91 protein-coding genes, 1 tRNA gene and 3 pseudogenes are annotated in these 115,343 nt (G+C 62.4%); 62 read left to right on the forward strand and 33 right to left on the reverse strand.

Features of this window, described 5'->3' with window-relative positions; genetic code table 11:
* Positions 1–1,274: 1,274 nt before the first annotated feature.
* Positions 1,275–2,255 carry a tripartite tricarboxylate transporter substrate binding protein gene (locus KIP88_RS30570; RefSeq protein WP_214491855.1) on the reverse strand — a complete coding sequence of 327 codons (981 nt, stop codon included), beginning with the start codon at positions 2,253–2,255 and terminating at the stop codon, positions 1,275–1,277.
* A gap of 160 nt (positions 2,256–2,415) precedes the next feature.
* On the opposite strand from KIP88_RS30570, the gene KIP88_RS30575 reads away from it, so the two are divergent.
* Positions 2,416–3,984 carry a winged helix-turn-helix domain-containing tetratricopeptide repeat protein gene (locus KIP88_RS30575; RefSeq protein ID WP_214491856.1) on the forward strand — a complete coding sequence of 523 codons (1,569 nt, stop codon included), beginning with the start codon at positions 2,416–2,418 and terminating at the stop codon, positions 3,982–3,984.
* A 629-nt stretch (positions 3,985–4,613) separates the two neighbouring features.
* The gene (locus KIP88_RS30580; RefSeq protein ID WP_214491857.1) at positions 4,614–6,167 is read left to right on the forward strand and encodes a long-chain fatty acid--CoA ligase; all 1,554 of its coding nucleotides are present in this window, start codon (positions 4,614–4,616) and stop codon (positions 6,165–6,167) included.
* A gap of 116 nt (positions 6,168–6,283) precedes the next feature.
* Here KIP88_RS30580 and KIP88_RS30585 read toward each other — a convergent pair whose 3' ends face one another.
* A complete protein-coding gene (locus KIP88_RS30585) occupies positions 6,284–6,493 on the reverse strand; it encodes a cold-shock protein (RefSeq protein ID WP_057841312.1) in 210 nt (69 codons plus the stop codon).
* A 168-nt stretch (positions 6,494–6,661) separates the two neighbouring features.
* Positions 6,662–7,429 (reverse strand): helix-turn-helix transcriptional regulator, encoded by a 768-nt coding sequence (locus tag KIP88_RS30590; RefSeq protein ID WP_214491858.1) that lies wholly within the window; start codon positions 7,427–7,429, stop codon positions 6,662–6,664.
* 188 nt (positions 7,430–7,617) lie between these two features.
* Here KIP88_RS30590 and KIP88_RS30595 point away from each other — a divergent pair, with 188 nt between their 5' ends.
* The 3 genes from KIP88_RS30595 to KIP88_RS30605 all read left to right on the forward strand — a co-directional run bounded on the left by KIP88_RS30595 (position 7,618) and on the right by KIP88_RS30605 (position 12,983).
* Complete coding sequence (locus KIP88_RS30595) at positions 7,618–9,897, forward strand: marine proteobacterial sortase target protein (RefSeq protein WP_214491859.1); 2,280 nt, start codon at positions 7,618–7,620, stop codon at positions 9,895–9,897.
* A 113-nt stretch (positions 9,898–10,010) separates the two neighbouring features.
* Positions 10,011–10,589 carry a class GN sortase gene (locus tag KIP88_RS30600; RefSeq protein WP_214491860.1) on the forward strand — a complete coding sequence of 193 codons (579 nt, stop codon included), beginning with the start codon at positions 10,011–10,013 and terminating at the stop codon, positions 10,587–10,589.
* 171 nt (positions 10,590–10,760) lie between these two features.
* Positions 10,761–12,983 carry an acetate--CoA ligase family protein gene (locus KIP88_RS30605; protein WP_214491861.1) on the forward strand — a complete coding sequence of 741 codons (2,223 nt, stop codon included), beginning with the start codon at positions 10,761–10,763 and terminating at the stop codon, positions 12,981–12,983.
* A 287-nt stretch (positions 12,984–13,270) separates the two neighbouring features.
* On the opposite strand, the gene KIP88_RS30610 is transcribed toward KIP88_RS30605, so the two are convergent.
* The gene (locus tag KIP88_RS30610) at positions 13,271–14,041 is read right to left on the reverse strand and encodes a trypsin-like serine protease (protein ID WP_214491862.1); all 771 of its coding nucleotides are present in this window, start codon (positions 14,039–14,041) and stop codon (positions 13,271–13,273) included.
* Between the two features lie 108 nt (positions 14,042–14,149).
* On the opposite strand from KIP88_RS30610, the gene KIP88_RS30615 reads away from it, so the two are divergent.
* The 4 genes from KIP88_RS30615 (at position 14,150) to recQ (ending at position 19,081) form a co-directional block, all read left to right on the forward strand.
* The gene (locus KIP88_RS30615) at positions 14,150–14,785 is read left to right on the forward strand and encodes an HAD-IA family hydrolase (protein ID WP_214491863.1); all 636 of its coding nucleotides are present in this window, start codon (positions 14,150–14,152) and stop codon (positions 14,783–14,785) included.
* A gap of 108 nt (positions 14,786–14,893) precedes the next feature.
* Positions 14,894–15,841, forward strand: a complete 948-nt coding sequence (locus KIP88_RS30620; protein WP_214491864.1) for a MoxR family ATPase — start codon at positions 14,894–14,896, stop codon at positions 15,839–15,841.
* A 7-nt stretch (positions 15,842–15,848) separates the two neighbouring features.
* Complete coding sequence (locus KIP88_RS30625; protein ID WP_214491865.1) at positions 15,849–17,225, forward strand: VWA domain-containing protein; 1,377 nt, start codon at positions 15,849–15,851, stop codon at positions 17,223–17,225.
* Complete coding sequence (gene recQ, locus KIP88_RS30630) at positions 17,225–19,081, forward strand: DNA helicase RecQ (protein WP_214491866.1); 1,857 nt, start codon at positions 17,225–17,227, stop codon at positions 19,079–19,081. Before KIP88_RS30625 ends, recQ begins: the two co-directional genes overlap by 1 nt.
* Before the next feature lie 4 nt (positions 19,082–19,085).
* On the opposite strand, the gene KIP88_RS30635 is transcribed toward recQ, so the two are convergent.
* Positions 19,086–20,099: a 1-aminocyclopropane-1-carboxylate deaminase gene (locus KIP88_RS30635; protein ID WP_214491867.1), complete on the reverse strand. Its 1,014-nt coding sequence runs from the start codon at positions 20,097–20,099 to the stop codon at positions 19,086–19,088.
* Positions 20,100–20,260: 161 nt separating this feature from the next.
* Here KIP88_RS30635 and KIP88_RS30640 point away from each other — a divergent pair, with 161 nt between their 5' ends.
* Both KIP88_RS30640 and KIP88_RS30645 read left to right on the forward strand, forming a co-directional pair.
* Complete coding sequence (locus KIP88_RS30640) at positions 20,261–20,725, forward strand: Lrp/AsnC family transcriptional regulator (RefSeq protein ID WP_214491868.1); 465 nt, start codon at positions 20,261–20,263, stop codon at positions 20,723–20,725.
* An 84-nt stretch (positions 20,726–20,809) separates the two neighbouring features.
* Positions 20,810–21,403 (forward strand): hypothetical protein, encoded by a 594-nt coding sequence (locus KIP88_RS30645; protein WP_249791133.1) that lies wholly within the window; start codon positions 20,810–20,812, stop codon positions 21,401–21,403.
* 144 nt (positions 21,404–21,547) lie between these two features.
* Here the strand turns inward: KIP88_RS30645 and KIP88_RS30650 are convergent, their stop codons facing one another.
* Positions 21,548–21,817, reverse strand: a complete 270-nt coding sequence (locus KIP88_RS30650) for a hypothetical protein (protein WP_214491869.1) — start codon at positions 21,815–21,817, stop codon at positions 21,548–21,550.
* A 472-nt stretch (positions 21,818–22,289) separates the two neighbouring features.
* Here KIP88_RS30650 and KIP88_RS30655 point away from each other — a divergent pair, with 472 nt between their 5' ends.
* Positions 22,290–22,595 (forward strand): hypothetical protein, encoded by a 306-nt coding sequence (locus KIP88_RS30655; RefSeq protein WP_214491870.1) that lies wholly within the window; start codon positions 22,290–22,292, stop codon positions 22,593–22,595.
* A 129-nt stretch (positions 22,596–22,724) separates the two neighbouring features.
* Here KIP88_RS30655 and KIP88_RS30660 read toward each other — a convergent pair whose 3' ends face one another.
* A complete protein-coding gene (locus tag KIP88_RS30660; RefSeq protein WP_214491871.1) occupies positions 22,725–23,981 on the reverse strand; it encodes a S1C family serine protease in 1,257 nt (418 codons plus the stop codon).
* A 266-nt stretch (positions 23,982–24,247) separates the two neighbouring features.
* Here KIP88_RS30660 and KIP88_RS30665 point away from each other — a divergent pair, with 266 nt between their 5' ends.
* From KIP88_RS30665 to ccoS, 10 genes and pseudogenes are all read left to right on the forward strand, one after another.
* A complete protein-coding gene (locus KIP88_RS30665; protein ID WP_214491872.1) occupies positions 24,248–25,486 on the forward strand; it encodes a glycosyltransferase family 87 protein in 1,239 nt (412 codons plus the stop codon).
* 237 nt (positions 25,487–25,723) lie between these two features.
* Positions 25,724–26,704 carry a tripartite tricarboxylate transporter substrate binding protein gene (locus KIP88_RS30670; RefSeq protein WP_214491873.1) on the forward strand — a complete coding sequence of 327 codons (981 nt, stop codon included), beginning with the start codon at positions 25,724–25,726 and terminating at the stop codon, positions 26,702–26,704.
* A gap of 475 nt (positions 26,705–27,179) precedes the next feature.
* Entirely contained in the window at positions 27,180–28,838 is a 1,659-nt protein-coding gene (gene ccoN / locus KIP88_RS30675) for a cytochrome-c oxidase, cbb3-type subunit I (protein WP_214491874.1), read from the forward strand.
* A 6-nt stretch (positions 28,839–28,844) separates the two neighbouring features.
* A complete protein-coding gene (gene ccoO / locus KIP88_RS30680) occupies positions 28,845–29,570 on the forward strand; it encodes a cytochrome-c oxidase, cbb3-type subunit II (protein ID WP_214491875.1) in 726 nt (241 codons plus the stop codon).
* Positions 29,571–29,572: 2 nt separating this feature from the next.
* A pseudogene (locus KIP88_RS30685) lies at positions 29,573–29,734 on the forward strand (cbb3-type cytochrome oxidase subunit 3); the annotation flags it as partial.
* A gap of 68 nt (positions 29,735–29,802) precedes the next feature.
* Complete coding sequence (gene ccoP, locus KIP88_RS30690; RefSeq protein WP_214491876.1) at positions 29,803–30,684, forward strand: cytochrome-c oxidase, cbb3-type subunit III; 882 nt, start codon at positions 29,803–29,805, stop codon at positions 30,682–30,684.
* Positions 30,681–30,899 (forward strand): hypothetical protein, encoded by a 219-nt coding sequence (locus tag KIP88_RS30695; protein WP_214491877.1) that lies wholly within the window; start codon positions 30,681–30,683, stop codon positions 30,897–30,899. The genes ccoP and KIP88_RS30695 overlap by 4 nt, the downstream gene beginning before the upstream one ends.
* Positions 30,900–30,918: 19 nt before the next feature.
* Positions 30,919–31,710: a DUF2189 domain-containing protein gene (locus tag KIP88_RS30700; protein WP_214491878.1), complete on the forward strand. Its 792-nt coding sequence runs from the start codon at positions 30,919–30,921 to the stop codon at positions 31,708–31,710.
* 24 nt (positions 31,711–31,734) lie between these two features.
* A complete protein-coding gene (locus KIP88_RS30705) occupies positions 31,735–34,011 on the forward strand; it encodes a heavy metal translocating P-type ATPase (protein ID WP_214491879.1) in 2,277 nt (758 codons plus the stop codon).
* Positions 34,008–34,175, forward strand: a complete 168-nt coding sequence (gene ccoS / locus KIP88_RS30710) for a cbb3-type cytochrome oxidase assembly protein CcoS (protein WP_214491880.1) — start codon at positions 34,008–34,010, stop codon at positions 34,173–34,175. The genes KIP88_RS30705 and ccoS overlap by 4 nt, the downstream gene beginning before the upstream one ends.
* A 39-nt stretch (positions 34,176–34,214) precedes the next feature.
* Here ccoS and KIP88_RS30715 read toward each other — a convergent pair whose 3' ends face one another.
* Together KIP88_RS30715 and KIP88_RS30720 are read right to left on the reverse strand one after the other, a co-directional pair.
* Entirely contained in the window at positions 34,215–35,084 is an 870-nt protein-coding gene (locus KIP88_RS30715) for a tetratricopeptide repeat protein (protein WP_214491881.1), read from the reverse strand.
* Positions 35,085–35,205: 121 nt separating this feature from the next.
* Positions 35,206–35,853 carry a FecR domain-containing protein gene (locus tag KIP88_RS30720; protein ID WP_214491882.1) on the reverse strand — a complete coding sequence of 216 codons (648 nt, stop codon included), beginning with the start codon at positions 35,851–35,853 and terminating at the stop codon, positions 35,206–35,208.
* A gap of 279 nt (positions 35,854–36,132) precedes the next feature.
* Between KIP88_RS30720 and KIP88_RS30725 the strand changes: the two genes are divergently transcribed.
* Positions 36,133–38,730, forward strand: a complete 2,598-nt coding sequence (locus KIP88_RS30725; RefSeq protein WP_249791134.1) for a VCBS domain-containing protein — start codon at positions 36,133–36,135, stop codon at positions 38,728–38,730.
* A gap of 49 nt (positions 38,731–38,779) precedes the next feature.
* On the opposite strand, the gene KIP88_RS30730 is transcribed toward KIP88_RS30725, so the two are convergent.
* Positions 38,780–39,772 (reverse strand): tripartite tricarboxylate transporter substrate binding protein, encoded by a 993-nt coding sequence (locus KIP88_RS30730; protein WP_214491884.1) that lies wholly within the window; start codon positions 39,770–39,772, stop codon positions 38,780–38,782.
* A 215-nt stretch (positions 39,773–39,987) separates the two neighbouring features.
* Between KIP88_RS30730 and KIP88_RS30735 the strand changes: the two genes are divergently transcribed.
* The 9 genes from KIP88_RS30735 to KIP88_RS30775 all read left to right on the forward strand — a co-directional run bounded on the left by KIP88_RS30735 (position 39,988) and on the right by KIP88_RS30775 (position 52,265).
* On the forward strand, positions 39,988–40,902 hold the full coding sequence (locus KIP88_RS30735) for a 2-dehydro-3-deoxygalactonokinase (protein ID WP_214491885.1): 915 nt from the start codon (positions 39,988–39,990) through the stop codon (positions 40,900–40,902).
* Positions 40,903–41,541, forward strand: coding sequence for a 2-dehydro-3-deoxy-6-phosphogalactonate aldolase (locus tag KIP88_RS30740; protein ID WP_214491886.1), 639 nt, complete (start codon positions 40,903–40,905; stop codon positions 41,539–41,541).
* A gap of 1,206 nt (positions 41,542–42,747) precedes the next feature.
* The gene (locus tag KIP88_RS30745) at positions 42,748–43,731 is read left to right on the forward strand and encodes a DUF3616 domain-containing protein (RefSeq protein WP_214491887.1); all 984 of its coding nucleotides are present in this window, start codon (positions 42,748–42,750) and stop codon (positions 43,729–43,731) included.
* Positions 43,732–43,964: 233 nt separating this feature from the next.
* Positions 43,965–45,950, forward strand: a complete 1,986-nt coding sequence (locus tag KIP88_RS30750; RefSeq protein ID WP_214491888.1) for a hypothetical protein — start codon at positions 43,965–43,967, stop codon at positions 45,948–45,950.
* A gap of 182 nt (positions 45,951–46,132) precedes the next feature.
* A complete protein-coding gene (locus tag KIP88_RS30755; RefSeq protein WP_249791135.1) occupies positions 46,133–47,311 on the forward strand; it encodes a S8 family serine peptidase in 1,179 nt (392 codons plus the stop codon).
* A gap of 55 nt (positions 47,312–47,366) precedes the next feature.
* Complete coding sequence (locus KIP88_RS30760) at positions 47,367–48,539, forward strand: caspase family protein (protein WP_214491889.1); 1,173 nt, start codon at positions 47,367–47,369, stop codon at positions 48,537–48,539.
* A gap of 5 nt (positions 48,540–48,544) precedes the next feature.
* Positions 48,545–50,002 (forward strand): hypothetical protein, encoded by a 1,458-nt coding sequence (locus KIP88_RS30765; RefSeq protein ID WP_214491890.1) that lies wholly within the window; start codon positions 48,545–48,547, stop codon positions 50,000–50,002.
* Between the two features lie 337 nt (positions 50,003–50,339).
* The gene (locus KIP88_RS30770) at positions 50,340–51,017 is read left to right on the forward strand and encodes a nitroreductase (RefSeq protein ID WP_214491891.1); all 678 of its coding nucleotides are present in this window, start codon (positions 50,340–50,342) and stop codon (positions 51,015–51,017) included.
* Between the two features lie 33 nt (positions 51,018–51,050).
* Complete coding sequence (locus KIP88_RS30775) at positions 51,051–52,265, forward strand: murein L,D-transpeptidase family protein (protein WP_308163673.1); 1,215 nt, start codon at positions 51,051–51,053, stop codon at positions 52,263–52,265.
* Between the two features lie 448 nt (positions 52,266–52,713).
* Here the strand turns inward: KIP88_RS30775 and KIP88_RS30780 are convergent, their stop codons facing one another.
* Both KIP88_RS30780 and KIP88_RS30785 read right to left on the reverse strand, forming a co-directional pair.
* On the reverse strand, positions 52,714–52,920 hold the full coding sequence (locus KIP88_RS30780) for a hypothetical protein (protein ID WP_057834369.1): 207 nt from the start codon (positions 52,918–52,920) through the stop codon (positions 52,714–52,716).
* Between the two features lie 278 nt (positions 52,921–53,198).
* Positions 53,199–53,681: a hypothetical protein gene (locus tag KIP88_RS30785; RefSeq protein WP_214491957.1), complete on the reverse strand. Its 483-nt coding sequence runs from the start codon at positions 53,679–53,681 to the stop codon at positions 53,199–53,201.
* Between the two features lie 266 nt (positions 53,682–53,947).
* Between KIP88_RS30785 and KIP88_RS30790 the strand changes: the two are divergent.
* Positions 53,948–54,262, forward strand: a pseudogene (locus tag KIP88_RS30790) (IS481 family transposase); the annotation flags it as partial.
* Between the two features lie 44 nt (positions 54,263–54,306).
* Here KIP88_RS30790 and KIP88_RS30795 read toward each other — a convergent pair.
* Positions 54,307–54,396: transfer RNA gene (locus KIP88_RS30795), tRNA-Ser, on the reverse strand.
* A 200-nt stretch (positions 54,397–54,596) separates the two neighbouring features.
* On the opposite strand from KIP88_RS30795, the gene KIP88_RS30800 reads away from it, so the two are divergent.
* Positions 54,597–54,941, forward strand: a complete 345-nt coding sequence (locus KIP88_RS30800) for a hypothetical protein (RefSeq protein WP_214491892.1) — start codon at positions 54,597–54,599, stop codon at positions 54,939–54,941.
* Between the two features lie 176 nt (positions 54,942–55,117).
* Here the strand turns inward: KIP88_RS30800 and KIP88_RS30805 are convergent, their stop codons facing one another.
* From KIP88_RS30805 to KIP88_RS30815, 3 genes are all read right to left on the reverse strand, one after another.
* Positions 55,118–56,578 carry a trehalose-6-phosphate synthase gene (locus tag KIP88_RS30805; RefSeq protein ID WP_214491893.1) on the reverse strand — a complete coding sequence of 487 codons (1,461 nt, stop codon included), beginning with the start codon at positions 56,576–56,578 and terminating at the stop codon, positions 55,118–55,120.
* Positions 56,579–56,776: 198 nt separating this feature from the next.
* Positions 56,777–57,592, reverse strand: coding sequence for a trehalose-phosphatase (gene otsB, locus KIP88_RS30810; protein ID WP_374226530.1), 816 nt, complete (start codon positions 57,590–57,592; stop codon positions 56,777–56,779).
* A 27-nt stretch (positions 57,593–57,619) separates the two neighbouring features.
* Complete coding sequence (locus tag KIP88_RS30815; RefSeq protein WP_214491895.1) at positions 57,620–59,122, reverse strand: MFS transporter; 1,503 nt, start codon at positions 59,120–59,122, stop codon at positions 57,620–57,622.
* Between the two features lie 655 nt (positions 59,123–59,777).
* Between KIP88_RS30815 and KIP88_RS30820 the strand changes: the two genes are divergently transcribed.
* The 3 genes and pseudogenes from KIP88_RS30820 (at position 59,778) to KIP88_RS30830 (ending at position 64,012) form a co-directional block, all read left to right on the forward strand.
* Positions 59,778–62,042, forward strand: a complete 2,265-nt coding sequence (locus KIP88_RS30820; RefSeq protein ID WP_308163676.1) for a TonB-dependent receptor — start codon at positions 59,778–59,780, stop codon at positions 62,040–62,042.
* Between the two features lie 163 nt (positions 62,043–62,205).
* A pseudogene (locus KIP88_RS30825) lies at positions 62,206–63,494 on the forward strand (PepSY-associated TM helix domain-containing protein).
* Between the two features lie 164 nt (positions 63,495–63,658).
* A complete protein-coding gene (locus KIP88_RS30830) occupies positions 63,659–64,012 on the forward strand; it encodes a DUF3175 domain-containing protein (protein ID WP_214491897.1) in 354 nt (117 codons plus the stop codon).
* A 207-nt stretch (positions 64,013–64,219) separates the two neighbouring features.
* Here the strand turns inward: KIP88_RS30830 and KIP88_RS30835 are convergent, their stop codons facing one another.
* Entirely contained in the window at positions 64,220–66,190 is a 1,971-nt protein-coding gene (locus KIP88_RS30835) for a methyl-accepting chemotaxis protein (RefSeq protein WP_214491959.1), read from the reverse strand.
* A gap of 526 nt (positions 66,191–66,716) precedes the next feature.
* Here KIP88_RS30835 and KIP88_RS30840 point away from each other — a divergent pair.
* The 4 genes from KIP88_RS30840 (at position 66,717) to KIP88_RS30855 (ending at position 71,710) form a co-directional block, all read left to right on the forward strand.
* The gene (locus KIP88_RS30840) at positions 66,717–67,202 is read left to right on the forward strand and encodes a (2Fe-2S)-binding protein (RefSeq protein WP_214491898.1); all 486 of its coding nucleotides are present in this window, start codon (positions 66,717–66,719) and stop codon (positions 67,200–67,202) included.
* An 84-nt stretch (positions 67,203–67,286) separates the two neighbouring features.
* Positions 67,287–69,626 (forward strand): xanthine dehydrogenase family protein molybdopterin-binding subunit, encoded by a 2,340-nt coding sequence (locus tag KIP88_RS30845; protein ID WP_214491899.1) that lies wholly within the window; start codon positions 67,287–67,289, stop codon positions 69,624–69,626.
* Positions 69,627–69,641: 15 nt separating this feature from the next.
* Positions 69,642–70,442, forward strand: coding sequence for a xanthine dehydrogenase family protein subunit M (locus KIP88_RS30850; RefSeq protein WP_214491900.1), 801 nt, complete (start codon positions 69,642–69,644; stop codon positions 70,440–70,442).
* Positions 70,443–70,603: 161 nt separating this feature from the next.
* Entirely contained in the window at positions 70,604–71,710 is a 1,107-nt protein-coding gene (locus KIP88_RS30855) for a CaiB/BaiF CoA-transferase family protein (RefSeq protein ID WP_214491901.1), read from the forward strand.
* 111 nt (positions 71,711–71,821) lie between these two features.
* Here KIP88_RS30855 and hppD read toward each other — a convergent pair whose 3' ends face one another.
* Positions 71,822–72,940 (reverse strand): 4-hydroxyphenylpyruvate dioxygenase, encoded by a 1,119-nt coding sequence (gene hppD / locus KIP88_RS30860; RefSeq protein ID WP_214491902.1) that lies wholly within the window; start codon positions 72,938–72,940, stop codon positions 71,822–71,824.
* 122 nt (positions 72,941–73,062) lie between these two features.
* Between hppD and KIP88_RS30865 the strand changes: the two genes are divergently transcribed.
* On the forward strand, positions 73,063–73,530 hold the full coding sequence (locus tag KIP88_RS30865) for an Lrp/AsnC family transcriptional regulator (RefSeq protein WP_214491903.1): 468 nt from the start codon (positions 73,063–73,065) through the stop codon (positions 73,528–73,530).
* Between the two features lie 84 nt (positions 73,531–73,614).
* Entirely contained in the window at positions 73,615–73,926 is a 312-nt protein-coding gene (locus KIP88_RS30870; protein ID WP_214491904.1) for a DUF1272 domain-containing protein, read from the forward strand.
* 136 nt (positions 73,927–74,062) lie between these two features.
* Here the strand turns inward: KIP88_RS30870 and fahA are convergent, their stop codons facing one another.
* From fahA to KIP88_RS30895, 5 genes are all read right to left on the reverse strand, one after another.
* A complete protein-coding gene (gene fahA / locus KIP88_RS30875) occupies positions 74,063–75,334 on the reverse strand; it encodes a fumarylacetoacetase (RefSeq protein ID WP_214491905.1) in 1,272 nt (423 codons plus the stop codon).
* A 197-nt stretch (positions 75,335–75,531) separates the two neighbouring features.
* Positions 75,532–76,878: a homogentisate 1,2-dioxygenase gene (hmgA, locus tag KIP88_RS30880; protein WP_214491906.1), complete on the reverse strand. Its 1,347-nt coding sequence runs from the start codon at positions 76,876–76,878 to the stop codon at positions 75,532–75,534.
* Between the two features lie 2 nt (positions 76,879–76,880).
* The gene (locus KIP88_RS30885) at positions 76,881–77,837 is read right to left on the reverse strand and encodes an MBL fold metallo-hydrolase (protein ID WP_214491907.1); all 957 of its coding nucleotides are present in this window, start codon (positions 77,835–77,837) and stop codon (positions 76,881–76,883) included.
* Positions 77,838–77,870: 33 nt separating this feature from the next.
* Positions 77,871–78,095, reverse strand: coding sequence for a DUF2783 domain-containing protein (locus KIP88_RS30890; protein WP_214491908.1), 225 nt, complete (start codon positions 78,093–78,095; stop codon positions 77,871–77,873).
* Between the two features lie 10 nt (positions 78,096–78,105).
* Complete coding sequence (locus KIP88_RS30895) at positions 78,106–79,719, reverse strand: FAD-dependent oxidoreductase (protein WP_214491909.1); 1,614 nt, start codon at positions 79,717–79,719, stop codon at positions 78,106–78,108.
* 136 nt (positions 79,720–79,855) lie between these two features.
* Between KIP88_RS30895 and KIP88_RS30900 the strand changes: the two genes are divergently transcribed.
* A complete protein-coding gene (locus KIP88_RS30900) occupies positions 79,856–80,371 on the forward strand; it encodes a MarR family transcriptional regulator (protein WP_308163679.1) in 516 nt (171 codons plus the stop codon).
* Positions 80,372–80,549: 178 nt separating this feature from the next.
* On the opposite strand, the gene KIP88_RS30905 is transcribed toward KIP88_RS30900, so the two are convergent.
* The 3 genes from KIP88_RS30905 to KIP88_RS30915 are packed head-to-tail and all read right to left on the reverse strand — an operon-like array spanning position 80,550 to position 82,622.
* Positions 80,550–80,894, reverse strand: a complete 345-nt coding sequence (locus KIP88_RS30905) for a RidA family protein (RefSeq protein ID WP_214491911.1) — start codon at positions 80,892–80,894, stop codon at positions 80,550–80,552.
* 18 nt (positions 80,895–80,912) lie between these two features.
* Positions 80,913–81,803, reverse strand: coding sequence for an NAD(P)-dependent oxidoreductase (locus tag KIP88_RS30910; RefSeq protein WP_214491912.1), 891 nt, complete (start codon positions 81,801–81,803; stop codon positions 80,913–80,915).
* Between the two features lie 12 nt (positions 81,804–81,815).
* Positions 81,816–82,622 (reverse strand): N-acyl homoserine lactonase family protein, encoded by an 807-nt coding sequence (locus KIP88_RS30915; RefSeq protein WP_214491913.1) that lies wholly within the window; start codon positions 82,620–82,622, stop codon positions 81,816–81,818.
* A gap of 529 nt (positions 82,623–83,151) precedes the next feature.
* Here KIP88_RS30915 and KIP88_RS30920 point away from each other — a divergent pair.
* From KIP88_RS30920 to KIP88_RS30935, 4 genes are all read left to right on the forward strand, one after another.
* Positions 83,152–84,624 (forward strand): caspase family protein, encoded by a 1,473-nt coding sequence (locus KIP88_RS30920; protein ID WP_214491914.1) that lies wholly within the window; start codon positions 83,152–83,154, stop codon positions 84,622–84,624.
* Positions 84,625–84,770: 146 nt separating this feature from the next.
* A complete protein-coding gene (locus KIP88_RS30925) occupies positions 84,771–85,448 on the forward strand; it encodes an OmpA family protein (protein WP_214491915.1) in 678 nt (225 codons plus the stop codon).
* A 159-nt stretch (positions 85,449–85,607) separates the two neighbouring features.
* The gene (locus KIP88_RS30930) at positions 85,608–86,531 is read left to right on the forward strand and encodes an efflux RND transporter periplasmic adaptor subunit (RefSeq protein WP_214491916.1); all 924 of its coding nucleotides are present in this window, start codon (positions 85,608–85,610) and stop codon (positions 86,529–86,531) included.
* Positions 86,531–89,689, forward strand: a complete 3,159-nt coding sequence (locus KIP88_RS30935; RefSeq protein WP_214491917.1) for an efflux RND transporter permease subunit — start codon at positions 86,531–86,533, stop codon at positions 89,687–89,689. Before KIP88_RS30930 ends, KIP88_RS30935 begins: the two co-directional genes overlap by 1 nt.
* A gap of 232 nt (positions 89,690–89,921) precedes the next feature.
* Here the strand turns inward: KIP88_RS30935 and KIP88_RS30940 are convergent, their stop codons facing one another.
* Positions 89,922–90,596 (reverse strand): Crp/Fnr family transcriptional regulator, encoded by a 675-nt coding sequence (locus tag KIP88_RS30940; RefSeq protein WP_214491918.1) that lies wholly within the window; start codon positions 90,594–90,596, stop codon positions 89,922–89,924.
* A 219-nt stretch (positions 90,597–90,815) separates the two neighbouring features.
* On the opposite strand from KIP88_RS30940, the gene KIP88_RS30945 reads away from it, so the two are divergent.
* A complete protein-coding gene (locus tag KIP88_RS30945; RefSeq protein ID WP_214491919.1) occupies positions 90,816–92,891 on the forward strand; it encodes an AsmA family protein in 2,076 nt (691 codons plus the stop codon).
* A gap of 198 nt (positions 92,892–93,089) precedes the next feature.
* Positions 93,090–95,543 carry an adenylate/guanylate cyclase domain-containing protein gene (locus tag KIP88_RS30950; RefSeq protein WP_214491920.1) on the forward strand — a complete coding sequence of 818 codons (2,454 nt, stop codon included), beginning with the start codon at positions 93,090–93,092 and terminating at the stop codon, positions 95,541–95,543.
* Positions 95,544–95,567: 24 nt separating this feature from the next.
* Here KIP88_RS30950 and KIP88_RS30955 read toward each other — a convergent pair whose 3' ends face one another.
* From KIP88_RS30955 to KIP88_RS30975, 5 genes are all read right to left on the reverse strand, one after another.
* A complete protein-coding gene (locus tag KIP88_RS30955; RefSeq protein WP_214491921.1) occupies positions 95,568–95,972 on the reverse strand; it encodes a PIN domain-containing protein in 405 nt (134 codons plus the stop codon).
* Positions 95,969–96,199, reverse strand: coding sequence for an AbrB/MazE/SpoVT family DNA-binding domain-containing protein (locus KIP88_RS30960; RefSeq protein ID WP_214491922.1), 231 nt, complete (start codon positions 96,197–96,199; stop codon positions 95,969–95,971). The genes KIP88_RS30955 and KIP88_RS30960 overlap by 4 nt, the downstream gene beginning before the upstream one ends.
* Before the next feature lie 322 nt (positions 96,200–96,521).
* On the reverse strand, positions 96,522–96,788 hold the full coding sequence (locus KIP88_RS30965; RefSeq protein ID WP_214491923.1) for a DUF1127 domain-containing protein: 267 nt from the start codon (positions 96,786–96,788) through the stop codon (positions 96,522–96,524).
* 202 nt (positions 96,789–96,990) lie between these two features.
* Positions 96,991–97,218: a tautomerase family protein gene (locus KIP88_RS30970; protein WP_214491924.1), complete on the reverse strand. Its 228-nt coding sequence runs from the start codon at positions 97,216–97,218 to the stop codon at positions 96,991–96,993.
* A 124-nt stretch (positions 97,219–97,342) separates the two neighbouring features.
* The gene (locus tag KIP88_RS30975; protein ID WP_214491925.1) at positions 97,343–98,917 is read right to left on the reverse strand and encodes a winged helix-turn-helix domain-containing protein; all 1,575 of its coding nucleotides are present in this window, start codon (positions 98,915–98,917) and stop codon (positions 97,343–97,345) included.
* 225 nt (positions 98,918–99,142) lie between these two features.
* On the opposite strand from KIP88_RS30975, the gene KIP88_RS30980 reads away from it, so the two are divergent.
* From KIP88_RS30980 to KIP88_RS30995, 4 genes are all read left to right on the forward strand, one after another.
* Positions 99,143–100,015 carry a class I SAM-dependent methyltransferase gene (locus tag KIP88_RS30980; protein WP_214491926.1) on the forward strand — a complete coding sequence of 291 codons (873 nt, stop codon included), beginning with the start codon at positions 99,143–99,145 and terminating at the stop codon, positions 100,013–100,015.
* A gap of 81 nt (positions 100,016–100,096) precedes the next feature.
* The gene (locus KIP88_RS30985) at positions 100,097–100,966 is read left to right on the forward strand and encodes an alpha/beta fold hydrolase (protein ID WP_214491927.1); all 870 of its coding nucleotides are present in this window, start codon (positions 100,097–100,099) and stop codon (positions 100,964–100,966) included.
* 70 nt (positions 100,967–101,036) lie between these two features.
* Complete coding sequence (locus KIP88_RS30990) at positions 101,037–101,927, forward strand: efflux RND transporter periplasmic adaptor subunit (RefSeq protein ID WP_214491928.1); 891 nt, start codon at positions 101,037–101,039, stop codon at positions 101,925–101,927.
* Positions 101,928–102,086: 159 nt separating this feature from the next.
* The gene (locus tag KIP88_RS30995; RefSeq protein ID WP_057848341.1) at positions 102,087–102,368 is read left to right on the forward strand and encodes a GIY-YIG nuclease family protein; all 282 of its coding nucleotides are present in this window, start codon (positions 102,087–102,089) and stop codon (positions 102,366–102,368) included.
* 210 nt (positions 102,369–102,578) lie between these two features.
* Here the strand turns inward: KIP88_RS30995 and KIP88_RS31000 are convergent, their stop codons facing one another.
* On the reverse strand, positions 102,579–103,418 hold the full coding sequence (locus tag KIP88_RS31000) for a caspase family protein (protein WP_214491929.1): 840 nt from the start codon (positions 103,416–103,418) through the stop codon (positions 102,579–102,581).
* A 375-nt stretch (positions 103,419–103,793) separates the two neighbouring features.
* Here KIP88_RS31000 and KIP88_RS31005 point away from each other — a divergent pair, with 375 nt between their 5' ends.
* From KIP88_RS31005 to KIP88_RS31040, 8 genes are all read left to right on the forward strand, one after another.
* Positions 103,794–105,527 (forward strand): hypothetical protein, encoded by a 1,734-nt coding sequence (locus KIP88_RS31005; RefSeq protein ID WP_214491930.1) that lies wholly within the window; start codon positions 103,794–103,796, stop codon positions 105,525–105,527.
* 204 nt (positions 105,528–105,731) lie between these two features.
* A complete protein-coding gene (locus tag KIP88_RS31010; protein WP_214491960.1) occupies positions 105,732–106,463 on the forward strand; it encodes a thermonuclease family protein in 732 nt (243 codons plus the stop codon).
* Positions 106,464–106,517: 54 nt separating this feature from the next.
* Positions 106,518–107,354, forward strand: coding sequence for an LssY C-terminal domain-containing protein (locus tag KIP88_RS31015; RefSeq protein ID WP_214491931.1), 837 nt, complete (start codon positions 106,518–106,520; stop codon positions 107,352–107,354).
* 166 nt (positions 107,355–107,520) lie between these two features.
* Positions 107,521–108,705 (forward strand): alanine--glyoxylate aminotransferase family protein, encoded by a 1,185-nt coding sequence (locus KIP88_RS31020; protein ID WP_214491932.1) that lies wholly within the window; start codon positions 107,521–107,523, stop codon positions 108,703–108,705.
* Positions 108,706–109,010: 305 nt separating this feature from the next.
* Positions 109,011–110,081: an ABC transporter ATP-binding protein gene (locus KIP88_RS31025; RefSeq protein ID WP_308163678.1), complete on the forward strand. Its 1,071-nt coding sequence runs from the start codon at positions 109,011–109,013 to the stop codon at positions 110,079–110,081.
* A 24-nt stretch (positions 110,082–110,105) separates the two neighbouring features.
* Positions 110,106–111,173 carry an ABC transporter substrate-binding protein gene (locus tag KIP88_RS31030; protein WP_214491934.1) on the forward strand — a complete coding sequence of 356 codons (1,068 nt, stop codon included), beginning with the start codon at positions 110,106–110,108 and terminating at the stop codon, positions 111,171–111,173.
* A 129-nt stretch (positions 111,174–111,302) separates the two neighbouring features.
* Positions 111,303–113,018, forward strand: coding sequence for an iron ABC transporter permease (locus KIP88_RS31035; RefSeq protein ID WP_214491935.1), 1,716 nt, complete (start codon positions 111,303–111,305; stop codon positions 113,016–113,018).
* Between the two features lie 173 nt (positions 113,019–113,191).
* Positions 113,192–115,315, forward strand: coding sequence for a S9 family peptidase (locus KIP88_RS31040; RefSeq protein WP_214491936.1), 2,124 nt, complete (start codon positions 113,192–113,194; stop codon positions 115,313–115,315).
* Positions 115,316–115,343: the final 28 nt, after the last annotated feature.

Below are 115,343 nucleotides of genomic sequence, written 5' to 3' on the forward strand. Positions count from 1 at the left end.
GAGCGCTAAGACGCTGAGTCCGACCCGAAGCGGACACTCGGTCGGGGCGGGGCTACTTAGCTACATCGGATCAAGGCCGTCATCTATCGTCGCTGAAGTCGGCTTCCCGCTTGGCCAAAGGCTTGACCGCCGCCGGGGTCGGCATAACCTCCACCGCCATCATTGGTCTTTACTGGAACTAGCTCGGTCGGATTTCATCACGCCGGTTTAGTTCAGTATGCCCAAGCACGTGGGAGAATCGTGCCATGCCGAAGCGCTCTTCCATAGACAAGCGTCGGAGCAAAGCCTTACCCGCCTTAGGGTTTGCCGGCATGTCTCTCTCGATGGCAAGCGGTGCGTGCGCCTCAACCAGCGAAGCGTCGGCGAATCCATCACCGCCCTCGCAGAAGCACGAAATCTTTCTTGGCGAGGAGGAAATCTCCGACGTCAATTTGGCGACGTTCCATGTCTTCGACAAGGAAAATACTGGACCACCACCGCTCTTCCAAAAACCAAGGCTGGCCGCCGGATGCGGTGCCGGCTGTGCCTGTAGCTTCGGCTGTGCCTACTGGCCGCAACCTCCGCAGCCTCCAAAGGCAACGCAGCCGACAACACAGCATCGAAAACAGAAGCCTCCGCACCGCACGCACGGCGTTCGGCACACCCGACCTCGTTAAGGCTTTCCAACGACCTAGAGTCCTCACCGTCAAAATCGAACTGATGCCTGCTTGTGGTACCTTAAGGACATTGCCGGCTCGACTGACGATGTCCGGTCCAGAGGGCAAAGCGGACCTCGTGGCTGCGCTGCTCGATGTCTGTCCGATTTAACCGGCGGGATAAGAACATGCGATATGCTTTGGTCATCGCGATGTTGCTTGGGTCGACGCTTCTTGCGCAGGCGGAGCCAATCGATCGTGACAGGTGGATCGCGCAGACTGGAAAAGCGAGCAAATCCTGCCTCGCTAAATTTCGGCAGAAATTCGGGGAAGACAAGGGCCACAATTACTCACGCTGTGTGACAGATCAAACTAACAAAGCGATCGATGACTGCGTTGGCAGCAGTGGGTTTTCCAACTGTGTTTTAGAAAAATCATTGAGGGTATTGGAAGTCTGCGACCTATCGAGCTGCTGAAAGTACACGTCTCAAGCGAACCGCCACGACCTCTATCGAGCGCCGGAATGACGAGTGGCATTTCAGAGAACCACCATAGGAACTGCGTGAGATCAACGACAGCCGACTTCCGCAGAGAGCCAAGACTGGTACACCATGAAATCGTCTTGACGGCTCGTGAATTTCAATCCGTCGGTGTGAACCCCGTTGTTCGCACAATCCCTTTCCACCGTTCGGATTCGGAAGCGATCAGCCGGGAAAGTTCTCCCATGGCGATTGCATCAATCTCAACGCCCAATTTTGTCATGCCGGATTTTACCTCGTCGGTGCGCAGTGCCGTTTGTACAGCGCTATTGAGCCTTTCGACGATATTTGCCGGTGTCTTCGCAGGAACGAAAAACCCGTACCATGTGAGGTCCTCAAGCGACGGATAGCCCGCTTCCGCCACTGTCGGTACGCCGGGCAGGAATGAACTGCGGCGCGGCCCGGTGGTCGCCAGCGCCCGAAGATCACCGGATTGAACGAGGCCCAGAGAACTGGCGATCGGCATAATGGCCGATGCGATCTCGCCTTTGAGCAGATCCTGAATCGAGCCGTTGCCCTGATAGGGCACGTGAAGGAATTCGAAGCCCGCAGCGCGCCCCAGCATCGCACCGAGGAAATACAGCGTCGTTCCAACACCAGCTGTGCCGTAGCTCGCAAGCTTTGGGTTGGCGCGGCACCACGCGATGAAATCGGCAAGGGTTCTTACGTCATCCGGCACCTTCCGACCTACCGTCAGCAATGTCGGGGTTGAAGCGACGGTCGATACCGGCGCAAAATCCTGCGGCTCATATCTGAGCGTCTTGTAGACGTGCGGGAACAGCATCATGAATCCAAGCGGCGCCATCAATATCACCGATCCGTCGGCGTCAGCGGTCTTCACGGCCTCCACCGCGACCCGGCCAGCCGCACCCGGCCGGGTCTCGACGACAATCGTCTGGGCATAGTCTCTCATTTGGCCGGCGATCAGCCTTGCCATGGCGTCTTGCAGCCCGGGCGTGAAGCCCGTCAGGATGTGCGCGGTTTTTGCGAGCGGTTGTGCGATGGCCGGCGGCACGAGGCCAGTAGAGGAGAACGCGACACTGACCGCCGACACGGTCAACAAATCACGACGTGTGATCATCAACTGTCTCCCCAACTAATTTGTTCGCGCGTGGCTCTACCTTTGGCTGTACCACGACAGCGCATGATATGCTTGGCATCCGGCTTACTTTTTCCTTACCGTCAGCTTATTCTTTCAGGCATAGGAATTTCGAGGATTGACCGCCGCTCGGGGAAGTGGCTTGCGCTATATTTTTGAAAATTACGCATTCGATACCGACCGGCGCGAGCTGCGTCGCGGGACGGAGGTCATTGCTGTTGCGCCGAAGGTATTTGACCTGCTTGATTATCTGATCGACAACCGGGAACGCGTTGTCAGCAGGGACGACCTCATAAGCGCCATTTGGGAAGGCCGCGTCGTTTCGGATGTGGCCGTAACTACCCGCCTGAATGCTGCGCGGAAGGCGATTGGTGATTCCGGAGACGAACAGCGGCTCATCAAGACCTTTCCGCGCAAAGGCGTCCGTTTCATCGGCACGGTGCACGAAACGGCCGGGCCGGCGGGCGCAACGGCGAGCGGCTCGCCGGAACCGGGCTTTGCCGCCCCTGACAGACCTTCGCTAGTCATCTTGCCGTTCGCCAATCTCAGCCCTGATCCCGAGCAGGAATATTTCACCGATGGCGTGACCGAGAGCCTGACCACGGATCTGTCGCGCATGGTTGGCATCTTCGTGATCGGCCGCAACACAGCGTTCACCTACAAAGGAAGGCATGTCGATCTGAAGCAAATCGGTCGGGAACTTGGCGTTCGCTATGTCCTTGAGGGCTCCGTGCAGCGTGTTGCAAGCCGCATGCGCATCAACGTTCAGCTCATCGATGCCGAAACAGGCAACCATCTTTGGGCCGAACGATTCGACAAGCCGATCGCCGATCTTTTTGACATGCAGGACGAACTTGGCGCGCGCCTCGCCAACCAGTTGGGAACGGAGCTGGTTACGATGGAGGCTCGACGCGCGGCGCGGGCGCCCCATCCGGATTCGATGGACCTGTATTTCCAGGGCATGGCGTATGTGAACCGGGGATCGGATCCTGTAAACCTGTCGCAAGCGCGCGAATTCTTCGAACAGGCGCTCTGCCTGGACGCCGGCAATGTTGACGCAATGGTTGGCACAGCATTCGTCGATGCCACGCGGGGAACGTCCATGCTGACCGGCGACCGGACCGCGCGCCTGATGGCGGCCGAAACGACTTTGGCCAAGGTGCTTGCCCACAAGCCAAACCACGCCATGGCGCATTGCCTCATGGGCGTCGTCCAGATCTTCACCAAACGCGCCGCTCAGGGAATCGCCGAATGTGAGCGCGCGTTGGCGCTGGATCGAAATCTGGCCACCGCTTACGCGTGGATCGGGCTCGGCAAATGTTATCTCGGTCGAGCCGAGGAAACTGAGGCCTACGTCATGAATGCATTTCGGCTTTCTCCCCGTGACAACAGAGCGTTCAGCTGGATGAATATAGCGGGCGCCGCGCAATCATATCTTGCGGCCGACGAAGCTGCTGCCTGCTGGTACAGGCGATCCATCGAGACCAACCGGAATGTCGCCCCGTTCGTTCACTTCTTCCTTGCCGCGGCGTTGGCTCATCTCGGGCGGATCGAGGAAGCGCGGGCTTCGGTACAGGCGGGACTCGCCCTCGATCCTAATTTCACTCTCGCCCACTTCCACGCCAGTTCGCCCACGGACAATCCGACCTGTCTCGCGCAGCGTGCGCGGATTGGCGAGGGCATGCGTAGAGCAGGATTACCTGAAGGATGAATCGCGAGGATTGGAGCCCGGGTAAATTTCTGATTTTCCGAAATTTCCGTTGACGCGAAGGCCAAATCAGAAATATATCGATTTGGTCCCGTCCCGATACGAGGGGCGTTTCGCGATCGTCACAAGCGCGGGATGGGATGCGATGGACGCGGATGTGCCTTGGACGTACGGCACGGATGCGTACGGCAAAATCGTGTGGTCCTGACGCCCCGATGCTGGCGTCAAGTCTCGCGGTTGCGCATCGATCCAATTGGATCGAGCGCGATATCCGCGAGGCGACGGTGACAACGAGCCCGGCCCGCCGGGGAGAGCACGATATAAGCCGTAAAACCATTGCGCAGGGAATGTCGGATGCCTCCGCTGAACCTGTATGCTCGTGTGCGCCTTTTTGCACACTTTTGCACACGAGACCGCGGGTGCAGCGTGCACCCGGCATTCCCTGCGCCCTCTCTTTGGAGGGTAAGGAAATTCGATAGCAAGCCTCGGGCAAATCGGGCCGCGAGATCGTGAAGCCGTGTCATCCGCCAGCCACTCCACGCAAGACAGCGTCCCCATATGACCCCTCATCTGCTAGACAGAATGCCATCAAGCAAACCAGGCGGCGCGAGACCGCTGGACGTGGAGGAAGCATGTCGTCGGTTCGCTATTACGACTGGATCGCGCATTTCGGCCGCCGCACGCCGGACAAGATCGCGGCCATCGACCTCGCCAGCGATCGCCGGCTTTCCTACGCGCAGTTCGACGCGCGCATCTCGCGGCTTGCCACGCACCTGCGCGACAAACTCGGTGTCACGCGCGGCGACCGCGTCGCGGTGCTGGCGCTGAACACGACGGATACGCTGGAAGTGCAGTTCGCCTGTTTCCGGATCGGCGCAGTGTTCCTACCGCTGAACACCCGTCTCACCGTTCCCGAACTGCAATTCATTGTCGGCGACGCCTCGCCGAAAGTGATGATCCACGACACTGATCTCGCCGAGGTCGCACTCACGGTCGCAAAGCTCTGCAACGTCTCGTCCGCGCTGCTGCTCGGCGCCGGCGGTTCCTACGAGGCGGCAATCGCGGCTTCGACGCCGCTCGATCACGCGGAGATGGTCACGCTCGCTGACATCTCGACCATCATGTACACGTCGGGCACGACAGGTCAGCCCAAGGGCGCGATCATCACCCACGGCATGACGTTCTGGAATTGCGTCAACCTCGGCGGCCCCGCCTACGTCTCGCCGTCGACGGTGCTGCTCACCGTGCTGCCGCTGTTCCATACCGGCGGGCTCAATTGCTACACCAACCCGGTGCTGCATGCCGGCGGCACCGTATTGATCATGCGCACATTCGATCCCGGCGTGGCGCTGCAGCTAATCAGCGACCCATCCTGGGGCATTACCCAATTCTTCGGCGTTCCCGCGATCTACCAGTTCATGGCGCAGCATCCTTCATTCGCGACGTCCGATTTCAGCCGCCTCGTGATCGGCGGGGTCGGCGGCGCGCCGATGCCGGTACCGCTCCTGAAAGTGTGGGAAGAACGCGGCGTCGCCCTGCAGCAGGGCTATGGCATGACCGAGACGTCTCCCGCGGTGCTGGTGCTCGACCGCGAGGACGCCGAACGCAAGGCCGGCTCGTCCGGCAAGCCGGTGCTGCACACGGAAGTGCGGATCGTTCGTCCGGACGGGACGGACGCCGATATCGGCGAACTCGGCGAACTCTGGGTCAGGGGACCGAACGTCACGCCCGGCTACTGGAACAGGCCGGATGCCAACGCGTCATCATTCACCGATGGCTGGCTGCACACCGGCGATGCCACGCACGTCGACGAGGAAGGATTCTACTACATCGTCGACCGCTGGAAGGACATGTACATTTCCGGCGGCGAGAACGTCTATCCGGCCGAAGTCGAGAGCGTGCTGCATCAGCTCACGGCAATCGCCGAAGCGGCCGTGATCGGTATCCCGAACGAGCAATGGGGTGAGGTCGGCATGGCGATCGTGGCGGTCAAGCCCGGCCATACGCTCCGGCCAGAGGAGATCCATGCGCACTGCCAGGCCAATCTGGCGCGGTTCAAATGTCCGCGCCTGATCGAATTCGTCGACGCCCTGCCGCGCAACGCTACGGGGAAAATCCACAAGCCGACATTGCGAAAGAATTTCAGCGCGCCGAAGCCGACCGACAAAGCGGCCATTGCTTCATGATCGTGCGCCGGCATGCGACAAACGAAAAGCCCGCCGGTTCATCACCGGCGGGCTCTTGTATCAGAAGCCAATCAGAGGATCCCAGTACATCCGTGGAAATCCCGAATCGGCAACCTTTAATCGACGCGAAGGTTCTCGGCGCTTGTCTTGCCGCGCATCGGGTCCTTCTTCGCTTCGAACGAGATCTTCTGACCTTCGTTGAGCGAGCTCAGACCCGCACGTTCGACGGCACTGATGTGGACGAAAACGTCGGTGCTGCCATCATCGGGCTGAATGAAGCCAAAACCCTTGGTCGCGTTGAACCACTTAACTGTTCCGGTAGCCATGTAACTATCTCCAAGATGCGCGAAAGCGCTTTGCCCGCACGACCTCCGCGCAGGCTTGATCCGATTTCAACGATGTCTTGGGGATTGGAGCCGGTTCGGCGTGGTCAACAAGGCAGAGCGATAATTCGAATGAGAGCCATATAGTCTGTTTCACCGGGAATGCAAGGCCTACCCAGGCAGGAACAGCGCGAACGATTCATCAGTCGTCCGCCGCAAATGCTGGCGATATTGCGCGTAATTGAGATCATCGGCCAAAACCCTGCCAAAGGTGGGGTTAGCGACCATCTTGATCGGCAAATAGGCGATCGGCGCCGCGATCGGCGTCAGCAACGAGCCGCGGCCCGCGAGCAGCGTCGTGATGATCCCGTACATCTCGCCCGAAATTGCCAGGTGCGCCACCGTGATCAGGCGATGCTGGCCGTGGCGATTGGTGACGAGATAGATGTGTCTCGACTGGTTCGGCACCGCCACTTCGCCGAACTGGGTGAAGGCCGCGTCCTGCCGCTCGCTCTCGTGAAAAACCAGCGAGGACGCCGCATTGTCCCAGGTGATCTCGGTGCGGTAGGCGAAGATCGCGTCCTTGTCGCCGAACGAAGGGCGCACCGTGACATAGGTCCCCTCGATCCAGGCCACCGCGCGGCGCGAATAGGCCCCCAAGCCATCGGGCGCGATGTCGCCGTTCCCATTGGGCGCGGCGGGCGCCGGTGCGTCGGGCGTCTTGCGCAGGGAAACACCGAGCGCCTGCTCGAGCCGCACGGTAGTGGCGAGCGTGAACGGGCGGCGGCCGCCAAGCACCTTCTCCAATGTCGAAAGGCTGAGTTTTGCAAGCTCCGCCAGCGATTGCCGGGAAATGCGGCGACGGGCGATTTCCTCACGAATGGTGTCGGCGATCTGCCGGCTCTGCTCGGCGGAAAGCTGCTTGTCCGGCGCTGGCATCGTTACCCCTGGTTTCGCGCGGCCAGTCTAGCAGACGCACAATCCATCACAAACCCGCACAAAACCGTTCCGGCCATGGCGGACCGCGCAGGCCTGTGGCCGAACAAGGCCGATCATTCCGCTCGCGCCAAATCGCTGAATTCCACACCCTCACACCACGGCGAAATCGCCGTTCGGGAGTGAGCGACATGACGACATGCGACGAAATTGAGGCTGATAAACCCAGCGAACAGCCCGGCCTGATCAGGCTGGTGCTGTTCTTTGTGATGCAAGGCGTTGCCGTAATCCTGGTCGGGTTTGCGGCATTATTTCTGAGCTTTGAGCCGGTCTGGTCGGCGGAACACCTTCCCGCCAACTATCTCAAGCCGGGCGACGCGCGCTCTGGTTCGTTGCTCATCAAGAACGAGGAAGGTTACGCCGATGCGTCGCGGCTCGGCATCGATGTCGATCTCACCGTATCCGGTCCCACGGTGCGCGCCCGCGTCACCCAGATTTTCCGTAATCCGACGACAGACTGGGTCGAAGCAATCTACGTCTATCCGCTGCCGTCGGGCGGCGCGGTCGATACGCTGAAGATGGTGATCGGCGATCGCGTCGTGGTCGGCGACATCAAGGAGCGGCAGCAGGCCAAGATCATCTACGAACAGGCGAAGCAGAACGGACAGAAGGCGGCGCTGACCGAGCAGGAGCGGCCGAACATCTTCACCAACTCGGTCGCCAATATCGGCCCCGGCGAAACCGTGCTGGTGCAGATCGAATATCAGGAGCCTGTCGCACAATCCGGCAACGAGTTCTCGCTGCGGGTGCCGATGGTGGTCGCGCCGCGCTACAATCCCGCACCCGTCGTGCAAAGCGTCGACTTCCGCGCCGACGGCGGCGGCTGGGGTTCGGCCAAATCCGATCCCGTGCCGGATCGCAACCGCATCTCGCCCGACGTGCTCGACCCCGCGACCAACGCGCCTGTTAATCCGACCCGCATCACCGTGCGGCTGCAGGCCGGCTTCCCGCTCGGCGAGATCAAGAGCCATCATCATGCGATCAAGACGGAAAAGGCTGACGCCAACACGAGCAACATTCGCCTTGCCGAAGGCCCCGTGCCGGCGGACCGCGATTTCGAGCTGACCTGGAAGCCTGTGGCCGAGAAGGCGCCGTCGGTAGGACTGTTCCGCGAGCGCGTCGGCGACAGCGATTACCTGCTCGCCTTCGTCACGCCGCCGTCGGTCGAACAGGCCCAGCAAAAGCCATTACCGCGCGAAGTCATCTTCGTGATCGACAATTCCGGCTCGATGGGCGGCGTCTCAATCATTCAGGCCAAGGCGAGCCTCATTTACGCGCTCGGCCGCCTGCAGCCGAACGACCGTTTCAACGTGATCCGGTTCGATCACACCATGGACGTGCTGTTCCCGTCAGCCGTGCCGGCCGACGGCGAGCATATCGGCCGGGCCACCTCCTTTGTCGGCGGGCTGCAGGCCAATGGCGGCACCGAAATGGTGCCGGCGATGCGCGCGGCGCTGTCCGACAATGCCGGCGATGCCAACTACGTCCGGCAGGTCATCTTCCTGACCGACGGCGCGATCGGCAACGAGCAGCAACTGTTCGAAACCATCAACGCGCTGCGTGGCCGCTCGCGCATCTTCATGGTCGGCATCGGCTCGGCGCCGAACACCTACCTTATGACGCGCGCCGCCGAACTCGGCCGCGGCACCTTCACGTATATCGGTTCGGTCGAGCAGGTCGAGGAGCGTATGCGCGGGCTCTTCGCCAAACTTGAGAATCCCGCAGTGACAAATCTCACCGCAAAATTCTCCCATGCCGCGACCGATATCACGCCCGTCGCAATCCCCGACGTCTATCGCGACGAGCCGCTGGTTCTCGCGGCCAAGCTCGACAAGCTCGCAGGCTCGGTCGAGATCAAGGGCCGCATCGGCGACCGTCCCTGGGTCGTCACCCTTCCGCTGGCGAACGCCGCCGAAGGCAAGGGCCTATCCAAACTCTGGGCGCGGCGCAAGATCGCGGATGCAGAGGTTGCGCGCACCACGCGGCAGGCGAGCCCGGACGATGCCGACAGGACCATTCTGGCGCTGGCGCTCGAGCATCAGCTCGTCACGCGACTGACCAGCCTGGTTGCGGTCGACAAGACTCCGAGCCGTCCGGAAGGCGAGCCGCTCAAGGTCGCGGAACTGCCGATCAACCTGCCGGCCGGTTGGGACTTTGAAAAGGTGTTCGGCGAGCGCCCACGCGCCCCGGTGACGCCAACGGAACGGCGCGCGAATGCGGACGAGGCGCGGGTCCAGATCGCGGCGCTGAAACGCGTACAGCCCGTCGCCACCCAGGCGCCCAGCACCGTCACACTGCCGCGGACGGCGACTGACGCTGAACTGAAGATGATTGCGGGCGTGATCCTGCTCACTTTCAGCCTGATCCTGTTGGTGTTCAATCGACATCGACGTCAGATGTCACTGCGTTGACGTCGACTGAAGGAGGAGGCCTCCCCAACCTCCTCTTTCCAGAGCGCGCGCGGCTCCACCCGTCCCCCCAAGGCCGCGCGCGCCGCTTTCTCAATGACGGGAAAGCCAACATAATGCCCCGCTTCATCCTCCCTCTCCTGCTTGCCCTCGCCGGCCTGATCCTGTTCGGCCAGGGCGCCTACATCCACGCCAAGGCGCTGGTTGCGCAGGTCTTGCTTGAGCGCGCCTTTGAACAAACCATCGCCACCGGGCGCGAGACAAAGCCCTGGTCATGGGCAGATACATGGCCGGTAGCTCGCATCGAAGTGAAGCGGATCGATGCCCGCGCCATCGTGCTCGCTGGCAGCAGCGGACAGGCGCTCGCGTTCGGTCCGGGGCATGTCGAGGGCACGCCCGATGCCGGCGAACGCGGCGTGGCCGTTTATTCGGCGCATCGCGATACGCACTTCGCTTTCCTGAAGAACGTCGTCGTCGGTGATGAGATCAACGTGATGCGAAGCGACGGCAAACAATTCCATTACCGGGTGGACGCCACCTCGGTCGTGCGGTTCGATGCCTCCGGTATCGATCCGCTCACGGACGAATATCAACTGGTGTTGTCGACCTGCTGGCCGTTCGACGCGCTGGCGCAGGGGCCCGAGCGCTATCTTGTGCACGCTACGATGCTCGGGGACGCGCCGAGTTCACGCTGAATTCTCCGCGAGCCGGGATATCGTGCGCGGTGCGAATGGCGCTGCGCGCGCAACGCGTGTTGCCACTCCCGCCAAGTCTCAATAAAAAGGTCCCAATCATAAGAACATCATGGCGCGGCATTCGTCCTCGACCACCGCGGCCAAAGAAAACAACAGAGTTAAGGGATAACCATGGACGCTCAGGCAAGCACCGCATCGCACGCGATCGAAAAATGGTCGCCTTCGCCTGATGCCAGCGACATCGTCAAAAGCATCCATGCGATGCTGCACCCGCGCAATATCGTACTGGTCGGCGCCACCGACAAGCCCGGCAACTATGCCGAGCGCATCTGGAACAATCTGATCAAGTACAAGTACGAAGGCGGGCTGTTCCCGGTCAACGCCAAGCGCGAAACGATCTGGGGCGTGCCCTGCTACAAGGATTTTGCGAGCCTTCCCGAAAAGCCCGATCATGTGCTGGTGCTGGTGCCGGCGCGTTTCGCGGTGCAGGTGATCCGCGATGCTGCCGCCGCCGGCGCGCGCTCCGCCACCATCGTCACCTCGGGCTTCAGCGAGTTGCAGGACGAGGACAGCCAGCGACTTGCTGACGAACTGAAGCAAGCCGTGAAAGAGACCGGCCTTGCCGTCACCGGCCCGAACTGCCTCGGCAATCTGAGCGCGGGCGAAAAGCTGTTCACCAATATCGACGATCGTATCGTCACCATGGAAGCTGGCCCGGTCGCGATCGCCGGCCAATCCGGCGCGATCGTGATGGCGATCCGCCAAACGCTGGAAGATCGCGGCGTCGGCGTCGGCTACATGGTCACGACCGGCAACGAGACCGGCCTCGAGACGCCCGACCTGATGGCGTACTTCGCGGCTGATCCCTCGATCCGCGTCATCGTGGTCTATCTCGAAGGCGTCCGGAACACGAAGGTGTTTCGGGAGGCCTGCAAGGCCGCGCGTGCTGCCGGCAAGCCGGTCATCGCGCTGAAACTTGGTGCCTCCGAAGGTGGTCGTGCCGCCGCGATGGCGCATACCGGCGCACTCGCCGGCTCGATCGAAACATTTGACGCAATCTCGACGCGCGAGGGCGTGATCCGCGTCCGCGGGCTCGACGAATTGATCGAGACCACCGAATGTTTCGTGCATGCCGAGCCGCCGAAGAGCAATCGCCTCGCCGCGGTGTCGCTATCCGGCGGCAAGCGCGGCCTCCTGATCGACGCGTTCTATTCGGCCGGCCTGAATTTTGCGCCGCTCAGCCCGAATGCGACCGAGCAACTGGCAAAGATGCTCGGTCCGGGCAGCATCGTCGGCAATCCCCTCGATGCCGGTTTTGCCGCGGTCGTAGACCCTTCGGTCTACATGAACTCGATCAAGATCATGATCGACGATCCCGACACCGACATCGTCATCATCGACGCCGAACTGCCGAAGGCGCCGCATGAACTGCGCGAGCGCAACTTACGGATCGTCAACGAGATGGCGGGCGCCGCCAGCAAGCCCGTGGTCTATATCAGCGCGATGTCGATCGGGTTCACCGAGTTCACCAAGGCCTTGCGCAAATCGCTGCCGAATATCGCGGTCATGCAGGGGCTCGACCGCGCGGTCGGCGCCATCAAGTCGCTGATTGAATATTCTTCCCTGCGCAAGGAAGTGCCCGACATCGTCTCGAGCTCGAAGGCTTCGGCGCGCGCGATGCTGGAGAAGGCGCTTAAGAACGCCAATGGCGCCGCGGCGCTGGACGAGGTCGCCTCGAAGAAGCTGCTCAAGGCCTACGGCATTCCCGTTTCAAAGGAAGAGATCGCGCAGACTGCTGCCGAAGCGGTGAAGATCGCCAAGAAGATCGGCTTCCCCGTCGTGGCAAAAGTCGTCAGCGCCGACATCCTGCACAAGTCAGACATCGGCGGCGTGGTACTGAACCTCAACAGCGCAGCCGAGGTGAAAAAGGCATTCAACGACATCACCGCGCGGGTGAAGAAGATCAAGAGCAAGCCGAAACTCGAAGGCATTTTGATCGCGCAGCAGGTCAAGGCCGACCTCGAACTCGTGGTCGGCGCCTCGCTCGACGCCGAAATGGGGCCGGTGGTGCTGTTCGGCACCGGCGGCGTCGATATCGAACTGATGAAGGATGTCGCCCTCGCCGGCGCGCCGCTGGATGAAGCCGAGGCGAAGCAATTGATCGCCAAGACCAAGGCCGGCGTGAAGATGAAGGGCTATCGCGGCAAGCCGGCGCTGCATGAGCCTTCCGCCGTGAAGGCGCTGGTCGGTCTCTCCAATCTGATGGCCGATGCCGGCAACCGCATCGCGTCGATCGACGTCAATCCGTTTTTGATCAACAGCAAGGTCGGCGTCGCCGTCGACGGCCTGATCGTGCTCAACAACGCCGCCGCGAACAAGGCGGCGAAGCATTAGGTGGCTGGCTCAGTGGTCATCGTCGTCCCTGCGAACGCAGGGACCCATAACCACCGGCGCTTGTCGTATGGGAAGTCTCGACCACCGCATCCGATCGATAGATCACGCGGTATGGGTCCCTGCGTTCGCAGGGACGACGGAAATTCCTACAACCCGCGCCCCGGTGCCGCGCCGTCTGCGGAAGCCGTAGGGTGGGCAAAGCGTAGCGTGACCACCATCGCGAGCGTGGTGTTGGATGGTGGGCACGGCGCAAGTGCGCCTTTGCCCACCCTACGGCACCGAGCAAACTATATCCCCACGCCCCATTTCTGCGCGGCCTGCAGTATCCAGTCCCGATACAGCGTCAGCGGCGTAACCCCGGTCATGCCGCCGCAGCCCGCCGAGCCGTTCGGCCCGGTCGACCAGCTCACCACACCGACGATGACGGGGCCGCTTTGCTTGTCCTCGAAGACAGGCGCGCCGGAATCTCCGGTGCACGCGCCGAGCCCCTCACGCGTGCCCTGCCCCACGGGATCGACAAGCCTGATCTGCAACGTCCCCGGTCTGCCGGTCGCGACCAGACCGGCGACGCGGATGGTGCCGCCGCTCTTGCCGTCGCCGCGCACGGTCACGCCGATGCCGGCGATGGTAAAACGGCTGCCAACATTGATCGGGATGTTGGGCGATCCGAGCGCGGCCGAAATCTTTCCCTTCGGCGACGCCGCCAATTGCAGCAACGCGACATCCGCCGTCGCACGATGCGCCTGCATGGCCTGCATGTTGAAGCCGGGATGAATGGCGACGCTCTTCACGTCCTGCAGCGACGGCTGCCGGTCCGCGCCATATTCGACGATCTTGTAGTCCGCGCCTGATGGCACGCAATGCGCCGCTGTCAGCACCAGCTTCGGCGCGATCAACGCACCGGTGCAAAAATTACCGCGCGAGCCGACGATGGTAACGACCGAGCGGGCCACACCTTCCGTCGACGGCGCACCGCCGCCGACGATAGCGTGCGCGGGAACGGATAGCAGCAGGGCAAGGCCGGCAATATGGCCGGCGAGGCGAGGCAGGATGTTCATCGACGCAGCAATAACCCGCGCGGCGCATGTCGCCAAGCGCCCGATCGCACTGGTTCCAGCTGATAATTCGTGTTAGCCGCTCGCCAGCACATTTGTTTCAGGCAGGGTATGATGATCGAAGCAGTGATCTGGGATTTCGGCGGCGTGCTGACCACCTCGCCGTTCGAGGCGTTTACGCGGTATGAGACCGAGCGCGGGCTGCCCGCCGACATCATCCGGCGCACCAACGCCGCCAACCATCTGGAAAACGCCTGGGCCAAGTTCGAGCGCGCCGAGGTCGACATCGAAGCCTTCGACGAATTGTTCGCGGCCGAATCGCTGGCGCTGGGCGCGGCGGTTCGCGGAAAGGACGTGCTGCCGCTGCTGTCGGGCGACCTGCGGCCCGAGATGGTCGAAGCGCTCAAGCGCGTGAAGGCGCGGTTCAAGACCGGCTGCATCACCAACAACCTGCCCGCCAACGCCATCGGCAGCCACAGCGGCCGCAAGCTCTATGTCGCCGAGGTGATGGCGCTGTTCGACCACGTCATCGAATCCGCGAAGATCGGCCTGCGAAAACCCGACCCGCGCATCTACCGGATGATGGTCGAGACGCTGCAGGTCGATCCCAAAAACTGCGTCTATCTCGACGACCTCGGCGTCAACCTGAAGCCGGCGCGCGAGATGGGCATGACCACGATCAAGGTGGTCAACGCGGCGCAGGCCATCACGGAGCTGGAAGCGGCGACCGGGCTGGCATTGCGTTAGGCGGAAAATGGCGGAACTTGCCGCCACCTATGAGTAAACGGTGCTTGTTCTTTGCCGGGAACGCAGGCAGAACATTCCGAAATCTATCAGAATTCGGAGTTGAAACCCGTGGCTGAAAACCGGCCGTCGGCCTCGATCGAGGCAGTGGAAAGCGGTCTTGCGGCGCAAGGCTATATCGCAAGCCGCCAGATCGCGACCGCGGTCTATCTGGCTCAGCAGATCGAAAAACCCATCCTGGTCGAAGGCCCCGCCGGCGTCGGCAAGACGGAACTTGCAAAAGCGATCGCCGCCTGGCGCGGCATGAAGATGATCCGCCTGCAATGCTATGAGGGGCTCGACGAGGCCAAGGCGCTCTACGAGTGGAAATACGCCAAGCAGCTTCTGTACACGCAGATACTGAAGGACAAGCTCGGCGAAGTCCTCGGCGGCGCTCCGACGCTGGAAGCGGCGCTCAATCAGCTTCACGATTTCGGCGACGTGTTCTTCTCCAAGGAGTTCGTCGAGCCGCGCCCGCTTCTGCAGGCGCTCGAACAGCCCGCCGGCTGCGTGCTGCTGATCGACGAAATCGATAAGTCGGACGCCGAATTCGAATCGCTGCTGCTGGAAATACTCAGCGATTTCCAGGTGACGATTCCGGAGCTCGGCACCGTTGTCGCCGTCGCTGCGCCAACGGTGATCCTGACCTCGAACAGCGAGCGCGACCTTGGCGATGCGCTGAAGCGGCGCTGCCTGCATCTTCATATCGGCTTCCCCGAACAAAAGCTCGAAGAGCGGATCGTCGAGAGCCGGGTGCCCGGCATTTCGCAAACGTTGCGCAAGCAGATGGTGAGTTTCATCCACGAGGTCCGCACGCTCGACCTGAAGAAACTGCCATCAGTCAGCGAAACCATCGACTGGGCGCGCGTGCTGGTGCTGCTGCAGGCGCCGGAGCTTGGTCACGAGGTGGTCAAGGATACGCTGAACGTTCTCCTGAAATACGAGGCGGATATCGAGGCCACCATGCCTCAGGTCTCCTCCTTCATCGCCAAGACCTCGCGTCAGAACGTCTTCGGATAGACAACGGATGAGAGAGAACCTGCATCGCTTCTTTCGTGCGGCGCGGGGCGCAGGCGTGAGGCTCTCGCCGGCCGAAAGCATCGACGCGATGCGGGCTGTCTCCAAGGTCGGCTTTGCCGACCGCACTATCCTGCGCGACACGTTCCTGCTGACGCTGGCCAAGACGCAGGACGAGAAGAAGGCGCTCGGCGATTGTTTCGATCTGTTCTTCGATCAGCCCGAGCCGCAGTCACCGCTCGAGGACGGCAAGGCCGACGAGCAGGAGCCTTCCGGATCCAACGCTGCGTCCGATTCACCCGGCGATTCAAGCGGCGGCGACGAGCAGGCCGACGGGCTTGGGCAGCTCGCCCAGATGCTGCTGGCGCAGGACCGCAACCAGATTTCGGCGGCCATCGCCAACGCGGCGAGCGCAGCCTCGCTGTCCGACATCCGCTATTTCACGCAGCGCGGCATTTTCTCCGGCCGCGTCCTGGATCAGATGGGCATCGAGCGTCTGCGCGACGATCTCGACAATCTCGCCGCGACCAACCCTGCCCTGGCGGAGCGGCTGACCAACGCGCTGGACGGGCTGCGCGGCACGGTGCGCGAGACCGTTTCACAGGCGCTGATGCTCTACGGCCGCGAGGAAGCTGAAAATCTGCGCAACGAGATCCTGCGCAATGCGCCGTTGTCGCGGATCGAGCCGCGGCAGGTCGAGCAGATGCGGAATCTCATTCGCCAGATCGCGCGCAGGCTGCGCGAACGCTACTCCAAGCCGCGCAAACGCCAGCGCCGCGGCCATCTCGACGTGCGTCGCACCATCCGCCGCAACGCCGCCTGGGGCGGCGTGCCGTTCCTCACCGCCTGGAAACGCCGGCACCGCGACAGACCGAAAATCGTCGCGCTCTGCGACGTCTCGGGCTCGGTGGCGCGGGTGTCCGATTTCTTCCTGCTGTTGATCCATAGCCTGCACGAGGTCGTGGACGACGTCCGTTCGTTTGCGTTTTCAGGGCATCTGATCGAAGTCAGCGACATCCTGGAATCCAAATCGCCGGAAGAGGCGATGGCCGAGATCATGTCCAAGGTCGGCTTCGGCTCATCCGATTACGGCAACTCCTTCGACGATTTCGAACACGGCTGGATGAGCTCAATCACGCCGCAGACCACGGTGATCGTGCTCGGCGACGCCCGCAGCAACAACCTCGATCCCCGCGCCGACATCCTTCGCCGCATCGCCGAGCGGTCGAAGCGGGTGGTCTGGCTTAATCCGGAGGGCCGCATGGCCTGGGGCTGGGGCGATTCCGAAATGCCGCGCTACTCGACCTTCTGCACCGTGGTCCGCCAATGCGCCACCGCCAAGCAGCTCGAACGCGCGGTGTCGGATATCGTGGCGAGCTATCAGTAATGTCTCCTCCTGCAGCCCTTCATCGCGACGCTGTTCCCGACGCGCTGTCGGTTCTGAATTCCGTGTTCGGCCTGCCGGCCTTTCGCGGCGCGCAGGAGGAAATCGTCCGGCACGTGACGGACGGCGGCAACTGCCTGGTGCTGATGCCGACCGGCGGCGGCAAGTCGCTGTGCTATCAACTGCCGTCCTTGTTGCGTGAAGGCTGCGGCATCGTGGTGTCGCCGCTGATCGCGCTGATGCGCGACCAGGTCGCGGGACTTTTGGAGGCCGGCGTCAACGCGGCGGTGTTGAACTCGACGCTGTCGTTTGACGAAGCCTCGGAAGTCGAGCGGCGGCTGCTCGCCGGCGACCTCGACCTGCTCTACGTCGCTCCTGAGCGGCTTTTGACGCCACGCTGCCTGTCCTTGCTTGGACAAGCCAATATTGCGCTGTTTGCGATCGACGAGGCGCATTGCGTGTCGCAATGGGGGCACGATTTCCGGCCGGAATATATCGGCCTGTCTGTTATCGCCGAACGCTTTCCGGACGTGCCACGCATCGCACTGACCGCGACCGCCGACGAGATGACGCGCAAGGAGATCATCGCCCGGCTCGGGCTCTCAGGCGCGCCAAGCTTTGTCGCTAGTTTCGACCGTCCCAACATTCGCTATGAGATCATCGAAAAACAGAACGCCCCCGCTCAGCTCAAGGCCTTCATCAGCGAACGCCACGCGGGCGACGCCGGCATCGTCTACTGCCTGTCGCGCGCCAAGGTCGAGGACACCGCTCAAGCGCTGACCAGCGCCGGCATCCCGGCCCTGCCCTATCACGCCGGCCTCGACGCCGGCATTCGCGCCCGCAACCAGGATCGCTTCATCAACGAGGACGGCGTCGTCATCGTCGCCACCATCGCGTTCGGCATGGGCATCGACAAGCCGGACGTGCGGTTCGTCGCGCATCTCGACCTGCCGAAAAGCATCGAAGCCTATTACCAGGAGACCGGACGCGCCGGGCGCGACGGAAAACCCTCCAGCGCCTGGATGGCCTATGGCCTGTCCGACATCGTGCAACAGCGCCGCATGATCGACGAATCCACCGGCTCCGACGCCTTCAAGCGCGTGTCGATCGGCAAGCTCGACGCACTGGTCGCGCTGGCGGAAACCGCGGGCTGCCGGCGCAGCCGCCTGCTCGGCTATTTCGGCGAAGCCGTGCACGCAGGCAGTTGCGGCAATTGCGACAACTGCCTGTCGCCGCCGCAGCTGCGCGACGGCAAGGTCGCCGCGCAAAAACTGCTGTCCTGCGCCTACCGAACCGGGCAACGTTTTGGCGCCATGCACCTGATCGACGTGCTGGTCGGCCGCATGACCGAGCGCGTCACGCAGTTCGGCCACGACAAGCTGTCCGTGTTCGGTATCGGTACTGATCACAACGAAAAGCAATGGCGCGCCGTGATCCGCCAATTGGTCGCCATGGGCCATCTCAAGGCCGACAGCGAAGCCTTTGGCGCGCTGAAGCTGACGGAAAGTGCACGCGGCGTCCTGAAAGGCGAGACCGAAGTGATGCTGCGCGAGGCGGCGCCCGGAACACGCATCCGCGCCAGCCGCGCCAAATCAAGGCGCGGCGATCTGGCACCGCGCGCCGAGACCAAGCCCGCCGACGCCGGCCTGCAGACGGCGCTGCGGGCATGGCGCGCCGATATCGCGCGCCAGCGAAGCGTGCCAGCCTATGTCGTGCTGCATGATTCCACCATCGACGGCATCGCCGCGGCGCGGCCGGCAACGCTCGACGAGCTTCGCAACATCCCCGGCATCGGCGACAAGAAGCTCGAACATTACGGCGACGAGCTGCTCGCGCTGGTGCGAGCGGCCGACGCTTGAGCGGTCATCCATTCCGGAACGTGTAGGCGTATCCGTTGATCGCGGGCGCGCCGCCGAGATGGGCGTAGAGCACCTTCGATCCCTTCGGGAAATAGCCCTTGTTCACGAGGTCGATCATGCCCTGCATGGATTTTCCCTCGTAGACGGGATCGGTGATCATGCCTTCGAGGCGCGCGCAGAGCCGGATTGCCTCCTTGGTCTCCTCTGAGGGAACGCCATAGGCCGGATAGGCGTAGTCCTCGATCAGGACGACATCGTCCTCGACGATCCCCTGGCCCAATTCAACGAGGCCGGCGGTGCCACGGGCGATATCGAGCACCTGGGCCTTGGTCTGGGCCGGCGTAAAGGAAGCGTCGATGCCGATCACCTTGCGGGCGCGGCCGTCCTTGGCAAATCCCACCAGCATGCCGGCGTGGGTCGAACCGGTGACCGTACAGACCACGATGTAATCGAAGGCGAAGCCGAGTTCTTTCTCCTGCGCCCTGACTTCCTCCGCAAAGCCGACATAGCCGAGCCCGCCATATTTGTGCACGGAGGCGCCCGCCGGGATCGCATAGGGCTTGCCGCCCTTGGCCTTCACATCCGCGATCGCCTGTTCCCAGCTTTGGCGAATGCCGATGTCGAAACCTTCATCGACCAACTGCACATCCGCGCCCATGACACGGCTGAGCAGGATATTGCCGACGCGGTCGTAGACGGCGTCCTCATGCGGCACCCAGCTTTCCTGCACCAGGCGGCACTTCATGCCGATCTTGGCCGCAACGGCTGCGACCATGCGGGTGTGGTTGGACTGCACGCCGCCGATCGAGACCAGCGTGTCGGCATTGGAAGCGATCGCATCGGGGATGATGTATTCGAGCTTGCGCAGCTTGTTGCCGCCGAAGGCCAGGCCCGAATTGCAGTCCTCCCGCTTGGCGTAGAGCTCGACCTTGCCGCCGAGATGCTGCGTCAGCCGCTCCAGCTTCTCGATATGGGTGGGCCCGAAGGTGAGCGGATAGCGTTCGAATTTCTCCAGCATCGTCATCCCCGTTAATGGTCCTGATCTTCGGGAACGGCCCTATCATCGAGTGCTCGAAAGGTGCTCTCTATGTTATCGGCTATTCTTCGTGATTATTGCATAGATACCAATTTGAATTAGTATTTCATCCGCTATTTGGCAAATATTCGAGAGATTCTTTCATGGGCAGCAGGCTCGATCGCATCGACCTTAAGATATTGCGTTTGCTGCAGAATAGCGGCCGGCTGACCAATGCCGAGCTGGCCGAAACGGCCGGTGTCAGCGCCGCGACCTGTCACCGCCGCACCCAGCGGCTGTTCGACGAGGGGTTCATCGCCCAGGTCAGGGCGATGGTGGCGCCGCGCAAGGTCGGCAAGGGCGCCCTCGTCATGGTGGGCGTGGTGCTCGACCGCTCCACACCGGAAAGCTTTGCCGCCTTCGAACGGGCGATCGCGCAGCTGAAATTCGTGCTCGATTGCCACCTGGTCGCCGGCGATTTCGACTACTTCCTCAAGATCCGCGTCGGCGACATGGAGGATTTCAACCGCATCCATGGCGACCAATTGATCGCGCTGCCGGGCGTCCGCCAGACCCGGACCTTCTTTGTCATGAAGGAGGTGGTCGACAACGCGCCGCTCGATTTCTGATTGCCGGTTGGCACCGCGAAACAGGGGCTATCTTACCCTGGTGATCTTCCGGAACCTTGCGAGACTCTGGTCACACAGCGCGCCATGTCCTATCAACCGGGCATGACCATGAAATTTTGCCGGCAGGCTTTCGCCCTTGCCATCATTTTCATTGCAATGCCGGCCCACGCCTCGGACGAACTTCAGAGGCAAGAGCCCGATACCGTCATCTTCGCGATGATGTCCGGCAAGTGCCGCACGCTCAAGGTCGCGGGACGGGATTTTGCCTGCCGGGCCGTTGCGTTCTTCCAGACCGAGGAAGGCCGGGCGAATTTCACCGTGGCGCTCGACGATCCCGACGATGACAGCCACATCATCACATTCTCCGGCGACAACGGGCGAAGGCCGGAGGCCAATCTATACGAATTGCCGATCGACCGAATGCTGCTGAAATCCAAGGACAGACCGAAGGCCGACGGCCTGCCGGTGCCGTCAGTCGAATCGACCGCCGGCCTCTGCAAGCAGGTCGGCAACTTCGTGACGCTCGAACTTTCCAGCATCTCCTGCACCGCTGTCGACAAGAACGGCAAGAAGTACGAACTGCAGTACCAGTCCGACGGCGCGCCGATGGCGGTGCGCCGCATCAAGCGGATGCGCGTCGGCAGCCCCGCGGTATCGCCGTTCGACGATGTAAAATGAAAGGCCGCCGGCGGAAAACCGACGGCGGCCAGTGTCGATCCACGCATGGCTCGCGACTGCGCGGACAAGCTCATGCTAGATTGAAAGTCCTCCCAGGGCGTGGAGGCTGGCAGTCAAGGTCGAGTTATTGCCTTCACACGGGCTTTACCGTGAGCCGCTTCGCTCGCGCCCGCTCCGCGTGGGCAGAATGGAACTCGCGATATCGAATGCGACGGTCCATCGCGGCTTTTCGTCCTCGGCGCCGGGCACGTTGATCTGAACGCCGACGCCGTCGCTGATCGTATAGGATGCCGCCAGTGTGGCGGCCTCAAGGGCGGCACCTCGCGAATCGTAGACGCCACCGATCTTGACGTTATCGGCAAATACCGACCAGCCCAGCGGCGCCTTCACGATTTCGAACACCGATCGTTCCATCAGCTCACCCAGTATCGTTTTACCTGTATCGCTTCCGCCCCTCGCCTACGTGACGAATCCTGACGATGGGAGTGCGACGTTGGGACGTTGGCTTGTCGCCGGCGACCTTCACTCGCCAGTCGGAAGCCCGCAATGCCGTCAACGAATTCAACGCCGGTGCAAGCGCGATTTCCTTCCGCACGGCATCGACAATTCTATCGAATTCAACTTCGCTCATCGCACGCTCCATTGCGCCAGGCCGGCATTCTGCCGCCTGGACGATAAGAGGGGACCGCGCTGAGCACAGATCGCCATGCAAGTTTGTTGTTTGAAGGCTCGCCCGCGGTCGCTTCGATGGCAAAAAAGGGTCGAAATCGGGAACGTCCGAACCGCGCCGTGCGAAACCGGTGGCTCCCGATGACCTGCGGCGGCCACCCCTTGGCCCAACTTGCCAGATGCGTGCTAGATTCGGCCACGAATCAGGAGGGTTTGCATGCCGGTAGACAGTGACAGCGCCATTGCGTGGCACCGCGCCCAGCTCAAGAAGCTTCGCGAGACCTTGAAGAACATCGAGACCGCGAGGTTCACGGTGGGCGTGTCCGCTCAGGCGAGCAGGACCGGCAAGACGCAGAAGGCGATTGCCGAGCTCGAGCAGAAAATCCGGCAGTCGCAGCACATCATCGCCGCCTATGAGCGGCAAACCCGGCGGCCCCTTGCGACAGACCAGCGAAGCCTCGCCAGCGTGAGCTGGAGTAGCTGGAATGCCCAAGCGGCTCACAGCCGCGGCGGTTCGCGGTAAGCGTTCACCGGCCTGAACGCCGCCGGCTATCCGGCGGGTCCCGCGCGCAGGAGGTTTCGAGCTAGCGGATCGGCATGCTGGCACAGGGGATGCGCACGCTGAATTCGCGGCCGAGCGCCGTCAGGCGCGCTAGTTCTTTGCGGTCTCTCTTTCTTTCCCCTTGGCCTTGCAGGAGATCAAAAACGTAAACGCCCGCGCATTGCGCGCGATGTCCGCCGTCTTCAACTCGTCCTTGGCGTCCGAGATCTGATACGGCACCACGCTGTTATCGAGAAAATCCCTCAGCGCCCCGGTCTTGATGGCGAAATTGATGTTCTCGGGAATGTTGCCCGTCGCCCTCACGAACTTGATGGCATTCAGTTTCGCCGCGACCACACCGACCACGTCGCCGCTCGCGGCCAATAGCGGCCCGCCGCTGTTGCCGGGTTGAACGGCCGCGCTGATTTGCAGGAAGCGCGTATCGTTCAGGATGCCGCTGAGCGAGCTCACGATCCCGGTCGTCACCGTGAAATCGGATGTCAGCAATCCGTGAAAGGGATAGCCGATCGCCACGACGCTGTCGCCGGACTGGATCGCCTTGTCCCTGATTTTGGCGACGTCCTTGAACGAGCCTGTAACCTGCAAAAGAGCAAGATCGTTGGTCTCGTCGCTCGACACCAGGCGGAGTTTGGCGGGCGCCTCGCCGGACGGATTGCCCTGGATGTCGCCGACGCAGCCCTGCACCACGTGCGCATTGGTCACGAGGTGTCCATTCGCGCTCACCAGGAAGCCGGTGCCCTTCTGGTCGAACAGCCTGTCGGGCTTGGCCGGGCCTGAGTCCGGTGCCGCCGCGGCGACCGCCTTGGCGGCGGGAAGGACCGAGAAATCACCGGCGCTGGCCACGCCCGTTTGCCTGACCTTGGCCACGCAATGCGCCAATACCGGCAATAGCTGCCCGGTCTGGTCGAGGTTGAACTGAAAGAGCTGGCCTTGCGTATAGGCCGTCATCGCCTTCGCCTTTCGAAACTGGGCGATGAGCGAGGAATTGCTCGGCATTGGCACGCGAACCAGCTTGTCGGCGATCGGGACGCCATGAACGTTGAACGGTTGCTGGCCGTCGAATGTCAGGGTCAGCGGAAACGCCGCCCCGGTCGTCAGCTTCCATTGCTCATGCATGAAGCCGAGGCTCCAGCCGCCATTGTTGTCGATCATCACGAGAAAAAAGACGCCGCTGGCATATCGGGCGCCGGCTGCGCAGTGGGTGAAAGACCCGGTCTCGTCGTTGGTGTAAGCCCCACCCTTCCAGTTGCCGACGCTGATCGAGCCGTAGGGCCCGCGCGCATCCGCATTCGAATTGGCAAAAATCGTAAACAATAGAACTGCGACCGCAGCAGCACGGCATTTCATAAGCGTTTTCCCCACACACCCAGAGCGAGCATATTTGCCTTTGCAACCGGAGTCCATTTGGACTGTACGAGAAGGCTGAAATTTCGTGCCACGGGAGCGAAAAAATTGGCACGGCATCGGTTCATGCCTGCAGCCGGCCCTACTGCCGGAGCGCTTTCGTTAAGTTCTTTGCCGGATCATTCGGCGCATGGTCTCGATCGTCGTAAGATCGACGCCGATTCGCATCCGCCCGCAGCAAGACAACTCATCGCTTGGCAGGACAACGCATGGACTTGGCACACGGCGGAGGCAATTTTGAGCAAAGGAACGTGCTGCATCCGCCCGCGGTCGTGCTGATCCCCGGCCTCGTGATGTCATTTTACGTCTGGCTGGTTCTGGTCACGACCATTCCATATCCAGGCAAGATCGGGCTCGACTACAATACCCTCGGCACCGACTGGATGGTCTTCTACGGCGCGATCCGCTCGGTCCTCGATGGCAACGCGCCGCTGATCTTCGATGGCGATCGCTTCACCGACTTCCTCAACACGAATTTTGCAGGCTGGCTCTCCAAGCCGCTGGAATTTCGGCCATGGGCCTATCCGCCGAGCTTTCTGCTGATTCTGCTGCCGTTCGCGCCATTGGGTTTCTTCGGCTCCTACGTGGCGTTTCAGGTCGTGACCGGCGCCCTGCTCGCAGTAGCGCTTCGATCGAGTGCGGGAGCCGTCCTGCCATCAGGCGCCCTGCTCGTGGCCGCGCTGGCTTGTCCGGCGTCGGCCATCAATGCGATCAACGGGCAGGCCGTCTTTCTGGTCGCAGCCCTGATCGTCGGCGGATTTGGCCTTCTCGAACGGCGTCCTTATCTCGGCGGCTTGGTACTGGGTCTGCTGACGTTCAAACCCCAGTTCTGCATCCTGGTCCCGATCGCCCTGATCGCGGCCGGGCAATGGCGCGCGCTTCTGGCGGCGGGCTCGTCCGCGCTGGCCATGGTGATCGCGAGTGGATTGATTTTCGGATGGGACCTGTGGCTGCGCTGGTTTCCCCTGATTCTCGAAAATCTCAGCAGCCCGAACCAGAAGTGGATCGAGTACGGCCGCATGTGGGGCCATAGTGTCTATACCTGCGCGATTCTGCTCGGCGCGCCGGAGCGGCTGGCGTCGTGGATTCAACTGCTCGCCACGCTCGGCGCGGCGGTATCCGTCGTCATCGCTTTCCGATCGCGGTTGGGTACAAGGGAAAAGACGGCGATCTTTCTGGCCGCCACGGTCCTCGCGGCGCCGCATTCCGGACCCTATGATGGGACGCTGCTGGTGATCGCAGCGGCGTTCTGGTTGATGGCGCGCAGCGCTCCGCTGCCGCTGTGGTGCTGGACGCTGGCGTTCATGATCTGGCTGATGCCGCTGCTGAGCCCGCCCTTGCTGTTTCCCGTGGCCAGGATCGTCCCGCTCCTTCCCGTGCTGCTGATCGTACTCCTGCTCCGTCCCGGAGTTCCGGCCGTGGCCGTACGCCAGGCTCCTGCCGGATAGCTGGGCGCAACCCCTCCCGGAACATTTGTCCGGCTGTCCATTGGCAGCGACCAAACGCCCCGGTGTCGCCTTGTTTCCTACCGATATTTTAATGGATCACGCGTGGCATCTTGCATACGGTAAGGCCCCGCTGCCCCCTGTCCATTCCGGCTGAACGCCGGAACCAGCGAGGCAAAAAAGACCAATCGCGCCGCCTGAGGGCGGACGCCCAATCTGCAATAGCCGGAGGAAAATACCGTGAAACCAAGAGTTGTCCGGTGCGCCCTGTTTGCACTTATCGCGGTCGTATCCGCAGTGGCCGGCCAGGCCCAGGCCCAGACATGGCCGGACAAGCCGATCACCTTTATCGTGCCGTTCGCGGCCGGCGGCGGCACCGATGCCTTTGCCCGCCCGCTGGCGGCCCAGCTCGACACACAGTTGGGCAAGCGCGTGCTGATCGAAAACCGCGCAGGCGCCGGTGGCACCGTTGGCGCATCGCTCGCCTCAAAGGCCGCGCCGGACGGCTACACCTTCTTCATGGGCGCGGCGCATCACGCCATCGCACCCTCGCTCTATCCCAACCTCGACTACAGCATCGAGAAGGATTTTATCGCGGTGGCGCTGATCGCGCGGCCGCCGCAGGTGGTGGTCGTCAATCCGGACAAGGTCGCCGCCAAGACGCTCGCCGAGTTCATCGCCTACGCCAAAGCCAATCCGGGCAAATTGAACTACGGCTCCGCCGGCGCCGGCACTACGCATCATCTGGCGGGCGAACTATTCAAGATCCTGACCAAGACCAACATTCAGCACGTCCCCTATCGTGGGGCCGGCCCCGCGATGCAGGATCTCATCGCCGGCCACGTCCCAGTCGTGTTCGACGGCCTCGGTTCGTCGGCGGCGCCCGTCAGGGCCGGACAGTTGCGCGCGCTTGCCGTCGCCGCGCCGAAACGCGTGCCGGCATTCCCCGATCTTCCGACCGCCGCGGAAGCGGGCCTGGCTGGATATGAAGTGTCGACCTGGTACGGCTTGTTCGCCCCCAAGAACACGCCGCCGGCGATCGTCCAGCAGATGGTCAAGGAATTGCAGAAAGCCATGCAGACACCCGCCATCAAGGAAGCCTGGGAGCGCAACGGCTCCGATGTCCCCGATGTCACGGGTCCTGCGTTCGCGAAAATGGTGTCCGCAGAAATCGAACGCTGGCGCAAGGTCGTGACGGAAGCGAACGTGAAGCTGGACTAGCCTTCGGCAAGACAGGCTCGCAATTATGTAAGACGAGAAGCCGGCACGGCGGAGAGCTTGAAAGAGCCTCCGCCGTCGCTGTTTGCATACCTTGCGCCCGATCAGGTGCGTATGGCGCTTATCTGTGCTGTTCGCCAGCACGAAAATTCCCAATCTCGGTTTGCGGCTAATGCATAGCGGCCGCCTTTTTATGTGCGGTCTATGCTCGATGCACAGGCGGCGATCAGGCTTTGGCTATTCCTGCTCCTGAGAGATCGCGGCCGCCCGTCGAGGCGAAAGCCGAAGTCGCATAATGTGTTAGCCCATAACAAGCTCGGACATGCCGCCTGACGTCGCGGTTGTTGACCTAGATCAAGTCATCGATGTCAATTCTCTGAATACTGTCATCCATGCGAATTATTCTTGCGCTCCAATACATCGGATGGGCATGGTTCCCTAAAATCAACCTCACGTTGCTTCAAGGGGGCTGCAGCTCATGATCGCTCAACTGACAAGGTACGAGCGGCAACTTGCGCTCATTATCCTGCTGGCGATTTCCTTGTGCGGATTTGCCATGGCGGTGGCTGGACAAGGTGATCCGCTCGGCATTCACGGGGCGATCGTATTGTTGGCGGGGATTGCGGGAGCCTTCTGGGTCATCTCCGGGTACTACGCACCGGAGCCCGGCGAAGACCGACTCGACCAATACTTCGACGATCCCAGCCGAATGGGCATTATCCTGGCAATGGTATGGGTCGTCGCTGGGCTTTTCGTCGGCGACTGGATCGCCTGGCAGCTCGTTAATCCGAACCTGACATTCGACGCGGCCTGGTCGAGCTTCGGCCGCCTCCGTCCGGTGCACACTTCCGGCGTCATCTTCGGCTTCGGCGGCAATGCGCTGATCGCCACCTCCTTCTATGTGGTGCAACGAACCTCGCGTGCACGCCTGCCGGACCAGTTGAGTCCGTGGTTCGTTCTGCTTGGCTACAACCTGTTCTGCGTCATCGCCGCAACCGGCTACCTGATGGGCGTTACGCAGTCGAAAGAGTATGCCGAGCCGGAATGGTATGCCGATATCTGGCTGGACATCGTGTGGGTGACTTACCTCATCCTCTATCTGCGCACACTGGCTCGCCGCAAGGAGCCGCATATCTACGTGTCGAACTGGTACTACTTGGCCTTCATCCTCGTCGTGGCAATCCTCCACATCGTCAACAGCCTCGCCATCCCGGTTTCAATCGGTCATGCCAAGAGCTATTCGGCATTTTCCGGTGTGCAGGACGCGATGACGCAGTGGTGGTATGGACACAACGCCGTCGCGTTCTTCCTGACCGCCGGCTTCCTCGGCATGATGTACTACTACCTTCCGGTGCGTGCCGGCCGGCCGATCTTCTCCTACCGGATGTCGATCATCAGCTTCTGGGGCATCACTTTCATGTACATGTGGGCGGGTTCGCACCACCTGCATTACACCGCGCTTCCACATTGGGTTCAGACGCTCGGCATGACGTTCTCGGTCATGCTGCTGGTTCCCTCATGGGCGTCGGCCGGCAACGCGCTGCTGACGCTGAACGGCGCCTGGTACAAGGTGCGCGACGACGCGACCCTGCGCTTCATGATGGTCGCCGCAGTATTCTACGGCATCGTCACTTTCGAAGGCTCGTTCATGGCCATTCGCTCCGTCAACGCGCTGTCGCACTATACCGACTGGACCGTCGGCCACGTGCACGTCGGGGCGCTCGGCTGGGTCGCGATGATCACTTTCGGCGCGATCTATGCATCGGTGCCGTGGCTCTGGAAGCGCGAGCGGATGTATTCGCCCAGGCTGGTGGAGGTTCACTTCTGGCTCGCGCTTGCCGGAACGGTGATCTACGTGTTCGCGATGTGGAATTCCGGCATCATCCAGGGGCTGATGTGGCGGACCTACAATGAAAGCGGAACGCTCGCCTATTCCTTTGTCGACACCCTGGTTGCGATGCATCCCTATTATATCGCGCGCGCTATCGGCGGCCTGCTGTTCCTGATCGGCGCGCTGGTCGCATGCTACAATATCTGGATGACGATGCGGACGGCCGATCAGCCGGCCGACGAGCGGGCTGGCGACCTTCCGGTCCCCACGCTCGCAGGCGTTTCCGCGCCTCAACCGGCGGAGTGAAGCGGCATGTTCAATTGGCATTACCGGCTCGAGCGCAAGACCATCGGCCTGGTGCTGGGCATCATCGTCGTTGCCGCCATCGGCGGTGCGGTGGAGATCATACCGCTGTTCACGATCAACCAGACCGTCGAAGAGGCCCCGGGCATGCGGGTCTACACGCCGCTCGAGATCGCAGGCCGCAATATCTACATCCGCGAAGGCTGCTACGCCTGCCATTCGCAGATGATCCGGACATTGCGCGATGAAGTGGAGCGGTACGGCCCTTACTCGCTCGCCGTCGAATCCAAATACGATCATCCGATGCTCTGGGGATCGAAGCGGACCGGGCCGGATATCGCGCGCATGGGCAACAAATATTCGGACGAATGGCATGTGCGGCACCTCAACAATCCCCGGGACGTCGTCCCGGAATCGGTGATGCCGCACTATTCGTGGCTCGGCCGCACTGAACTGCGTTATGACGACCTCGGCGTTCATCTGGCGGCGCTTCGCAAGGTCGGCGTGCCCTACACCGACGAGATGATCGCCAACGCGAAGTCCGATGCCTATGGACAGGCGACACCTGATACGCCCTTCGCCGAAGGCGTTACCAAGCGTTACGGTGCGGCGACGAATGTCCGCGCCTTCGACGGCAAGCCGGGCCAACTGACCGAAATGGATGCCCTGGTCGCTTACCTGCAAATTCTCGGCAAGCTGACCGACGCTGCGCACAAACACGCCGCGGGAGGCTGATCATGGACCACGATTTTACAGTCTGGTTCTCGAAGTCGTTCGGTCTGTTCTATCTGATCGCGCTTTCGATCATCATCGTCGCCTACGCATTCTGGCCGTCGAACAAGAAGCGGTTCGACAAGGCGGCGAAATCCATACTCGGGGACGAGGACAAGCCGCACCGGGATCAACCACATAGCGATCAGTCACATAGGGATCAGTCACATAGGGATCAGTCACATAGGGATCAGTCATGGCGGTAGAGGAACGCGATCCCCATTCCGGCTACATGACGACCGGTCACGAATGGAACGGCATCAAGGAATTGAACACGCCGGTACCCCGGCCGGTCTATTTCTTCCTGATTGCAACGGCCCTGTTCTCCGTCGTCTACTGGGTGCTGTATCCGGCATGGCCGCTGGGAGTGACCTATACGAAGGGACTGCTCGGCATCGATCAGCGCACCACCGTCAGTGAAAGCCTGGCGCAGGCGGCGCTTGAACGCAGCGCCTGGTCCAAACGCATCGAGGCGGAAAGCTTCAAGCAAATCCAGGCCGATCCCCGCTTGATGGAAAACGTGCGGCAGACCGGTCGCACGCTGTTCGGCGACAATTGTGCGCCGTGTCATGGATCCAGCGCACAGGGCGGCAAGGCGTTTCCCAATCTGACGACGGCGTCATGGCTTTGGGGCGGCGATCCCGAAAGCATCGCCGAGACGATCCGCGTCGGCATCAACTCGGCGCACCCGCAAAGCCGGACCTCGCAAATGATGGCGTTCGGCCGCGATCAGATGCTCAAGAAGGGCGAGATCGACGACGTCGTGGCTTACGTGCGCAGCCTTTCCGATCCCGTTGTCGCCAAGGACGTGCCCGCGGCGAAAATCGAGGCCGGCAAGGCCGTCTTTGCCGCCAATTGCGTCACCTGCCACGGCGACGACGGCAAGGGCAACGCCGAGCTCGGCGCACCTGATCTGACGGACCGGTCCTGGATCTACGGCGGCGACGCCGAGTCGATCTACGATACCGTGTGGGGCGGCCGGCAAGGCCACATGCCAAGCTGGGACGGAAGGCTCCCTCCGCTCGACCGCAAAATTCTGGCGCTCTATCTGTTCGACCTCCGCCGGAGCGAACGATGAGCGCGACCGGCACAGCAACGAGGCCGATCCGAACAAGGGCCGTTCTTTGGCTCGCGGTCGGCGCCGGGCTGTTGCTGCTGCTGATCGCCAATTCGCACCTCGTCTATGTGGCCATCATGTCGCAACCGGAATGCGTCGCGCATGTGCGCCAGGGCGAGGGTTCCGGCAGGGACGGAAAGTTCAGCGCGGCACGATCGTCATGCACGCCGCGATGAACCAGCAGGGAGATCGATGATGACGCCGATACCGGCCGTTGTTCCACCTCTGCCGCGCGCGCGGACCTGGAAGCGAAACGTCGCTCCCGCAGCCGCTTTTGACTGGCTCTCGGCCGGCTGGCGCGACTTCACAATCGATCCGGGAGCCAGCATCAGTTATGGACTCCTGGTGTTTCTGGTCTCCGTCGTCACCACCGTCGGCCTGTTCGCGCTTCGCCTCGACTACATCCTGCTCCCGGCGTTTGCCGGTTTCATGGTCGTCGGTCCGATAATCGGAATCGGACTGTACGAAAAAAGCCGGCGCATTGCAGAAGGCAGGTCCGTCAGCCTGTGGCAGATGGTCTTCGTCAGGCCGGAGTCCGGTGGCCAGGTTCTGTTCGCAGGCGTGCTGCTCTTTCTGCTGACACTGTTGTGGATGCGCGCCGCTGTCATCGTGTATGCGCTGTTCTTCGGCCTGCGGCCTTTTCCCGGTCTCGACCGCATCATTCCCATGCTGTTCACGACAGAGGTCGGCTGGGCGATGCTGCTGATCGGCAGCGCCATCGGGGGGCTGTTTGCGGCGTTCGCATTTGCCATCAGCGCCTTCTCGATCCCGATGCTGCTGTCGGAGCGGACGGACGCTCTTACTGCCATGGGCACCAGCATGGCGCTGGTCTGGAACAATCTGCCCGTCATGCTGACCTGGGCGGCCATCATGCTGGTGCTGATCGTGATCGGCATCGCGACCGGACTGCTGGGAATGATCGTCATTTTCCCGGTGCTGGGACACGGAAGCTGGCACGCGTACCGGGCGATACGGCCTGAAGTTTGACGTACGGCACCTGGAGTTGTTCCGATGAGTTGTTGCGGTTCGCAAGCTGGATTGGTAGCGCTGCGGCCGGATGCGCGCGCAGCCGATGAGGAAGTGCTGCTTGCCAGCCCCATCGTCGCCGATGGTGTTCGCCAAACCGACTTGTCCGTGCCCACGATCCACTGCGGAGCATGCATTCGGACGATCGAGAAGGCGCTCGACGGGCTGGCCGGCGTGGAAAGCGCCCGCGTCAATCTTTCGACCAGGCGCGTAACGGTCAAGTGGCGAGCCGACGGACCTCCGCCGCCGCTCATCGAGACGCTCGAACAGGCCGGCTTCCAGGCGCATCTTTTCGATTTCGAGCCCGACAGCGGGGATGGCGCACGATCGGAACTCGTCCGCGCGCTCGCTGTCGCGGGCTTCGCTGCGAGCAACATCATGCTGCTTTCAGTGTCGGTCTGGGCGGGCGCCGAAGCCGAGACCCGCAATCTGTTTCATTGGCTGTCGGCGATCATCGCTTTGCCCGCGCTGGCTTACTCTGGCCGGGTATTTTTCCGATCGGCCTGGCAGGCCGTGAGGCACGGACGCACCAATATGGATGTGCCGATCTCGCTTGGCGTACTGCTGGCCTTCGGCATGAGTTTCTATGAGACGATGGTGCTTGGCCCGCATGCCTATTTCGACGCGGCTATCTCCCTGCTGTTCGTTCTGCTGGTGGGACGCACGCTCGACCACATGGTGCGTGAACGCGCCCGGCTTGCGGTAAAGGGGCTGGCGCAGCTTTCTGCACGTGGCGCGTTCGTGCTGCAGGAGGACGGTACGCAGCTTTATCTCCCGACAAACGAGATTCGGACCGGGATGACCATTTTGCTGGCGGCCGGTGACCGTGTGCCTGTCGATGCGACCGTCACCAAGGGGTCATCGGAAATGGACGTCTCGCTGGTGTCGGGAGAGCATGCGCCCGTCCGGGTCGCCACCGGCTCTGTCCTGCGGGCGGGAACGCTGAATCTGACGGGACCTCTGACCATTGTCGCGACCGCGACATCAGGCGATTCGTTCCTCGGCGAGATGGTGCGGATGATGGAAGCCGCCGAGCAGGGGCGCTCCAGCTATCGCCGTATTGCGGATCGCGCTGCGAGCCTCTATGCGCCGGCGGTCCACCTGACGGCACTCATGACGTTTGTCGGCTGGCTTGTCGCAACCGCCGACATGCATCATGCGCTGACAATTGCCATTGCCGTGCTGATCATCACATGCCCTTGCGCGCTCGGTCTCGCGGTGCCGATGGTTCAGGTGGTCGCGGCCCGCAGGCTGTTCGATGCCGGCATCATGGTGAAGGACGGCGGCGCTCTTGAGCGCCTTGCCGAGGCCGACACGGTCGTGTTCGACAAGACCGGGACGCTGACGGCCGGTGTCCCACGCCTGATCGGATCGTGTGATGCAAGCCGTGAGACAACCGCAATCGCCGCTGAACTGGCTGCGCATTCGCGCCACCCTTATTCACGTGCGCTGGTCGAGGCCGGCGCCGGCCTTCCCGCACCTCATATCGCGTTCGATGAGATCTCCGAGCATCCCGGATACGGACTTGAGGCGCGTTCTGGCGCTTCAGTTTACCGACTGGGCCGGCCGGAATGGGCGCTCGCCGGTGTAACCGAAGCAGGCTCGATTTCCGGCAACGAATCCGTCGTGCTCGCAAAGGATGGCAGCCGCCTGTCGGATTTTCGCTTCGAGGATCGGCTGCGGGCGGACGCGGCAACGGCGGTCGCCGAGCTAAAGGAGATGGGATTTCGGGTTCAGGTGATTTCCGGCGATCGCGAAATCTCGGTACGGCCGATCGCAGCCGAACTCGGCGTTCCCTGGCTTGCTGCCGCGTTGCCTGGCGACAAGACCACACACATTGCAGCGCTCGAAGCTTCCGGCCGCAAGGTCCTGATGGTCGGCGACGGACTGAACGACGCGCCGGCGCTGGCGGCAGCGCATGCATCGATGGCGCCGGCTTCAGCGGCAGACGTCGGACGCAACGCCGCTGACATGGTTTTTCTGCATGAGAGCCTGACCGCGGTGCCACTGGCGATCTCCATCGCACGAAGCGCCGGCCGGCTCGTTCGCCAGAATCTTGCTCTTGCGACGGCCTACAATGTCATCGCCGTGCCGATCGCAATCCTCGGCCATGTGACGCCGCTGGTTGCGGCAGTGGCGATGTCGGGATCGTCCATTCTGGTGGTCGCAAACGCGCTTCGCCTCGAGAGCCGACGAAGGAGCGCACACGCTGCTGGAGGTGCTCGGCTCCCGACCAAAGCCGCGATGGAGGCTGCCGAATGAAGGACTATTTTTTCCTGATACCCATCGCGCTCGGGCTCGGCCTCGCCGCCCTCGCGGCCTTCATGTGGTCGCTCAAGACCCGACAATATGACGATCTGGAAGGGGCAGCCGTGCGAATCCTGCAGGAAGAAGACGTTCCGATCCGGACGAAGTCTGGGCAATGACAGCTCAACCATCGGCCGAACGCCTATTATTCTCGCTGATCAGTTACTGGCTCGCACGCCATAGCGCATAAAGTCATCATCGATCCCGGCCTGGATCGTCTTTGCCGCGGAGATATCGGCATCGCCGCCGGCCTTGTCGCCGTTCTTGAGCCTGGCCAGCCCGCGCCCATAGAGCGCACTCGCCAGCTTCGGATCGAAACGCAGCGCGGAACTGAAGTCATTGATCGCCGCGCCAGCCTGTCCCATCTTCAGATGGATCAATCCACGCGAGTCATGGGTGGCGGCGTCGTTCGGCCACGACTGAAGCGCCCTGTTGCAGTCCTCAAGCGCCGCCTGCAACGCGCCGAGGATGGCCCGGGTCCAGCAGCGTCCGCTCCACGCGGCTTCCAGATTGGGCTCGAGGCGAATGGCCTCGTCGTAGTCCCGGCCTGCGCGATCGTACTCATTCTTTTTCAGGTAGACTCCGGCACGGTTGACGAAAGCTCTGCCGTAGTTCGGATTGAGCCTGATCGCCTGATCGAACGCTTTGAGGGCGAGGTCGTATTCGCCCTTCCGCAAGTAAGCCGCGCCGCGGTTGTTGAAGGGCTTGGCGTAAGCTGGATCGAGCTTGATCGATTGATCGAAATCGGCGATGGCGCGGTCAAGGTCTCCCTTTGCCGTATGGGCATTGCCACGATTGTTATAGGCAATCGCAAGCGCCGTCGTCGTACCCTGGCCGGAATCGATGAGCGCCGTGCAACCATCGATCCGGGCTGCGAACGATGTGCGATCCGAGCCGTTGCACAGCGCGATGTTCGCGACATAGTCGCTCTTCTTGGGGCTCTGCGCGGCAGCCAGTGAGCCAAGTAGCAGCAAGGCAAAAGCAGGCGCGAGGCCGTGGATGATGCGCCTGCTCGCACTCAGTTCCATATCAGACTTTCCAATGTTGGAACCAGCGTATGGGGCGGCCGTTGATCTGAACGCGGCACGCCCGAGGCTGGTTGACTGACAAGCTTCTCGCACCCTGAACGGCTTGCTCCAGGAACGAGCCTTAGCACCCCCGACAGATGTTCAGATTAGACTTGGGAAAAGGCTTTTGGTCGGGCTGCAGCGCCGCTGGTGGCCCCGGCTTTCGCGCGACCTTGCTCTTGCCTTCTTCAATGAGCGTGGAAAATCTGACCGTCCCATCATCGGAAATTTCGACGCGTGGCGTGGTGCCTCTAACGCCCATGGTCGCGACGGGGGTGTCGATCTTCATATCGCCAGTCTTCGCGACTTTGCCGGCGACAAAGGTGAACGTGCCCTTGGTGAGATTGACCAAGCTGGAATTGGACGTACTGTTTGGGTCGTACACGAACTCGTTCAAAACCATTCGCGCGTTGTTCGACAGATTGAACGAGGTGCCGTCGGTGAAGTTGATGCCGACCTTGCCGTCGGCGCCGGTCGCAACCGCATCGCCCTGATAGACGAGATCGCCTACCTTCGCCTGAGCAGCCTGACCTGCGGTACCCACCTGAACGACCAGCGCACTCGCGCGTTCAATCGTGACCGAGCCTGTGGCGACAACAACTTTTCCAATCGGTTTTGACGCGACATCCTGAACGGCGGGTCTGACTTGTGCGTGAACTGGCGCGACGAAAAACCCGCCCGTCGCCAGAACGAAGCCTGTCACCAATGCGGCAATGGCATGCGTGCACATGATCCCCCCTTCCTGAGAAGACCTTGTCCGGGAGAGCGCTGAGGGGCTCTTTGACGGGCAATATTATACCCGATGTCCGGGGAAGGCATCGTCCAGCGTTCGCTCGAAAGGATTACTCCTTTTGAGCCTAAAGCCTAACGCCCATGGATTGGGCTAAGTTGGATCAGGAAATTTCTGCGGCTGGCCCCTTGGCTGGCAGCGCTAAATATTTGCCTCATGGGCTGGAAAAAGCCAGACCACGAAAAATCGCACGGGGTAAGTGGCAAACGGGGTAGGGCCATGCTCGTCAGGTCCCACGCCGGGACCGGGGACGAACGTAAGGCCGCCGTGGCCCCGTCTCCCCGCATCGGCAACGTTCAGTCCGCGGCCGGGTTCGGCTCGCTTGAGCGCGCGACCTGCGCTGCCGCCCAAGACGAGACCGGCGGCTCTCGAAGTCGGGCTCGTGCCGGCAGGTTCGGCATGCTGTGGCTCACAGCACTTACCTTCGTGCTTGGGAAGCAGGCCGAGGCCGCCGACCCTGATGTCACGATCCTGGACGACGGCAACATCACATACAAAGACCTCGCCCATGGCGCATTCGAGCTGGTCACCAAGGAGGTGATACCTCGATACCTCCTCGTTGATGATCCCGGACAAACCATCGTCCTGCGTTCCCAAGGGTCCTCGGTCAGTGTAAGTCAAAGCACAAACTCCGCTGCGCGAATGGCCGAATTGCAGGCGGCCCAACAGGAAGCGCTCGCCACCTACGAGAAAGGACTGGGGTCGACGGGATCGAGCACGCCTCCTTCCCTCGAGACGCTGCCGGTGCAACCGATCAATTTCATCCAGACCGATGGTTCTGCCCCGGAGCAGGATGTGCCGGTTTTGCCTGCGGTAATCCTCGCGTCAGTCGAGGAGATGGTTGTCGGGAAAATACCGCCTCCACCGCCAACGCCGCCGACGCTGAATGCGATAGTTGGGCCGACTGAAATCGACACCACGGTCTTTGACGTCTTCACTGCGACAAGCGGCACTTTCCTTGCCAGCAGTGCCAACAGTGGCGTTACACTGACCTTCGGCGTCAGCGGGGGAACCGCCGGCAGCACCGTGATCGACGGCGCAACCTACGACGTATCGAGGGCTGGTCCTTACGGTACGCTTTACGTCGACAGTACGACAGGCGCCTATACGTTCGTTCCGGACAATGACGCGATCAATGCGCTTGTTGCGCCGACCACCACGGATTTCACGATCACCGTATCCGACGGGACGCTGTCGGCCAATCAACCCTTTACGATCGCCATCAACGGCACCAACGACGCGGCCATCATCTCCGGCGCCACCGATGGCACGGCGATCGAGGCGAGCAGCGTCGCCAACGCCGCGCCGGTCGCGCTGAGCACGCTCAGTACGCTGAGCGCCACCGGGACGCTCACCAGCGCCGACGTCGATGACGCGCCCAATACTTTTACGACGGTTGACACTCCGACCGCCAGCGTGCGCGGCTTCGGCACCTTCACGATGTCGGCGGCCGGCGTCTGGACCTACACGATCGATGATTCCAACAGCGCGGTGCAGGCACTCAACGTCGGCGATAAACTGACCGACTCCTTCACGGTGACGACCATCGACGGCACCGCCCAGGTGGTGACAGTCACCATCAACGGCACCAATGACGCATCAGTCATTTCGGGCACCACGACAGGATCGGTGATCGAGGACGGCGGCGCCAAGTGCGACCCGCCGACCGCGACCGGTACGCTCACCGTTACCGACGTCGACGACGCGCCCGGTTTTACGGCGGTCGATTGCCCGACGGCCAGCGAGGCCGGCTATGGCACCTTCACGATAGCGGCAGACGGCGTGTGGACCTACAAGCTCGACGACGCCAATTGCGCGGTGCAGGCACTTAATGTCGGAGATAAGCTGACCGACACATTCGAGGTGACCTCTCTGGATGGCACCACGCAGCGGGTGACGATTACCATCGATGGCACCAACGACGCCGCCATCATTTGCGGAACCAAGGAAGGCTCGGTCATCGAGGCTGGCGGCGTGGCCAATTCCGCATCTTGTAAACCAACCGCCACCGGCACGCTCACCGACACTGACGTCGACAACACTCCCAACACCTTTACGGCGATCGATTCGCCAAAGGCGAGCACCGGCGGCTATGGCACCTACACCATGACGACGGATGGCGTCTGGACCTACACGCTCGACGACACCAACGAAGCAGTGCAGGCACTCAATGTCTGCGACAAGCTGACTGACTGCTTTACGGTGACCACCATCGACGGTACCCCGCAGGTGGTGACGATCACCATCAACGGCGCCAACGACGCCGCCATCATCTCCGGCGCCACGACCGGCTCGGTAACCGAAGCTGGCGCTTGCACATACGGCACGCCGATCGCAACCGGCACGCTCACCGATACCGACGTCGACAACAGGCCCAATACCTTCACGGAAGTGTGCTGGCCGAAGGCGAGCGAAGGCGGCTATGGCAGCTTCACGATGACGGCGGACGGCGTCTGGACTTACAAGCTCGACAATTCCAATTGCGAAGTGCAGGCGCTCAATGACTGCGACACGCTGACCGACTGCTTTGAGGTGACCACCATCGACGGCACCGCACAGGTGGTGAAAATCACCATCAACGGCGCCGACGACACGTTCCACTTCAAGGACAAGATGTCCGACGCAAGCACTTCTGCTGTCATCGACCTTGCAGAGGATATCCCGGCGTCGATCAGCTCCCGCGAAAACGCTGCAGGAACCAGTGCACCGCCAGCGATTTCAGAGGCAGCCCAAACGACCGAGCTATCCGACACTTCCGTTTGGAGCCAGCCGGGTACCGATGTCGCTACCCGCGCGCCGCACGATCTGATCGTGTGACGGAGCTGCGCCGGTTCCAACGCAGCCGTTCCACGCCGCACGAGACGCCCTACTTCGCCTCGCTCGCCTTGATTCCCGAGCTTTCAATCAGTTTGGCCACGCGTGGCAGGTCGGCGGCGAACAGGCGCGCATGCGCCTCAGCCGTCAAGTCGTTGTCAGGGAATGGCAGGGTTCCGAGCTGCTTGAGCTTCTCCAGCAGCTCCGGCTCGGAGAGCGCCGCGCGGAGCGCCGAGTTCAGCGCATTGATGGTCTCCTTCGGCGTGCCCTTCGCCACGTAGAGCCCATGCCACATCGAGTAGCTGACCTCGGGCATGCCGAGCTCGGCGGTGGTCGGCACGTCCTTCAACTGCTCGAGACGTTTCGGCGACGTAATGGCGATCCCGTACAGCGTACCGGCTTGAATCTGCGGCAGTGCGTTGGTCACCTGATCCCACAGCAAGTCGATCTGCCCCGCCAGCAGATCGCCGATTGCGGGGGCTGATCCGCGATAAGCCACGACCGTCGGTTTGAAGCCGAGCACATTGCCCATCATCACGGCGCACAGATGACTGTTTGTCCCGAGACCACCATGCGCGAAGTTCGCCTTGTCGCCCTGCGCCTTGATCCAGGCGACATGGTCCTTCGGACCCTCGCCGGGGATCGACTTGCGGCCGATCAGGACCATCGGCGCGTTGTTGACGAGGCCGACCGGCTCGAACGCCGTTTTCGTATCATACCGCAGGTTGGTGAACAGGCTGGGCGCTGCGAGCAGCGCAACATGATTGATCAGGATTGTCGAGCCGTCAGGCGCCGATCGGGCAACACGATCATTGGCCAGCGTGCTGCCGCCCCCGACCACGTTCTCGATGATGACGGTCTGGCCGAGCGTCCGCGACATCCGTTCGCCAATCAGGCGAGCGACGGTATCCGTACCACCGCCGGCCGCAAAGGGCACCACCAGCGTCACGGTCTTGGGGTTGGATTGCGCATGGGCCTGCGGCGAAAGCGCCGCAATCAGGAGGCCAAAGCCCATAAGGGCGCTTCTAAAAGGGAGATTGATCACGATGGCGTCCTCCAAAGTCTTTGTTTTTGTTGTTATGCCGCATTCTTGCGGACGTGCGCTCGTTGGCGAAGCTGCGCCGCTGAAAACAGCGTGGCATCGCATGATTTCGGATCATGCTGATTGCGCCTGCGCAAATCAATTACAAAGCGAGCGTAGCTCGCAGGCAGACCGGCGTGATACCATGTTCTTGAGGCGCGGATCGGGACGGAGTTGAAATGAGCCAGGCTGCATATGTCGCGGTCGATTGGGGCACGAGCAGTTTTCGGCTTTGGCTCGTCGACCGGGGCGGCAATGTCCTGGGGGAACGGCGCAGCCACGAGGGCATGATGACGGCGGGCAAGCTTGGCTTTCCGACCGTGCTGCAATCGCACCTGGAAGCCGTCGGCGCCGCGCCTGGGCTGCCCGTCGTTATCTGCGGCATGGCCGGTGCCCGGCAGGGGTGGGTTGAAGCCGGATATGTCGACACGCCGGCGCGGCTCGCATCGATCCCCGAGCATGCCGTCGCTGTGCCGGGACAGGACCGTGACATCCGGATCCTTCCAGGCATCGCACAACGAGACCCAAAGGCGCCGGATGTCATGCGGGGCGAGGAAACCCAGTTGCTCGGTGCCTTGGGCGTGGACGCGGCTGACGATGCGGTGGTCTGCATGCCGGGTACCCATTCGAAGTGGGTCAGGGCGAATGGCGGGACCGTCGAACGCTTCGCCACGTTCATGACGGGAGAGCTGTTCGACGTCGTGTCGCGCGAGACGATCCTGTCCCACGCGGTGACCGGCGCCGACGAGGCGGAAGATATCGACGCATTCAAATCGGCGGTCATTGCCGCGTTCGAGGCACCTGCGTTCGCCGCCAATCTGCTGTTCCAGGTGCGATCGGGCCAGCTTCTTTACGGCGGCAAGCCAGCCTCGGCCCGCGAAAAAATATCCGGCACCCTGATTGGTCTCGAATTGGCGGCGGGGCTCGCCGGAGAAGTACCCAGCGCCGGCATCATGCTGGTGGCGTCAGGGCGGCTTCAGACGCTTTACCAGTTGGCGTTTGACACGGTGTCCGTTCCTGTCCGATCAATCGGCGCCGAGGATGCGGTCCGTCGCGGCCTTTCAATGGCCGCGGAATCATTTTGGAGTGTATGAATGAGCGTTGTCCCGTTTCCCCCGATGAAGCGTCCGCTGGTCGCGATCCTGCGCGGCGTGAGGCCTGAGGAAGCGGCCGATATCGTCAGCGTGCTCATTGACAGCGGCATGACGGCGATCGAGATCCCGCTCAACTCGCCGGATCCATTCCGCTCCATCGAGATCGCCGTCAAAAAAGCCCCTGCCGGAATCCTGGTGGGCGCGGGCACTGTCCTGACGCAGCAAGCTGTCGAGCGGCTCCATGACGTTGGCGGCCGGCTCCTGGTAACCCCCAACATCGATCCCGAGATCATCGCCCGGGCCCGGGCACTCGGCATGGTTACGATGCCCGGCGTCTTTACCCCGACGGAGGCGCTGCTGGCGGCCAAGGCGGGAGCTTCCAGCCTCAAATTCTTTCCGGCGAGCGTGCTTGGAGCCGCGGGAATCACCGCCATTCGCGCCGTTCTTCCCGCAGACCTGATGATCGCCGCCGTGGGTGGCGTCTCCGATGCGAATTTCGCGGACTACACCAAGGTCGGCATCCTGGCGTTCGGCCTCGGCAGCAGCCTCTACAAGCCCGGCATGACGGCAGCGGAAGTAGCTGTTCGCGCCAAGGCGACGATCGAGGCGTACGACAAGGCGATTCAACAGGCGAGGTAGATCTGGGAGGCAGGTCAGGCAACGCACGGGGCAACAGCGGGTGCCGTGCCCAAGCGCCGCTGGCCGAAGCGATGGCCTTGCTGGCTTTTGCCCTGTCGAGAGGTTAGGATTTAGAGCGGCGCGCGCCTTTCTCGGGAGGTTCGACCATGACACGGCAGCTTTTATTCGCGATCGCCCTAATGGGCACCGGAGTGCTCCTCAACTCACCGGCAGAAGCACAGGTATGGCCATGTGAGGACAGAGTCGCGAATTGCCTGGGCAGATGTACCGACAGGACGGGAGGGGCAGGCGACTGGAGGGGCCATCAGAGCAAATGTTTGCGCTGCGACTGGCAGCTGATCAGATGTGTGCGCAACGCGAACATGCGCCGGTACTACTGAACGCGATGGCATACCCGTGCGGGCGATATAGCGGAGCTAACCGCACGGAAGTTCACGCGCTGACCGACCTTCAAAAGGTGGATGCCGACCGCGCTACGGTCTATCGCGCACGCGCGGAATGATTGGCTCAGCAAGCGCTGCCAGCAAGCATGCTTTCGTTCGCGTGACCTGGGATGGAGGCGGTATGACACGTTGGACCGCAAGTGTCGTCGCAATCCTGCTGGCGGGCTTTCCCGGCGTTGCGAGCGCGCAAGTGAACTGCGCAGCGATACCTCAAGGACCGGCGCGCACCGATTGCTACCTTGGCCTAAGTCAGTTCTATCGTGGGCAATCGGACCTTGCCGCTGCCAGAGCGCTCGCGCAATCAGACGCCGCCTGGTATCGGGCAATTACCGGAACAGACCCTCCGAAACACAGGCCACGTCGGCGACGATAAAGCTCGGCTATTCCCGCGCAGCACAGACCTGATGATCGCCGCCGTGGGCGATGTCTCCGACGCGAACCTTGTGGACTACACGCGGGCCGGCATTCTCATTCGGCCTCGGCAGCAGCCTCTACTCGGACCTTCCGTGCCAGAGCCTTATTTGACACTGCTGCGCGGTCTGCCGGAAGGAAGCTCACCAGACTGACTGCAGCAACGAATGTAGTTGCACGACAATTTCACGTGTATTATGCTGTTTCAGCACCCTATCATTGTCCATTGTGAATTCCTTAGCCGCGATCTGATACTAGACGATCTTGATCAGCAGACGACCGCATCTGCAATATTCCGATTTTGACGGCTGCCAATGCAGCGCGCGTTTCTTTGCACCAGAGGGGGACCGCTATGAAGCGTCTCCAAGTCGTCGGATTAGTCCTGGCGATGTCCTGCAACAGCGTTGCAGGCCAACAGAATGCACCCACCATTGAATATTCGGGTATATGCGATGCATCGGCTGGAGCTGCCCTTACTGCCGAAATGTTTATTGTCGCAGGTGATGAGGATAACATTTTGCGTGTCTATCGCCGCGGCGAGCCGAATGTCGCGCAGGCTTTTCCCCTTGACCAATTCCTGAAACCCGACCCCGACGAACCAGAGGCCGATATCGAAGGCGCCGCACGCATTGACGATCTAATTTATTGGACTACCTCGCATGGACAGAACAAAAACGGCAAGAACCGTTCAAGCCGGCATCGACTGTTCGCGACCGCGGTGGCGGTAAAGGACGATAAGGTTACGATCAAACCGACAGGTACCGCCTATACGAATTTGCGGGTTGATCTGATCGGTGCGCCGCAGCTTGGAAAATACAATTTGAAGATTGCGGCCACGCTCGCTCCTGAGGAGCTGGGCGGATTTAACATCGAGGGGCTGGCCGCAACGCCCGATGGCCGCCTTTTGCTGGGATTTCGCAACCCGATTACCGAGGGTAAAGCCCTGGTGGTGCCAATCGAAAATCCGAAGGAGGTCGTCAACGGCAAGAGGGCCGAGATCGGAATGCCGATCGAGATTGCGCTCGATGGTCGAGGCATCCGAAGCATAGAATTCAGCCCTGAGCGCAACCTCTATTTGGTCGTTGCCGGGCCTTACGACGACGCAGGCTCTTTTGCGCTTTACGCATGGTCAGGACAGCCGAAGGACGTCCCCGTGCTCGTTAATGAAATAGACTTCGGCACGTTGAATGTTGAAGGAGCGTTCTTTGCACCAAACGATAAAACGCGCCTCCACGTGATTAGCGATGATGGTGGCCGCAAGATAGGTGAGAAAGATTGCAAGAAGATCGATCTTAATATGCAACGCTTTAGAGCAACGTCCCTTACCCTTCCCTGAAGGAGCCGGCGACATCTCCATTCATGATAGATCACAGTGATACGCAGTAGCTTACGCTCGGAGCTAACGGCTTAGGACGGACTGTCGCTTCGCGACCTCTCACGCTCGCAGTTTGACAAGTCCCGAATGACGAATGCTATCAGAGCGTGTAAGATTGTCTCGCGGCACAAATGTAATTCCGAAGTGATATTTCATCTCTTTGTCCTTGAGAAGCCAAGCAGCAGGAGATCCCCATGAACAATCTCGGGCTTGTCGCAGCGGAGATCGAAAGCGTCATCACCGCTCTCAGCTATCGCGAGCGGGAGGAGGTCATTGCGGAAGCTGCAACCGAAATCGGCGCCACCGTAGCGGCGGCACCTTCCGCGCAGGCGATCGCCGCGGCCGAGCGGGTGTCCGCCAAGGCCTTCAAGCTGATCGTCGACTATGAGACCGGCGGAAAAGCCTTTTACGAGCAGATCATCAAGCAGCGGCCGATCTGGCCGAAGGAAGCCTCGGGCATCACCATCGGCTTCGGCTATGATCTCGGCTACGTCACGCTTGACGAATACCGAAGCGACTGGGTTCATGTGATCGCGACGCTCACGGTCGCACAGAAAAGCGCGATGGAGGCCTGCATCGGTTTCCACAGCGGCAAGGATTCCGCCGCGAAGATGCAGGCGCTGCTCGCCAACGTGAAGGACATCGTCTTCAGTTGGGACGCTTCGCAGATCGTTTTCAAGGCGAAGACGCTGCCGAAATTCGCTTTGCTGACCGATCAGGCCCTGCCGAACTGCAGCCTGCTCAACGGTGACTGCTTTGGGGTGCTGGTATCGCTCACCTTTAACCGCGGCCCCTCCTACAGCCGGCAGCGGCAGCCCAATGACGTCAAAGACCGCTATCGCGAGATGCGCAACATCAAAGCCGACATGATTGCGAAGACTTTCGCCGATATCCCAAAGCAGTTGAAGGAAATGATCCGTATCTGGGTCGGCACCGCGGTCGAAACCGGCCTGCGCCGGCGACGCATCGACGAGGCGAACCTGTTTGCTGCCGGGCTTGCCGCCGGAATCGTCGCTTCGCCCATCGATGGCGCTGCACCGGAGGCAACGCCCGCCGTTGCGGCGGCAGTGATGCACGACGACGAGGAATGGCTGGAGGTGACCGAGGACGACGTCGCAGCAGAGGCGCTTGCCGGGATGATGTTTACGGCCGCGGCAGCCGGAGCGAAGTGGGCTGGTGATGAGGTGCAGCCGGACTACGCGCATATCGGACCGAACCTGCCGACTGGTCTCGCCTTCACGCTTACTGCCAACGATCTCGCACTCCTGGCGCAACTGAACGACTTCGACGTGACGTCCGCGGGCGATGCGCCGATCCTGTTCGGCCTGCGCGGCGCCGGCATCGTCAAAGATCATACGACAGACGGAGAGATCGTACTGATCGACCAGCGGCCGGATCACATCCTGCCGCGCTGCGTGATCGGCGTGTGGAACAGGGCGGTCGGCAAGGTAAGCGTGTTTCCTGCCTCTACCGTGCCCAACCAGGCGGCCGTCGCGCTGTACAAAAACACGCAGAGGGCCGGCAATCTGCTCGCCACCGGCTTCTATGAATATCGGTGCGGGCCGCACACGACGAAAAATCAGAGTACGCCGGGCGCATTCTTGTTGCGCAACCCGGACATGTCGCACCGAACCGTCGTGGTCCGGCGCTCCCGGGATGATCTCGTCTATCAGCGAAGAGACATGGCGGACCGTTGCGAGCCCGGCGACAACATTCATCCAACCTTCTTCAGCCAGCCGGTCGCCTTCTCCTCGCTGGGCTGCCAGACCGTGGTCGGCACTTGCAGGAACGGCACGCACTCGGGGCCGTGGGCGGCGTTCCGCACCGCCGTCGGCTTCACCACGGCGAACGGTGTGCCGGGAAAGGCCTTCAACTACATGCTTCTTACTGGAGCCGAGGCGCGCACGGCATCACAGCTGCGCACCGGCGGGCTCACCACCGACAAGATCGCTCTGCGCAGGCTGCGTCGCCTGCGCTTCGGCTCGCGCGGCCCCGCGGTCACGGCACTGCAGCAACAGCTCAACCTTCCGAATCCGGACGGCGACTTCGGCCCGAACACTTGCGCTGAGCTGCACAAGCTGCAGAAGAACCTGCCCGGATCGACCGGCTCGGACGGAATCCTCACGCCGGAGCTGCATGACGCCCAAGGCTGGCAGTTCCTAGCGAGCATTGGTGTGTAGATGACGGAGTCATAGACTCGCCAAACGGACGGGATTTTGAACGGCCGCCATCAGCAAACTGCTTGGTACCTACGTCACCGCCTCGCGCAAAAGGGCGCTTGAGAATCCCTGATGATCCAATCTCGGAAGATTCAGTCCGGCCATAGCTAGCAGTGCGCATTAAACGGGAAAGGGAGATCGATATGACTGAGTTCATAGTGCTCAAGAATGCAAGCCGCATCAGGACCACGAGTCCATTCGAGGAATTCGGACCGACGCCGGCGAGCGCTCCCGCAGCACCCGAGCCCAAAGTCGAAGTCCATAATGTCACGCCCGCGGACGCGCAATCCATGGCACAGGACCGGCAGGTAGCGGCGGTCGCGATTCCGATGCCAATCTCTCTGATCAAGCCCTGCGACGCCGATTTGCCGGCCGGTGTTACGGCCGCCACCGACGCCTGGGGCATCTCTGCGGTCAAGGCCGATACGTCGCCTTTCACGGGCGATGGCGTGGTCGTGGCGGTGCTCGATACCGGCATCGACAAGTCGCACCCGGCCTTCACCGGTGTGGACATCATCGAGAAGGATTTTTCCGGCAGCGGCGACGGAGACAAGAACGGTCATGGCACCCACTGCGCCGCGACGATTTTTGGCCGCGACGTCAACGGCAAACGCGTTGGCATCGCTCGCGGTGTCAGGAAGGCGCTGATCGGCAAGGTGCTGGCCGATCATGGCGGCGGCAATTCCGACATGATCTTCCGCGGTATCCAGTGGGCACTCGAACAGGGGGCTCATGTTATCTCGATGTCACTCGGGTTCGACTTTCCGGGCGCCGTGCAACGGATGGTGAATGGCGGAATCCCGATTGAGCCTGCGACCTCCAATGCCCTCGAAGCCTATCGTTCCAATCTCCGTTTCTTCGATGCCTTGATGCAGATGGTCGAAGCAAAGGGAGCATTTGGCGATACGGCCGTAGTTGTCGCTGCGACCGGCAACGAAAGCGACCGGCCGACCTTCACGGTCGCCGCGTCGCTGCCCGCGGCGTCGAGAGGAATCATCTCGGTCGCTGCTTTGGGCAGGAACGCGGCCGGCACGTTCGACGTAGCCAATTTTTCGAACACGATGTCGCAGCTTGCAGCACCTGGGGTCGATATCCTCTCGGCAAAGCCTGGCGGCGGACTTGTGTCGATGAACGGAACGAGCATGGCCTGTCCGCACGTTGCTGGCGTTGCCGCACTGTGGTGGGAAGCACTGAGAAAGCCTGGCGTGGTCAGGGCGACCGCAAGCCTTGTCACCAGCAAGCTGCTCGCCACGGCAGGTACCGACGGCCTGTCTAGTGGACCGCTCGACCGCGGCGTAGGTATAGTCACCGCGCCGCAATAGTCACGTGCTCGTGATGGACGAACGGACAAGGGCAGCGGTCGGAGGAAGAGGTGCTATGCCGGATGCGGGTCTGGTCCATCAGGTGAACGTCAATGGTCCGGGCACGCATCTGATCGCCATCGGCATCGGTTGCTACCACCATTTGCCAGGCGGCCCCGGAACGACGACGAAACATCATCTCGGGCTTGGTCAACTGAGCTCGCCGCCAATTTCGGCGCGCGCGGTGGCTTCCTGGTTCATCGAGAAATTCGACTGCACCGAGCGGCCGCTTGCAAGCGTCTCGCTTGTGGTCTCGGAAAAAACGCCGCAGCCGTTCGAGAATCCGGTAACGGGACAAAAATTTGAGACGTTGCCGACAGGGACGATCGAAGAGGTGAAGACGGCGCTCCGGCAATGGATCACGCGTGCCGAGACCGATTCCCGCAATAGCATTATTCTCTATTTCTGCGGACATGGGCTCTCGGCCGGCGTGCAGAACTATTACCTGATGCGCGATTATGGCGAGGACAACGAAGATCCGCTCTTCGGCGCCATCAACTTCAGGAATTTGCTGAGCGGGCTAAGCACGAAGAAGCCGAGCTATCAGCTTCTGCTGTTCGACGCATGCCGCTTGCCCAATCCAATGATCGAACTTAATCGCGACGGCGGTCAGTCAATCTTCGTTGCGGATCCGGCGGGGCGGCTCGGCGCAGCGGAAACGCTGCAGCAATGTCCGATCTTCGCAACGGAGCTCGACCGGGCGTCGCTTGGTTTTGCCGATCAGCCGAGCCTGTGCGCCCGAGCTTTCATTCGGGTTATGGACGGCGCAAGTTGCAGGAAGGAGGATGGGAACTGGTACGTGACGACGCACCGTATTGTCGAGGCGTTGTCCGACTTCCAGAATCGCGAGGCAACCAAGGGCGACCGGGTGCAGAGTGCGGACGCCAACAATTTTGCGAAATTCAGGCTTCGTCGGCTGAAGGAGATTCCGCGAATTCCGGTGTTCGTGCGGCTCAACGATCCCGAGAAAGGTAAGCTGGTCAGGATCACCGCAGCGCGGGCCAACCAACCGACGCAGTGTATCTCGGATCCTGCTGCCCCGAACTTTGTGGCAGTCGGAGAATTCGAGGCCGCGCTTGAGATCGGTGAGTATGATTTCAGGGCCGAACGTATCGATCTGACGGCGCCGGCATCCGTGGTCAGCGAGGTGGTGATGCCGACATATGTCGATGTCAATCTGGCGGTCTAGCTGCTATGGGCACTCTCAAGCTTCACCTCGAGAAGCGGCATCTGGGCACGCCGATCGAACTTGCCGTCGTAGCGAAAGTGCGCCAGATCGCGGATGCAACGGGGAGCATGCCTGACGATCCCCTGGAGCAGGAGGTGGTGATTCCGGCCGGCATGCAGCTGAGCAAGCAAGTCGAAGTCCCGGTCGGGACCTATCTGATCGAGGCAAGGCTGCCATCGGGAGAGGTATTCCGCGAGAGACGGAAGGTAAGCCGCGATGACGAAGAAGTCGATGTCACTTTCAAGGCGGGCCAGTCACCGCACGAGTGGCTGAGTCTGCAGCGCCTCGCAGGAAATGTCCCTTCGCAGGACCAGTATGAGGAATGGCTCAACAGCATGACCTCGCGGATTGGTGAGGTGGCGGCAAAGGCAAATCTTGTCCCGAGCAAGTCCATTCATATCGATCCCAACGCGATGTCGACAGCAGCCAAGGTGATGCGCGGCGCCCACCTTCGCCTGCAACCGGCACTCAAGTCGATCGCAAGCACGGCTGGCAGCCTTGCCGACTTCTTCTCCGGCGGCCCGCCGGCGGCCCCTGTGGCACCGGCCGAAACCACACTCGACCTTCGCCTTGTCGAATGTCCTGCGCAGGCCGGTGAGTCCCTATGGGACGCCCTCGCGTCGCTGCAGGCCTGGAAGGTGTTTGAAAGCTCAGCGCGCCCAACCTCCACCTGCGATCTGACGATACCGATAGATCAGGGTCCCATCACGTTGTGGCGAATCACGCAGAACGGGGCCGCTGATCAGGGTTCGAGCGGGTACATGCCTCCACGCAGCTTCGCTGTGTCGCGCCGGGGTGACGGAGTCGACGCCATCTCGTTACCGGTTCCGTGGCCGCTGACGACGACATTCCCGGCCGTGCCGCTCGAAGTCCTGCGGGAGGCGGGAGCCGGTCCGGCAAGCCGCACGACCCTGACGGTATGCGATCCGCAGGTCGGCGGGCTTCTTCTCTACCTTAACAATGCGAGAATCGCCGGAGCGTCGGCCGTTCTCGACGCCGCCCAAAGGGACGGGCTGGTGAAGAACCTGATTTCAGAAAAACTCAGCAATCCACTGGCAGCGTGCGCAGCCGCCTATGTCGGTCTGGCAACCTTTTCAGGCAAGGACGCGCCGCACTGGGGACCCTGGCTTCAGAATCTCAGTGACTGGTTCCCCTGGCTTCCCGACGGCGCCGTCGTGAGCGCAGCGTACCGGGTGAAGACAGCAAGGACGACACAAGATCTTGACGCAGCTTCGGAGGCCTTCGTGTCCGCTTTTCGCCGCGGCATTCCGTACTACACCGCTGGCGTCCAGCAACTGCTGCAGGGCCTGTACCTCTTCAGGAGCAAGAGCACCGAGATCGACGCAATGTACGGCAAAGTCAGCAACATTGCGCTTCGCAGCGACGCTGGGCAAACATTCACGGTCGTAACCGTCAACAGGTAATGATTCAGGATCAGAGTTCCTGGCGTGGCCACAAAGAGATTCAGCTAATCCCTGGCTGGGGCGGCAGGTATCGCGGCTCCACCAAAAATATGGAAAACAACCCCATGCAAAGTAGCCGGCGGCCGCCGCAACCGACGGTTTGGGCCGAAAACTTGACACGTCGGGCAAATCAGCGGCACAACTTCATCATCCCAGAAGCCGCCAAACGACCGCGTGCGCGCAATATTAGTGCGATCATGCTTCGCGTGGCCAGGACGCGCCGCCGTCGCTTGCGCGGGGGCGCAGAAACCGCGAAAATCCAGGCTGTTTCAAAACTTATCAGGGGAATCCCACACAGATGCAGTTTGATGACGTTATTCTCGGTCGCCGGAGCATCCGCGGTTACAAACCTGATCCAGTACCCAAGGCGCTGATTGCTGAAATCATTGGTTTGGCGATGCGCGCCCCGTCGTCGATGAACACCCAGCCCTGGAATTTCTACGTCATATCAGGCGAACCGCTGGACCGGATCCGCGCCGGCAACACCGAACGGATGGTGGCGGGCATTCCGCAGTCGCGCGAGTTCCGCACGGGTCAGGCCTTTGCAGGCAAGCACCGCGACCGGCAGGTCGGCGTCGCCAAGCAATTATTCTCCGCGATGGGGATCGAGCGCGACAACAAGGACAAGCGCCAGGACTGGGTGCTGCGCGGCTTCCGTCAATTCGACGCGCCTGTCTGCGTGATCATTACCTATGACCGCGTGCTTGACGGCAGCGACGATACGCCCTTCGACTGCGGCGCCGTGGCGACCGCCCTGGTCAATGCCGCCTGGTCTCGCGGGCTGGGCGCCGTGATCAACAGCCAGGGCATCATGCAATCACCCGTGGTGCGCGAGCACGCAGGGATCGCCGACGATCAGGTCATCATGAAAAGCATCGCGCTGGGCTGGCCGGATGAGACGTTTCCTGCGAACGCGGTGGTGTCGGAGCGAAAATCCGTCGAGGAAGCTACGGTGTTCGTCGGGTTTGAGAAGTAGCGGCCCGCGGGCGGAAGGGCTGGAGGTACAGCAGTGATCCGCGCCATGGTCCGACATGCATTAGAGCGTTTTCCAGCGAAGTGGGCACCGGGTCGCGTCAAGAAAACGCGTCAAAACGAAAATCGAGAGCCCCGTTCCGATTTAATCAGAACGGGTAAGGCTCTCGTGCTGGCGGCGGCTTTTGCCGCAGGGTTGACGCCGGTCACGTGCCTTGGCGACAGCAGCAAGCCGTTGCCGGCCAAGGCAACACAGGAACTCCCCCTCGAGCTGCTCTCGCTGCTCGAACAGAAGAAGATGCCAAAATATTCGCCTATCGTTGTGCGTCTCTTCAAGGAAGAGGCGGAGCTCGAAGTCTGGAAACAGGACACGACCGGCCGTTTCCAGATCCTCAAAACCTATCCGATCTGCCGGTGGTCGGGCGATCTCGGGCCGAAATTGTACGAGGGCGACCGGCAGGCTCCGGAAGGATTCTATACGATTACACCTGAGTTGATGAATCCCAACTCCAACTTCTATCTTTCGATCAACCTCGGCTACCCCAACACGTTCGACAAGGCGCACAAGCGCAACGGCAGCTTCCTGATGATCCACGGCGACTGCTGGTCGAGCGGTTGCTATGCCATGACCGACGAACAGATCAGCGAGATCTATTCGCTGGCGCGCGACTCGCTCAGCGGCCGGCCGTCGTTCCAGATCCAGGCCTATCCGTTCCGCCTGACGCCGACGAATCTGGCGCGGCATCGAAATAGTCCCAACCTGGCCTTCTGGAAAATGCTCAAGGTCGGCAACGATCATTTCGAGACGACGCAACTCGAACCCAAGGTGGATGTGTGCAACCGCCGCTATGTGTTCGATGCCCAACCTCCCCCGAATTCGCCGCACCCTCTCGTGTTCAACGCGATCGAAAAATGTCCCCCCTTTGTCGTCAATCCGGAAATCGCGCGCCGTGCGCTGGAAAAAAGGCGCGCCGACGAGCGCGCGTACGCGCAATTGCTCGAAGACAACGTACCAGCTGCCCCGATCTACAGCGGACTTGACGGCGGAATGAACAACGCTTTCCTCGCGCGATTTCCGGGCAGAGTGACGCTTGCGAAAGTGATGCCGTATGCATCTTACCTGCCGCAATTGCCACCGATCCCTTGGATCGACAATGATGGCTCGTTGACGAGTAGATGGTTTGGTGTCTCGTTCTCCGGACCGATCGAGTGCAATCCGGCCCGTGCCGGCTTCCCGTGGAGCCGGTGCTGAACGCTTGTGCGATGTCAGCGATAGGGCGTCAGCAGACCACACCTGGCATCGACATTCCCTCTGCTCACTCTCAGACAGCAACGCAAGGCGTCGCCAAGCAGTTATTCTCCGCGATGGGGTCGAGCGCGGCAGCAAGGACAAGCGCTAGGACTGGGTGCTGCGTACCTATTATCGGACGCTGCATCGTGGCCGCTTCAATGCATTGACACGATCATGTTCCGCTTAGGTACACCGTTGATGGCAAGCAGCCGACGTTATTCAGAAGCGATGAGCAAGTGAAGGGAAAACTTTCGACGTGAAGCATGCCTTTTTGTTGAGGGGACCGGCAAGCATGCTTCATCCATCCTGGTTCCGGAGGGGGAAAAATTTCGTCGATATGGTCACCCTGCGGATCAACTACCGCTTCGGCTGGGGCGCGACCCGACTGAAACCAGCGCAGGGAAACTAGTCAGTCGATTGGCACGAGCCGTTCGTCCCACTGCGCCGCAAGGTTCTTGATCTGCTCGAAATTCAGGATCGCCGGTTCGCCCTCGCGAACGATTGTTGTCCGCTTGCGTTCCTTGGGCAGCAACGTCATCGCGCGCAATACGGCCGCGCGCAGTTTCATCGAGCCGTGATCTGTCAGGGTGACGAACTCTTCGGGGTCAAGGGCCATGGGTCCACGCCTACACTACCGGCTGGCCCGCAAGCCAGCACACGCGCCCCGAATGCCCAACTCTCCAGATAATCCAACTTGGTTAATAGTCAGTTATCGTTCGGCTCTGTCATTTTGAATTGGTGCGCGCGGTACACCTTGAAACCTCGACCCATGCGCCGCCCGATTTCAAATGGTTGGCCTAAAGGAGGCGCTTCCCGTCAAGCTCACAGCAGGGGTGCTCGCTCGTGCCGCACCTGCCACGGTAGCACCCAGTGAGCCATGGCAGTCGCAATGGATCAGGCTACCGCCGCCAACCTGCCATCAGCATCCGGGTTTACGCAAAGCAGACGCTTGCGAATGGCCTCTTCAACGAGCGCGAGCAACTCCTTGGCTTGTCGTGCTTCGGCTTCAGCAACTTCGGCACGAAACTCTGCGGCCGTCAACTTATCCTTCTGAGCTTCAATACAGGACCGAGCTTGTTCCAGTGCTCGGCACGCATGTTGCAGCTTACGTTCGGCGGTGACGATGAGTTCACGTTGTGCCCGTTCAGCGGCCTCCGCTCGCATTTCGGCAAGCCGCAATCCTTCTAAGGCGTTCGTGCAAAGTGACTGGGCACGGGCTTCCGTCTCGCGGGCATGCTTCTCCATACCGCGGAAAACATCGGCCGCTTGATTTACCAGATCGAGGGCTGTTGCTCCCTTGTCTGGTGCCAGCGGGGAGGGAAAGCTCAGGGCGTCCTCATCCCCTACAACTGACGCTCTGGAATTACGCTGCGCCATGTAGTTCAAGCTCGTCGCGAACACACACGAGCAGCATCATGAATAGCTATGGTTAACGGATGGTTAAACAGTTGTATGCTGGAGGCGTCGCGACAGCGCCCGGCGGGGCAGTGGCACGCGAAGTCTATCAGCAACGTCGTTGAACGCGCTTTAAGGACAGCCCCTCTGGAGGGGGAAAAAACTTCGACGTGAAGCATGCTTCTTGCGCTGCTCATCCGAGAAGGAATGGCGCCAACTCGCGAAGCCCAATCTGGAGGAATAGGGCCGAGGCCCTCGAGATCAAGTGCCCTGCCGAGCTCTATGCCACCTCCGTGCGTTGCTATGCCGGCCTGCCGGAGCTGACCTATTCGTTCCACGATCGCGAGGTTCTTGTTACCGCCTGCGGACGCCTCTGCCTGCATCGCAAGCGCATCAATGTCTCAACCGTGCTGGCTGGTCAGAAGCTCGGCATCAAGGAGGTCGACGACCGCATTTGGCTCACAAGCTTCATGCATTACGATTTGGGATACTTCGACCTGGAGCAGAAAACCTTGCAACCCCTCGACAACCCGTTCGGCACGAGGTTGTCACCCATGTCTTAGGTACAATCTGTTACCGATGTGTCCGGGCCGGACAACGAGGTGAGTGGCGGAGAGAGTGGGATTCGAACCCACGGTACGGTTTCCCGCACACACGCTTTCCAAGCGTGCGCCTTAAGCCACTCGGCCATCTCTCCGGAGGCCCTCTCTTGAAGGGGCAGGACTGATTTTGCAAGGGACGCCGGGCGCGGGCCGCCAAAATTTCCCCAATTCATTGAATTTATTTGGCAATTTGGCACGCTTGGCGTCGAATGATCGATGTTCGCCGGGCGTTTGAACCGGAATCCGGCCACGATCGACGACGATATTGGCACCGCAATCGTTGGGGGATGGTTTGATGACTACACGGACGCTCTTGCTCTCGGTCCTGATCGCGACATTTGCGGTGGCCGCCGCCAGCCCGGCAATGGCGCAGGCCTGCACCAAGCAGGGCGTGGATGTAAGCTGCGACGACGGCCGGCGCGGAATCTTCGCAGGTGACTCCATCGTCTGGGCCGATGGCACGCGATCGAGGCTGGCCTCGCCGCATCCGAGCGTCATCATCGGCAACAAGTCGTCGGTCGTGATCGGCCCCGGTGTGTTCGCCGGTAACGGCAAGGGCGGTTACGTGCCGATGGAAAATCCGAGCGCGCCGAGCAAGGCGCGCTGCCCGGTGCTGGATGGCGTGTCGTATTGCTACTAGCCACAATCGCTCAAGGCCAGGCGGCGCCAATTATCTATCTTGGTGAGGAGCGCGAGGTTCGTCTCCGGACGACACGAAGCATCGCCGGGAAAACCATGACGCCACAGCCGGGCCTTCATCCTTCGAGACGCCGCTTACGCGGCTCCTCAGAATGAGGTCGAGAGTACTCTTCCGGACTAGTGATACCGCGCGCCGCCATTGGTGACGGAGCGAAGCGGCCATAGCGCGGGCTCGGCGATCACAGGCGCCAATGCTTCGCGGTCGAGCTGGCATTCGCGCAGCGCGTCGGTGAAGTCGGCGAACCATTGCTGGATCGTATGGCCGCGCAGCTTCGCCATCATCGCTTCCCAGCGCATCCGACGTTCGGTCAGCGGCATCGACAGCGCCGTGGCAATCGTGCGCGCCATGCCGTCGATATCGTGCGGATTGACCAGCAGCGCGGTATCGAGCTCGTTGGCGGCGCCGGCGAATTTCGACAGCACGAGCACGCCGGGGTCGACCGGATTTTGCGCGGCGACATATTCCTTGGCGACGAGATTCATCCCGTCCTGCAACGGCGTCACCACGCCGACCTGCGCGGCGCGATAGAGCCCCGCAAGCACGGCCTGGCCGTAGCCCTTGTTGAGATAGCGGATCGGCGTCCAGTCGACCTCGCCATGCTGGCCGTTGACGTCGCTGACGAGCCTCGCGACATCGTTCTGCAGATTGCCATAGGCCTCGATTGCGCCGCGCGAGGGCGTCGCGATCTGCAGCAGCGACGCCGTGCGCGCCAACGACGGATGCAGCGTCCACATCCGGTCGAAAGCCTTGATGCGGTTGATCAGGCCCTTGGAATAATCCAGCCGGTCGACGCCGATCGCGAGCTTCTCGCCGTGAAGGCTGCGCCGCAGCCGCGAGACATCCGGATGGGTCGACGCCTTCGTCGCCAACTGGGCGAACTGCCCGGGATCGATGCCGATCGGAAACACTGCGGCGCGCGTCCGGCCGTAGCGCGAAACGATGACGCCGTCATGCACGACGAGGCCGAGGTCGGACTGCGCGTAAGACAGGAAGTTCTCGCAATCTTCCTCGGTCTGGAAACCGATCAGGTCATAGGCCAGCATCGCCTCGATCAGTTCGCGATGATGCGGCACGCCTGATATCACCGAGCGCGACGGCCACGGCGTATGCAGGAAGAAGCCGATCGGCTCGGTGACGCCGAGATCGCGCAGTTCGGCGCCGAGCGCGAGGAAATGGTAGTCCTGAATCCAGAACGCGGAATCCGTCTTGCGGAATCGCAACAGCGCGCGCGCCATGAAGGCGTTGACTTCGCGATAGCTGAGATAGTCCTCTTGCGTGGCGCGGATCAGATCGGCGCGCGAATGCAGCGCCGGCCATAACGCGGAATTCGCGAAGCCTTCGTAATAGCCGCCGTAATGCGCGGCTGGCAGGTCCAGCATCGCCAGCGCGCCGGTACCCAGTGCTTCGATTTCGGCAAATGGTTCCTTCAGGTTCCCGTCGCGGACCCGCCCCGAGGAACCGACCCAGATAGCGCCCGACTTCTCGACGATCGGCAATAACGCCGCGGCGAGTCCCCCCGTCATGGGTTCGTTGGGTTTTCCGCGTGAAACGCGGTTAGAAACGACGACGAGGTTCAAAGGTCCCCTCCCGTTGATGGCGCTCACGGTTAACAACCGTTCATCAATATGGTTCCTGATCACCCTTTCAACGAATTGAAACCAAATTCGGGCTGCGGCGTGCAGGAACTCACCGGAACTCACGAAAAATAAATTTTATCGTGAACCTCGGCATCAAGCGCGAGAATCTGTGGTCGAAAGCCGTCGAGACGAAAAACATTATGGCAGCGGTACGTCCCTTTCATCATCAAGCAGGTGCGCGAGAAACTCACGCACGTCGCTCGGCGCATCGAAGTGCCCGGCCACGCCCTTGGCGCGCCGTCCGACGGAGAAGGCAAGGCCATCGAGATCAGGCATGATCGCAAACACGGTCTCATCGGTGACGTCGTCGCCGATGAAGAACGGGCGGCGGCCCTTGAAAGGTTCGCGCGTCATCAACTCGAGCACACCGGTCGCCTTGGTGAATCCGGAATGCTTGATCTCGCAGACGCATTTGCCGGGCAGCACCTCGATCGGCGCGTTGGGAAGATCGGCCCTGATTAGCGACACCGCAGCATAGATCGCCTTCTCCGCGTGCGGGGCGAGGCGATAATGCAGCGCCAGCGAATAGCCCTTGTCTTCCAGCAATATTCCCGGGCTGAGCTTTGCGATCGCAGCCAGCCGGCGCTTCAATTCCTTGTCCAGCGGCGGCGCATGGGCGTCCACTGACTCGTTGTCCGGCTCGATCCGCATCTCGGCGCCATGGCCGCCGACCGCAGGAAATTGATCCGGCGCGAAAATCAAATCGATATCGTTGAGCGAGCGGCCGCTGACCAGCGCCAGCGCGCCGTTGGTTCGCACCAGCAGGCGGTTCAGGGTCTTCACCAGGCCCGGCGGCACCCAGACTTCGCGCGGCGTCGGCATCAGATCGAGCAGCGTGCCGTCGATGTCGAGCAGGATGGCGGTTTCGCTTAAGTGCGGCACCAGCGAACTCGGCACCGGAACGGTTTCCGGCGCGTCGTCGTCTTCGCGGACGAAATCTTCTTCCAATGGCATTTCCAAAAGATCCTCGTTCATCTCATCCTACTCCACAAATGCGAGCGGCCGTGCGACAGATTCGAGCGATTTCCGCTCGGCCGCGATGGCGTATTTCCAGGCAACGATAGCCGCTACGATCATCAATGCCGACCCGAACAGGTAGCCGGCGAAGACACTATTGCGCGATCCGGTATCGATCAGGGCGCCGAACAGCGCCGGTCCCGCCACGCCGCCAATGCCCGTTCCGATCGCGTAGAACAGCGCAATGGCCAGCGCGCGCACTTCCAGCGGAAACGTCTCGCTGACGGTGAGATAGGCCGCACTCGCCGCCGGCGAGGCAAAGAAGAAGATCACCATCCATGCGATGGTCTGGGTCTGCGCGGTCAGAACACCGATCGAGAACAGATAGCCCGACAGCGCGAGCAAAATGCCCGAGACGCCATAGGTCACCGTGATCATCACGCGCCGGCCCAGCGTATCGAACAGCCGGCCGAGCAGCAGGGGTCCCAGGAAGTTTCCAGCCGCGAAGGGCAGGATGTACCAGCCGACATAATGCGAGGGGATGCCGAAGAAGTCGGTCAGTATCAGCGCGAAGGTGAAGAAGATGGCGTTGTAGAAAAACGCCTGCGAGACCATCAGCACCAGCCCGACCAGCGAACGCTGCCGGTAGGTCGTGAACAGTGTATGCGCCACTTCTCCCAGCGGCGTGTGGCTGCGCATCTTCAGCCTGATCTTCGGAAACACCTCATCGGCCGGATGATCCGTATGCCGCGTCGACGCCCTCTCGATGTCGTCGACAATCGCATGCGCCTCCTCGGGGCGGCCATGGACCATCAGCCAGCGCGGGCTTTCCGGAATCCACATCCGCATCACAAAGACGATCAGGCCAAGCGCGGCGCCGATGAGATAGGCCAGCCGCCAGCCAAGATCGGGAGCCAGCAGGTTGGGATCGAGCAGCACGATGGCAGCGACCGCGCCGACCGCCGCGCCAATCCAGAAGCTGCCGTTGATCACGAGGTCAGTCCAGCCGCGATAGCGTGCCGGCACCAGTTCCTGGATCGTCGAATTGATCGCGGTGTACTCGCCGCCGATACCCGCCCCGGTCAGGAAGCGAAACAGCGCGTAGCTCCCCACGTTCCACGACAGTGCGGTGGCCGCGGTCGCGGTGAGATAAAGCGCGAGCGTGATGAAGAACAATTTCTTGCGCCCGAGCCGGTCCGTCAGCCAGCCGAAACCAAGCGCACCCAGCACGGCGCCCGCGAGATAGGCGCTGTTGGCGAGGCCAACATCGAAATTCGAGAATTGCAGCGTCGGGCTTTCCTTCAGCGCGCCCGACAAGGCGCCCGCAAGCGTGACTTCAAGCCCGTCGAGAATCCAGGTGATGCCGAGCGCGGCCACCACGCGGGTATGAAAGCCGCCCCAGCGCAGGCTATCGAGCCGCGCAGGAATGCTGGTCTCGACAATGCTGTCGTTGTCCTGCTTCGCCGCTGCGGAAATGGACGTGCTCTCACCCACCGCCGCACCGTGCCGTATCGCTTTCGCAACCATCCGATTGGACCAATGAAAAAACACCCCGGAACGCCCCAGCCCCAGGGTTTTCACGTCAAATTGCGGCAAACATGATGCCCGACCCGAAGATAACGCCCTCGGAGGGGTGGGGTTCCGGGGGTATTTGGGTGGCGATATTGCATAGCTGCTGTCGTGTCCTGCAGATGCGTGGGGGTAGCTGGTCGCTGCGGCTCATCCGCGTCATTGCGAGCCACCGGGTCGCGCGAATGCGCGCCCGATGACAGGCTCCGCGAAGCAATCCATAGCGCGGCAAGTGGAGAGATGGATTGCTTCGCTTCGATCGCAATGACGGCGGCGACATTCGCGACGGTCCGTAGGGTGGGCAAAGCGAAGCGTGCCCACCATCGAGAAAGACGACCGGCGATAGATGGTGGGCACGTCGCTAACGCTCCTTTGCCCACCCTACGAGATCAACGACGAGGAAATCCGCATCAAGCAATGCGCGATCGGGCTTCCTGTTCGGAAGAGTTCTAAAGTTCGAATTTCGATTTCGAAAGCTTCTAAAGTTCGTGCGTTCAATTCGCGCAACGATCGAAACGATCGCGCGCGTTCTCGACCAATTCCAATTGCCCTCGCAGCTTCATCGGTTACGAAAGCGCCGGCAGGATCGCAATCGATCCGATGGGGGTTCAACGTGCGAGCATTCAAGACTACCTTCTTTCTCTGCGCCGCAAGTCCGCTGGCGTTGATCGACATATCACAGTCCGCGCACGCGCAGTCGTCACGACTGCCGCCGGTGACGATCGACTCGCCGAGCCAGCGGCCATCGGCGCAGCGCGCGCCGACGCGCCGCGCTGGTGTGACGCGGACGACGGTCCGCCGATCCGCATCCTCGCAGCAACCTGTCGCACCTGTCCCTTATGTCGCGCCATCAACCGCAACACTCGGCACGGTGCCCGCGCCCTATGCCGGCGGCCAGGTCGCGCGCGGCGCGCAGCTCGGCTTGCTTGGTAACCGCAGCGTCATGGACACGCCGTTCAACATGACCAGCTACACCTCGGAGCTGATGGCGAATCAGCAGGCGCGCACTGTTGCCGACGTGCTGCAAAACGATCCGTCGGTGCGCGTCATTGGCGCTGCCGGTGGAGGACAGGACTTCTACTTCATCCGAGGCTTCTTTTACGGCCTCGGCAATGCCTCGATGAACGGGCTTTTCAGCATCGCGCCCTATTATACGGTCGGCGCGAACTACATTGAGCGCGTCGAGCTCCTGAAAGGTCCGGGCGCGCTGCTCACCGGCATGCCGCCGTCCGGTGCAATCGGCGGCAGCATCAATCTCGTTACCAAGAAGGCGCCGGACTTCGACATCACGCAGCTGACCGCCACCTATGCGTCGAAGTCACAGTTCGGCACGGTGGTCGACATCGCCCGCCGTTACGGCGAGCAGAAGGAGTTTGGCATCCGATTCAACGGCGGCTACCGCAACGGCAACAGCCCGTTCGACAGACAGAACGATGAGTTCGGCGATGCGGTGCTGGGCCTCGATTACCGGACGGAGCGCGTTCGTGTCTCGGCCGATCTGGGCTATCAAACGCAGAACCTAGATCCGGCGCAGCGCTTCCTGAGCTTTGTAGATACGCTCATTCCGGTTCCGCCGGCGCCACAGGCCGGCAAGACTTTCGTCCAACCCTGGGCACATTGGTACCATCGCGACACGTTCGGAATGGTGCGCGGTGAGGTCGACATCACGGACTGGGCAACAGTCTATGGCGCGGTCGGCTACAACAAAAACGAGCTCAACTTCATCTCTGCCGCGCCCACCGTGCTGAACGCGGCTGGTGACTATCAGACCCGGCCGTTGATCGGATTCTCCACGTTCGAGACCGTGTCCGCGGAAACCGGCATCCGCGCCAACGTCGATACCGGACCGGTCAATCACGCGCTCAGCGTCAACTATTCGAGCACCGATCGACCGAACTACAATAATTTCCAGGCCGGCACAGTTCTGTTTTCGAATATCTACAGGCCGGTCGACACTCCGGCGCAGACCACCGGCACGCTCACAGCAAGGAACACGGCGACGGTCCGGCTATCGAGTGTCGGCGTTGCGGATACGGTGTCGATCCTGGACAAGCGCGTGCAGTTCACGGCCGGCGTGCGCCGCCAGGCGATCGAACAGGACAACTTCAATCATCTGACGTCGGCACCAACGAGCTCGATTGATCAATCGGTCTGGAGCCCTGCCTTCGCCCTTCTCGTCAAGCCGGTTGACCAGTTGTCGCTCTATGCGAACTATATCGAGGGTCTCCAGGTCGGCACGACCGTCGGCCCCGGCTTCTTCAATTCGGGGCAGATTTTTCCACCGTTCCAGAGCAAGCAGGCGGAAGTCGGCGCCAAGGTCGATTTCGGCCGCATCACGACGACGTTGAGCCTGTTCCAGATTACGCAGCCGAGTGTCATCACGGTAGTAGGCCTGCCACTGTCGTCGCAACGGGTGGATGGCGAACAACGCAATCGCGGCGTGGAATTCAACGTATTCGGAGAAGTTACCCCGGAAGTTCGACTGCTGGGCGGGGTCGCCTTCATCGACGGGCGTCAAGTCAGAACGCAGAATGGGCTTAACGACGGGAAGAAAGCGTTTGGCGTCCCCAGTGTACAGCTCAACCTTGGCGCGGAATGGGATACGCCGTTCGTACGGGGGCTGACGTTCGGGGGCCGGGTCATCTACACCGCCGATCAATTCGTCAATCCCGCGAACACCCAGCTCTTGCCGGACTGGGTCCGCTTCGACCTCAGCGCGCGCTACACGTTCCTGTCACCGTGGAACGGCAAGCCGATCGTAATCCGCGCGGCAGTCGAGAACGTCGCCAACAGCAGCTACTGGGCCTCTGCCTATAGCGGCGTCGTCACGGTCGGTGCGCCGCGCACCTATCTCGTCTCGACGACGTTCAATTTCTGAGCGGGGGATGTTCGACAATCGATCCGGCGCGCAAGCGTCGGGTCGATTGGAGCGAATCTAATGTTCAGTCCGTAAAGCCGCATTCGAAGCCTGATAGATCATATCTGACGAAATCAGTCATCGAAGGAAGTCTCTTCGTCACGCCGTCGACGGGACCAATGCCATGCGAGCCACCTTCACCACCCTGCATCGCTGGGCCGGTCTCGTTACAGCAGGCTTTCTGTTCATGTCCGGCGTGACCGGAGCCATCATCTCGTGGGATCATGAGCTCGACGAGTGGCTGAACGCGCGGCTGTTCGCTGCGACCACGACCAAGCCTGCATTGCCTTCCGTCGAACTTGCGAGGATTTTCGAGCAGCGCAATCCCATGGGGCGCGTCGTCGCTCTGCGGCTCACACCGGAAGCAGCGGGCGAATCGCTATCCCTCTTCGTGCAGCCGCGCATCGATCCTTCGACCGGCAAGCGCTACGTTCTCGGCTACAATCAGGTCTTTGTCGATCCGGGCACGGGCGACGAACTCGGACGCCGCGAGGTTGGCGCGGTCTGGCCGGTGACACGCGAAAATCTCGTCTCGTTTCTCTATAGGCTGCACTACACGATGCACATCCCGGAATTCTGGGGCAGTAATCGCTGGGGCACGCGGCTTCTCGGTATCATCGCGATCATCTGGACCATCGATTGCTTTGTCGGATTCTATCTCACGCTGCCGTCGCGACGGAAACCCAACGCCGCGCGGCCGGCGGTCGTCGCACGCGAACTCGGCCGTGGCTTCTGGGCGCGCTGGAAGCCGGCGTGGGTGATAAAGAGGACAGGCAGCCCTTACCGCATCAACTTCGATATCCATCGCGCCTTCAGTCTTTGGACCTGGGGACTGCTATTCATTGTCGCCTTCACGGCGTTTTCGCTGAACCTCTATCGCGAGGTGTTCTCGCCGATCATGCAAGTGGTATCGAGTTACACGCCCACCCCGTTCGAATTGCGCAAGCCCACCCCACCGGACAAGCCGATCGAACCGAAACTGTCGATGGCCGACATCATCGCCATCGCACAGGCCGACGGCGCGCGGCGGGGCTGGGACACGCCTGTCGGTTCAGTCTTTTATGCGCAGACTTATGGCATCTACGGTGCGCTCTTCTTCAAGCCGGGCGATGACCACGGCGCCGGCGGAGTTGGCCCGCCACGCCTTTATTACGACGGCATCGAGGCCGTCCGATCGGCGAAAGGCTGCCATGGACAGGAACTGCTGCGGATATCTTCGTACAAGCGCAGTTTCCGATGCATTCGGGGCGCATCCTCGGATTGCCTGGCCGTATCATGATCTCAGCGATGGGTCTGGTCGTAGCGGCCTTGTCGGTGACCGGCGTCGTGATCTGGTGGCGAAAACGCCGCGCCCGCAGGCAGGCGACGCAATCGGCTCGAGAACGCGCATCGTCTTGGGTGCCGGCCGAGTAACGGTCCATATTTCGACACGTACGGGCAAATCAGCTTCTCGCCGCCGGGCAAAGATCGCGCGCGGGCGAAGACTTCCGTTCAGTGCTCGTCAATGGCATTCAAAGAATGACCAGGGAACCGAACGATGGGACGGTCGTTTTCGGCAAAACGGAGCGGAGCCGAACATGCCCGAACGACGGAAGACCACACGCCCGCGAAAAAGCACGGTCCGGAAAAGCAGCCGCACCACGACCAGGAAGAAATCATCGCCGAAGCGATGGTCGCAACGGGTCACACGCGAAAGCGACGCGCTCGATCTGAAACGCGGCGTGTTCAAGCTGACCAGCGCCAAGAAAATCGCGGCATCGCTGAAGCGCTCCGCGGAACACAGTTCACGACGCAAGGCCGGCGCCTATCGCTCGGCGCTGTCGATGCTGACCTTTTATATCAACCGTGCCGGCAAAACGCTGCCCAAAACGCAGCGCGCGCGACTGGAACGCGCGAAGGTCGAGCTGAAGCATCAGTTCGGGCGGGAGTAGCCCGTAGGGTGGGCAAAGCCACCGGGTCGCGCGAATGCGCGCCCGATGACAGACGCCGCGTGCCCACCGTTCGGAGTTCTGCCCTGATATTCGCCATGAAGCGATCGAGTTCGTAGCCCGGATGGAGCGAAGCGCAATCCGGGGTCAGTACATCCGCGACACCGCTCCCGGATTTCGCTTCGCTCCATCCGGGCTACAAGCTGAGAATCACGCCGCCCTGATATTCGCCATGAAGCGGTCGAGCTCTTCGCGCAGGCGCGTGCTTTCGCTCGACAGCGTGCGCGCTGAATTCAGCACTTCCTCGGAAGCCGAGCCGGTTTCGGTCGCGCCGCGATTGACGTGCATGACGTTGGTCGCGGCTTCCTGCGTGCCTTGCGCGACGTTCTGGACGCTGCGCGCGATTTCCTGCGTCGCCGAGCTTTGCTGCTCGACGGCGCTCGCGATCGTCGAGGCGATGTCGGAGATTTTTCCGATGGTGCCGCCGATCTCCTTGATCGCGGCGACCGATTCCTGCGTGGCGCCCTGCATGCCCGAGATGTGATTGGAAATCTCGTCGGTCGCTTTCGCGGTCTGGCTGGCGAGCGATTTGACTTCCGACGCCACCACGGCAAAGCCGCGGCCGGCATCGCCCGCACGCGCCGCCTCGATGGTGGCATTCAGCGCCAGCAAATTGGTCTGCTCGGCAATCGCCGTGATCAGCTTGACGACGTCGCCGATCTCCTGCGCGGCACGCGACAGCTTGCCGATCCGCCCGTCGGTCTGTTCGGCCTGACGGACGGCGGCTTCCGCAATCTGGCTGCTTTCCTTGACGCGCCGACCGATCTCGTCGACGGACGCCGACAATTCCTCGGTCGCCGAAGCCACCGACTGCATGTTGGTGGAGGCTTCCTCCGAGGCGCCGGCGACCTGGCTGGACAGGCTTTGGGTGGTCTCCGCGGTGCGCGTGAGTGTGCCGGCGGCGGCTTCAAGCTGCACGGCCGACGACGATACGTTGGCGACGATGGCGCCGACCGCGGTCTCGAATTCGTCGGCGAAACGAATGAGTTCGGCGCGGCGCGCGGCACTCGCCGCCTTGTTCTGCGCTTCCTGGGTGGCGGCGTCGCGCTCGGCGCGGGCGATGGCCTGCACCTTGAACTCCTCGACCGCGCTTGCCATCTCGCCGAGCTCGTCCTTGCGGCCGAGGCCGGGCAGCACGACTTCGAAATTACCGGCGGCGAGTTTGCGCATCGCGTTGCACATCGCCGTCATCGGCCTGGAGATGCCCTTGCCGAGCAGGAACGCCCAGACGCAGCCGAGCAGGAAGCCGCCGGCGGCCAGGATCAGGATCAGCCGTTCGGTCTCGCCGATGGTCTCATCCGATTCGGCTTCGAGCCGCTTCTGATCGGCCAGCAAGTCCGACTTCATCGCGCCCGAGCCCTTGTTGATGGCGGCGGCCGATTCCGTCATTTCCAGCGTCAGCTCATCGATCTCCTTGGCATTATCGACCAGCTTGGCGAGCGACTGCCGGTATTCCTCGAGCATTCCCCCGACTTCCTTGATCCCCTCGACGATCTTTTCGTTTTTCGACGAAATCGCCTTCAGCGAGTTCTCGACGAATTTCAGGCGCGCCAGCGCGCTCGCTGCGACCGTCTTGTCCGAATTGACGACGAACGTATTGGCGAGCCCGGTGACCGCCTGAAACTGCTCGGTCACCTTCTTCGCGCCGAGCGTGATCACCGGCATTTCGTCATCATCGGCATTGCTCGGGAGATCATAGAGCTTGTAGCGTAGCGAGTTGCCGGTGCGCGTGAGCTGGTTTTGCGCGATGCGCGCGCTCTCGTCCTTGACCTTGAGGATGTCGGCAAAAATCTTGGTGAAGGCGCGGAATTCCCGTTCCAGCTTCGCGACCTGCTCCAGCCGCGTCGGGTTGGTGGTTGCCTTCATCGAGGCAATGATCGCGTCCTTCAGGCCGGTTTCGGCCGCCAGTGCCGCCTTGCCGTCCTCTTCCTTTCCGGTCGCCACGAAATAGCGGGCGAGCGAGCGATAGGAGATCAGTTCGCGATCGATGTCGCGCGACAGGTCGGCCTCCTGCACGCTGCGCCGGTAGGTATCCACGACGGCGGAAACACGTTCGAATCCGAGATAGGCAAACCCCATGCTGGCGGCCGAAATCGCCAGCACGACGGCAAAGCCGAGCATGATCTTGGCGCGGAACCGCAGGGTTGGGAGCTTGAAGGACGAGCCGCTACGCTTCAAAAATCGCACGTCACACCCCGTTTTCGTTCTGAAAAACAGGCATCGGGGGCCCAGCCCCCAATCCGGTGCGCAAAGTTAAGGCAGAATGGATAAGGGCGGGTAAATCCGGGAAAGGTTGGCAAGGAGATGCCGGTGACCGTCTCTTACCCTCCCCTGGAGGGGTCCGAGACGAGCAAAGCTCGCTCGTGGGTCGACGCGCGTGGAACGCGCGGCGGGGTGGGGTGACGGTCTCTCCACATCCAACAGTGCCCGAGTGGAGAGATCACCCCACCCCGTTTCGCATTTCGCTTCGCTCCATGCGAACCGACCCTCCCCCTCCAGGGGAGGGTAGAAGAAGTTCGCGTCGCGAGTCGCTGCACGCGCTCGCCAATGTCATCACAATGACAGGCCTACCCAAAATCCTAGTTGCAAGTTCCCTCTCCCGTGTTTCTAATTGGAATAATTATAAAACATCGGGGAGGTACCACGCGTGTCTACAGTCAAACTGACGGTGAACGGTAAAGCCGTCTCGGCCGAGGTCGAGGACCGGACGCTTCTGGTCCATCTCCTGCGCGAAAATCTGAACCTGACCGGCACCCATGTCGGCTGCGATACCAGCCAGTGCGGCGCCTGCGTCGTCCACATCGACGGCCGGGCGGTGAAATCCTGCACCGTGCTGGCCGGCCAGGCGGCCGGCTCCAACGTCACCACCATCGAGGGCATTGCCAAAGGCGACGAACTGCACCCCATGCAGGCGGCGTTCCGCGATAATCACGGCCTGCAGTGCGGTTACTGCACCCCGGGCATGATCATGTCGGCGATCGATATGGTGCACCGCCACAGCGGCCAACTCGACGAGGAAACCGTCCGGCAGGAGCTGGAAGGCAACATCTGCCGCTGCACCGGTTACCACAACATCGTCAAGGCGGTGCTCGATGCGGCCGGGCGCATGAAGGTGGCGCAGGCGGCGGAATAGCCGCCGGCCCGCAATTTTCGAATTCGACACCGCGTTTCGATGGGAATGGCGGGAAACAAATAACTCCGGTTGGGAGGACAGGACATGGGCGTTGAAGGCATTGGCGCAAGCGTCGTGCGCAAGGAAGACCGCCGTTTCATTACCGGCAAGGGCCGCTACGTCGACGATATCAAGCTGGTGGGCATGACCCACGCACACTTCATCCGCAGCCCGCACGCGCATGCCAGGATCAAGAGCATCGACACCTCAGCGGCAATGAATATGCCGGGCGTGGTCGGGGTGCTGACCGGTCAGCAACTCGTCGACGACAAGATCGGCAATCTGATCTGCGGCTGGGCCATCACCTCCAAGGATGGCACGGGCATGAAGATGGGCGCTTGGCCGGCGATGGCACCGGAGACCGTGCGTTTCGTCGGCCAGGCGGTCGCGGTGGTGGTCGCCGAGACCAAGAACCAGGCCAAGGATGCGGCCGAGGCCGTGGTCGTCAATTACGAGGAACTGCCTGCCGTTCCGGATATCAGCGCCGCGATCAAGCCGGGCGCGCCGCAACTGCACCCGGAAGCCCCAGGCAACGTGATCTACGACTGGACCATCGGCGACGAGGGCGCGACTGACGCAGCCTTCAAGTCGGCGGCAAATGTCATATCGCTCGACATCACCAACAACCGCCTCGTTCCGAACGCGATGGAGCCGCGCGCGGCGATCGCGGAATATAACGAGCCGGAAGAGCATTTCACGCTCTACACGACCTCGCAGAATCCGCATGTCGCGCGCCTCGTGCTGTCGGCGTTCTACAACATCGCGCAGGAGCACAAGCTGCGGGTGGTGGCGCCCGACGTCGGCGGCGGATTTGGCTCAAAAATCTTCATCTACCCTGAGGAGATGGTGGCGCTGTGGGCCTCCAAGAAGGTCGGCCGTCCGGTGAAGTGGACCGGCGACCGCACCGAAGCCTTCCTGACCGACGCCCATGGCCGCGATCACCTCACCAAGGCGGAGATGGCGTTCGACAAGGACAACAAGGTCACCGGGCTGCGGGTCAAGACCTACGCCAATCTCGGCGGCTACATGTCGCTGTTCTCCTCCTCGGTGCCGACCTATCTCTATGCGACGCTGCTGTCGGGCCAGTACAACATCCCCAACATCTTCGCCGAAGTGATCAGCGTCTACACCAACACCGTGCCGGTCGACGCCTATCGCGGCGCGGGCCGGCCCGAAGCCAGCTTCGTCGTGGAGCGGCTGATGGAAACCGCGGCGCGGCAGTTGAAGGTCGATCCGGCAGAGTTGCGCCGCAAGAACTTCATCACGCAGTTCCCGCATCAGACGCCGGTCATCATGGCCTATGATATCGGCGACTTTAATGCCTCGCTCGACTCCGCGATGAAGGCGATCGATTACGCGGGCTTCCCGGCACGCAAGGCGAAGGCCAAATCCGAAGGCAAGCTCCGCGGCATCGGCGTCTCCTGCTACATTGAGGCCTGCGGCATCGCGCCCTCGAAAGCCGTCGGCAGCTTAGGTGCCGGCGTCGGTCTGTGGGAATCGGCGGAAGTCCGCGTCAATCCGGTCGGCACCATCGAAGTCCTGACGGGATCGCACAGCCACGGCCAGGGTCATGAGACGACGTTCTGCCAGCTCATCGCCGAACGCCTCGGCATTCCCATCAGCCAGGTGCAGATCGTCCATGGCGACACTGATAAAGTGCAGTTCGGCATGGGCACCTACGGTTCACGCTCGGCGGCCGTGGGTCTCACCGCGATCCTGAAGGCGATGGAAAAGGTCGAGGCCAAGGCCAAGAAGATCGCGGCCCATCAGCTCGAAGCATCCGAAAACGACATCGTCATCGAGAACGGCGAGTTCAAGGTCACCGGTACCGACAAGTCGATTGCGCTGCCGATGGTCGCGCTTGCCGCCTACACCGCGCACAACCTGCCTGACGGCATGGAGCCGGGCCTGAAGGAAGGCGCGTTCTACGACCCGACCAACTTCACCTTCCCGGCCGGCGCCTATATCTGCGAAATGGAAGTAGATAGCGCGACCGGCAAGACCTCCTTCGTCAACTTCGTGGCGGCTGACGATTTCGGGCGGCTGATCAATCCGATGATCGTCGAGGGCCAGGTCCATGGCGGTCTCGCCCAGGGCATCGGCCAGGCGCTGCTTGAAAGCGCGGTGTACGACTCCTCTGGCCAGCTTCTGACGGCATCGTTCATGGACTACGCCATGCCGCGATCCGATGACCTGCCCTCGTTCAAGCTGTCGCACACCACGACGCTGTGTCCGGGCAATCCGCTCGGCGTCAAGGGTTGCGGCGAAGCCGGCGCGATCGGCGCTTCCGCGGCCGTTATCAACGCCATCACGGATGCAATCGGCAACAACAAGCTCGAAATGCCCGCGACACCCGATCGCGTCTGGCATGCGATTCACGGCTGAGAGGGAGGACACATCATGTACCAGACAACTTACCACCGCCCCTCTTCAGTCGACGAAGCGGTTTCGATGTTCACCAGGGGTTCGGATTCGAAGTACCTGGCCGGCGGCCACACGCTGATTCCGGTGATGAAGCAGCGGCTGGCAGCGCCATCCGATGTGATCGATCTCGGCAAGATCAAGGAACTGGTCGGCATTGAAGCGTCGGGCGACACGCTGACGATCAAGGCGGCCACGACCTACTTCGACATCATGCAAAGCGCCGAAGTGAAAAAGTCGATCCCCGCGATCGCCTATCTCACCTCGGTCCTCGGCGACCCCGCGGTGCGCCACCGCGGCACGATCGGCGGCTCGATCGCCAATAACGATCCGGCCGCGGATTTTCCGGCGGCTTTGGTCTCGCTTGGAGCCACCGTGAAAACCAACAAGCGCTCGATTTCGGCGGACGACTTCTTCAAGGGCTTGTTCACGACGGCGCTTGAGGACGGCGAAATCATCACCGCCGTGTCGTTCCCGATTCCTGCCAAGGCAGGCTATGCCAAGATGCGCCATCCCGCCTCGCGTTTCGCGCTGACCGGCGTGTTCGTAACCAAGACCAAGGCGGGTGAGGTCAGGGTCGCGGCGACCGGCGCATCGCAAGATGGCGTCATGCGGGTGTCGGCGATCGAAGCGGCGCTGAAGGCAAATTGGGCGGCGGGCGCACTCGACAGTGTCAAGGTTTCCGCCGACGGCCTGATGAGCGATATCCACGGCACCTCGGACTATCGCGCCAATCTGGTGAAGGTGATGGCGCAGCGCGCGGTGGACGCCGCGGGCTAATAGCGCCTGAACACAACTTTCACGAAAGCGGCGCGCAGCAATGCGCGCCGCTTTTTCATTTTGGTTCGATTCTCGGCAAAAGTGACTTGCCACGGTCTCGCTTCGGCGGGACAAGTTAGCTAATCAACTAATTAAGACGTTTCCCTTGGGAGAGAAAACAAGTGCTCGACAAACCAGCCACCCAATCCGCTACCCGCACTTCCGGTCCGCTTGCCGGCTTCCGCATCGTCGAATTCGCCGGCATCGGCCCCGGCCCGTTCGCTTGCATGTTGCTGGCGGACATGGGCGCCGAGGTCGTTACGCTTGACCGCGTCGGCGCGGCTAAGAACCTGAAGGCGATCGCGGTGCGCGGCCGCAAGGTCATCGAGCTTGATCTGAAGGATAAAGCTGCCATCGCGCAGGTCCTCGACCTGCTTGCCGGTGCGGACGCACTGATCGAAGGCTTTCGTCCCGGCGTGATGGAACGTCTCGGTCTCGGCCCGGACGTCGTGCTCGCGCGCAATCCAAAGCTGGTCTATGGCCGCATGACCGGTTGGGGCCAGGAAGGCCCGCTTGCCAACGCCGCCGGTCATGACATCAACTACATCTCTATAACAGGCGCGCTCGCCGCCATCGGGACGAAGGAAAAACCGGTGCCGCCGCTTAACCTCGTCGGCGATTTCGGTGGCGGTGCGCTCTATCTCGTGGTTGGCGTGCTTGCCGCCATGCTCGAAGCCTCGAAGTCAGGCAAGGGCCAGGTGGTGGACACCGCTATGTGCGACGGCGCGGCATCGCTGATGTCGATGTTCTTCGACATGCGCGCGAGCGGGCGCTGGACCGAGGGCCGTGACCAGAACTTCCTCGACGGCGGCGCGCATTTCTACGGCGTCTATGAATGCTCCTGCGGCAATTTCATTTCGATCGGTTCGATCGAGCCACAGTTCTATGCGCTGCTGCGCCAGCATGCCGGCCTGACCGACGCCGACTTCGACGCGCAGATGGACCGCAAGGCCTGGCCGGCGCTGAAGGAAAAGCTGACGAAGGTGTTCAAGAGCAAGTCGCGTGAGGACTGGTGCAAGATCATGGAGGGCACCGACATCTGCTTCGCCCCGATCCTGACCATGGCGGAAGCGCCTGATCATCCGCACATGGCCGCGCGCAAGGTATTTGTCGAGCGCCACGGCGTGACTCAGCCGGCGCCCGCGCCGCGATTTTCGCGCACGCCCTCGGCGATACGCGAGCCGGAGGTCGCGAAGATCGGTGACGTCACGAGTGCGTGGAAGCGGTAGGATAATCTCGATGCCGTAGGGTGGGCAAAGGCGCGCAAGCGCCGTGCCCACCATCTATCACCGATCACGCCGCTCGATGGTGGGCACGCTTCGCTTTGCCCACCCTACAACCTACGCCGCATTCCCCACTTTCAGCACGCCGCGGCGAATCTGGTCTTCCTCGATCGATTCGAACAATGCCTTGAAATTGCCCTCGCCGAACCCGTCGTCGCCCTTGCGCTGAATGAATTCGAAGAAGATCGGCCCGATCGCATTCGCCGAGAAAATCTGCAGCAGCACCTTGGTGTGGCCGCCATCGACCACGCCCTCGCCGTCGATGAGAATGCCGTCACGCTGCAGGCGGGCGACGTCTTCGCCATGCTGCGGCAGGCGCGCATCGATCTTCTCGAAATAGGTATCCGGCGGCGACGGCATGAACGGCAAACCATCTGCGCGCAACGTCTCGACGGTGCCGTAGATATCCCGCGCGCCGCAGGCGATGTGCTGGATGCCCTCGCCGCGATAGATGTTGAGATACTCCTCGATCTGTCCGGAATCGCCGGCGTCCTCGTTGATCGGAATCCGGATCTTGCCGTCCGGGCTGGTCAGCGCCCGGGAGAACAGGCCGGAAGCGCGGCCCTCGATATCGAAGAAGCGGATCTGACGGAAGTTGAACAGTTTTTCATAGAAGCCGGTCCAGACATCCATGCGGCCGCGATGGACGTTGTGGGTGAGGTGATCGATGTAATAGAGCCCGGCGCCCGCAGGACGCGGGTCTTTCGCGCCTAGCCACTCGAACTCGATATCATAGGCCGATCCCTTGGCGCCGTAGCGATCGACGAAATAAAGCACGCTGCCGCCGATGCCCTTGATGGCGGGAACGTCGAGCGTCTTCTGCGCGGAAGAAATATCAGCGGGCTCTGCGCCGAGCGACAGTGCTCGCTCATAGGCCTGCTTCGCATCGACCACGCGAAACGCCATCGACGGCGCGCAAGGTCCATGCGCTGCGACGAAGCCATGGCCGTGAGTGCCCTGCTCCTCGTTGACGAGATAATTGATGTCGCCCTGGCGATAGACCGTGATCTTTTTGGTCTTGTGACGGGCGACCGGCGCATAGCCCATCAGCCTGAACAGCGCGTGCAGTTCCTCAGGGTTCGGGTGGGCATACTCGACGAATTCAAAACCGTCGGTGCCCATCGGGTTGTCGGCGCTGATGGTGGCGGCCGGCGCGTCGTGCGGAAACGGACCCATGGCGGCTCTCCTGAAAATTGATCTGGATCAATATCGGTCAGATCACGCGCAAGGTGCATGCAAATGCAGCTTCGTTCGGCTATGATGACGCACAATTTGTGCATCAAAGCGGCAATTTACGCATGATCCCGGTAGACGCCTTCGACCTCAAAATGCTGGCCGCCCTGCAGGACGACGGCCGGCTGACCAACCAGCAACTCGCCGACCTCGTCGGCCTGTCGGCCTCGCAGTGTTCGCGGCGGCGGATGCGGCTGGAGGAGGAAAAGGTGATCGCGGGATACCACGCCGACCTCGCCGGCGAGGCGCTCGGCTTCAACCTGATCGCCTTCATCCACATCACGCTGGCAACGCATTCGCCCGACAACGCCAAGAAATTCCGTGAACTGGTCAACCGGGTCGACGATATCCAGGAAGCCTACTCGCTGACCGGCGACGCCGATTATGTGCTGAAGGTGGTGCTGCGCGACCTCAAGGACCTCTCCGGCCTCGTCAACGACGTGCTGATGCCGCACCAGAGCGTCGCGCATGTGCGCTCGTCGATCGTGCTCGACCGGCTGAAGGAGAGTGCGAAATTGCCGCTGAAGTCCTGACGTGGCGCAATTCGAGGGAAATTTGTCATTCGCGTTTTCGGTCTGATTTGCGATGATCCTTCGGAATCAGATCACGAGGCGACGATGGCGCTGCAACTCCGGCCGAACTGCGAATATTGCGACAAGGACCTGCCGCCGAATGCGACGGATGCGCGGATCTGCTCCTACGAATGCACGTTCTGCGCTGATTGCGTGGAGAACAAGTTGCACAATGTCTGCCCGAACTGCGGCGGCGGTTTTGCGCCGCGGCCGATCCGTCCCGCGACCGAACGGCGGCCGGGCGTGTGCGTCACCAAGCAGTTGCCCTCGGACAAGCGGGTGCATTTGAAGTACAGCATCGAGGATGTCGCGGCACATTCGGCGAGGCTGAAGGATATTCCGCCGCAGGATAGATGAGCAAAATGCCGTAGGGTGGGTAAAGCGAAGCGTGCCCACCATCTTACGGCTCGATCGGTGATGGATGGTGGGCACGTCGCTTCGCTCCTTTGCCCACCCTACGGCACCTACGAATCTCGCGATGACGGCGGCGAAATCACTCCGCCGCCAAAATCGTCCCCTCGACTTCGCCGAAGCCGACACGGTAGCCGTCGCCCTGGCACCAGCCGCGCATCACGAGCGAATCGTCGTCCTCCAGGAACGTCCGTTTCACGCCCGTGGCCAGCTCCACCGGCTCGGTGCCGTTCCAGCTTATCTCCAACAGGCTGCCGCGCTGGTCCTTCTCCGGGCCTGAGATGGTGCCGGACCCCAAGAGATCGCCGACATTCATGGCGCAGCCGCTTGAAGCATGGTGCACGAGCTGCTGCACCGACGACCAGTACATGTACTTGAAGTTCGTCCGGCTGATATTTTTCGCCGCGTTCATCTGCGCCGCGCGCAGGCCGACCTCAAGCGCCATGTCGTAATTGTTCGGCTGAACCTGCTGCAGATAGGGCAGCGGTTTTGGATCCTGCGCAGGGCCATGAAGCCGGAACGGCTCCAGCGCCTCGCGCGTCACCACCCACGGGCTGATCGAAGTCGCGAACACCTTGGCCTGGAACGGGCCGAGCGGCACATATTCCCATTGCTGGATGTCGCGCGCGCTCCAATCGTTCAGGATCACGAAGCCGAAGATCATTTCCTCGGCCTGCTTCTCGGTGAGCATTTCACCCATGACCGACGGCTGGCCGACCACCACGCCCATTTCGAGTTCGAAATCGAACCGCTTGCAGGGGCCGAAGCTCGGCACATCGGCGGTCGGCGGCTTCAATTGCCCGCGCGGCCGGCGCACCGGCGTGCCGCTGACGACGACGGTCGAGGCGCGGCCGTTGTAGCCGATCGGCATGTGCAGCCAGTTCGGCTGCAACGCGTTGTCCTTGCCGCGGAACATCACGCCGACATTGGTGGCGTGCTCCTTTGACGAATAGAAATCGGTGTAGCCGGATACCGCGAATGGCAGATGCAGCTTGACGTCGGCCATCGGCACCAGCGCGCGTTTGCGCAAGCCTTCATTGTCGCGCAGTTCGGGATGGTCGTGCCGCAGCAGCTCGCTGATCCGCGCGCGTGTGCTCGACCACACCTTTGGCCCCAGCGCCATGAATGGATTGAGCTGCGATGCGGCGAACACCGCCGGCTCGACGACATCGAACCGGCAATCCTGTGCGAGCTGCCAGAGATCGAGCACGTAATCGCCGATCGCAACGCCTATGCGCGGGGCGAGCCCGTCCTTGGCGGAGAACACGCCGTAAGGGAGATTCTGGATCGGGAAGTGGGAATCGGGCGCAACGTCGATGAAGGAGCGGAGTTTAGGATCGTTGGGGTGGGGCATGGTTTTCCCGATGTAGCTTGGCGATTTCCTTCACCCTCCCCTGGAGGGGGAGGGTCGGCTCGCATGAGCGTAGCGAAATGCGAGACGGGGTGGGGTGATGTCTCAACTCGGGCACTGTTGGAGGTGGAGAGACCGTCACCCCACCCCGCCGCTCATTTCATGAGCGTCGACCCTCCCCCTCCAGGGGAGGGTAAGGATCACGGCTTGTTTGGATCGAACCGCTTTTCCAAACCCTTCCAGCAATCCGCATAGTCGTCCTGCAAGGTCGCCGATTTCGCAGCATGCGCGGTCACACGCTGCGGGTAGCGGGTCTCGAACATGAAGGCCATGGTGCCGGTCAGCTTCACCGGCTTCAGTTCGCCATTGCTGGCGTGATCGAACGCCTGACGGTCCGGGCCATGCGGCAGCATCATGTTGTGGAGCGAGATGCCGCCGGGAACAAAACCTTCCGGCTTGGCATCGTAGACGCCGTAGATCAGCCCCATGAACTCCGACATGATGTTCATGTGATACCAGGGCGGACGGAAAGTATTTTCGGCGACCGCCCAGCGCTCCGGGAAAATGACGAAATCGATATTCGCGGTGCCGGCGGTTTCCGATGGCGAGGTCAGTACCGTGAAGATCGAGGGATCGGGATGGTCGAAGCCGATGGCGCCGACGGGAGAGAAGGTGCGCAGATCGTATTTATAGGGCGCGTAATTGCCGTGCCACGCCACCACGTCGATCGGCGAATGCGGCAGCGTGGTCTTGAACAACGAACCGCCCCACTTCACGTAGAGTTCGGTCGGCGTGTCCTTGTCCTCGTAGCTCGCTACAGGTGTAAGGAAGTCGCGCGAATTGGCGAGACAATTGGCGCCAATCGGCCCGCGCTCCGGCAGCGTGAACGCGCCGCCGTAGTTTTCGCAGAGATAGCCGCGCGCAGGCCCTGACGGAATCTCGACCCGGAACTTCACGCCGCGCGGGATCACTGCGATCTCGCCCGGCTCGATATCGATGCGGCCGAACTCGGTGACGAGGCGCAGATTGCCCTGCTGCGCCACGAACATCATCTCGCCATCGGCATTGTAGAAATGCTGATCGACCATCGACTTCGTGATGAGATAGACATGCGCCGCCATGCCGGCCTGGGTGTTGGCATCGCCTGCGGTCGTCATGGTCTGCACGCCCTGCAGGAAGGTCATGTCCTCCCCAGGGATCGGCGCCGGGTCCCAGCGCAGCTGCGCGATCGGCAGATCGTATTCGTGGCACGGCGCGGTGCGCCACAGCCCGGCATCGGCCTTCTCAAACCGGCCCGAATGCTTCACCGACGGGCGGATGCGATAAAGCCACGAGCGCTCGTTGCTGCCGCGCGGCGCGGTGAAGGGCGAGCCTGACAATTGCTCGGCATAGAGCCCGTAGGCGCAGCGCTGCGGTGAGTTGCGCCCCATCGGCAGCGCGCCGGGCAACGCCTCGGTCTCAAAGCTGTTGCCGAAGCCGGACATGTAGCCCGGCGTCAGTTGCGCGGAGCTTCGAACGATCGCATCAGGCGAGGTGTTGATATTCATGGTCATCCTCCTCCTTGCAGGGCGGCCCACATTTCCTGGTCGCGCTTGTCGGTCCAGATCATGGGATCGTCGATTCCCGACGCCTCGTCGAACGCGCGCGAGACGTTGAACGGCAGGCAATGCTCGTAAATGGCGAAGCTGGAAAATTTCGGGTCCATCACCTCGCGCGTCGCGGCCATGGTTTCCTTCAGCGTGCGGCCCCTGGCGACCGAGCTTTCCGCCGCGCCATAGAGCGAGGTGACGAAATCGCGCGTCATCGCGATCGCGTCGCGCCCGGTCGAGAGACCCTTCAGAGCATCGCCGCGGCCCGGCGCAATCGCCTTGGGATTGAAGGCGCGGATTTCATTCAGCGTGGCGGGCCATTCGCGCAAATGCGCGTCGCCGCAATAGCAGGCCGAATGATATTCGATGAGATCGCCGGAAAACATCACCTCGGCATCCGGCACCCAGGCCACGATGTCCCCCGAGGTGTGCCCTGCGCCAAGCTGCATCAGCCGCACCTCGCGTTTTCCTAAGTAGATCGACATCTCGCCTTCAAAAGTCAGCGTTGGCCAGGTCAGACCGGGAATGCTCTGCGCATCCTGAAACAGCCGCGGGAAGCGGCCATACTCGGAATCCCAATCCTGCTGGCCGCGCTCCTTGATCAGCCGGTGGGTTTCGGCTGACGCCACGATGCCCTGCGCCTTGTAGGCAGAGGCTCCCAGCACCCGCACGGCGTGGTAATGCGACAGCACGACATATTTGATCGGCTTGTCGGTGACGGTGCGAACGCGCTCGATCACTTTATGGGCCATCGCCGGTGTCGACTGCGCATCGAATACGAGGCAGCCGTCCTCGCCAACGATGATGGCAGAGTTCGGATCGCCTTCGGCGGTGAACGCGTAAAGATCGGTGCCGATTTCAGAGAAGGTGATCTTCTTCTCGGCGAGATCCGTGGTGGACGCGAAACCTTTGGCCATCAATTCGATTCCTGACTTCGTTCGAGACGTGAATTATTGCTGTTGTTGCTGCTGCTGGCTCGCATCGAGCATCCGCCGCTTGGCGAGCGCGATGGCCTCGTGCAACACGGCGATGTCGCCGATGTGGTTGGCGAGCACGAGAACCAGCGCCGCGTCGAGATCGGCGCTCTGCTCGTCGCTCAAGCCCCGATGCGCCTCGACGATGGCGCGGAACGCGTCGTCGGGCTTGGCAAAATTCGAAGCGGTCGACAGCGTCATCGCAAGGACCTCAGTTCAAACCGGATGCGCGCGACAGCGCCGCATCGATGGCCGGCCGCGAGGGCTTGCGGAAACGCGCCGCCACATAGCCATCCGGCCGCAACAAATAGGCGGTGCCGGGCTCGGCGTCATAACGTTTGGCGGCAAACCCTTGCGGGTCCGCAAAGCCATTCTCGCCACCGACGCGGATCGTGCCGATGCCTTCCGGCGCATCGGCCACCGCGCCATTGCCAAACTCCAGCAACGTGAACCGCGTTCCCTGCCCGATGAAGGCCTCGGTCAGGAAGGAGGAGCGGCCGTCACGCCCTGTGACCGGCGCATCAAGCATCGACGCGCCCGGCCGCGGGCCGCCGCGCCACGCATCGCTATCGGCAGTCGACAGCGGCGTCTCATAGACTGACGGCACCGACAGCCGCCCGCCATTGACCATGCGCTTGCCGAATTCGGTTTCCTTCGCGAGCGACAATACCGCCTGGCGCAGCCGCGCCTCCTGTCGTGTCACCGGCGCCATAAAGTCGGTCGAGCGGGTGGATTCGCGGATGTTCTCGTCCGCCGCCGCACTGCGCTCGGTATGATAGCTGTCGATGAGGGTCTCGGGTGATGTCGCGCGCAGCACGCGGTCGAGCTTCCACGCGATGTTCTCGGCATCTTCAAGCCCGGAATTGGCGCCGCGGGCGCCGAACGGCGAGACCTGGTGCGCCGCATCGCCCGCAAAGATGACGCGGCCATGGATGAACCTGTCCATGCGCCGGCACTGGAATTTGTACAGCGATATCCACTCGAAATCGAACTTGTCGTGTCCGAGCATGCGCGCGATGCGCGGCCGCACGTTTTCCGGCAGCTTTTCGATTGCGGGATCGGCATGCCGGCTGAGCTGCAGGTCGATCCGCCAGATGTCGTCCGGCTGCTTGTGCAACAGCGCGGAGCGTCCGGCATGGAATGGCGGATCGAACCAGAACCAGCGCTCGGTCGGAAACGCGGCCGTCATCTTGACGTCGGCGATCAGGAACTGATCCTCGAATACTTGCCCTGCGAATTCCGCACCCACCATCTGCCGCAGCGAGGATCGGGCGCCGTCGCAGGCAACGACGTATTGCGCATTCAGCCGATAGGGACCGTCAGGCGTCTGGATCGTCAGCAGCACATAATCGTTGCGCGGCTCGAGTCCCGTCACCTTGTTGCGCCAGCGCAGATCAATAGCAGGGAGTTCGCCGACGCGATCGACGAGATAGGCCTCCGCATAGAATTGCTGCAGGTTGATGAAAGCCGGCCGCTTGTGGCCCTGCTCGGGCAGCAGGTTGAACTGGTAGAGCTGCTGCTCGCCGTGAAAAATCTTGCCGACGCTCCACACCACGCCCTTGTCGACCATGCGCTGGCCGATGCCGAGCCGGTCCCAGAATTCGAGCGAGCGTTTTGAGAAGCAGATCGCCCGCGAGCCCTCGCCGATGCGGTCGGCGTCGTCGAGCAGCACCACGGATTGGCCGCGTTGCGCCAGGTCGATCGCCAATGACAGCCCCACGGGACCAGCGCCGACCACGACGATCGGATGCTCAGCCAGGTTCGCACCCGCCCGATCCTGATCGGGGTGGCGGCGATAGCCGAACTGGGTTTTAGTCTGCGCCATGCGGGCTCAACCCCGTGACTAGCCAAGGGCGTGCGACCCTGCTAAATTAGTCGCATCTGCAACTATCTTAAACCCCGTGCCGGGTCCGGCGTCAACTCAAATTGGAGCGATTTTGCCAAAAGCGTCTTCCAGCGAAGTGGCTGCCGGCCCGCGAGAAGAGAGCGCGTCGAAGCGCAGCGCCAGGCTGGACCTGTTCGGATTCGTACCGTTCCGGCTGAACCGGCTCGCGGCCGAGGTCAGTTCGGCGCTCTCGGTCGAGTATGCGACGCGCTACGGGCTCGACATTCCGGAATGGCGCGTGCTGGCAACGCTCGGCTTCCGCCACGATGCCTGCAGCGCGCAATATATCGCGCAATGCACCCGTACCCATAAATCCACCATCAGTCGCGCGGTCACGTCGCTGATGAAGCGGCAGATCGTCGAGCGCGTCGAGAACGAGGACGACCGCCGTGAATTCCGCCTGCGCCTGACGCGCAAGGGCGTAACGCTTTACGAAGAACTGATCCCGCGCCTGTTGCGCAAGGAGCAGGAAATCCTGTCATCCCTCTCCGCGCAGGAGCGGCGCGATTTCGCGCGGCTGCTCGGCAAGATCGAGCAAAGCCTCGAACTGGTGCAGACCAGCGAAGAGGCGGACGCGAAGGAAGCGTACTAAGCTCCCTCCCCGTCATTGCCTGCGACAAACGCGGAGCGTTTGCGCAAGGGAGCAACGCGACGAAGCAATCCATGCCTCCACAAGTGGAGATATGGATTGCTTCGCTTCGCTCGCAATGACGGGGAGACGGCCGCGCCCTCCTCATCGAGATCGGATGCGACGGAGCCTGCTCGCCGGCTCACTTCACTGCCGTCACCACGATCTCCACGATATGCGGCGGTTCGAGATCGACGCCGATGCAGGCGCGCATCGGCGGATTCTTGGTATCGACCCATTCGTCCCAGGCGCGGTTCATCTCGCCCTTGCGTTTGATGTCGGTGATATAGACGATGGCCGAGAGGATTTTGCTCTTGTCCGTGCCGCACAGCGCGAGGCTTTCGTCGATTCGGGCGAGCGCTTTTGCACTCTGCTCGTACATCGACGAGCTGACCGGATCGGGCGCGACCGCCACCGTGAAAACCAGATCATCGTGAGCGACGGCGCGGCTGCGGGTGGGCGTGAGCCCGGCAAAGCGAGTGATCATGGCTGTCTCCGTTTAGGTCTAGGCTCTGTTGCGGCCACCAATATGCTTCGCAATGACAGGAAAATAATTGTCCCCCGAACCGGCATCGATGGCTTCCTGCAACACCGTGCCGATCAGCTCCGCGCCGCGAATTTTGATGCCGGCGTCGGACGCCAGCTCCAGCGCATAGGAAAGGTCCTTCAGCGCATATTCGGTCGAGAACGCGCGCTCCGGAAAATTGCCCGGCACGATCGCCTTCATGCCGTGATTGCGTAGTGCAAAGCTGTCGGCCGAGCCCTTGGAAAGCGTATCGAGCAGCAGCTTCGGATCGACGCCATTATGTTTTGCGACCGCAACCGCTTCGGCCAGAGCATTGACGGTTTCGAACAGCACCATGTTGTTGAGAATTTTGGTGACCTGCCCCGCGCCGACCTCGCCGCAATGGGTGACGTCGGTCGCAAAGCAGCGGATCAGTGGCTCGATATCGGCGTAAAGCGCCGATGTCGCTCCAACCATCACGCTGAGCGTGCCGTCCTGCGCCGCCTGACGCGTGCGCGCGATCGGCGCATCGGCCCAGGCTGCGCCTTTGGCCTGCAACTGCCCGGCAAAGTCGCGGGTCTGGCTGACCGACGACGTGCCGAGATCAACGATGACCTGCCCGCTCCTGACGTTCTTGAGAATGCCATCCCCCTCGAACACCGCGCGAACATGTTTGGCGCTGGGCAGGCACAGGAACAGCAGATCGCTTTGCGTGATCACGTAGGCAGCGGAGCCCGCAATCTCGACGCCCTCTTCCCGCAGCCGCGCCAATGGCTCCGGCGACAGATCAAAGGCAAGGACGCGCTTGCCGCTCTTCTTCACGAGATTGCGGCAGATCGGCTCGCCCATCACGCCGAGGCCGATGAAGCCGATCGTCTTGTACGCCGACATCGCGACCGCCTGTTATTTCACGAACGATCGCGACGGCGCCAGATGGAGCGCGAACGCATCGACCTTGTCGCTGGCACGCGGATAGATCTCGCTCACGATCGGATCATGGCCGGGGATGAAACGGTCGGGATGGCCGGCCAGCCGCTCGACGATTTCCCAGCCCTGCGCCATGTCGCCGACATTGTAGACGATCGGAAACGGACTGCGCTTCTGCAGGTTGGCGTAGTAATGCGCCGCGTCCGACGCCAGCACCACCGGCCCGCGCGCGGTTTCCACGCGCACCACCTGCAGGCCATCGGAGTGGCCGCCGACGCGATGCACCGTCACGCCGGGGGCGATTTCGCCGTCGCCGGAATGAAAGGTGACGCGCTCGCCATAGACATGGCGCACCATCGTGGTGACGTGCTCGACCGAAAACGGATGCCGCAGCATGCCGTTGCACATGCAGCGCCCGGTCGCGTAGCTCATCTCGCGGTCCTGCAGATGAAACCGCGCGTTCGGGAAACGATCGAGATTGCCGGCGTGGTCGTAGTGCAAATGGGTGACGATCACGTCGCGAATCGTGTCGGCCGCAACGCCGAAATTCGCCAGCGCGTCTACCGGATTGAGCGTGAGCTTGCGCGAGCGCGCCTTCGCCTCTTCGGCATTGAAGCCGGTGTCGACCAGGATGTCGCGGCCGCCCCCTCGGATCAGCCAGACGAAATAATCCAGATCCTGCGCCGTGGTCTCATGCGGATCGGGGATCAGAAAGTTCAAATTGGGGGTGCGCGGCGACATCGTCGCATAGCGCAGCGCGTAGATTTCGTAGGCATTTCCCATCGGTGTCACTTTTTCTTTTCTTGGATGTTTGGATTGGCCGATCCCGGCAACAAGCCATTGTCATCCGCAAAGGTCAAACGCGGTGCGCGAATGGCAGCCGCGTGACAATGCAGAAGGCTATGTGAGAGGCATCACATTACCACCCGCGAAAGTGGTGACCCAGCATTTGCGGACGGCCGCGATAGAACTGACAGGCCGCAGCGCAGCGTACTGGATACCCGCTTTCGCGGGGTATGACGGTCATGTCGGGATGCGAAGCCGGGGATATGCGCGCACGGTTGTCGGCCTGATCGGAACCGTAACCCGGCCAAACCGCAAGCTGTGGTTCTGTCGCAACGGACGCTTTTATTCCGGTCATCCGCCCCGGCCCTGTAGCGGTCAATTGTCGCAATTAGTGACGAGATCGCAAGCAGTTGACGGGCTGCGGGCGCGGTTTGATAATGCCGAAAGCGTAGAGTATGGTCGCCGCGGCGCGAGCTGGCATCGGCGCTATTTTGGCTGGACTGCCGTGATCTGGACTGCCGACATTATGAAAATCCGCCTCGCATTACTCCTCACATTGTTTTTTTCAGTCGCGTCGGTAGCCCCGTCGTTCGCAGCCGGTGAGCGCTATGCGCTGGTGATCGGCAACGCGAAATATCCGGACGCCGAGGCGCCGCTGAAGGAGCCGATCAACGATGCGCGCGACATCGCCGAAGAGCTCAAGCGCGACGGCTTCAATGTCGATATCGGCGAGAACCTGACCGGCGAGCAGATGCGCCGCGCCTTCGAGCGCCTGTATGGCAAGATCAAGCCGGGCTCCGTCGCGCTGATATTCTTCTCCGGCTTTGGCGTGCAATCGAGCCGCCAGAGCTACATGATCCCCGTCGATGCCCAGATCTGGACCGAGCCGGACGTCCGCCGTGACGGTTTCAGCCTCGAGACCGTGCTGGGGGAGATCAACAGCCGCGGCGCCGGCGTCAAGATCGCGCTGATCGATGCCTCCAGGCGCAATCCGTTCGAACGCCGGTTCCGCAGCTTTTCCGCCGGCCTTGCGCCGGTGATTGCGCCGAACGGCACACTGGTAATGTATTCGGCTGCGCTCTCGTCCGTCGTTTCCGACAATGGCAGCGACCGCAGCCTGTTCGTCAAAGAACTGCTGAAGGAAATCCGCACCCCAGATTTGATGGCGGAAGAAACGCTGAATCGCACCCGAGTCGGCGTGACCCGCGCCTCGCGCCAGGAACAGGTGCCGTGGATTTCGTCGTCGCTGGCCGAGGATTTCTCCTTCATCCCCAGCGGCTCAGGCCCGCGGCCGACGACCCCGCCGCCGCCTCCGGTGGCCACGGCGCCCACGCCGCCACCTGCTGCGGCTCCTACGCCCGCGCCCGCACCCGCCCCGGTGGCCGCACCGGCACCTCCGTCTCCGCCGCCTGCGGCGTCAAAACCGGTTGAAGCCGCAATTCCCCCGCCCCCGCCACCGGCCAAGCCGGTCGAGAGCCCCAGCCCGACCGTGCTCGCGCTTGCCGACGATCCGACCATCAAGAGCCTGACCACCAAGCTCAACGACAATCCGGACGATGCAGCCGCGCTGTACCGGCGCGGGCAGGTCTATGCGAGCAAGGGCGCCTACGAACTCGCCATCAAGGACTTCAACAATTCGCTGCGGCTGAACCCGAAGGATGTGGAAGCCTTCAACAACCGCTGCTGGGCGCGGACGGTGATCGGCGACCTGCAGGCGGCCCTGAAGGATTGCAACGAGGCGCTGCGGCTGCGACCCAATTTCGTCGATGCGCTCGACAGCCGCGGCCTCGTCAATCTGAAGAGCGGCCAGAACAAGAATGCAATTGCTGATTTCGATGCCGCTCTCAAGATCAACCCGAGATTGACGTCGTCGCTGTACGGTCGCGGGCTTGCCAAGAAGCGCAACGGCTCGATTTCGGAAGGCGACCTGGATATTAACAACGCGAAGGCGATGGACCCCAATATCGTCAAGGAATTCGCCGATTACGGGGTGCAGTGACGATTTTTTAGATAAAGGCTGGCGGCCACTCGAACCCTGTGGCGGGGCGTCCAGACTAAGATAAAGCAGCCAGCCGCGATCCAAGGTCCGGCGGCTCATTTGGATGACGTTGGAACCGCGTGGGAAGCCCGCAGGAGGGGACTGGAATGGCAAACATCTCAGCAGCGAAAACCTTTACCGCAATCGTCTCGGTTGCGACGCTCGGCGCTGCAATTTCCCTCAGTGCGGGAACTGCCCTGGCCCAGGACAAGAACGTCACCGAGGATCAGATCGTTCGCGCGCTGGCGCCGGAAAAGAAGCCGCTGACCCGCGGCCTTTCTACCGGACCGCAAACCGTCGTCGACCCGGCAGTAGCCGCCGCCGAGGGCAAGTTCGTCCAGAAGTTCCGCGGTCGCTCCACGCGTTCGCTTTCGACCGCTGAGCGCGAGGAGATCGCCGCCATCGTCAAGGACAAGCCGAAGATCGATCTGGAGATCAACTTCGACTACAACTCGGCCGATATCAGCGCAAAGTCGCTGCCGTCAGTTCAGGCGCTCGGCCGCGCGCTCACCAACAATGACCTCAAAGGCTCGACCTTCGTGGTGGCGGGCCACACCGATGCGGCCGGCGGCGAAGCCTATAACCAGGATCTGTCCGAGCGCCGCGCCGACGCAATCAAGCGTTATCTCGTCGACAAATATGGCATCAACGGCACCGATCTCGTCACCGTCGGATACGGCAAGAGCAAGCTGAAGGATCCGGGCCAGCCGATGGCGGAAGTGAACCGCCGCGTCCAGGTCGTGAACATGGAAAACAAGGCCACGGCGTCGAACGCAGCCAAATAAGGGCGTGCAAGTAAGGGCGTGGCGCCGACCAATAGTTTCCGGCTACAATACGTCCCGCAGCACCCGTGCGGGACGTATTCGTTTTGGGCTCCATTGCAGGTCGCCGGCCGGCCTGATGCGCCCTGTTTGATTTGACTTCCAGTCTGGATTGATCCGGCGATGAAATTCTCCGAATACCTCAAACCTGCGCTCGGCGTGGCTTTCGTCGCCGTTCTGGCGGTCGGCTATTACTGGTTCGAGCACCGTCCGCGCGCGGAAGAGAAAGTCACGCCGGGCCAAGCCACGGTGATCGTAACCAAGTCCACCAATGCCTGCTTCTCCGACATGGTGCGGGTCACCGGCTTCATCGTGCCGCGCCGCGAAGCGCAGGTCGGCGTCGATCAGGAAGGCTCCCGCGTCACCGACCTGTTCGTCAAGGAAGGTGACATGGTCACCGAAAATCAGGAACTGGCGCGCCTTACCGCGCCGCCGCAAGTGCCCGGTGCCCCCGGCGGCCGACAGGGGCCGATCTCGCTGCGTGCCCCCGCTGCCGGCCTCGTCACCGAGGTCAGGACTGCGGTCGGCGCTCCCGCGTCGCCGCAGGCAGGCCCGATGTTCCGCATTTCCGTGAACAATGAAATCGAGCTCGAGGCCGAAGTGCCGAGCGTTCATCTGCTCAAGCTCAATCCGGGTGCTACGGTGCGCATCAGCCGTGACGACGCGCCCGATGTCGTCGGCAAGGTCCGGCAGATATCGCCGCAGATCGACCGCAACACCCAGCTCGGCAAGGTCCGGATTTCGCTGAACAACAATCCGTCGCTCAAGGTCGGCATGTTTGCCCGCGCCAATATCGACGCCAAGCGCTCCTGCGGCGTCGCAGTGCCGCGTACCGCCATCGACCGCCTGACGCTGCAGGTCGTGAAAGGCAACACCATCGAGACGCGAAGAGTGCGCGTCGGCCTGACCTCCGAAACCTCCACCGAAATTCTTGAAGGCCTCGACGTCGGCGAAACCGTCGTGGCCGATGCTGGCACCTCTTTGCATGACGGCGACCAGGTCAAGACCATGTTCGCCGATGAACTCGAGCGCACGCGGGCACGCTAATGGCTTTGAATATCTCGGCATGGTCGATCCGGAACCCGCTGCCTTCGATCGTCTTTTCGATCATTCTCCTGGTGCTGGGCTGGGTCAGCTTCACCAAGCTCGCGGTGACACGGTTGCCGAGCGCCGACATCCCCGTGATTTCGGTCGCGGTCGCGCAATTCGGCGCCGCTCCCGCCGAGCTGGAATCGCAGGTCACCAAGACCATCGAGGACGGCGTATCGGGCGTCGAGGGCGTACGGCATATTTCCTCGTCGATCACCGACGGCCTGTCGGTGACCACGATCCAGTTCGCGCTGGAGACCAACACCGATCGCGCGCTCAATGACGTCAAGGACGCCGTCACCCGCGTTCGCGCCAACCTGCCGCAAAACGTCAACGAACCGCTGATACAGCGCGTCGACGTGATCGGCCTGCCGATCGTCACCTATGCTGCGATCTCGCCCGGCAAGACGCCGGAGCAGCTTTCCTATTTCGTCGACGACGTCGTCAAGCGCGCATTGCAGGGCGTGCGCGGCGTGGCGCAAGTCGAGCGTATCGGCGGTGTCGAGCGCGAGATCCTCGTCTCGCTCGACCCCGACCGGCTGCAGGCGGCGGGGCTCACGGCCGTCAATGTCAGCCAGATCCTGCGCGGCACCAATGTCGACCTCGCCGGCGGCCGCGCCGAAATCGGCAAGAACGACCAGGCGATCCGCACGCTCGCCGGCGCCAAGACGCTGAACGAACTCGCCGGCACCATGATCCCGCTGTTCGGCGGCGGCGAGGTGCGGCTCGACGATCTCGGCACCGTCACCGACACCATCGCCGATCGGCGGACCTTTGCGCGCTTCAACGGCGAGCCTGTCGTGGCGCTCGGCATCAAGCGCTCCAAGGGCGCCAGCGACGTGGTGGTGGCCGCCGCCGTGCAGAAGCGCATCGAAGCGCTGAAAGCGGCCTATCCCGATGTCGACTTGAAGCTGATCGATACCTCGGTGGAATTCACCAAAGGCAATTACGATGCCGCGATCTCGACCCTGTTCGAAGGCGCCATCCTCGCGGTGATCGTCGTGCTGCTGTTCCTGCGCGATATCAGAGCCACCATCATCGCCGCAATCTCGCTGCCGCTGTCGATCTTCCCGGCGTTCTGGGCGATGGACCTGCTCGGCTTCTCGCTGAACCTCGTGTCCTTCCTCGCCATCACGCTGTCGACGGGCATTCTGGTCGACGACGCCATCGTCGAGATCGAAAACATCGTGCGCCACATACGCATGGGCAAATCGCCCTATCGCGCCGCGCTGGAAGCCGCCGACGAAATCGGCCTCGCCGTGATCGCGATCTCGCTGACCATCATTGCGATCTTTGCTCCCGCCAGCTTCATGTCCGGGATTGCCGGGCAGTTCTTCAAGCAGTTCGGCATCACAGTATCGGTGCAGGTGTTCTTCTCGCTGCTCGCCGCGCGCTTCGTCACGCCGGTGCTCGCGGCTTACTTCCTGAAGGATCACCCGCACGAGGACCCGCCGCCCGGGCGCATCCTGCAGACCTACACCAAGCTCGTCACTTGGTCGGTGAAGCACTACTTCATCACCGTGTTGATCGGCTTCGGCGTGTTCGCAGCCTCGATCTGGAGCATCACGCTGCTGCCGCAAGGCTTCCTGCCGGCGCAGGACACCGCACGCTCGCTGCTTGCGATGGAGCTGCCGCCGGGTACGCAGCTCGCCTATACAGAGAAGGTAACGGAAGAAATCGTCGCGCGCCTGCGCAAGCGCCCCGAAGTGAAGAGCATCTTCGTCGACGGCGGTCGGGTGCCGCCGGGCACGCAGGAGGTGCGCCGCGCCGCGCTGATCATCAATTACACGCCGAAAGGCGATCGCAAGATCACCCAGCGGCAGCTCGAGCTCGAGATCGGCCAGGAACTCGAAAATGTTCCTGACATTCGCTTCTGGTTCCTGGACGAAAACGGCCTTCGCGCGATTTCACTCGTCGTGACCGGCGTCGACAGCAATATCGTCAACAATGTTGCCAGCGAGCTGGCGACGCAGATGAAGCGGATTCCGATCATCGCCAACGTGATCTCGGAAACCTCGCTCGACCGGCCTGAACTACGCATCCGGCCACGCGCCGAACTGGCGGCGCGGCTTGGTGTTTCGACCGAGAGCCTTTCGCAAACGATTCGCGTCGCCACCATCGGCGACGTCGGACCGGCCTTGGCAAAATTCGATGCCGGCGACCGCCAGGTGCCGATCCGCGTCCAGCTCGAGGACAGCGCGCGCAGCGACCTGCAGATGCTGCAGCAATTGCGGGTGCCGCTCGGCCAGCGCGGCGAACGCGGCGGCGTGCCGCTGTCCGTCGTCGCCGACATCCAGCTCGATCAGGGCCCAACCAGCATCAACCGTTACGACCGCGAACGGCAGGCGACCGTCGCCGCCGATCTCGTCGGCAACGCAGCGCTCGGCGACGCCACCAAGATGATCTACGACCTTCCGGTCATGAAGAGCCTGCCGAAGGGCGTGAAGGTCAGTCCGTCGGGCGACGCCGAAAGCCTCAACGAATTGTCGGAAGGCTTTGCCACCGCCATCACTGCCGGCCTGATGATGGTCTATGCGGTGCTGGTGCTGTTGTTCGGCACCTTCCTGCAGCCGATCACCATCCTGTTCTCGCTACCGCTCTCGATCGGCGGCGCGATCGCGGCCTTGCTGCTGACCGGCAAGCAGCTGACCACGCCAGTGTGGATCGGCATCCTGATGCTGATGGGTATCGTTACCAAGAACGCCATCATGCTGGTCGAATTCGCGGTCGAGGCAATCCGCGAGGGCAAGAAGCGCGAAGAAGCCATGATCGACGCCGGTATGAAGCGCGCGCGCCCGATCGTGATGACGACGATCGCGATGGCCGCGGGCATGATGCCGTCAGCACTGGCGTTCGGCGCCGGCGGTGAATTCCGCTCGCCGATGGCGCTCGCCGTGATCGGCGGTCTCATATTCTCCACCATCCTGTCGCTGGTGTTCGTGCCGGCGATGTTCATGGTGATGGACGATCTCGGCGCCCTATGCTGGCGTTTTGGCCAGAAGCTGCTGGTATCAAGCGGCGAGACGGAGGAAGCGGCTCACGGAGCGGATCATCACGAACCGCCGGCCAAGGGCCCGCCTGCCGTGCCCCCGGCGATGTCGCCTGCGGCGAAGTGAGCGGGGCGTACCGAGATGCGGCAGGAGCTTCTTGATATCGGGGAGGACCGCCGTCGCTATGACGAGTTCAAACGAACCCAACTGGCGGTTCCGCTCGATGAAGTGAAAGCGTGGACTGCTAGTTGGGACTCGAAGGATGAACTGGCTCGCCCGCAACTTCGCAAGGTAGTGCAATCGTAGCCCGGATGAGCGAAAGGGAACTAGTAAGGCCGCCCCTTCGAATTACGCGGCCCTACTCGTTCCTCGCCACCGCCGTCAGCTTGGTCATGTTCTGCAGCAATATCCGTCCGCGCTGCAGGTCGAGGATGCCGTCCTTGCGCCAGAGCTGCAGTTGACGGTTGACGCTCTCGCGGGCGGCGCCGACGAAGACGCCGAGTTGCTCCTGCGAGATGTGCACCTCGGAACCGAAATCGGAGGCGAGTGCGCAGAGCCTTCGCGCCAGGCGAACCGGCAGCGGCTGCAGCACCGATTCCTCCATCCGCTCGCTCTGCCAGCGGATACGCTGGCACAGCAGCATCATGATCTTGATCGCGACCTTGGGCTCGCGTTCCAGGAAGGCGAGGAAATCCTCGCGCCGCAGCACGAACAGTTCCGACGGCTCGCCGGCGGTGGCGTCCGCGGTGCGGCTCTCGCCGTCGAGGACGGCGACCTCGCCGAACAGATCGCCGGGGCCCATGAAATTCAGCGTCAGGCGGCTGCCGTCGGAGGCGCCGGTCTCGATCCGGATCTGGCCGCGTCGCACGCCATACAGCGCGTCGCCGGCATCGCCCTTCTGGAACAGCATTTCGCCGAGACCGAGCTGCTCGGTGTGGCAAAGACCGGAGATGCGCTGCAATTCGTCAGCGCCCAAATCCGCAAACATCGGGTTCATTTTCAAAATGACCGCAAATTCGGCCTGTTTGCTCATTGTACTACCTTCCAAAATAAGCCCGGACCCGCCCCCTCAGGCCGTTAGCAAGATTCCCACGTCAACGAGTGTGTCATAAGTCACATAACTTTGCAGTAGCCCCGGAATATTTTTGGCTTCTTTGGCCCACCCCCTTTCCGGGATAAGCTCGCCTGACCGGTTGCGCCCGCGTCTCGCGCCACCGAAATAAGTGCCGTTCGCGCGGTCTGGAATGTCGATATGAAAGCACTGAAACTTGCCGGCGCCGCCATCGCGGCCGTGATCGTCGTCATCGCGCTGCTGCTGGTGATCGGCATCCCGTCTGGCTTCCTGACGGCGCAGATCCAGGAGCAGGTCGAGCGCGAGACCGGCTACAAGCTCGCCATCAATGGCGGCGCCAAGATCGGCCTGTGGCCGTCGCTCAACATCACGCTGAACGATGTCACGCTGCAGGATCCGAAGGACCGCGACATCAACCGCCACTTCGCGGCCGCAAGCATCGAGGCGGAGGTAACGCTCGCCAGCCTGTGGGCCGGCAAGCCGCATATCACCGAACTGGTCATCGTCCGTCCGGTGGCGAATTTGCCGCTGCGGCGCGAGCGCGTGAGGGAGGCCAGTTCGCCCTCGAAGCCCGCGGCCGGCAAGGCGACTGATGCCTTTTCGATCGAACACATCAGCGTCACCGGCGGCACCATCGTGCTCTCCAATCTGCGCGACCGTGTCGAGCGCAGGATCGAGACCGTCAACGCCGACATATCAATCGATTCCGATCGCAAGGTCATGGTGTCCGGCAGCGCCCGCAGGGACGGCCATCCGTTGAAATTCGAGCTCAAGGCGACGCCGCCCGCAGCCCCGATCGAGCGGCAGAACATCCCGGCCGAGATCAAGATCGACGCGCCCGACCTTTTGCCTGCCCCGCTCACGGCCAAGGCCGAAGCCCGGCTCAACGGCTCCGTCGTGATGATCAACGGCGTTACCGGCACGCTCGGCGATGCCGCGTTCAACGGCTGGGCCTCGGTGGATCTGTCGAGCAAGCCCTTGGTGAAGCTCGACCTCGATTTCCAGAAGCTTGCGGTCGCGATGGCGCGCAGCACCGGCAGTTCCGCAGGCCAGCCCTGGAGCAGCGCGACGATCGACGTCAACGGCCTCAATTACATCGACCTGCAGGCGCGCATTTCCGCGGCCGAGCTCAAGATCGGCGACGCGCGCTTCACCCCCGCCGCGATCGACGCGACGCTCACAAGCGGCGTCTTGAAGACGCAGGTTTCCAACCTCGGCGCCTATGAGGGCAACGCCAATGGCGATCTGACCGTCGACGTCTCCACCGCCAATCCCACCTACGCGATGCGGGCCGACCTCACCGGCGTGCGCGCGCTTCCGCTGCTGCAGGGCCTCGCCGACTTCGACAGGCTCGACGGCAAGATGCAGGCGAAGATCAGCGTGCGCTCCTCCGGCACCAGTCAGCGCGCGATCATGTCGAACATGGCCGGCACCGCCTTCGTCGTATTTCAGGACGGTGCCATCAAGGGGCTCAACGTCGCGCAGATGATCCGCTCGCTCACGGCGAGCACCTTGTCCGGCTGGCAGGAGAGCGAGGAGAAGGCGACCGACCTTTCGCAATTGTCGGCGTCGTTCAAGATCGACAAGGGCCAGGCGCAGACCACCGATCTCAATCTGGTCGGCCCGCTGGTCAAGATGACCGGCGCCGGCACCATCGACCTCGGCACCAAGCAGATCGGATTCCGCGTCGAGCCGAAGCTCGTGATGACCACCGAAGGCCAGGGCCGCGCCAGCGATCCGGTCGGGCTCGGCATCCCCGTGATGATCGCGGGCCCGTGGGGCGCGCCGCGAATCTATCCGGAGATGCAGGGCATCCTCGACAATCCCGATGCCGCCTATGCGAAGCTGAAGGAAATGGGCAAGGGCCTGTTCGGGCAGAACGGCGCTGGGCTTGGTGCCGCGATCGGCAGCCTGCTCGGCGGACAGCCGGGAACGGCCGGCGGACAACAAGGCGGCGCCGGTGGACAGGGCGCGACCGGCAGCCAGCAGCCGGGCAGTCCGCTCGGCGGCCAACTCGGCGAAACCCTCGGCAATCTCCTGCAGCAGGGCCTGAGCGGCCTCGGCCAGAGCCAAGGCCAGGGCGGCGGTCGGCCGAGCGGCTCGCGCAGCATTCCGAGCCGCACCTCACCCGCCGAGGCGCCGACCCAGGACGCTCCAGCCGCCGAACCCGCCCCTCCCGCCCCGCCGAGCGATACGACCGCCGAGCAGGACAGTCAGCCAATGAACGACGTCTTGCGGCAGCTTTTTAACCGGTGAGGCTGCCACTCCCTCACCCCGCCCTTGCGGGGAGAATTCCCCGCGAATCCTGCCCATAATTGGGGCTAACCATGTTGGCGGGCTCACAGCCCCGCCCCCCGATCCGTGCTAAAAAGGCCCTCATGCCGGGGCTGCCGAGACAGGCCGGCGCCAGTGACAAACCGATGCGCGCGCAGGCCGTGGCGCACGAGGGTCCGGATGAACGAGGTCAAGGACAAAGTCGGGTTCCTGCGCGAAGGCCTGTTCGCCAAATACGTCGTCGCCCTGGTCGGCCTCGTCGTGTTCGTGCTGGCGGTCAACGGCGCGATGGAAATCTGGATCACCTACCGCGGCATCAAGAGCTCGGTGAGCGACGGCATGTCGGAGAAGGCGGAGGCGACCGCCAAGCGAATCCAGCAATCGATGGCCGACCTCGAGCGGCAGATTTCCTGGGTGACGCGCGCCTCCTCCAACACCACCGACCTGCGCCGCGCCGACTACGCCCAATTGCTGCGGCAGGTGCCGCAGGTCAGCCAGCTCTCGCTGCTCAATGCCCAAAGCCGCGAACAGCTCCGCATGACGCGCCAGACCGTCACGCCCGACAGCAACGTCGATTTCACCCGCGACGTGAGGCTGACCGAAACTCTCGCACGCGGCTCCAGTTTTGCGCCGGCCTATTTCCGCGGCGAGCGGCCGTTGATGTCGATCGCGCTGCCGCACGCCGATGGCAGCATCACCGTCGCCGAGATCGATCTCGACTTCCTGTCGGAGTTCCTGATCGATGCCCAGGTGGGCAAGGTGGCGTTTGCCTATATCACCGATTCCAAGGGGGACGTGCTGGCCGCCTCCTCAACCGGGCCCGAGGTCGGCAAGAATCTGTCGAAGCTGCCGCAGGTCTTAGCCGTCAGCAAACCCGGCGGCGTGGCGCCGGCGTCGGGCACCGATGCCAGGGGCAACGCCGTGCTGACGACGTCGAGCGTGGTGCCGAAGCTCGGCTGGCACGTGTTCTTCGAACAGGAGACCGCGCAGGCGCTGACGCCTATCCGGGATCAACTGGTGCGGATCGCGCTGCTGATCGCGCTCGGCCTCGTGGTCGCGATCATCGCCGGCATCATCATGGCGCGCCGCATGCTGGTGCCGATCACGGCGCTGCAGGCCGGCGCGCGGCGTCTCGGCGCCGGCGATTTCGGCCACCGCATCGAGGTGAAGACGTCGGACGAACTGGAGGAACTGGCCAACCAGTTCAACGGCATGGCCGGGCAGCTCGCCGAGACCTATTCGAACCTCGAATCCAAGGTGAAGGAGCGGACGCGGGATCTGGCGCAATCGATCAACGAGCTCAAGGTGCTCGAGGAAGTCGGCCGCGCCGTCGCCTCCTCGCTCGACCTCAACGCCGTGCTGCCCACCGTCGCCGCCCGTGCGCTGGAAATCACCCATGCCGACGCCGTGCTGATCTACGGCTATGACGCCGGCAATCACCAGTTCAGCCTTGCCGAATCCATCGGCATCGACCAATCGGCCGAAGGCGGCCACCGCGCCATCGACGCCGACAACTCGCCGCTCGGCGAAGCCGCAACGAGCGGCGAGCCGATCGCCATTCCCCATCTCGGCGCGACGCCCGAACATCCCTTGCGCGACGTCGCGCTCGAAGCCGGCTTCAACTCCGTGCTGGTGGTGCCGCTGGTCGACCAGACCGGCATTCTGGGTTCGCTGGTGGTGCTGCGGCAGAACGCCGGCGAATTCTCCGCCAACCTGATCGGGCTGATGAAAACCTTTGCGCACCAGGCGGTGCTGGCCATGCGCAATGCGAGGCTGTTTACGGAAGTGGACCACAAGAGCCGCGAGCTGCTGGCTGCGAACGACATTGTGCGCGAGCAGGCCGACAAGCTGCAAGAACAGACCATCCAGCTCAAGGATTGGAACCGATCGCTGGAGGAGCGCGTCGAGACGCAGCTCGGCGAGATCGAGCGCATCCGGCGGCTGGAGCGTTTCCTGGCACCGCAGGTGGCGCAACTGATCGCCTCCTCCGACGGCCATGAAGGCCTGCTCGACAGCCACCGCCGCGAGGTGACGGTGGTGTTCTGCGATCTGCGCGGCTTTACTGCATTTACCGAGACCACCGAGCCGGAAGAGGCGATGAACGTGCTGCGCGAATATCACGCCGCGCTCGGCGAGCTTATTTTCAAGTACGAAGGCACGCTCGACCGCTATGCCGGCGACGGCGTGATGATCCTGTTCAACGCGCCGATCCAGTTCGACGACCATACCGCGCGCGCCGTTCGGATGGCTGTCGAGATGCGCGACACCATCGGCGGGCTGACCGACAAGTGGCGCAACCGCGGCCACAATCTCGGCTTCGGCATCGGCATCGCGCTCGGCTACGCCACCCTCGGCCAGATCGGTTTCGAGCAGCGGCTGGAATACGCCGCGATCGGCAGCGTCACCAACCTCGCCTCGCGCCTGTGCGACGAAGCCAAGGCCAACCAGATCGTGGTCAGCCGGCGCGTCTACGGCATGGTCGAGCCATGGGTGGAGGGAAAGCCGATCGACGATTTGAATCTGAAGGGGTTCAATCATCCGATTTTGGCGGCGGAGATCATGAGCTGGCGCGAAGAAGTCGACAATGTCGTCGATGCGGCCTCGGCCGCGGCGCGACGGAAGAAAATGTCGTAACTGATTGGTAGGGTGGGCAGCAGACTATGGTGCACTTTCGAGAAACGGATTGACGATGGCGAGGCCGCCGATGCTGCGGCCATGCTGCATGTCTTCGCTGAACAGCGTGTCGCAACCGGCCTCGATGGCGGCGGCGACGATCAGGGCGTCGTAGAACGACAAGCCGTGCTCGCGGGAGAGGGACACGGCGCCCGTGTGCGTGTTCAGCGTGACGGGCAAGACGTCATCGAGCGACGCGCGGAACAGCCCGAGCGCCAGTTCGATCTGCGGCCAGTCATGACGAAGCTTGCGGCGGGCGACGTGAACGAACTCGTTCAGCACCTGAACGCTGACGACTCCGCCGCGGCTCAGGCAATCCACCGCCCGTTGTTTTCTGGCGTCCGAAGTCGCGGTGTAGACGAGAATGTTGGTATCGAAGAACGCCTTCACCGCTCGTTCGCCTCGTCCCGATCGAACTTGTAATCGGAAGGAAGCGTCCAGTTGAGGGAAGCCAGGCGCTCGAGCGCCGCCTTGCGGCGGTCTTCCTTCTGGACGATCAGCGTTCGCTCGACCACGTCGACGATGTCGAGCTCGTCGCCGGGACGCAGACCCATCTTTTCGACCAGGGCTTTGGGCAGCCGCACTGCCAAGCTGTCACCCCATTTTGAAACCTGCATGGCACCCTCCAGCGAGGTAGGAATGATATCATCCTTATGATATCATTTCAAGGCCTGGCGGCGCCGGACCGTTTTCGTTCGTCAGGGGCCGCCACCCTGCGCCTTGTCCGCCCCGTGCTCGAACGGCAGTTCGCTGGCCAGCCAGGCGAACGCGATGTTGGGCTGCATCGGCGCCTCGGGCCATACCGAGGGAGGCCGTCCGCACGCAGTGGGCGCCGACAAAAGTCGGCGCGCTGCCGCAGCGCTTCAGGCGACAGGCGGATCGCCTACGCGCAATACCGGCCGACATACTGACAATAAACCGCGACGCCGCACCCACCCGTCAGTGCCAACCGGGCTGCTGCATTCGTGCGCGCGCCTGCGCCAATTCTTCGAGCCTGCTCTCGATTTCGGAGCGGGTTATCGCGAGATCCTGGAGCTGGCGGTCGTCGAGCCTGTGCAGGGCTACGCGCGCGGCGTGACGCTCGTGGCGCGCGATCACCGCTGCGAAGAAGCGGTTGATGAGACGGCGCAGCCGCGCCAGCAAAACTGCAGTTCGCCAGGCAAATGGCCTGGTGGCGGAGGTCGGAATAGTGGTCAGCATAGTCATGGCTATTTTCTTTCAAGAGCAGCCGGAACCCGGCGAGCTTGCCGGCACCCTTTCTATCGAAGGCCTGCTGCCAGCATGGTGTCAGCAGGCTTCGGCGCGACGACGAGCGCCGGACACGGCTGCGTGAACGATCAAAATGAGGAAGCGATGTGCGGCACCGACGGCAGGACCAGCCCGCCGACGATGCAAGGCCGACAGCGCGTCAGGCCACCTTTCGGCCGGCCGCGAGATCCTTGACAGCTTCCGTGGTCAACGGCTGACCGCCGACGCCCCATTCGCCGCTCGCGACTTCGGAAATCTTGACCCAGGTGACGCCGCGCATGTTCTCGCCTTCGATCGACACCATGGCGTCCGTGAGCTTGCTGATCATCTGGCGCTTCTGCTCGGCATTGAACACGTTCTCGATGACGTGAACCTCTATCAACGGCATGTAGTTCTCCTTGATGGTTGCCTCGCGGAAGCGAGGGCAGCGTCAACATGCCCGTCACGGCCGGCCAAGACTTTCAGACGCCTGTGATTTGCTGTCCAGATTCGCTTGATATATCGCCGCGAAGCTATTGCAGACCCGCGCGCCGAAACCCTTCCACGTAATGCGCCTTGTCCGCGTCGTGCTCGAACGGCAGTTCGCTTGCCAGCCAGGCGAGCGTGATGTTGGGCTGGGCGCGGCGGAGGCCGTCGAGCGCAGCCTTGGCGGTGTCAGCGCCGCCGGCCATGCCGAGGGAAGCCGTCAGCACGCGGTGAGCGCCGACAAAGTCGGTGCGCTGCCGCAGCGCTTCACGCGACAGCCGGATCGCCTCCGCGTAATTCTTGCCGACATACTGGCAATAGGCGGCGACGCCGCAATAGATCGCGGCAAAGGGATCGCGGGGTGAGAATTTCAGCGCCTCGCGCGCGGCGCGATCGCCCTCCTCCCAGCGCCCGCGATAGGACAGCGCAACGCCGTAAAGGCCGCGCGCGGGCGAGAAATTGGGATTGAGCCGCAGCGCCAGCTCGAATTCGGCGATGCAATCGTCGAAGCGCCGGTGGAACAGATAGACGCTGGCGAGCGCATAGTGCGCCCACGCGTCCTCACTGTCGGCCCGGATCGCCGCCAACGCCGCGCGTTCCGCTGTTGGGACGACCCTGGACATTTCCTGCCAGCCCATATGGGCGCTGAACATATGGCAGGAAGCCAGCAGGCTGAGCGCCTGGCCGTAAGCGGGATCGACACTGATCGCCTTTTCCAAAAGTGCCTGCGCGACCAGATTGTCCTGCCGCGTCACGCGCCAGTAATGCGACAGCGCCCGCATCACCAGGTCCCACGCATCCATGTTGTCAGGCGCCTTGCGCCGGGCCCTGAAATCCTCGGCGGCGTAGAGCTGCGGCTCGATCGCCGCGACGACGGCCTGGGTGATTTCATCCTGGACGGCGAAAACGTCGGCGAGATTGCGGTCGTAGCGCTCCGCCCAGAGGTGACTGCCGGTCGCCACGTCGACCAGCTGGGCGGTAATGCGGACGTGGTCGCCGTCCTTTCGTACGCTGCCCTCGACGACGTAGCCGACGCCGAGCTCTTCGCCGATCTGTCGGTGGTGAACGGATTTCTGCTTGTAGATGAACGAGGAGTTCCGCGCGATCACGTAGAACCAGCGCAGCTTCGACAGCGCGGTGATGATGTCTTCGCTGATGCCTTCGGAAAAATATTCCTGCTCCGGCTCGCCGCTGAGATTGGCAAACGGCAGCACCGCAATCGCGGTTCGATCAAACGCCTGATGTGGCGGGTGCAGCGGCTCGCCGGTGAGGTCGAGTTGGGGCGAACCCGCGTGCACTTCACCACCGCCGGGCTGCGGCTGCACGTCGCCGACGAAGCGAAAGCCTTTTCGCGCAAGCGTGCGGATCATGATCTGATCCTTGCCGCTGTCGCCGACCGCCCTGCGCGCGGCGTTGATCCGGCTCGTCAACGTGGATTCGGAGACGATGCGGCCATCCCACACCGTCTCGATCAGATCGTCCTTGGTGACGACGTGGTCGCGGTTTTCGATCAGGTGAACCAGGAGATCGAATACCTGCGGCTCGACCGCCACGCTCTCGCCGCCGCGGGTCAGCTCGCGAAGGTCGACATCAAGCACATGGTTTGAAAAATGAAATTGCACGGCTTCATCCCGGTTAAATCTTCGTCCCGCACTCGAAGGGAGGTAGAGCGAATTTACCGTCAGGAATGTGTGAGAAATCTCACAGAAAAAGAAATCTCACTGAAAAATCAGGATCCTCTCAAGGCAAAATCAGCCCGGCATCACAGTCTTTAGGTCCTGACAGGGCCATGTTCGGTTCATCGCGGCCGCCTCCCGTGGTCGCATGATCCAGATAAGGAGATACCGATGGCCGCCCAGACCGCGATCGCAGCGACGCAAACCCAAGATCCCGCCCAAGCCGATTCTGCCCAGCCCGCCCCCGACCTTGCCGCCCTCAAGACGCGTCAACAAGCCGCGTGGTCGTCAGGCAATTACGCCATTGTCGGCTCGACGCTGCAAATCGTCGGCGAGGAACTCTGCGAGGCGCTCGATCTCAAGGCCGGCTCAAAGGTGCTCGATGTCGCCGCCGGCAATGGCATGGCGAGCCTCGCCGCGGCGCGGCGGTGGTGCGACGTCACCTCGACCGACTACGTGCCGGCGTTGCTGGAACGCGGCCAGGCGCGCGCCGCGGCAGAAGGCATGCAAATCGAATTCAGGGAAGCCGACGCGGAAAGCCTGCCGTTCGACAATGGCAGCTTCGACACGGTGCTCTCCACCTTCGGCGTGATGTTCACGCCGAACCAGGATCGCGCCGCCGCCGAGCTGATGCGGGTCTGCAAGCCCAAGGGCCAGATCGGCCTGGCGAACTGGACGCCGGAAGGCTTCATCGGACAGGTCTTCAAGACGCTCGGTAAATATCTGCCGCCCCCCGCGGGCACCAAATCGCCGGCGCTGTGGGGAACGCGCGCGCGGCTGACCGAAATGTTCGACGTGGACGCGCGCTCGATCAGAGCGGAATCGCGCCTGTTCAAGTTCCGCTATCGCTCGCCGGCACACTTCCTCGACGTGTTCAAGACGTATTACGGCCCGGTGCTGAAAGCGTTCGCAGCCCTCGAGCCGGCGAAGCAGGAAGAGCTGCATAACGATCTGCATGCCCTGATCGTTCGGATGAACAGGTCCGGCGACAGCACGATGGTCGTGCCCAGCGAATATCTCGAGGTCGTCATCACCAAGCAGTGAAACGTCCGCTCCGGTGATTCAAGCGGGGCCGTTCGCATGGCCCCGCTGGTGACGTCCCGCCTGCAAATCAGGAGTTTTCCGATGACGAATGTGATTCAGATTTCACGCGCGGAGCGCGACAAGGCTTGCGTCGTGGCCCTGCATTGCTCGCTCGGCTCGGGCCGCCAGTGGAAGACGCTCGCCGATGAACTCGGGCGCAGCCATCCGTTTTTCGCCCCCGATATCTCGGGCTATGGCGCCAATGGATGCGCGCTGGACCTGCCGCTGACGCTTGCGGAAGAAGTCCGCTGCCTGAGCGGCACGCTCAACGACGCGGATGGGCCGATCCATCTCGTCGGCCATTCCTACGGCGGCGCGATTGCGTTCAGGATCGCGACCTGTTCGGCGTTCGCGCATCGGGTGCGCAGCCTGACGCTGATCGAACCGGTGCTGCCGACGCTGCTGTGCGAGAGTGACGCGGACCGAAGGCTTCACGCACGCTTCGCGCAGGTCGCAAATGAGGTTTCCGAGGACGTCTGGAATGGATCGATGCTGGAGGCGATCGACAAGTTCATGGAGTTCTGGAACGGGTCCGGTCCGCAGGATCCGCTGCCGGCCAGTGCGCGCCTGCGCATGATCGAGCGCGCCCACAAGCTTGCCTTCGACTTCACGGCGGCGTTCGCCGAAGAGAATGTCACGATCGCGGCGGCCTCGCTTCGCGTTCCGACGCTGCTGTTTTCGGGAGGGCTGTCGCCCTATCTCACCCAACGCATCGTGCAGCGGCTGGGCGCGATCATGGATGGCGCCGAGGTCCGGCATTTGCCGGCCGCCGGCCATATGCTCCCGCTCACCCATGCGGCATCAATCAATCCCGCGATCGCGCGGCACATCGCCCGTGCGGATGAACTGGCCGGCGTTCCGCTGGCGCTCGAGGCGCCGCCGGCGGAGGCTGTCAGCCTGGCGGAGGGGTGACATTCTTGGCGCTTGGCTGCGAGGCGCGCTTTCTGATATCCAAGACCCTGAATTTGAGAGGGAATTGCCGATGCCCGCCTTTGCTGCGCGCAACCTTGCGCCGAAACTCACTGCCCTGATTGCCGCGGGCTTGCTCTGCCTTTCCCCCGCCCTCGCCGCCGACGACGAAGTCCCCCCGAAGGGCGCCGCGGTCACCGTGCTCAAGGCCGCGAAAGCCTGTTTCGCCAATATCGTCGAAGTCTCCGGCACCATCATTGCGCGGGAGGAGAACCAGGTGCGGCCCGAGCGGATGGGGCTGAAGGTCGCCGAGGTGATGGTGGATGCGGGCGACAGCGTCACCGCAGGCCAGGTGCTGGCGCGGCTGACCCTGCCCGAGGGCGGGCAGATCGCGGTGCAGGCGCCGGTGGGCGGGGTGATCTCGGCCTCGACGGCTTCCGTCGGCGCGATGGCTTCGGCTAAGGGCGAAGCGCTGTTCTCGATCATCGCGCGCGGCGAGTTCGACCTGGTCGGCATGGTGCCGACGCGCGACATCCAGAAGCTTCAGGTCAACCAGACCGCGCGGATCAAGGTGATCGGCGCCGGCGAGGTCGACGGCAAGGTGCGGCGGCTGTCAACCACAGTGGAGCCGAACAGCCAGCTCGCACAGGTGTTCCTCGGCGTCACCACCAACCGCCGCCTGCTCGTCAATTCCTCGGGCCGCGCGCAGATCAAGACCGGACAGAGCTGCGGCGTCTCGGTGCCGCTCACCGCCATCCTCTATGGCTCCGCCGGCACCGTGGTGCAGGTGGTGCGGCGCGCGCGCGTCGAAACGCGGCGGGTGGAGACCGGGCTGATGTCGGCAGGCCAGGTCGAGATCACCTCGGGGCTGGCCGAAGGCGACATCGTAGTGGCGCGCGCCGGCGCGCTGCTGCGTGAGGGCGATCCGGTGCGCGCGGTGACGGCGAGCGCGGACGCGAAGTAGCTGGCGGCCACAACTCCGGTGTCGTCCCTGCGAACGCAGGGACCCATAACCACCGGCGCTCGTTGTGTGTTAGAATGTCTGCTACCGGGCTTCATCGATAGATCACGCGGTATGGGTCCCTGCGTTCGCAGGGACGACATCGAATTTTGTGTTTCGCGCATGTATTACGTTTACATCCTCGCGAGCCGGCGTCATGGGACTCTGTATATCGGGGTAACCAATTCTCTCGCAAAACGGATGGAGCAGCACCGCAATGGCGAGGGCTCCTCGTTTGTCAAAACCTACGGCGTTTACCGGCTGGTTTATGTCGAGGCGTTCGAACGGCCGGATGAAGCGATTGCCCGTGAAAAGCAGCTCAAGCGCTGGAAGCGCGATTGGAAGATCGAGCTGATCGAGCGCGAGAATCTGGAGTGGCGCGATCTCAGCGATCTGATTGTTTGAGGGAAGCTCACTCTCTCGTCGCCCCTGCGAAAGCAGGGGCCCATACGCCGCGGCCGGTGTGAAGGGCACATTGGAAGACGGCTTCGGTTCAGCAAGCGACAGCGGTAGTTGGCAGAGCGTCAGCCACCACGCTTCATCGATGGATCACGCGGTATGGGTCCCTGCGTTCGCAGGGACGACGTGTTGATAGGGATGTGCGCGAACGCGCCCTCACCCGCCGATGCGGACGTCTTCCAGCAGCGACGACGACACCTGCGGCACCTGCTCGCCGTCAGAGGCGCGGGAGATGGAGATGCGGGTCTTGTTGAAGGCGGTGGCGGCGCCGGACTGCGAACTCAGATTGTTCAAGAGCTCGGTCACCAGCACGCTGTACTGGCCCTTGCCGTCATCGGCCACCTTACCCGGCGTCGCCGAGGTCAGGATCAGCGCGTTTTCCGGCGCGGAGATCGGGGCGAGGCCGTGGGAGTAGGAACGGAAACGGCGCTCATATGGGTTGCGGCGGGAGGCATCGACGACGACGAGCTTGGCCTTGGCGCCCTTCTCGGTCATCGCGTCCAGCACCTGTTCGATCGAGACGCCGTCGCGGCGGACGTCGGCTTCCTTCCAGATCGCAGCATCGACCGGGATCATGAAACTCTCGCGGCCGACCTGGACGCCATAGCCGCCGAAGAACAGCATCGCCACGGTGTCCGGCTTGATCTTGGCCTTCAGGCGGACGATGGCGCGGGCCATGTCGTCCTTGGTGGCGTCCTCGACCACGTCGACGTCAAAGCCCTTGCCGCGCAGCGCGGCGGTGAGGCCGCGGGCATCGTTGATGGGCTGAGCGAGCGGGGCCGACGCATCCGGGTAATGGCCGTTGCCGATCACCAGGGCAACGCGGCTGGCCGACGCGCCGATCGAGCCGGTCTGTTCGGTTCCGATCGCCTTGGCCACGTCGAGCGAACGCTTGTTCAACGCCGCATGGGCGCCGATCGCCAGCGACACCAGGCCTGCGAAAGCAACGGCAATGGTGAGGCTGCGGCGGGAAATGCGGAGCTGACCGATGTTCATCGCTGTACCATTCCCAAGTTTTTCCAAAGGCGCCAAAGCAAGACCGCGCCAGTTAGTCGCGTGAGGACCGTTCAGGTTTGAAGGGGTTGCAAGCTGTGTGCCGGCCAATTGCGCTCAATTTGCGGCACCGCAACAACCGGGCTTTTAGCCTGTCGGGCCCTCCCGAACAACCTCGTTTGACGCATGGTCCCAGTTGTTGCCGATACTGGCGGAAGGTTAATTCTAGCTAAGTGACCTAGATCACATTTGTATTTTTCACGGATTTGTCTAGTTTTCAAAGGCTTGCAGGCCCGATCCGGCCGGCGGTGGCCGCCTTGAGCTGTATGCCATGCTCAACGCGACCCTCCCTTCACCGTTCCGGCGGAAAGAAACTGAATGGGCTTCCACACCATTGCCGGCGCCGCATATCGGTCGCTGACCGCGCGGAAAGACGGCCCCTCGCTGTACGACGTCTGCGATCCCGTGCTGCTGAAATACCGCGGCGGCGACCCCCATCTCGGCCAGTTCTATCGGACCGCGCTGGGCAATCCGGCGCTGCGGCCGCTGCTGCGGCGGACCGGGCTACCGGCGCTGCGAGATGAGAAGCGGCTCGGCACCTTGCAGGAGGCGCTCCGGCGGGCGCGCGACGAGGCCGAGCCGGACTGGGCCGCGGTCGGCGCCCCGATCGCCGAGTTGATGGCCGATATCGGCGTGCACCACCCCTCCCCGCAGCCGGCGGCGGCAACTGGCCGGACGCCTGACGGAAGCGAGATCGATCGGGTGATCCGCCGCTGCGGCGCCCATCTCCTGCGCTCGTTCGCCAAGAACGGCTTCATCCCGACCTATGCCGCCTTCAACCTGATCGGCGACCCCGACATGGGCGGGCGCGAAATGCTGATGGCGCTGACCGGGCTGAACTCGCGCGGCTACAAGAACTCGACGCTCTTGTTCAGCCTGGCGCGGATCTTCATCGCGCATTCGCCGGCCCGCGCGCTGATCAACCCGCCCTGGACCGGGATCGCTGAGCCGATGTGGCAGCCGATGCAGATCCGCCACCGCTCGGCCTATTACGACGCCTTCTTCACCGAGGCGCTGCTGAGCTATGTCGAGACCGGGCTGGCGTCAGCCGATGAGGCCACAGCGTCACGGCGAGCGATCGCGGACATGGTGGATTTCTGCCTCAAGACCTCAGCCGAGGAAGTGCCCTCGCATGACGGCTCCACGGTGCGCGTGATCACCGCGCTGGCGCCGCTACCGCATCCGCGCTTCTCGCGCTTCTTCGCCCAGATCAAGCAGGACCTCGGCTTCGGTATCTACGTGCCTGACTGTGACACCACCGCGTGTTCGTTCTCGGCGGCTACCCAGGCCGGCTCGACCGATCCGATCCTCGACCAGCCGCTCTTGGATTTCTACCGCGGCTATCAGGTGCGCGAGGGCGCCAACGAGCCGCGCGTCACCGTGCCCCTGAACGACAACATCGATTACGAGGGCGGCGTCGTCACCTGGATCGACAACCTTGAGGGCGACCGGCCCTATGGCAACGACCTCGATCCCACGCTCAATCTCGACATTCTCGAAGTCTCCTTCCGCAACCTGAAACGCTGGAAGATCCTGGAGACGCCTTCGCGGCTGGAGACGGTGCATCGCATCATCGGCTTCCAGCGGCGGCTGGTCGAAAGCGGGGCCTTCGCCAATCCGCGCTCGCATATCTATTATCTGCCGGAACTCTACTCCGCCTATTTCGGCCGCTGCCATGCCGCGTTCATGGCGTTGCCATCAGCGGCGCGGCGGGCGATCGATCCGGACGGCACGTTCGCCTTCATCCGTGGCAAAGTGCTGGCGTATGTCGAAGGTGAATTGATCGCGCGCGAGATGAACACGTTCGACGCCGCGCTGGCGCTGATGGCGCTGGCGCATCTCGGCGCCGATGTGAAAACGTTCGCGCCAGCGCTGCACGTCATTGTCGCCAGCCTCGGCGAGGGCGGAAGGCATGGGCCGTACAAGGCCTATGAATGGAACAAGATGAAGACGCCGACGCGGATTCTCGTCGGCGGCCCCGAGGTGACATCGGCGTTTGTGCTGATGGGGCTGGCGTTGGCGCGGGGAGTGATGATGAAGGGCAAAGTATGAACGTAGCCCGGATGGAGCGAAGCGAAATCCGGGAAAACTGTAACCGCCCTGCGAAACTGTCCCGGATTGCGCTTCGCTCCATCCGGGCTACGATTCCGCAATGACAGGAAGTTGACAGCGATGCGACGGTCTGGCTCTGGCAAGGCGGACCCTTTGTCCGCACAATCCGCCGAATTGTTGCGCATCATTCCGCTGGGACTGCCGATGAATTTACGGAAATTGCTGTCCGCCATTGTACTGCTGTCGCTCCCCGCCATCGCGCAGGCGGCCGACATCACCGGCGTCCCGAAAATCCGCGAAGGCGATCAGCTCCAGATCGGCAACCACCGCATTCGTCTCGGCGGCATCGACGCGCCGGCCGCCGATCAGCTCTGCCTCAACACCAAAAGCGAGCGCTGGACCTGCGGCGCCGCCGCACGCGACGAACTGATCAAGCACTTTGGCGGCAAGAGCTGGACCTGCCAGACCAGGGGCGCCGTCGATCGCCGCGGCCGTATCGTGGCGCGTTGCCAGGCCGACGGCGAGGACATCCAGAAATGGCTGGTGTCGAACGGCTGGGCGCTGGCGCTGACGCGGATCTCGCGCGACTACGAAGCCGACGAAAAGGCCGCGCGCGAGGCCCAGGCCGGGATGTGGCAGGGCGCGTTCATCGCGCCGTGGGACTGGCGCATCCGCAACAAGAAGACCGCCATTCTCGGCGCGGTTAAACCGCCGGAGAACGCCAAGGCGATCCTGCTGGCGTCGGCATCGGGACCGGTAGCGCCCTCGCCCGACTGCACCATCAAGGGCAACGTCAACCGCTCCGGCGAGTGCATCTATCACCAGCCGACGAGCCGCTGGTATGCGAAGATCGAGATGAAGATCTCAAAGGGCACGCGCTGGTTCTGCTCGGTCGAGGAAGCCGAACTCGCCGGCTGCCGCGAGACGCGGCGGTAGCACCATAGCCCAGACGTACTACCCTTCGGGGCCTGACATCGCGGAGCGCTGGATGTGACCGACACCAATGGCGCGCAATCTCCGGCCAGGCCGAAGCGTTCGCGGTGGAAGCGCGCTGCTTGGATCTTGCTGCTCGTTGTCATCGTCTACGGCGCCGTCGCCTATCTGATACTGCCGTTATTCTGGACCCATTACGAACATCAAAAAGGCCTCGCCCAATTACCGATGGTGACGCGGACCGGCCAGGGCATTCCCGGCGATCCAATCAATGTCGGGCTGGTCGGCGAAACCAAAGACGTGGTCTGCGCGATGCACGCCGCCGGCTGGTATCCGGCCGACCAGATCACGCTGAAATCCTCGATCGAGATCATCGGCAGCGTGCTACTCGACCGTCCCTACAAGGACGCGCCGGTGAGCAATCTCTATTATCTCGGCCGCCGCGAGGATCTCGCCTATGAAAAGCCGATCGGGGCCAGCGCCGACCGGCGCAACCATGTGCGCTACTGGAAGGTGCTGGAGAGCGGCGCGGAGAAGCGACCGGTCTGGCTTGGAGCGGCGACAGAGGATCGCGGCGTCGGCGTCAGCAAATACACTATAGCCGTTACGCACCATATCAGCCCCGACCTCGACGCCGAGCGCGCGCTGCTTGCGGCTGATCTCGAAAACGCCGGCATGGTCGAGGCGAAATATCAGGTCACCGGCATCGGGCCGACGATTGCGGGCCATAATGGCGGCGGCGACCTCTATTACACCGACGGCGAAATCTGGGTGCTGCGCCTGGTCGAAGCCTGCAAAAAGCGCGAAGGGCCAGCGGTGACGATCCCGAGCCCGCCGGCAACCGAATTGAAGGATCAGATCTGGCGCGCGATCGCCAACGCTGTGGGGAAATAGGATGTGCGGATTGCCGTTGTTGTGAAGAGCAATGAGTGCAATTTGACCTATTTTGCAGCTCTGGATTGCTTCGCTGCGCTCGCAATGACGGCTCCAATCCAATACTATGACGCCCAAACCTCATGCGCTTCGATTCCGCGTACTTATCAATAAGGACAACCAAAAAATGACCGTTCGCGCGGGCCGGGAATTTCTGGCCATCCCCGGACCTACCACCATGCCCGACGAGGTGCTGCAGGCGATGCATCGGCCGGCGCTCGATATCTATTCCGAACAGATGCTGGAACTGACCGACAGCCTGCTCGCCGATCTGTCAAAACTGTTCGCCACCAAAGGCAAGTCCTACATCTACATCGCCAATGGCCATGGCGCGTGGGAAGCGACGCTTTCCAACGTGCTGTCGCGCGGCGACAAGCTCCTGGTGCTGGAGAGCGGACGCTTTGCGATCGGCTGGGGTCAGGCGGCGGCGGCGATGGGCGTCGAGGTCGAGGTGCTCAAGGGCGACTGGCGCCGCGCGATCCGTCCCGCCGAGGTCGAGGCGCGGCTGAAGCAGGACAAGGATCACCGCATCAAGGCGATCGTAGCTGTCCAGGTCGATACTGCCTCCGGCGCCTATAACGATATCGAAGCGATCGGCAAGGCGATCAAATCTACCGGACATCCGGCGCTGTTTATGGTCGATACGGTCGCCTCGCTCGGCTGCATGCCGTTCGAGATGGACAAATGGGGCATCGATGTCGCGATGTCCGGCTCGCAGAAGGGCCTGATGACGCCGCCGGGCTTGGGCTTCGTCGCCGCCAACGACCGCGCCCGAGAAGTGCACAAGAAGGCCAATCTGCGCACGCCCTATTGGGACTGGACCGAGCGCGAAGGAGCTGAGCACTACCGCAAATATGCCGGCACTGCGCCGGTGCATTTGCTGTTCGCGCTGCGCAAGGCGATCGACATGCTCCATGTCGAGGGACTGGAGAACGCATTTCTGCGTCATAGCCTGCTCGGCGAAGCGGTGCGCCGCGCGGTGGCGGCGTGGTCCGAGGGTCAGGTGATCGGCTTCAATATCGCGGAAGCCAATGAGCGCTCCAACACGGTGACGACGGTGACGATGAACGGCTTCGATCCGGCCGCGCTGCAGCGTTACTGCAAGGAGAAATGCGGCGTGGTGCTGGGCACCGGCATCGGCGACCTCTCCGGCCAGGCGTTTCGCATCGCCCATATGGGCCATGTGAATGCGCCGATGATTCTGGGCACGCTCGGCGTCGTCGAGGTCGGCCTCAATGCGCTCGGCATCCCGCACGGCAAGGGCGGAACCGAAGCCGCGATCGAATATCTCGGCGAGAACGTCGCGGCGTGAGAGCGACTATCGCCGGCCTAAGCTGTCGTCCCTGCGAACGCAGGGACCCATACCGCGTGATCTATCGATGATAGCGTGGTGACTGACGCTCTCCGTTAGTCAACTAGGGCTGTGGCTACTGAAGCGAAGCCGCCGTGCCGCGTGCCCTCCACAACGGCCGCGGCGTATAGGTCCCTGCGTTCGCAGGGACGACGCGGACCGCATATCCTTTCGCGCTCACGCGCCAACTCCCTTTCCCATCCCGTTTTTGTACGTATACTGGCATACCAAGCCGGGCGCTGATCCGTGCACGAACAAGAGTGGGAGTGAGGCGATTGGCGTCCGTTGATTTGCGCGGCCTGACCAAGCGATTTGGCTCGCTTGCGGTGGTCGATAACGTCTCATTGAAAATCGGCCATGGACAACTGGTCTGCCTGCTCGGGCCCTCCGGCTGCGGCAAGACCACGACGCTGCGGCTGATTGCGGGCTTCCTGGAGCCATCCGACGGCGAGATCCATGTCGGCGAGCGGCTGGTGTCGTCGAAAGCGCGCACGCTGCCGCCCGAGCAGCGCAGCATGTCGATGATTTTCCAGAGCTACGCGCTGTGGCCGCACATGACGGTGACGGAAAACATCGTTTATGGGCTGCGCCTGCGTAAACTTGACCGCGACACGATTGCGAAAAAACTCGCGGCGATTTTGGCCACGACCAAGCTCGACGCGCTGGCGCAGCGATATCCCGGCGAACTCTCCGGCGGGCAGCAGCAGCGCGTGGCACTGGCGCGCGCGCTGATCGTCGAGCCGGAGACGTTGCTGCTCGACGAGCCGCTCTCCAACCTCGATGCCAATCTGCGCGAGGAGATGCGGTTCGAAATCCGCCGCCTGCACGACGAGTATCGCTACACCACCGTCTATGTCACCCACGACCAGTCCGAGGCCATGACCACGGCCGACATGATCGCGGTCATGAATGGCGGGCGGATCGACCAGCTCGGCACGCCCGAGGACATCTACGCGCGGCCTGAGTCCGAATTCGTCGCCCGCTTCATCGGCGCCAGCAACGTCATCAAGGGCACCTCGCGCGACGCCAACCATGTTGCCTTCGCTGGCGCGACGTTGAAGGTGGTCGGCGCGCCGCTCGCGGCAGGCCAGGACGCCGTGGTCGCGATCCGCCAGCACGATATCGGACTGTCGACGCAGGCGCCGGCTTCATCAGAGAATGCGATCAAGGCCGTCGTCACGCGACAGGTCTATCTCGGAGCCGCGCGAGACTACATGGTCGAGGTGGCGGACGGCACCAGTTTGCGTGCCACCACACCGACCGAAACCAACGTGCAAAAGGGCAGCGAGGTCTGGCTGACGCTGCCGCCCGAGCGCTGCCGGGCGCTGAGCCGGTAAAACAAGAAGAAACGGGAGGACGCGATGGAGGGACGAAAACTTTCACGGCGCAACATCCTGCAAGGCTCAGTCGCGCTGGCCGCCGGAACCGTATTCGCCTCTCCCGTTCGTGCTCAGGCGCCGGAGCCGGTCGCGATCACGCCGACGCTGGTGGAGGCGGCGAAGAAGGAAGGCAAACTGATCTTCTATTCCTCGATGGACCTGCCGGTCGGCGAAAAGCTCGGCAAGGCGTTCGAGGCTGCCTTTCCGGGCGTAACCATCCAGATCGAACGCTCCGGCTCGGAACGGCTGTTTCAGCGGATCGACCAGGAATTTGCGAGCAACATTCGCGCCGCGGATATCGTCAACTCTTCCGATGCCTCGCACTTCATCAGCTGGAAGAAAAACGGCTGGCTGATGCCGTTTGTGCCCGAGGACGTCGCCAAACATTTTCCGGACAGCTATCGCGACCCCGACGGCATGTTCGCGACCTCGCGCGTGTGGCTGTCGTCGATCGCCTACAACACCAACCTTGTGAAAGCGGAGGATGCGCCAAAAAGCTTTGCCGATCTGCTCGATCCCAAATGGGCGGGCAAGATGGTGAAAGGACACCCCGCCTATAGCGGCACCATCATGACCGCGACGTTCCAAATGGTGCGCGAACTTGGCTGGGAGTACGTGGAGAAACTTGCAAAGCAGCGCGTGATGCAGGTGCAGTCATCGACCGATCCGCCGAAGAAGCTGTCGCTCGGCGAGCGCGCCGTGATGGCCGATGGCAACGAATATGGCATCGTGCTGTTGAAGGAAGCCGGCCAGCCGGTCGAGCCGGTTTATCCTGTCGAGGGTACGCCCACGATTTCCGGGCCGACCGGCATCTTCAAGACCGCGCAGCACCCCAACGCCGCAAAACTGTTCCAGGCCTGGCTGCACACGCGTGAAACCCAGCAGTTCTTTTGCGACTTCACCGCGCAGTATTCGGTTCACCCGCAGGTGCAGTCGAAGCCGGGAAGGCGAAAGATTTCCGACATCAAGCTGATGAAAGAGGATGCGGAGGGCGTCGAGAAAATGGCTGAAGAGATCAAGACGCGCTATGCGCGGCTGTTCAGGGTTTGAACTATCTCCTCATGGTGAGGAGGCGCGAAGCGCCGTCTCGAACCATGAGGCCACCGTGGCTTTCATCCTTCGAGACGCGGCGAAGACGCCGCTCCTCAGGATGAGGAGAACACCTTGCCTGTGGATCAAATGACTATCGCAGCAACCACCGACACCCCAAAATTCCGCATCGATTGGACAAAACCGGTGCTGTGGCTGTTCGCGGCCTTCATGATCGTGCTGATCGTGCTGCCGATGTCGTGGCTAATGCTCTACGCCTTCACGGACAAGGCGCGGCATCCGACGCTGCAGAATTTCGTCACGCTTTTTACCGACCCCGCCTTCCTCGATCCGCTGCTGACCACCGCGATCATCGCCACCTCCTCGGCGGTGATTTGCTGCATCGTTGCAGCTCCGATCGGCTGGCTGGTGTCACGCACCGACATGCCGGGGCGGCAGACCATCCGCGCGCTGGTGACGGCTTCGTTCGTCACGCCGCCCTTTCTCGGCGCGGTCGCCTGGGAATTGCTGGCGGCGCCGAACAGCGGCATGCTGAACCAGCTTTATCGCTATCTCACCGGTGCCGAAGACCCTCTGTTCAACATCTATTCGCTGCCCGGGCTGATCTTCGTGATCTCCTGCTACACCTTCCCGTTCGTGTTCGTGCTGGTCGCCAACGCGCTCGACAATATGCCGGGAGAATTGGAAGACGCCTCCGCCATTCTCGGCGGCAAGGCATGGACCACGGCGCGGCGCGTCACGATACCGCTGGCGCTGCCCGCGCTGGTCGCCGGCGCGCTGATCGCGTTCTTGCAGGCGATGACGCTGTTCGGATCGCCCGCGATCCTGGCGCTGCCGGCGGGCTTCCACACCATGACGACGAAAATCTGGAGCCTGTTCCAGTATCCGCCGAAGCTCGAACTCGCTGCCGCCGCGGCCGTGCCGCTGCTGCTGCTGACGATCCTGCTGCTGCAGGGCCAGAAGTTCCTGCTCGGCCGCCGCGGCTTTTCTGTCGTCGGCGGCAAGTATGGTGCGCCGCGTCCGATCGAGATGAAGGGGTGGCGCTGGGCGGCGCTGGCGTTTTGCCTGATCGTACTGCTCAATCCGGTGTTCCTGCCCTATTTCGCGCTGCTCAATGCGGCATTTTCGCCGAACGCGACCACGCTGGTGACGCCGTCGACAGCGACGCTGCACAACATCGTGTTCGTCTTCACCGAATTGTCGTCGACCCAGCTCGCGCTGAAAAACACGGTGATCCTGGGCGCATCGACGGCGACCATCGGCACGATCCTCGCGCTGGTCGTCGCCTATGTCACGACCCGCCGCGTGATCGCGAGCCATCGCGTGCTCGGCTTTCTCGCGACCGCGCCGGTTGCAGTGCCCGGCATCGTGCTCGGCGTCGGGCTGTTCCTGAGCTACACGCGGCCGCCCTTCGTGCTCTACGGCACGCTGTGGATCCTGCTGGTGGCGTTCCTCACCATCAATCTCCCCTCGGCCTATCAGCAGTTGCAGGCCGCATTCGCGACCATTCACCCCGAGCTGGAAGACGCCAGCCGCATCCTCGGCGCGACGCGACTGCAGACGCTGCGCCAGATCACCGCGCCCTTGCTGCGCACCGGCGTGATCGCGACCTGGTGCTTCATCTTCATCGGCGTGATGCGCGAACTATCCGCAGCAATCGTGCTGTTCACCTCGCAGACCAAGGTGCTGTCTGTCCTGATCTACGACCTCAACGAAAGCGGCGACCTCGCGGCGATTTCGGTGCTGGGCATCGCGATGCTGGTGATTACGTTCGCGGTGGTGCTGGCGGTGAACAGGATTCCGGTGTTCGGCGGCGGCGCCGCGGCGAGGTTGCGGAATAACTAGAGATTCGTAGGGTGGGCAAAGCGCAGCGTGCCCACCATTCCTGGAACGGATAGATGGTGGGCACGGCGCTTGCGCACCTTTGCCCACCCTACGCATCTACGGATCGGCGCATCTGGTAATCCGCCACATTCCTCCCGATATAAGGCACAATCATTGAGCCATATGAGGACCGCGTGACCCAAGCCGCCACCAGAAAGCCTGCCCTGTCGCCGCCGATCGCGCCGCGCCGCCCGCATTCCTTCACCACGCACGGCATCACGGTGACCGACGATTATGCATGGCTGAAGGATGCCAGATGGCAGGAAGTGCTGCGCGATCCATCGATCCTGGACCCGGATATCAGAAAGTATCTGGAAGCCGAGAACGACTACACCGAGAGCCTGCTCGGCCACACTGCGTCCTTGCAGAAGAAGCTGGTCGCGGAAATGCGCGGCCGGATCAAGGAAGACGATTCCAGCGTGCCCGCGCCGGACGGCCCGTTCGCCTATTTGCGGAAATTCCGCGAGGGCGGGCAGCATGAAATGTTCGGCCGCACGCCGCGCGATGGCGGCGATGTACAAATCGTGCTCGACGGCGACGCATTGGCCGCCAACCACGAATACTTCAAGTTCGGCAGCGCGCGGCATTCGCCGGACCACAAACTGCAAGCGTGGACCGCCGACACCAAGGGTTCGGAATATTTTTCCGTTCGCGTGCGCGATTGGGAGTCCGGAGCTGATCGCGACGATCTGGTCGAGGAGACCGACGGCGGCATCGTCTGGAGCAAGGATTGCAACAGCTTCTTTTATGTGAAGCTCGACGACAACCACCGCCCGATGCAGGTCTGGCGCCATAAGCTCGGCACCCAGCAGGCCGACGACACGCTGGTTTACGAGGAGAAGGACTCCGGCTGGTTCACCCATCTGCATGAGAGTTCTTCCGGCCGGTTCTGCGTCATCGCCGGCGGCGATCACGAGACCTCGGAGCAACGGCTGATCGACCTCGACCATCCCGAAGCGCCGCCGCGGCTGGTCGCGGCGCGCGAGGAAGGCGTGCAATATTCGGTCGCCGACCGCGGCGACGAGCTGTTCATTCTCACCAACGTGGACGACGCGATCGATTTCAAGGTGGTCACCGCGCCCCTTGCCGCCCCCGAGCGCGCCAACTGGCGTGATCTCATTCCCTATCGGGAAGGCGTCTACGTCCTGGACGTTGAGCTCTATGCCGGCCACATGGTGCGGCTGGAGCGTGCCAATGCGCTGCCTGCGATCATCATCCGAGACCTCACTACTGGCGAGGAGCACGCCATCGCGTTTGATGAAGCTGCCTATTCGCTTGACACCATGGGCAGCTACGAATTCGAGACCACTAATTTGCGGTTCTCCTATTCGTCGATGACGACGCCGGCGGAAGTCTATGACTACGATATGGCTGATCGAACGCGGGTGTTGCGCAAGCGGCAGGAAATTCCGTCCGGCCACAACCCCGCCGACTACGTCACCACGCGCATCATGGCGACCTCGCATGACGGCGCGCAGGTGCCGGTCTCGATCCTGCACCGCAAGGACCTGGTGCGCGACGGCCAAGCGCCGCTGCTGCTCTACGGTTACGGCTCCTACGGCATGGCGATGCCGGCCTCATTTGCTGCCAATCGCCTGTCGCTGGTCGATCGCGGCTTTGTCTATGCGATCGCGCATATCCGCGGCGGCGCGGATAAAGGCTGGGGTTGGTATCTCGACGGCAAGCGCGAGAAGAAGACGAATTCGTTCGATGATTTCGCAGCGGCAGGGCGCGCGCTGATTGATGCGAAGTACACGAATGCAAAACGCATCGTCGGCCATGGCGGCAGCGCCGGCGGCATGCTGATGGGCGCGGTCGCCAACCGATCAGGCGAATTGTTCGCCGGCATCGTCGCCGAGGTGCCGTTCGTCGACGTCTTGAATACGATGCTCGACGACACGCTGCCGCTCACGCCGCCGGAATGGCCGGAATGGGGCAACCCGATCGAAAGCGAAAAGGACTTTCGCACCATCCTGTCCTACTCGCCCTACGACAACCTCGCGGCCAAGGAATATCCGGCCATCCTGGCGATGGGCGGACTGACCGATCCGCGCGTCACCTATTGGGAGCCCGCGAAATGGATCGCACGCCTGCGCGCGACGATGTCGGGCGGCGGCCCGGTGCTGCTGCGTACCAACATGGGAGCTGGCCACGGCGGCGCATCCGGGCGGTTCAACCGGCTGGATGAAGTCGCAATCGCGTATGCGTTCGCGCTGTGGGCGGTGGGGCTGGCGGAGAAGGCGAAGGCCGTTTCGTAATTCGTAGCCCGGGTGGAGCAAAGCGAAA

This window comes from Bradyrhizobium sp. SRL28 (assembly GCF_018596315.1).
GTDB lineage: Bacteria > Pseudomonadota > Alphaproteobacteria > Rhizobiales > Xanthobacteraceae > Bradyrhizobium.

What these genes read in the sequence shown, in the direction of transcription:
- KIP88_RS31000 (WP_214491929.1), bottom strand. Translation starts at nt 103,418, where the DNA reads ATGAACATCGGTCAGCTCCGCATTTCCCGCCGCAGCCTCACCATTGCC.
- KIP88_RS30890 (WP_214491908.1), bottom strand. Translation starts at nt 78,095, where the DNA reads ATGACGCTGTCGACCGCTTCGAATTTTGCCAAGCCCGACGACGCGTTC.
- KIP88_RS30615 (WP_214491863.1), top strand. Translation starts at nt 14,150, where the DNA reads ATGATGATCGAAGCAGTGATCTGGGATTTCGGCGGCGTGCTGACCACC.
- KIP88_RS30990 (WP_214491928.1), top strand. Translation starts at nt 101,037, where the DNA reads ATGCCCGCCTTTGCTGCGCGCAACCTTGCGCCGAAACTCACTGCCCTG.
- KIP88_RS30570 (WP_214491855.1), bottom strand. Translation starts at nt 2,255, where the DNA reads ATGATCACACGTCGTGATTTGTTGACCGTGTCGGCGGTCAGTGTCGCG.
- KIP88_RS30950 (WP_214491920.1), top strand. Translation starts at nt 93,090, where the DNA reads ATGAACGAGGTCAAGGACAAAGTCGGGTTCCTGCGCGAAGGCCTGTTC.
- KIP88_RS30595 (WP_214491859.1), top strand. Translation starts at nt 7,618, where the DNA reads ATGACGACATGCGACGAAATTGAGGCTGATAAACCCAGCGAACAGCCC.
- KIP88_RS30965 (WP_214491923.1), bottom strand. Translation starts at nt 96,788, where the DNA reads ATGACTATGCTGACCACTATTCCGACCTCCGCCACCAGGCCATTTGCC.
- KIP88_RS30845 (WP_214491899.1), top strand. Translation starts at nt 67,287, where the DNA reads ATGGGCGTTGAAGGCATTGGCGCAAGCGTCGTGCGCAAGGAAGACCGC.
- KIP88_RS30745 (WP_214491887.1), top strand. Translation starts at nt 42,748, where the DNA reads ATGAAGCGTCTCCAAGTCGTCGGATTAGTCCTGGCGATGTCCTGCAAC.
- hmgA (WP_214491906.1), bottom strand. Translation starts at nt 76,878, where the DNA reads ATGAATATCAACACCTCGCCTGATGCGATCGTTCGAAGCTCCGCGCAA.
- KIP88_RS30735 (WP_214491885.1), top strand. Translation starts at nt 39,988, where the DNA reads ATGAGCCAGGCTGCATATGTCGCGGTCGATTGGGGCACGAGCAGTTTT.
- KIP88_RS30945 (WP_214491919.1), top strand. Translation starts at nt 90,816, where the DNA reads ATGAAAGCACTGAAACTTGCCGGCGCCGCCATCGCGGCCGTGATCGTC.
- KIP88_RS30915 (WP_214491913.1), bottom strand. Translation starts at nt 82,622, where the DNA reads ATGGGAAATGCCTACGAAATCTACGCGCTGCGCTATGCGACGATGTCG.
- KIP88_RS30960 (WP_214491922.1), bottom strand. Translation starts at nt 96,199, where the DNA reads ATGCAGGTTTCAAAATGGGGTGACAGCTTGGCAGTGCGGCTGCCCAAA.
- otsB (WP_374226530.1), bottom strand. Translation starts at nt 57,592, where the DNA reads ATGCCATTGGAAGAAGATTTCGTCCGCGAAGACGACGACGCGCCGGAA.
- KIP88_RS30600 (WP_214491860.1), top strand. Translation starts at nt 10,011, where the DNA reads ATGCCCCGCTTCATCCTCCCTCTCCTGCTTGCCCTCGCCGGCCTGATC.
- KIP88_RS30580 (WP_214491857.1), top strand. Translation starts at nt 4,614, where the DNA reads ATGTCGTCGGTTCGCTATTACGACTGGATCGCGCATTTCGGCCGCCGC.
- KIP88_RS30610 (WP_214491862.1), bottom strand. Translation starts at nt 14,041, where the DNA reads ATGAACATCCTGCCTCGCCTCGCCGGCCATATTGCCGGCCTTGCCCTG.
- KIP88_RS30770 (WP_214491891.1), top strand. Translation starts at nt 50,340, where the DNA reads ATGCAGTTTGATGACGTTATTCTCGGTCGCCGGAGCATCCGCGGTTAC.
- KIP88_RS30785 (WP_214491957.1), bottom strand. Translation starts at nt 53,681, where the DNA reads ATGGCGCAGCGTAATTCCAGAGCGTCAGTTGTAGGGGATGAGGACGCC.
- KIP88_RS30625 (WP_214491865.1), top strand. Translation starts at nt 15,849, where the DNA reads ATGAGAGAGAACCTGCATCGCTTCTTTCGTGCGGCGCGGGGCGCAGGC.
- KIP88_RS30940 (WP_214491918.1), bottom strand. Translation starts at nt 90,596, where the DNA reads ATGAGCAAACAGGCCGAATTTGCGGTCATTTTGAAAATGAACCCGATG.
- KIP88_RS30905 (WP_214491911.1), bottom strand. Translation starts at nt 80,894, where the DNA reads ATGATCACTCGCTTTGCCGGGCTCACGCCCACCCGCAGCCGCGCCGTC.
- KIP88_RS30865 (WP_214491903.1), top strand. Translation starts at nt 73,063, where the DNA reads ATGATCCCGGTAGACGCCTTCGACCTCAAAATGCTGGCCGCCCTGCAG.
- KIP88_RS30800 (WP_214491892.1), top strand. Translation starts at nt 54,597, where the DNA reads ATGACTACACGGACGCTCTTGCTCTCGGTCCTGATCGCGACATTTGCG.
- KIP88_RS30930 (WP_214491916.1), top strand. Translation starts at nt 85,608, where the DNA reads ATGAAATTCTCCGAATACCTCAAACCTGCGCTCGGCGTGGCTTTCGTC.
- KIP88_RS30585 (WP_057841312.1), bottom strand. Translation starts at nt 6,493, where the DNA reads ATGGCTACCGGAACAGTTAAGTGGTTCAACGCGACCAAGGGTTTTGGC.
- KIP88_RS30660 (WP_214491871.1), bottom strand. Translation starts at nt 23,981, where the DNA reads ATGAAATGCCGTGCTGCTGCGGTCGCAGTTCTATTGTTTACGATTTTT.
- KIP88_RS30870 (WP_214491904.1), top strand. Translation starts at nt 73,615, where the DNA reads ATGGCGCTGCAACTCCGGCCGAACTGCGAATATTGCGACAAGGACCTG.
- KIP88_RS30980 (WP_214491926.1), top strand. Translation starts at nt 99,143, where the DNA reads ATGGCCGCCCAGACCGCGATCGCAGCGACGCAAACCCAAGATCCCGCC.
- KIP88_RS30760 (WP_214491889.1), top strand. Translation starts at nt 47,367, where the DNA reads ATGCCGGATGCGGGTCTGGTCCATCAGGTGAACGTCAATGGTCCGGGC.
- KIP88_RS30650 (WP_214491869.1), bottom strand. Translation starts at nt 21,817, where the DNA reads ATGGAACGATCGGTGTTCGAAATCGTGAAGGCGCCGCTGGGCTGGTCG.
- KIP88_RS30920 (WP_214491914.1), top strand. Translation starts at nt 83,152, where the DNA reads ATGAAAATCCGCCTCGCATTACTCCTCACATTGTTTTTTTCAGTCGCG.
- KIP88_RS30835 (WP_214491959.1), bottom strand. Translation starts at nt 66,190, where the DNA reads ATGCTCGGCTTTGCCGTCGTGCTGGCGATTTCGGCCGCCAGCATGGGG.
- KIP88_RS30635 (WP_214491867.1), bottom strand. Translation starts at nt 20,099, where the DNA reads ATGCTGGAGAAATTCGAACGCTATCCGCTCACCTTCGGGCCCACCCAT.
- KIP88_RS30925 (WP_214491915.1), top strand. Translation starts at nt 84,771, where the DNA reads ATGGCAAACATCTCAGCAGCGAAAACCTTTACCGCAATCGTCTCGGTT.
- KIP88_RS30725 (WP_249791134.1), top strand. Translation starts at nt 36,133, where the DNA reads ATGCTCGTCAGGTCCCACGCCGGGACCGGGGACGAACGTAAGGCCGCC.
- KIP88_RS30935 (WP_214491917.1), top strand. Translation starts at nt 86,531, where the DNA reads ATGGCTTTGAATATCTCGGCATGGTCGATCCGGAACCCGCTGCCTTCG.
- KIP88_RS30590 (WP_214491858.1), bottom strand. Translation starts at nt 7,429, where the DNA reads ATGCCAGCGCCGGACAAGCAGCTTTCCGCCGAGCAGAGCCGGCAGATC.
- KIP88_RS30715 (WP_214491881.1), bottom strand. Translation starts at nt 35,084, where the DNA reads ATGGAACTGAGTGCGAGCAGGCGCATCATCCACGGCCTCGCGCCTGCT.
- KIP88_RS30645 (WP_249791133.1), top strand. Translation starts at nt 20,810, where the DNA reads ATGTCCTATCAACCGGGCATGACCATGAAATTTTGCCGGCAGGCTTTC.
- KIP88_RS30910 (WP_214491912.1), bottom strand. Translation starts at nt 81,803, where the DNA reads ATGTCGGCGTACAAGACGATCGGCTTCATCGGCCTCGGCGTGATGGGC.
- KIP88_RS31005 (WP_214491930.1), top strand. Translation starts at nt 103,794, where the DNA reads ATGGGCTTCCACACCATTGCCGGCGCCGCATATCGGTCGCTGACCGCG.
- hppD (WP_214491902.1), bottom strand. Translation starts at nt 72,940, where the DNA reads ATGGGTCCGTTTCCGCACGACGCGCCGGCCGCCACCATCAGCGCCGAC.
- KIP88_RS30720 (WP_214491882.1), bottom strand. Translation starts at nt 35,853, where the DNA reads ATGTGCACGCATGCCATTGCCGCATTGGTGACAGGCTTCGTTCTGGCG.
- ccoO (WP_214491875.1), top strand. Translation starts at nt 28,845, where the DNA reads ATGTTCAATTGGCATTACCGGCTCGAGCGCAAGACCATCGGCCTGGTG.
- KIP88_RS30780 (WP_057834369.1), bottom strand. Translation starts at nt 52,920, where the DNA reads ATGGCCCTTGACCCCGAAGAGTTCGTCACCCTGACAGATCACGGCTCG.
- ccoS (WP_214491880.1), top strand. Translation starts at nt 34,008, where the DNA reads ATGAAGGACTATTTTTTCCTGATACCCATCGCGCTCGGGCTCGGCCTC.
- ccoN (WP_214491874.1), top strand. Translation starts at nt 27,180, where the DNA reads ATGATCGCTCAACTGACAAGGTACGAGCGGCAACTTGCGCTCATTATC.
- KIP88_RS30705 (WP_214491879.1), top strand. Translation starts at nt 31,735, where the DNA reads ATGAGTTGTTGCGGTTCGCAAGCTGGATTGGTAGCGCTGCGGCCGGAT.
- fahA (WP_214491905.1), bottom strand. Translation starts at nt 75,334, where the DNA reads ATGCCCCACCCCAACGATCCTAAACTCCGCTCCTTCATCGACGTTGCG.
- KIP88_RS30755 (WP_249791135.1), top strand. Translation starts at nt 46,133, where the DNA reads ATGACTGAGTTCATAGTGCTCAAGAATGCAAGCCGCATCAGGACCACG.
- KIP88_RS30895 (WP_214491909.1), bottom strand. Translation starts at nt 79,719, where the DNA reads ATGGCGCAGACTAAAACCCAGTTCGGCTATCGCCGCCACCCCGATCAG.
- KIP88_RS30740 (WP_214491886.1), top strand. Translation starts at nt 40,903, where the DNA reads ATGAGCGTTGTCCCGTTTCCCCCGATGAAGCGTCCGCTGGTCGCGATC.
- KIP88_RS30885 (WP_214491907.1), bottom strand. Translation starts at nt 77,837, where the DNA reads ATGGCCAAAGGTTTCGCGTCCACCACGGATCTCGCCGAGAAGAAGATC.
- KIP88_RS31030 (WP_214491934.1), top strand. Translation starts at nt 110,106, where the DNA reads ATGGAGGGACGAAAACTTTCACGGCGCAACATCCTGCAAGGCTCAGTC.
- KIP88_RS30640 (WP_214491868.1), top strand. Translation starts at nt 20,261, where the DNA reads ATGGGCAGCAGGCTCGATCGCATCGACCTTAAGATATTGCGTTTGCTG.
- KIP88_RS30765 (WP_214491890.1), top strand. Translation starts at nt 48,545, where the DNA reads ATGGGCACTCTCAAGCTTCACCTCGAGAAGCGGCATCTGGGCACGCCG.
- KIP88_RS30605 (WP_214491861.1), top strand. Translation starts at nt 10,761, where the DNA reads ATGGACGCTCAGGCAAGCACCGCATCGCACGCGATCGAAAAATGGTCG.
- KIP88_RS30655 (WP_214491870.1), top strand. Translation starts at nt 22,290, where the DNA reads ATGCCGGTAGACAGTGACAGCGCCATTGCGTGGCACCGCGCCCAGCTC.
- KIP88_RS31010 (WP_214491960.1), top strand. Translation starts at nt 105,732, where the DNA reads ATGAATTTACGGAAATTGCTGTCCGCCATTGTACTGCTGTCGCTCCCC.
- KIP88_RS30665 (WP_214491872.1), top strand. Translation starts at nt 24,248, where the DNA reads ATGGACTTGGCACACGGCGGAGGCAATTTTGAGCAAAGGAACGTGCTG.
- KIP88_RS30830 (WP_214491897.1), top strand. Translation starts at nt 63,659, where the DNA reads ATGCCCGAACGACGGAAGACCACACGCCCGCGAAAAAGCACGGTCCGG.
- KIP88_RS30985 (WP_214491927.1), top strand. Translation starts at nt 100,097, where the DNA reads ATGACGAATGTGATTCAGATTTCACGCGCGGAGCGCGACAAGGCTTGC.
- KIP88_RS30995 (WP_057848341.1), top strand. Translation starts at nt 102,087, where the DNA reads ATGTATTACGTTTACATCCTCGCGAGCCGGCGTCATGGGACTCTGTAT.
- ccoP (WP_214491876.1), top strand. Translation starts at nt 29,803, where the DNA reads ATGGCGGTAGAGGAACGCGATCCCCATTCCGGCTACATGACGACCGGT.
- KIP88_RS30695 (WP_214491877.1), top strand. Translation starts at nt 30,681, where the DNA reads ATGAGCGCGACCGGCACAGCAACGAGGCCGATCCGAACAAGGGCCGTT.
- KIP88_RS30815 (WP_214491895.1), bottom strand. Translation starts at nt 59,122, where the DNA reads ATGGTTGCGAAAGCGATACGGCACGGTGCGGCGGTGGGTGAGAGCACG.
- KIP88_RS30970 (WP_214491924.1), bottom strand. Translation starts at nt 97,218, where the DNA reads ATGCCGTTGATAGAGGTTCACGTCATCGAGAACGTGTTCAATGCCGAG.
- KIP88_RS30850 (WP_214491900.1), top strand. Translation starts at nt 69,642, where the DNA reads ATGTACCAGACAACTTACCACCGCCCCTCTTCAGTCGACGAAGCGGTT.
- recQ (WP_214491866.1), top strand. Translation starts at nt 17,225, where the DNA reads ATGTCTCCTCCTGCAGCCCTTCATCGCGACGCTGTTCCCGACGCGCTG.
- KIP88_RS31020 (WP_214491932.1), top strand. Translation starts at nt 107,521, where the DNA reads ATGACCGTTCGCGCGGGCCGGGAATTTCTGGCCATCCCCGGACCTACC.
- KIP88_RS30700 (WP_214491878.1), top strand. Translation starts at nt 30,919, where the DNA reads ATGACGCCGATACCGGCCGTTGTTCCACCTCTGCCGCGCGCGCGGACC.
- KIP88_RS31035 (WP_214491935.1), top strand. Translation starts at nt 111,303, where the DNA reads ATGACTATCGCAGCAACCACCGACACCCCAAAATTCCGCATCGATTGG.
- KIP88_RS30750 (WP_214491888.1), top strand. Translation starts at nt 43,965, where the DNA reads ATGAACAATCTCGGGCTTGTCGCAGCGGAGATCGAAAGCGTCATCACC.